The sequence below is a fragment of the Methylicorpusculum oleiharenae genome (assembly GCF_009828925.2).
Classification (GTDB): Bacteria; Pseudomonadota; Gammaproteobacteria; order Methylococcales; family Methylomonadaceae; genus Methylicorpusculum; species Methylicorpusculum oleiharenae.
This window is the reverse complement of sequence record NZ_WUTY02000001.1, coordinates 1094279-1209621: the sequence shown is the minus strand read 5'-3', so window position 1 is coordinate 1209621 and position 115343 is coordinate 1094279. Positions and strand designations below refer to the sequence as shown.

The window sequence follows — 115343 nt, the reverse complement described above, 5'->3', positions numbered from 1 at the left end:
AGTTGTCATCGCCTTCTGTTTCAAACGGATAGGCCAGATAGCGGTGGCAAAAAATGTGTACGAACAGCTTGCCGCCGGGCCTTAACCAGGACGCAACCTTATTTAAAAGGCTGTCGTAATTACGCATATGCTCGAACATTTCTACCGAAACGATACGGTCGAAGGTTCGATCCAGCGACAGTTGATTAACATCGCAGGTTATGACTTCGATATTGTTCAAACCGCGTTGACGGGCCTGTTCATTGATATATTCACGCTGGCTGTTGGAATTTGATACGGAGGTTATACGACTGCCGGGGTAATGCGCGGCCATCCATAGCGTCAAAGATCCCCAGCCGCAGCCTAATTCAAGCACATTCTGACCGTCTGTCAGTTCAGCCCGTTCGCAGCTGATGGTCAGCATCTTTGCCTCGGCTTCATCCAGGTTATCAGTCTCATGATCCCAATAGCAGGATGAATATTTTAGATGCTTACCTAAAGCGTACCGATAAAAAGCGGCCGGTACTTCGTAATGCTGTTGATTGGCTGCCTCGGTTTCTATCGCAATCGGGCTTAGCCTGAGTTCTGCCAATAAGTCACGGTAACGCTGACTTTGGCGTTCGACATCGTCGGCGAATTCTTCGTGCAAACGCTGTTTTAATAAACGTCTAATACCCCATCTAATGAGGGTATCGGGGACTTTTCCGGCTTCTGCCAGTGCGATCAAGCTCATCGTGAACCTCTTGGTTTTTGTAAGAAACGTTGCAACTACTCAGCGTAGATTGGATTAAGCGATAGCCGTAAACCCAACAGATGGGTTTTCGGCAGTTGAGTGCTTTGATTGCTGGATTAGGCCTGCCAACTAACCCAACCTACCCGGCGCTAACAGCTAAGCCTTGGGCCACCAAGGGAAAAACATGGGAGTGGTTTGTTGATAGAGCCTGTAATCCTCGCCCCGGCTTCGTAAAGCTTGCTGCTCTGTAAACGGAATACCGGTGAGGAAATACAAAAAGCAGAACATCACCACCGGCGCCAACCATAACCAATACTGATACTCACTGCCCCAACCCATTAAGGGATACGCAAACCAGTGCAGCCATTCGAAAAAATAATTGGGATGTCTTGAATAACGCCACCAGCCATTGCGACAGGTACGCCCCTTGTTATCAGGGTTTTTACGAAATTCAGCCAATTGCCGGTCGGCAGCCGCCTCGCCCCAAAAAGCCAGTTCGGCAATAACCAGCGCCAGCACAATCAACTGAGTAGATGGATTTTGGTTTTGGGCAACAGCGTAGAAAGGTAAAGACAAGAGCCAGATAAATCCGGCCTGCACTAAAAAAAAGCCTAAAAACCCTTTGGATGCGTTTTCTTTCATGGCCAAACGCATCGCCTTGTAACGGCCGTCTTCCTGTTCGCTGAATACGCGAAGAGCAAGATGACGCCCTAATCGCATAAACCAGACCATCGTCAATAAAGCCAGGCTCAATTGCAATAACACGGGTGCAGAACCGGTAAAAGCATACCAGGGCCCGGCAAACATCATACCGAATGCCCAGATGACATCGACAATCCCTGCATTGCGGTGGTTCTGCTGCCAGACCCAGGCCATCAGCATAGCGATCACGCTTAATACGCCGACCACGGTTAAACTAAACATTCAATACCTCCTGGTATCAAAGCGCTGATTTAAGTTTGATGGCTAACCACAGCAAAAACGGCACGACGGCTGCCCATGTTGCCCCCATCACCAGCCACCATAAATTTGAATCCGGGACAATTTGCACGGCGCCTAGTTTTTCTGCGCCCAAATAGGAAAGTGGACAGGCCACTCCGCTCATCAAGGCCCCCAGACTCCTGTTTGTTTGCAGCCAAGCCAGAGAATGATTGATTGTCAACGCCAGACCCGCCCAGAGCATCACTATCCAGAAAGGCGCCAGCCTTGGTGTTGCTGCGGCCTGAAAAACCAGCCAATCGAGTTTTACCCAAAACGTGTCAAACAGAAAACCCATGACCACCGCAACCAGCACCAATTGCACATCGCCTTTGGCATGACGCGCCGGCCGTGTCTGCCAGACGATAAACGCCAACAAGACCAGGCCTGCAGGCCAGTTATAGTCTGCTGCGGCACCGATTACCGCAGCAAACCACAAGGCTTGCATCCAGACCATGTTGAGAATGCGTTCATTTACCATTGTTTGGCAACCATTGTGCACGGCGGTTTCCGGGTTTAGCCCAGAGTAATTGAACATTGGAAATCGACTTTTCGCGGAACCCTCCTTCGCAGTAACACAAATAGAATTCCCACATTCGAATGAACGATTCACTGTAGCCTTGGGCTCTGACCTGTTCCAGCGAGCCCATAAAGCGCTCTCGCCAGCTTTTCAAGGTCATCGCATAACTCTCGCCCTGGTCTTCAAGATTGATCAAACGCATGTCCGTGCACCGTGCCGCACTGTCGACTATCGCGCTAATGCAGGGAATAAAGCTGCCTGGAAATATATAACGCTTGATAAAATCAACACTTTTTAAGGCTTGCTTGTAGCGCTGATCTTCAATGGTTATCGCCTGAATCAGAGCTAAACCATCCGGTTTGAGCAGTGCGGCGCATTGTTTAAGATAAGTATCCAGATACTGATGACCCACCGCCTCTATCATTTCTATGGAGACCAATTTGTCATACCGGCCTTGCAGATCCCGGTAATCTTCCATCACTATTTCAATGCGATCAGTCAGACCGGCATCGGCCACACGTTGTTTGGCGGCGTCATATTGTTCCTGTGAAATGGTCGTCGTTGTAATACGGCAGCCGTAATGACCGGCCGCATAAACGGCGAAGCCGCCCCAGCCGGTGCCTATTTCCAGCAAATGATCGTCCGGTTGCAGCGCCAGCTTCTGACAAATGCGGTCCAGCTTTGCGGTTGAGGCTTCTTCCAGGCTTAATTCCAGATCGTGGTAGGTGGCCGAAGAATACATGCCGTGTTGATCAAGAAACAATGCAAATAAATCATTGCCCAGATCATAGTGAGCCGATATGTTTCGTTTGGAGCCCTGCACTGAATTTTTATTGGCAAAATGCCAGAATTTAAGCAACAAACTGGCAAGCGCAGCCAAACCGCCTTCCATACTGTCCAGCAAATCACGGTTACGGACCAGAATCTGAATGACCCCGGTTAAATTATCCGCTTCCCAGCCATGATCCATGTACGATTCAGCGGCGCCTATCGATCCGTTCAGCGCGATCTGCCGGTAGAAATCCGGATTTTTCACCACAATTTTAGCGCTCAGGCCGTCCTTGGCCTTCTCTCCCAGCACCACAGTCTCCAGGGGATCCTGGATAGTCAGCTGGGCGTCTTTGATTCTTGAAAGCTTGTTCACAAACGCCTTTCTGAGCTGAAGATCAAGCTTTGTCGGAACAAGGTTCAACTCGGCTGTCGTTGCATTCATGGTGTTGTCTCCTGGTTACTCGATTATTTTTTCCGGATGGGGATAAAAAGGGATGCCCTTTAGCCAAAGCCTAAGTGCCTGCCAGTAAATAGCCGCTACGACTTTCAGCGTCATGAAAGGGTAATGCAAAGGGATGTTGAGCATGGTCTGCACGGTCAATGGTATGGTGTTGAGTAACAGCGTCGCGTCAAAACAAGGCACAGAATCCTGCTCCACTTCCATATGAATCGCCAGCTTCTTGTCCTGCAGGCTGAATCGCCAATGATAGTGCTGGTCCATCGGCATAAACGGCGAAACATGAAACAACTTGTCGAACCGAAACGACCACTTGTTAGCATGTTCCGGACTGTCCCGGGTATCCAGTAAATAACTGAACCGCTCATCCCAGGGTGTGTTGGTAATTTCGGCCAGGATAAACCGGGGTTGCTTGCAGTCATCCGGATAACAAAAGTAAAAACTGACCGGATTAAAACTGTGGCCCAGATAGCGCAAGTGCGTCAGCAAAATAATGCGCCCTTCAAACCAGGTTCCGGTTTGTTGTTGGATTCTGGATTTTACCGCATCGGCAATCGTCATTTGTGGATCGCCCAGGTAATCCGACCGGTAATAACTGACCAGGTTGAAGCGTTCATTGCTCCACCACCGGCTGTTGTTCATCACTTGCTCGACTTCATCAAGATCCAGCCAGGTCATGAATACCGGATAACGGAAGGCATGCGGCTTTGGTGCATACCGGCGATGCCTGACCCACCCTATCAATAAGCGACTGTTCATGTGTTGATCAGTGAAATGACATCTTGCGCACTGCGCGCACCGTCTTCATGAAATCCCCAACCCCAATAGGCACCTGCAAAATAAGTATTATTAAAGCCGTTGATTTGCCCTCGCCGTTTTTGTGCGGCAAGACTTGCCGCGTTGTAAACCGGATGGTGGTATGTCCGTTTAACCAAAATCTTGGCAGGGTCGATACGATCCGTGCAGTTGAGCGTCACCAGCAAGGGCTCGGGAGCATTGATATTTTGCAATAAATTCATGTAATAAGTGACTGTGCACCGCGCTTGTTCTTCGTCCAGTTTCAGTGCGTTCCAGCTGGCCCAGGCTTTGGGGTGCCTGGGCATCAACGCCGGATCGGTATGCAATACCGTTTCATTCAACTGATAGGTCATGTCACCTAAAATTTCCCGCTCCTTGTCACTGGCATCCGTCAGTATCTTTAAGGCCTGATCACTGTGGCAGGCCAATACAACCCGATCATAGGTTTGCGTATCTTGAAGACTGCTTATCGAGACCCCCTGATTATCACGTAGAACGGATTGAACAGGGCAGCCCAGCCTTAATTCGCCCTGGAATCGTTTTTTAAACGCTTCAACATAGCTGGATGATCCGCCCACAACCGTTCGCCATTCAGGCCGGTCACTGATCTTGAGCATTTGATGATTGGCCATAAACGCCACCAGATAACGCGCAGGAAACTGTCTGACTACGCTGGGCGGACCAGACCATAAAGCGCAGGCCATCGGCAAGATATGATCGTCGATAAAAGTCTGGCTGTAGCCGTTTGCATCCAGATAATCACCCAAGGCCAGCGTATCATCAGTTGATTCAAGCAGTTGCGGGGCTTCCCGGTAAAACCTGAAAATATCCGCAATCATCCGGTAAAAACGGGGCCGGACTATATTGCGCCGCTGGCAAAACAATTTATCCACAGTCGTTGCGTTGTATTCCAGCCCCGATTTGGCGTCGGTGACGCTGAAACTCATATCCGAAGACTGAGATTCCAGACCCAACTCTCTGAGAAAGCGGCAGAAATAATGGTAATGATGCTCGTTGAACACAATAAAACCGGTGTCCACAGGGTAAGTTCTTCCTTCAAGCGCAATATGGTGTGTGTCGGTATGGCCGCCCGCATAGGCATTGGCTTCGTAAAGCGTCACCTGATGTTTTTGACTCAAGTAGTGCGCCGCATAAATGCCGGAGATACCGCTGCCGACAATGGCGATTTTCATAGTGTCGACTCCCTGGCTATTAAATCGCTGGTCAAACGCTGATTGGGCACCGGCTGGAGATCCCAGATAAGGCCGGTCATAGCCATCAATTTTAAAATGTAATAACTGATGTCGATTTCCCACCAGAAGAATCCCTGGCGAGCTGAAACTGGATAATGATGATGATTGTTATGCCACCCTTCACCCAAAGTAAGCAGTGCAATAAAAAAGTTATTGCGGCTGTCGTCTTCAGTCTTGTAGCGCTGATTACCCCAAACATGCGCTAATGAATTGACAAACAAGGTGCAATGGATCAGCACGATGGACGATACAAAGTAGCCCCAAATCACCATTTGCCAACCGCTGGTATTCAACTCGGGGTAAGCACTGCCCAGCCAGTTGCCCAAACCCAGTAGTCCAAAGGCGTACAAGATAGGCATGATGATGTCAAACCGATCCAACCAGCGTAATTCCGGATATTTGAGTAAATCCCGTACCCACGACTCGCGAGTATTGAAGTGTTTCAAACAAAGAAACCAGCCCATGTGACTCCATAAAAAGCCGTGTCTGGGACTATGAATGTCCTGGTCTTTATCCGAATAGCGATGATGCCGGCGATGATGCGATGCCCACCAGATAGGCCCACGCTGCGTGGCGGTAGCGCCCAGTAAGGCGAACAGAAATTGACAAACGCGGCTGGTTTTAAAGGCTTTGTGAGAAAAATAGCGGTGATAGAATGCGGTGATCGCAAACATCCGTATGCCATAGGAAAAAAAGGCTACCCACAAGGCAACCGGACTCCAGCCAACCACTAGCACGAATAGACAGGCAAGGTGCATTAATACAAAGGGTATGACACGCAGCCAGTCTATAGTTTCTCCAACATTATCTGTTTCTTTGACATGACTGTTATCAAACCAGCTGAGAAATTTGATTAACGGGTTTGGCATTTGCATGGATGTTTTCCTTTTCTGTACTTTCTTTGGTGGCCATTGTACGGGTATGCCGCGTGAAAATTGCGTGAACGTATTTTACAAAATTGTTCACGCAAAACTGCATCGGGTGTTGTAATACTGCGCTTGAAAATAAACGAGGTATTGCATGACTAACGTTCCTATTTGGATATTGATTGCCGCACTTTTCCAGGGCTGCAGCGCCGTAGACCCCAACCCGGTTGAAGAATATTTATCCTTGATAAATCCGGAACCGGATGCCGCACAAAACGGGCGAATACAGCCGTTTGTTAAGCTTTACAGTGGCCTCAATGAAGGCCCTCTGGCGCAAAAAGTAGGCGACACGTATGCTGAAGAACTCTACTTTAACGACACGCTGGTCACTTTACACGACCGTAAATCTTTACTGCGTTACATGGAACAGACTCAAAGCAACCTGGATAGCATATCACTGGAAGTGTTGGGTGTTCAGAGTCAGGGTGACGACGTGTTTGTAAGATGGATTATGGCTACCGGGTTTACGGTGATGGGTCAGGACCGGCAAGTCACGTCCATAGGCATGAGTCATTTGCGTTTTAACAGCGACAACAAGATTGTTTTACATCAAGACTACTGGGACAGTATGCAGGGCTTGTATCTGCACATTCCCGTTATTGGAGGCTTTTTACAATGGTTAAAAAACGGCTTACACGACTGATAAGTTGCCCGGGCTTGCTGCTGCTGTTGCTAAGCAACACGGTTTACGCAACCGAGCAATTACCCTCTCAATTGACGTCCGAAAAAGTGGCCTTATCGCGCTGCAGTGAGGCAGAACTCAAAGCGTTCCGGTGGATTCATGTCGGCTATGCGGCCGTTTATTTGCAATCCTGTGATGGCTTGAACGACATATTTTCCGAAACGCCCAAGCGATTGCGTTTTGTGTATGAAAAGTCCATTCCAGCCAACGCGTTTAAAGAAGCTTCAGAGGAATATCTCAAATTGAATCTGGGTCAGCAATTTGAAGATTGGCGCGCATCATTTGCCGAGTTCAACCAGGGTTACCGTGACATCAAGGACGGCGATTATTACGATTTGATCTACACGCCCAAACAAGGCCTATCGTTATTTCTGAATGACACGTTGATGACAAAACTGGATGATCCCGAAAAAGGGCTGGCCTATTTCAACATCTGGTTTGGCAAGGAACCGTTTTCTACCGATCTCAAGCGTTCGCTGCTTTCGCCCCAAAAACCCTGAAATCAATACGCTTAGCCTGCCCCGGTCAGAGAATGCCGGGGGATTGGATTGCCGAGGTCCAGAAGCCATGGATGGGGTCGGACATTCACTTCCTTTTGACCTCCGTTTCCAGTGATTCCAGCATTTCCTCATCCCGAGCCGCGTCGTTTTTACTGATTTCCAGACGGCTAGCGTCGTCCTGCAATCAATATCATGTGTCTTATAATCGTGTTTTAATGTCCGTGAATTAAAGACCCCGTGTTTATGTTAATTATTCACTTATTTGATTAATCGACTTCATGCTATTTCGAGACACCACGACACACGCATTAACGGCAATCAAAGCGCAACCGGTCCGTACTGCATTGATCATTCTGGCGATGAGTATCGGCATTGCCTCCGTTTCCGTTCTAACGGGCCTCGGAGAAAGTGCCCGCCGGTATATCGTTAACGAGTTCGAAGGATTAGGCACACATTTGCTGATCATTCTGCCCGGCAGGACCGAAACAATAGGAGGACATCCCCCATTAATGGGAGAAACGCCGCGCGATCTGACGCTTGAAGATGCCTATGCGTTATCAAAAAGCCGTTATCTGGCGGCTATCGCACCGATATCAATCGGCAACGCGCCGGTATCGGTGATGGATAAAAATCTTGAACGGGAAGCCAATATCATGGGCTCGACGCATGCGCTTCAGCAGGTCCGGCACTTGACTATGGGACAAGGCCGATTCCTGCCGGAAAGCACTCAAGGCCGAAGTCAACAGGTCTGCGTGATTGGGCATAAACTGCAACAGGAATTGTTCCCGACGCAGCCGGCATTAGGCCAGTGGATTCGCATCAACGACCGGCGTTTTCGCGTAATAGGCATACTGGCTCAGGAAGGGCAGTCTATCGGCGTAGGCTTTGACGAAATTGTCATTGTGCCGGTCGAAGCCGCTCAAGTCTTATTTGATACCAACGGTTTGTTCCGGATCTTAGCCGAAGCAAAATCCAAGGCGGCTATTGCCCCCGCCATGGAACAGATTAAAACCATCATCAAGGCACGCCATGAGGGCGAGGAAGATATCACGGTCATTACTCAGGACAGCGTCGTTGCCACCTTCGATAAAATTCTGACCGCACTAACCTATACGGTATCCGGCATCGCCGCAATCAGTCTTTCCGTCGCTGGCATCCTGGTCATGAACGTGATGCTGGTCAGCGTCTCACAAAGAACTGCTGAAATCGGTTTGCTTAAAGCGCTGGGCGCAACAAAGCAACAGGTTATTGCCTTGTTTCTTGCGGAAGCAGTCTTGCTCTCAATTGCAGGTGCTTGTGTTGGCCTGATTTTGGGTGAAGTTTCATTTCTGGGTCTTGCGCGTATCTATCCACAATTTCCGTTTTATCTGCCGGGCTGGGCTACGCTGGCGGCCTTAACCGTTTCATTAGTCACCGGATTAGTGTTCGGCATCTTGCCGGCCAGAAAAGCGGCAAACCTTGATCCCATTTCGGCACTGGCCAAAAGGTGAATGTGTGTATTGGTCCGATCTGATCCGATTATCATTTCAAACCCTGAACGCTCACAAAATGCGCTCATCGCTTACCGTACTCGGCCTGATCATCGGCATTGCATCCGTGATTGTTTTAACCTCCATCGGCAGCGGGATTCATCAATTCGTTTTGACTGAATTCACCCAATTCGGAAGTCATTTGATCTCGGTTACTCCCGGAAAAACAACAACCTTCGGTTTATCCGGCGCAACCATCAGCACCGTCAGGCCGCTGACGCTGGATGATGCTCAAAGCCTGGGCCAACTAAGACACATTATCGCCGCCATGCCTATGGTGCAAGGTAATGCCGCCATTCAAAGCGAGCGCAAAGAGCGCCGCGCCAACGTGTTTGGCGTCAGCGTGGCCTTACCCGTGATATGGAAAGTCAACACCACCAGCGGCCGCTTTCTTAGCGGCCAGGCAGGTGACAGCAGCCGGAATCAGGCAGTGCTTGGCAGCACCTTGAGAAAAGAATTGTTTGGAACGGAAAATCCTTTAGGAAAACGTATTCGAATCGGCAGTGATCGTTTTCGTATAATCGGCGTATTGGCACCCAAAGGCCAAATGCTGGGTTTTGATTTGGACGACACGATTTTCATTCCAGCAGGCAAAGCGCTGGAAATGTTCAACCGGCAAGGGTTGATGGAAATAAATTTGCTTTATGACAGCCGAAGTTCGGTTGAAGAAATGGAAGCCGCCATTAAAGCCCTAATGATACAGCGTCATGGCTTTGAAGACTTTACCATCGTCACGCAGGACCGCATGCTTAAGACGCTAAACTCGGTTTTGTCCATACTCACCCTGGGTATCGGCGCGCTGGGTGGAATCTCCTTACTGGTAGGATCGGTCGGTATTTTAACCATGATGACCATTGCCGTAACCGAGCGCATCCCTGAAATCGGATTATTGAGAGCGATAGGCGCTGAACGCCGCGATATTTTCAAACTGTTTTTGACCGAAGCCTTGGCGCTCAGCCTGGCAGGCGGTATCGCAGGTATCTCTTTCGGACTTGCGCTGGTGCAATCGATAAAACTCCTGTTTCCGGCCTTACCCATTGAATTGGCCGGATCGTATGTTGCCCTGGCATTGGTTGTATCATTGATGATAGGCATCATTGCCGGCGTCATTCCAGCACTCCGAGCGGCAGGATTAAATCCGTTAAATGCACTACGCGCCGAGTGATCCGATAACAGTTAGGATGGGCAGCGCTTTTCTGCCCATCATCTCAAATCATGGCGTTAACTCCGCCTGGGCAAAAAAGCGTTGCCCACTCTACTTGGCCGGCTAACAAAATCCGGCCTTAAAATCACAAGCCCTTTTTTGCGGACTTCTCCACCGGTGAAAGGGCTTTGATTTCACGGGAAATGTTCCAATAGAGTTCATGGGTCCATTCCGGAAGACCAAAGATGCCAGCCTCCAGAGGATAGGTCCTGGGGTCATGCGGAGCAATCACGACTTTCATATTATCGGTACCCACTTGCGCGGCTAGAACGAACAGTTCTTCTATCGCTTCATCGCCCATGGCCAGGCAACCGATAGAGGCGGCTTTGCCATGAATGAAAATATCCGACCCCGGATGGGCACGCCCTTCCTGCCAGGCATGAAAGAGATCGAATTCGTTGGGGTAATTTAATTTCATCGACAAGTGGTAATTGCTGTTGGGATTGAGTCCCACGATGCGGTAAATTCCTTCCGGCACTTGTTTGTCGCCTTGGCGCAATTTGGGACCGGCCACGCCACTGGCCGCCTGGATGTTATAGTCGCGAATAAAACGGAACTCGCCGCTATCTTTGGCCCAGAGTTCCAGTTTCCTTTCCTGTTTCAAGGCGATGAAGGTGACTTCCCGAGGGGGATAAGCCACCTTGGCCTTGGCGAAATAATGGGCGAGTTTGTTTGTCGCATACGGGCCGTATGCTTGCAGAACATCCTCCACAGTCCGTTGATCGGGCATCGGCGGAGGCGGCAGGTAATACAGATTCCGATCGGCTCGTGCCTGAGGTTTGACCGCTTTAGTAGCGCTTTCCTTGCTGGTGCTGACCGTCTTTACGGGTTTGTGCCCGGAACATGCGCTGAGTAATCCTGTCAAAGCCAAGCCGGCAATGATTATGGCTATTGATTTCATAATTTCCGCTGAAAAAAGTGTTTACCGGCATAGTTTAGGTAAAGCACCCTCTGCCCGCAAGCCTGGGGCCCAGATAAAATGGGGCTTATTCAAAAAATGATGGACAACATTGATAAAATAGTTAGACTTTTAAAAGAAATCCTATTGCCCGGTTCACTTGGACGGGTCATGTTGTCAGCTAGAAAAAACGTAACTACTCAGCGTAATTTTTTCAAAAAATAAAAAATAATGCTTGACACGTTTTTTCGCAAATAACCGTAATTTTAAGCAATTCATCGAAAGGCTTTAGGCTTGCTATTTATAGCCTCCAGCTCGTTCAAGAAAAGCCGGAGAGCTTTACAAGCACAGCAGATTGCTTACCCATACCTTTCGTGGCGCTTAGGTCATCCTCGAAGGCAAAATTCGAGTTCTGAAACCGGCCTTATAATAGCGTCATTCCAAACGGTTTACGGTATTTAATTTGACAGTCAATGACATTGACGTGGAAGCCACGATCAAAACTGCTCAGCAATTGCTTGCCGAGGAATCGCAATTGTCACCGGCTTTTCGTTCGGTATTGGCCGTGCTGATTCTGCTGGTGCAGATCATGGCGGGCCGTTTGAACTTGAACAGCCGTAACAGTAGCAAGCCACCTTCATCCAATCGGTTTGGCAATAGCGGAAAAGGTGATAAAGGGGACTCCGGCAAAAAAACCGGAGGTCAACCGGGGCGCATTGGCACCACGCTGGAAAAGAGTGATAATCCCGATGTGATTAAACCCCTGACGGTCGACCGAAGTCTTTTGCCGCCCGGCGACTATACGGTGGTCGGTTTCGACTCTCGCCAAGTGTTTGATATTGACATTCGACGCGTCGTGATCGAATACCAAGCCGAAATCTTGGAAAATCTGCAGGGGCAACGCTTTACAGCGCCCTTTCCAGCGGGTGTGACTAAAGCCGTTCAGTACGGCAACGGCGTCAAAGCCCAGTCGGTGTATTTGTCGCAGTATCAATTGATTCCCTATAACCGGGTCCAAGAGCATTTTCAGGAGCAACTGGACTTGCCCATCAGCGAAGGATCGATTTTTACCTATAATCAACAGGCCTATGAACTGCTGGAGCAGTTTGAGCAAAAGCTGATCGCCAAACTACGCCATACGCGGGTCATTCATGCCGATGAGACCGGCATCAATATCAATGGCAAAAACCGCTGGTTACACTGCGTGTCCAGTCCGCTGTGGACGCTGTATTATGCGCATGAAAAACGCGGACTGGAAGCCATGGCAAGCTTACCCCTGTTAACACGGTTTACCGGTATCCTGGTTCACGACCATTGGAAACCGTATTTCAAACTCATTTGTCAGCATGCCTTATGCAATGCCCATCACTTACGGGAATTGGCTTTTGCCCATGAAGAAGAGGGGCAGGCCTGGGCAAAATTGATGATTGATCTATTAGAAGACATTCTGGATGAGGTTTATTCACAGGGCGGGAGGTTAACTGAAGATCAAGCCGTTCAGTACCGCGAACAATACCGGGCACTAGTGAAGCAGGCGGAGTTGGAATGCCCGCCACCGCCAGAGCCGGAAGGAAAAGACCGCAACAAGAGGGGCCGCATCAAACGGAGCAAATCCCGAAATTTACTGGAACGATTGCGCGATTTTGAGCAAGAAACGCTACGCTTCATGACCGACGAGGAGGTATCCTTTACCAATAATCAGGGGGAAAATGATATTCGCATGACTAAGTTGCATCAGAAAATTTCCGGTTGCTTCCGATCTATGGAAGGGGCGAAAATCTTTTGCCGTGTGCGGAGTTATTTATCGACTTGCTGTAAAAACGATGTCTCTGCCACCAATGCACTGACTCTGCTTTTTGAAGGCAGATTACCGGACTTTATTCTTTAACGGCATGAGCGCGTGATCATGCCAACCAATATCATATTTGGGATGGTTGTTAATTACGCTGAGTAATTACGAAAAAACAAACAGAAAAAGCCGGATTGAAACATTTGTTTTTTATTTCACTTTGAAATACGGGGTTACGTAGATCGTAAAATGAAACTTTCATTACAAGAACAATTACTTAAATCTGGCTTGGTAAGCTCGGCTCAGGCCAAAAGCGTTAAATCCGATAAACGCAAACAAACCCAGCAGCAGCGTAAAAATAACGTTGAAGTGGTTGATGAGGCTAAAGAGCTGGCTCAAAAAGCCCAAGCCGAAAAGCTGGAGCGCGATCGAGAGCTTAATCAAATACGGCAGCAGCAGGAAGAGCAAAAACAGTTGGCTGCCCAGATCAAACAGATTATTGAATTAAACCGGCTGCCCACAGCGGGTGATGGCTTGGCTTATAATTTTACGGACAATAATAAAGTTAAGCGGATTTATGTCTCAACTGAAATGCGGGATCAGATTGCCGAAGGCCGGCTTGCCATAGTCAAGCTGGGGCAATCTTATGAAGTGGTATCTTCCGAAGTAGCAAGAAAAATACTGTCGCGCGATGCAGCCAGCGTGATCGTTTTTAACGTCGAAAAAAAGAACGCCGATACCACCGATGATGCTTATGCGCAATACCAGATTCCTGATGATTTGATCTGGTAATGACCGGAAACCACTGCCCTTTGACCCGCACAGGACGAAAGTTTTTTTCTGTTATAACTACTTTATTCGGCTAACAGAGCCGCAATAGCAGACTTGGCATTACACTGAGCGGTTATTTGAGCTAACTGTCCTTCATCCAACCGATGTTTGATCGCATCAGCGCCATTGAAATCAAATACTTGATAATCCTTTTTGGCAAAGGTAACGATCTGGCATTTCTTGAATGGCTGATTTTCAAAGGGCATCTCAGTGACCGTCAGTTTTAAGGGTTCAGCCTCTTCGGAACCGGGCGCATAAATTATAAAGTCACCTTTCATCGCCAGCACCGCACGGTATTGATTGGCAGTCGTCAAATACAAATAGCCGACCTCAACGTCTTTTTCTTTTAATCTCATCTTGCCAAATTCCTTGATTTATTCAGCATAAGGTTGGATTTCCTGCAATTGGCAACCCAACCATTATCGCCATGGCCTTGAAATGTTGGGTTGGCTTACGGCTATAACCTGTTCTAATCTACCTTGAATATAAAATTCTCCCCTACACAATTGAGGGAAAGTCATAAAATATCATGCCTCGCTTATCAGCATTTGGACGCCCGTTTCAGTTTCCGGTAACAATAAGTGAAAACAAAAACACCTATACCCTTTGCTTGATTTGAGCGCGGCCCTGGGCCCTGCTTCCATCACTTGCCTTGTATAGAAGAGGGCCAGACAATTCATTACCGGCCGCGACCACCGCCCATACCTCCGCCCATGCCGCCGCCATGCGGCCCCATTCCCTGACCTCCTTTTTGCATCATATCATTCTGCCGAGCTCTCTCCTGCATTTCCTGATGTTGTTGCATTTGCATTTGCTGTTGCTGCTGCAAACGCTCCTGCTCTTCCGTCATGGTGCGGTTCTGTTCGCGCTGTTGTAACTCTTGATCAGACTGCATGTATTCTCGGCTCTGAATCTGCTCACGCTGCTGCTGTTGAAATTGCTGCTGTTGCTGCACGCGAGGTTGGTCCGTTTCAGCAAACGCATTAAACGCGAATGCAGCCAGAAATAGGCCGGTAATACCGGCATCGTTCAGGTGTTTCATGTTCATGATTTAAACCTCACGAATAATGGCTTGTTAAAAAAGGCTTTCTTGCCGGACCCGTAATTTTTTTCATTAGGAGGTCAGACATGATTTTTTCGTCCGACGTTTCTAAAATTCAACTCGATAAATGTTTTGAAAAATTTAAATTGTCGTTCAATTATCGGACATTGAAAGGTTGGGCAACAATAAGGCTGTTGCCCAACCTGACTCGGAGACTAAAGCAACGATAAGCCGGAAGGGGAAGATTCCCCGATTTATTTTGGCACGCGGGTTTGGTAAATACCGGCCATAGCTTCTTCTTCAGTGCCACCTTCAATGCCCATCTTTGCATTAACGACCAGCCAGTCCCCGCGGAGACTTTCGCGCTCGATACCCAGCTCAGTGACCTTTGAGCCCGCCGGCGCTTCAGGATCGATCTTCTGCCCGTCTGTCCGCGTATCGAGCACAGTGATGATGTCCTGCCCCGGATGCCGGTTGAGATAAATGCCCACTAGCCGCGCATGAAACGGCGATGGCGGAACCGAACCCACGCCATCCCCGCTGTGACAGGACCCGCAGGCCCCCTGCTCACCGCCACTTGCGACGGCTTTGAAGGCGGTGGCTTGGCCCGACACCGCGACAAAGGCGGACGAACGCCAGCGCGTAAGCTCGCCATCGTCCTCGGCGCCTTCCTCGGAGTGACCACCACCCACGCAAGGGGTCTTGCCGGAGTAGTTCCAGAACAGGAACTCATCGAAGCGCGCCTTGGTCTTGGCCACTGTCCGCGTAGTGCCGCCCAGTGTGTCGTGGACGAAGATGCCCTGGTTCACGGGGACCTTTTTTTCCTGCCAGCAGCCCGTCTCGTCACAGGTGCTGTTCTCATCCCCGATGATCTCTCCCGTGTCTTCGCACACAAGCTTTTGGTTGCAGTAGTCGATGCGGTCTTTGTTGCCTTCCGTCGGGCAGTACAGACGCACCGTCCGGGTCTTCGCCCCCCAGGCGCCCCAGAAGCCTACGAAACGACCGTCGAACGCGCCGCCCTCCCCAAGATTGTTAAAGGTGCTCTTGACACCCTCTCCGGGAACCCGTCCGCCGATGCTGACGAGGGTCTTGAGTGACGGTGTTTGCGCCAGCGGCGCCAGATAGATGCCGCCCAGGGTCGGTTTCTCCTCGTCGTCGAAACCGGCGAACACTACCCTGCCGTTCGCCGCGCTGGGCGGTGAGGTGGAGCCGAACACCTGAGTGGTGCCAGGAATTTTAGTGACGATATTGTTAGCGATCAGCACAACGGGATTCGTTCCTCCACCGGATCCACCGTTGATGTCACTGTCGACCAGATTGCGGTAGAACACTCCGGTTTTACCGACGTTGTCCACCGTGAAATTGCCTTTGAACACGATGGTGCTTCCGCCGGTCACCGCCGGTGCGCCGGGAAAAACGTCGAACATGGTGAGAGACTGGAGGCCGGGGACTGCGAAGAACCCTAGGCCGGGTACTGCGCCGAGTTTAGCGGCGCCGGTGATCAGATCGCCGAAGGGGTTGGTGTAGACGCCCGTGGTCCCAGCCCGAGTCTCATCACCCTCAGAGCCGTATGTCCACACCGGCTGGTGATTGCCGCGGGTAGCGATGGTGTCCGACAACATGTCGATGCGCGGGAAGGACGGGGTCTCGACAAATTTGGTGCCGAGGTTGTTCGGCTGGGGAACCTCTGTCTTCCGGTCGAGGATTCTAACGATGGGGCTGTTGGCCACTCTCATATCGCGGGTGTAGATACCGTGAACGGGCTGGTTACCGTGCTCGGTGTCTATGCCGCCGTTACCGCCATCGCTCGCAGCCGGTCCAACGGTGGTCGCCTCGCCCTCACCGACGTGGCCGCCGCCCGTGTCTCCCGGCCCCCCATGACTGCGAGCCCGGATGACCACCAGACCGTCGAGGTTCACCGAGGGCTGGTTGTAGCTGTTGAACTTTTTCTGGCTCGGGGGCATCACGTCGTTGTTGTTCACGACCGTGGTCCATGTGAACCAGGGGGGCGCCGGAGGCTGTTTAGCGAAAGCCGCAGCTGCTCCGACTCCCAGGATGGCAAATATTGAATGTACAAGGTATGTCTTCATGGTCTTGCTCCTTTATCCCTTCTGAATAAGCCTAAAAAGGCTGGGAAAGTATGTTGACTCGCCCAGCCTTGCTTGCTAACCGAAATTAGATTGCTTATTTCGATGATTTACCGCCACCTTTTCCTATTACCGTCGTGATCTCGGTGACACTGTTGTTGTTCTTGTTCACGTCGTGATCAGCTGTGACAGTCGCCGTCCAAGTGACCGTGGTTTTGTAGCTAATACTGAAAGCCTCGGTCCAACTCTTACTGGTTCCGGGTGTGAGCGTGAAGATGTAGGACCGGGGGAAGGTCGGTATGGAGACTCCCTTAGCGTCGACGGCAGTTAGTAGCACGCTGCCTGTTGCCGTATCCGGACCTGCGTTCGCAACGGCCAAGGTGAATTCCCTGCCCTCCGTGCCCGCTACCATGCGCACGGGCACTTGCAGCCCAGAATCCGCGCTGATTGAGACGTCATAATGGATGTCACTAGAGGCATCACAGGTCTGCGCAGTCGCGAAGTCTTCCGGCAATGGCCAGCTGTGCAAGTAGTTGATGACCCCACGGGCATCGTCGGCTGCTGTAGCGAAACCACCAATGTTAGATCCCATCCAATGAGTATCGGCCTTAAGTTCAGGCACTGCGTCCAGGGTAGGGCCTTGAGCTCTGTAGAAAGTGGGGTACGAGGGATTAGAATCCAACACACCCAAATACTCGGTCCAACCTGGCTGAGGAGCGCCGGCGGGAATGTAGGCCGGTGCGGGCAACGCCCCGAAGTGCGCGCCACGGTCATGGGTAAAGTTTCCGCCCGTGGCTCCGTAGTCGAGGAAGCACTTCTTGACCATTGTGATCACGCCCATCACCTCTTCCTTGACCTCGATGCACTTCTTGGGTAACGTGGTTGTCACGCTTTCGTCCGTGAGGCCGAGGATCTGATTCAGATAGACCACCATGTCCACGCTGACCTTGCCCCCCCTTGTCGGAGGCTGCGCCAATGCCCACGGCAGCGATGTCGAGTTCATCCGCTGGCAACTCAATCGGAGCGGATTCAGCGCCTAGATAACCATTCAGCATGAGTTGTTTGTAGATAGCCAAGTTCTGTAGCGGCGAGTCGATGGCAGCCGACTCAACAACGCCATCCGTAACGGTGCTGGTCACCATCCGCCCGGCAGCATCCCGGGTGACGCAGTCGGCTGTGGACAGCCGGACAACGACGTCCTCCAACTGCTGATCAAACACCGAGGCTGGCGAGCGCGCCACATTGGTACGGCCGAACTCAATCTCCTGTGTGAAAGTTTCATAACCGGGCATGACTGCGCAGGTACCGGGATCGACAGGAATCAGGCGACAGTCCGAAGTTTCCGGTATGTTTATACAGCCGGGGAAGGAAGCGGCCGCAAGAGGCTGCTGACAGGAATCTGCGGTAAGAACGGGAATACCGTCAGCGTTGCGATAGAGGACGAAAAGATCCCCTAAATCCGGGGCCTCGCTGCCACCACCACCGTCTCCTCCACCAGAACCTCCCCCACCAGAACCTCCTCCACCACCGCCGACTCCGCTAGCCGGAGCAGCAAATACACTGGTACTCATTACGCATAATCCTATTAAAACTGCCGCAGCCAGGATCTTAGGCTGGAATTGTTTTAGCGTTTTCATAATAACTCTCCTGTGTTTATATTGATATTGATTCGGTAATAACAAGTTTTATCCTGTTTCGAATCAGACCCGTTTTATTTTTATTATGTTGGTGACGGGTTTAAGGGTGCAAACTTCAATATCACTAAATCAGAATGTATTAAATCAGATAACAAACAAATAAACGATACGTGCAAATACCTAGACAACCCCAAAAAAATTGGGTTTTTAATTTTCGAATAAAACCTGTCTTGGCCTTGACATTCTCAACAGACTCAAATGGGCGGTCATCGATAAAAGCTGCACGCTTTAAACAGTTTTCGCTATGAATGCATTTAATTTGAATGCAGGATGCCTTTATAGAAGCTGTGAAATATGCGCTTCCGTGGAACACAGCGATGAAGCATTTCATCAAAAACTAATAAATTTATACTCCCTAAATAGAGTAAAAGACAATCACTTAAAATAGAGTATTAAAGGGTATGAAATGGATATATAAAATACCCATTCGGGGGAAATTAGACTGATTGTAGTCTTATCTTATTCGGTCAATGACTTTAGGTAATTTTGAAGATTGGCTGCCTTGCCGTCCAAGCCTAATTTCTTGCGGATGTGTTTCCGGTGGATACTGACGGTTCCCGGCGAGATATTTAAGGTCATAGCGATGACCTTTGTGGATAACCCCTGCCTGAGCAATAACGCCACCTGCATCTCAACGGGGGTCAAGTGGTGGAGGGCCGCGGATAGCGTAGTGGCCCCCCCGTAGGAGTCCACCAGATGCTGGAGATTGGTTTCAAGAATACTGATCAGGCGGGTGCTTTGACGCCGTCCGGCACTGGCCCCTTTCAATTTTTTCAGGAAGGGCTGATGGTTTCCTCCACCTCGGACAACAGCGCATTTTGCGCTTCAGATTTGTCCGTTTCACGATGCTTTAGAAGAACCTTGAGCGCGGTATTGATCTCTGCGGTCTCTTCCTTGCGTTTTTCCAGCTCCTCTTTTGTGGTTGCCACCTGATTTTCCAGACGCTGACGCGCTTCAAGCAAAACCTTTTCGGCCTGCTTTTGTACTGTGATGTCCGTGAATGAGCCGACGTAATGCGTGATTTCACCCTCCCCGTCAGCCACGGCGGTCAGGGTGAGCCACAACGGGAATATCTCGCCATTCTTGCGCTTGTCCCAGATTTCTCCGTGCCAGTAACCACCGCCATTTACGGCTGCTCATAGGGCCTGATAGAAATCTTCACTATGCCGCCCGGAACTGAGAAAGGTCGGGGTCCGGCCAATCGCTTCTTCGGCTTTGTAGCCGGTAATCCGGCTAAATGCCTGATTAACGGTAAATGTCAACGTAGTTGTCGCATGAGTTGAAAATTAATGAACGGTAGTGTCGGTATTTTTTACCGCACTATCGCTCGGTTTATCGGGATTTAAACAGACTTCTGCCTGCCATTCCCAGTTTCGGGTATTACGACTCCAGCGCTCCGGTTTTTTGGCTTTAGCGGCCTCGTAAACGGCCTTGCGTTGCTTCAGGATCGCCCGATCTTCACCCCTGTGGCGTTGCTCAGGCGTTACAAATTGAATGCCACTATGCCGATGCTCATGGTTGTACCAGGCGACAAAGTCGGTTACCCAGTCCCTGGCGGCGGTGACCGAGGCAAACGGTTGGGTCGGATACTGGGCGTCGTATTTCAGCGTTTTAAACAACGACTCGGAATACGGGTTGTCGTTACTCACCGCCGGGCGACTCCGTGAGGGTGTGACGCCAAGCTGCTGCAAGGTTGCCAGCAGCGTTGCCCCTTTCATCGGGCTGCCGTTGTCGGAATGTAACACCAACTGGTGCGGTGGAATCCCTTCTCGTTGGCAGAGATCCGTGATCAGATCGGCCGCCAGTTCGCTGTTTTCTTGTTCATAAACTTGCCAGCCGACAATCTTGCGACTGAAGATATCCATGAACAGATACAGATAGAAAAACTGGCCTTTGATGAGGCTGGTCAAATAGGTGATATCCCAACTCACCAGTTGTTTCGGTGCCGTCGCGATGAGGGCTTTCGGCTTACTACGCTCGACCGATGGACGGCAGGCATGACGGTGTTTGACTTGTTTCGCCTCGCGAAAAATGCGGTAAATCGTCGACTCCGAGGCATAATACTCGCCGCGTTCGGCCAACATCGGCACGATCTGATGCGGTGTTTTGTCTTTGAACTCATCGCTGTTGGCTAGGGCTAATACCTGAGCGCGTTCTTCGTCACTCAAACGATTACAAGGCACGTGTTGACGGCGCGTGCGACCGTCAACCGGCACGGCTTCGGGACGTTGCCAACGTTGTAATGTGCGTAGCGGTAGCCCCATCACCTCGGCAGCTTTGGCTTTACGGGCTCCGTGATCAAACGCTTCGTTAAATAAGGTGAGTAAATGGGTGCGTTCTGCAAGAGGGATCATGGCGCCTTTTCCTCCCAGAACGCGTGGCACTTTTTTTGAAGAATCAACAAAGCGGCGGCTTCTGCCAAGGCTTTCTCCTTGCGTTGCAGGTCTTTCTTCAGTTGTGCAATCTCGTTCTCCAAGGGTTTCAAGGCTTTCCTTGAGACTTGGCTGGGTTCGGTGACCTCAAGAGGTTTAATAAAGTCTTGTTGCCACGTTTGCAGGTGATGGGTAAACAAGCCTCGTTCACGGCAAAAGGCATTGAGTGCTTCGCCTTCCAAGCCCGCGCTGGCTAGCAAGGCTTCAAACCGTTGTTCCCGAGTCCAGTCTTTAGGACGTTGTTGATTCATAGTGTTTGTTGTTGATTTGGATCGTGTCTGTTTAAGCCAGCCTTTCAGAGTAAACACACTGATAGTCAATTCATCGGCAATCGATTGAATACTTTTATCACCGCGTTGCAATACTTTACTCAGGGCTTGCTGTTTAAATTCTTCACTATAACGGGTTTGCATTTTGTACCTCTATAAAATTTTAGAGGCGACAACTATCCTGACACTGAGGGTAGGGAAGACCCCATTCACCAAACACCCATATGAATTTCTGGCCAAGCTTGAGCTGTCGGGCACAGCAACCCGATCGGCAGTATTCAACTATTGGCTGTACCATTCCGATGGGCAGATCGGTTTCGAAAGGGACGATTTGTTCACTCTAATGGGGCTAACTCGCGATCTTTCTCGGACTGTTCCGATCAAGGCAGTACGGACGGCAGCAAAATTGGCGAGGGATGGTCTGGTGAGATTGATCTTGCTTCTTCTGCTCGCCAAACGTAGTAAGAACGAACTTGACAGTTTTCAACTTAGAAAGCTTTTGGAAAACATTACAATAAAGGAACACGACGGGGCTCTTGTTAAACTCGTCGAAGCCTATGAGTCCACGCACCCATACGTTTCAGAGTATATCTACGAAATTTCCACCGAGGACTTTCTCGCAAAATTGAACAAGCTTGCGCCTCACCGCGCAGACATCCCGGAAGTGCGGGCCTCCCTCCATGAGTGGATGGCTCGCTTCACCAAGGATGAGCACTTCCTTGAGCGCGCCCGGGCAGTTCGAATCGATCATCAACTTAATCGGGTTCGAAATGAGATCGATGACCATCGCATTTATGTGGACCCATCGAGATTCTCATCGTGGATCGAAGACGAGATGATGATTGAGCTGAACAGTGCACTAACGTCCACAGGTTCGGGGAGAAAAGGGGTTTCTGTAAATTGCGATGAAACGATTCTTTCGCTCGTAATGGGACAGTGTTACAACGCATTCTGCTCGAATCCTGTTTTTGGAATCGCCTCCTATATTGGTCGGAGAATTCGACATGGTACCTTTCACGGCCATCTATACTCCAGTGTTATCAACCAGATTGAAAAGGGCGAAAAATTTGGACACCTATCTCGTTCGCCACAGTTTGTGGCGAAATGGAGCGCTTGGAAGGATGCATACAATCGCTCGATTGAAGAGGTTATCAGGGACCGGCTGCATGTCAATTCCAAGGCGAAGCCACTTGGACTTCTTCAGCCCGAGGTGTATGGACCTCAAAAGCTTGAGATTCTTAGTGCTGCAGTCAACACCATAAGCACAGCATACGCCGAGACGAAAACTGTGGCGGGCATAGATCTGGATATTATCGACTATTGTTGGAGGCTTGCGGAGTGTGACCTGATTGCCGTCAATAGATACCTGAAAAACCTGCAAGTGCCGCTAAAAAACATCCCATTCCTCGAAAACGAACTGCTACCATCTGTGGCGTTAGCAGATACCAAGTTGGCGGAGTCCTTCCGTCGAGAGTTGGAGCATTCCATCGACCGTAAGATCGCCGCGGTGTTTGAATGGTTCAAGCGACCATCAATTGTGGCGCCCAAAGCATCCCTATCGTTGTTATTTGACGCCATAGTCGCTGAGATAAAGGACACCACACCTGATTTCAACCCGCAGGAAGACGAGAACAGCAATGGCGAGGTCGAGTTGGTTGGCGGCGCATACCACATTGTTTACGACTCGCTGGCTGTCGTTGTTGCGAACGCGGCCAAGCATGGTGACCGTAGCCGCCCCGTCCGTAGAAATTTCGAAATTACGTCAGGTAAGCAGAAACTATTAATAGTGAAAATATCGTCTTCTATTCGTCTATCAGATGACCCGGCTGAAGTTTCTGCGGTCATCGAAGAGCGAAAGAAGGCAAATTTTCAGGATGCCAATTTGTATCAAGGAAAGAGCGGAATTTCGAAGCTCTTACTGCTTGCCCATAACCGCCAAGACTTATCCCTTGAGCAGTACGAAGTCTTGGGTAATGAAGTACACGTGAGACTTACCTATGACCTTGAACATTGAGCATACCCGGTGCCTGATTGTCGAAGATGATCCATTCAAGATGGACAGCATTCGCGCTCACCTGAAAGAGCATTTTTCTGGACGTATCGAGATCGTGGAATGCCACGCGTTGGCAACGGCTTCGTCCGTGCTGGCAACATCTACCTTTGATCTTGCTATCATCGACATGTCAATTCACAGTCATGAGCCAGAGGCTGGGGCGGGTTCCCCATTTCCTCTATCTTCAGGAGGTCTAGATGTGTTGTTTGAAATTGAGTCTTCCGGCAGTAACACATCATGCATCATCCTTACGCAATACCCAGACATTCCGATAGAAGAAGTGCCGATTCCAGTGGAATTGGCACAGCAAGAAATACTCGAAAAGTTTGGCATTAAGATAGCCGGCTGTGTGAGATATGTGGAAGATGACCTTCGATGGAAGGCCGAGGTCACGTCCATTCTGGAGCGACTATGAAGATATTGATACTTGAAGATGAAGACAGTAAGTATGAAGAGATTCAAGCCGAAATCAATCAAATCATTCCCGACGCTGAGATTCAGCGTGAAAGGAATTGGTGTGACTATACGCGCGAAATCGCCAAAACGAAATTCGATTTAATCCTTCTTGATCTCGTTGTGCCCAGATCGGGAAAGGACGACACAGTCGAGGATCATAGTGATCAGTTGGTTTCTGCAACTAGGGACTACGATAGCAAATCGTTCCGAACCCCAGCAGTCGTGCTTACGCGCTACACCGAGGACTTGGGGGGCTCTGTGTACGATTTAAACGCGGTCGACATTAATGTGATCCCCTTCAATGGCCATGGTGAGTGGAAGGAAGCATTGAAGCTGAAGCTATTGGCAGCGCAACCCAAGCAGAAGTATGAGTTCGTCATTGTTTGCGCGCTGGACAAGGAGATTAATGCTTTCGTCGGATTGACCGATACTTGGGGGCCAGTCAAGACCATATCAGGACTCGTTTGCCGAGAAGTCCAAATATGCGATTACAAGGGCGTAATCGTTCGAGCGCACCGCATGGGTCTCGTCGCGGCGGCGGTCGTTGCGACCATGGCGCTGGAGCGCTTTGAGCCCCGTCTGATCTGCATGAGTGGGATTTGTGGTGGAGTAACCGGCGGGGCCGGAATCTATGACCTACTGGTAACTCAGATTTGCCACCAGCACGATGCGGGAAAATGGAGCAACGAAGGCTTCAAATCTGAACACTATGATGTGCAAATTGATGTGGACGTCCACAACAAACTGCTTGAGCTTTGTTCAGATGCTGATTTGAAAGAGTACCTGTTGGAAGGTCTAAATGCTGGCAAGTCAGAGCTTCCAGATGTGATGGAGCGACTGACCTGCAATGTCCAGGCTGATGCACCGACTAGCAGTGGAAGTGCCGTCATAGCACAAGATGGCAAGACGTCTTCCCTAGCGTCAGGACAACGTAAACTAGCCGGCTTCGATATGGAGATTTATTCCGTCTATGAAGCCGCAAGGCACGCAGCCAACAAACCTGCGTTTTTTGCGGCCAAGGCCGTCGTTGATGATGGAGGCAAAAACAAAGGCGACCAATTCCATCGAATTGGATGCTTGCTCTCCGCTAAATTTGTCGTTAAGGCTATCCGGGCCGGAATTGCTGATGTCGGGATGCGACTCCCGCAATAATGGGAAAAGGCAGATGACGATCAGGAGGAATCGAACGGGGATTGGAGTGTTCTATCGGACTCAATATGTTGTCTGTGGTCTGTCGTCGGCTATGTGATCGAGACTGAGACTTGAGGGCAATACTGTTACCGACTGCAGTTGAAGCAGAGCAATTTTCACTTTGGCCTTCGATCCGGATGACTGTATCAGAGCGGATGTGCGAGTTGTCGGTATAGTGAGCATTCAACCATAATTGACATCCAAACGTCAGCAATATGTCACATTGTTGACGTAGTTTGGGATGAATTCCAATGACTGCAATGGCCGACTCCAGTCATCCAAGATTCCCTTTCCGATCTACCGCTAGGGGTCGATAGTGCCACTTTGCCAATGACCGGTATTGGGAAGCTTAAATTGTTATCCGAATCTCTCTTATGGGTCGGAGCAAGGTGATCATACTTCCAACCAAAGCTATGCAAAAATAGAATTCCAACCATTTGATTGGTTTCTATGGTAGCGCCTTTGAGTCTTGATTCCAGTCACGTTTTTCACACAGCCTATTTAAATAGAATTATTCTCATAATGAGCCATTATCATAAGTCACAACCGGCTATAGTTTTCAGTAGATCAATAAAGGACACTGAAGAATTAATCGCCAATTTTGATGAAGAAAAAACTAATCTTCCGACCGTAATCCAGAAACCCTAAAGAGAGAGGCATTCATATTGCCTCTCTCCTTGGGCAACCCTGTTAAGTATCGTGTTTGCGAGGTTTATGGGGCCACATTAAACACACACTTCCGGTAACCGTTTAAACCCCTCTATCTTGCGCCACCGCTTCTCGGCGGTCAGTGTCAATTGACAATCTAAGCCCAATCTGCACACAAGTTCTCGGCTTGCTCCAGCACCAGTTGAATCGCCTCTTCCTGTTTGGCTGGTGGGTATTTGTATTTGCGCAATATCCGCTTCACCATCAACCTCAAACTGGCACGAACGCTTTCCCGTACCGACCAATCGACGCGGGCACTTTTACGTAAATTTTCTGCCAGTTCATGGGCTATTTTTTTCAGTACTTCATCACCCAGTTCACGCACCGATTCTTCATTGTTTGCCAACGCATCGTAAAAGGCCAGTTCATCGTCATTCAGGCCAAGATCATCGCCTCGATTGACGGCTTCCTTAAACTTCTTTGCCATCTGGATCAACTCTTCCATCACCTGCGCGGTTTCGATAGAACGATTCTGATAACGCTTGATGACGTTGACGAGCAGTTCAGAGAATTTATTTTGCTGCACGACATTGCTGGCGAAGCGGCTTTTGATTTCGCCTTCCAGCAAACGCTCCAACAATTCAACGGCGAGGTTGCGTTCAGGCAGGTTGCGCATGTCATTAAGGAAGTCTTCATCCAGGATGCCGATATTGGGCTTATCCAGACCCACCGCGTTGAAAATGTCCACCACTTCTTCAGATACCACCGCCGAGCCGATGATCTGGCGAATGGCAAGCTCACGCTCTTCATTGGTTTTCTTTTTACTGCTGATGTCTTTCTTGGTCAGGAGTACTTTGACTGCCTGGAAGAAGGCGACTTCTTCACGCACGGCCTTGGCTTCATCCAGCGTGCAACATAAGGTAAAGGCCTTGGACATCGTCAAAGCCGTGTCGCAGAAGCGCTTCTTGCCCTCTTCGATACCGAGCACATGGTTGGCGGTCTTTGCCAGCAGGTTATGGCCTCCGGTCAGGAACCCGCTGTAATCGAAGGGGTGCAGCATAGCCCGCAGAATATCCATTTTTTCTGCCAAAACGGCATAGGCTTCATGGGCATCGACCGTCAGGCTGCCGCGTCCTTTGCTGGCCGTGTATTCTTTCAAAGCTTGTTTCAGGTCGCTGGCAATGCCGATGTAATCAACCACCAAACCGCCTTGTTTATCGCGGAATACGCGGTTTACCCTGGCAATGGCTTGCATCAGGTTGTGGCCTTTCATCGGCTTGTCCACATACATCGTATGCACACATGGCGCATCAAAGCCGGTGAGCCACATATCCCGCACGATCACCAACCGCATGGGATCGTCGGGATTCTTGAAGCGTTTTTCCAGTCGTTTTTTGACTTGCTTGGAATAGATATGGGGCCGCAGCAAGGGCTTGTCGCTGGCAGAACCGGTCATCACCACCTTAATCACGCCCTTTTCGGGATCATCATCGTGCCATTCGGGTCGCAGGGCAATAATCGCGTTATAAAGATGTACCGAGATTTCGCGGCTCATGGCTACGATCATGGCTTTACCGGTTTGTGCTTTACTGCGTTCTTCAAAGTGGGCAACCAGATCGGCTGCCACCTGCTGGATTCTGGGTTCTGCACCGACAATACTTTCCAACGCCGCCCATTTACTCTTAAGCCGGGCTTGCTGATCATCTTCTTCGTCTTCCGCCAGTTCATCCACTTCGGCATCAATGTCAGGCAAGGACTCGGCCTTCAAACCCAGTTTAGCCAGGCGCGACTCAAAATAAATTGGGACTGTCGCTCCGTCATCCCGGGCCTGCTGCATATCGTAGATGTGGATGTAATCCCCAAACACGGCGCGGGTGTTGCGGTCTTCGGAGGCTACCGGGGTACCGGTAAAAGCGACGAAGGTTGCGTTGGGTAGGGCGTCTCGCAAATGCTGGGCATAGCCGACCTGGTAGTACGAGGCAGCATCCGAGACGGCACCTTGCTGAGTCGACCGATCACTACTCAACGCGTTACCCCGTACTTTTCTGGTTTTTAGCTTGGCTTCAAAACCGTACTGCGTGCGGTGCGCTTCATCGGCTATCACGACAATATTATGACGGTCCGACAGCACGGGGAAACTGTCTTCATCCTCTCCGGGCATGAACTTTTGAATCGTCGCAAAGACGATACCGCCAGAGGGACGATGGGCTAACTTGGCCCGTAAATCTTGACGCGTTTCGCCCTGCACGGGCTGCTCACGCAGTAAATCCTGTGCCAGCGAAAACACCCCGAACAATTGCCCATCCAGATCATTGCGGTCGGTAATGACCACGATAGTCGGGTTTTCCATCGCTATTTCACGCATCACACGGGCGGCAAAACAGGTCATGGTGATGCTCTTGCCTGAACCTTGCGTGTGCCAGACCACCCCGCCTTTTTGACTGCCGCCGGGTCTTGACGCGGCAATGACCTGAGTGATGGCCGACCGCACCGCATGGTACTGATGATAACCGGCAATTTTCTTGACCAGTGTGCCGTCATCTTCAAACAGGACAAAGAAGCGCAGAAAATCCAGCAGATAGTCTGGAGCCAAGACACCGCGGACCAGTGTTTCCAGTTCATTAAACTGACCAAGCGGGTCAAGCGTTAATCCGTCAATGGTACGCCAGGCCATAAACCGCTCAGCCTCGGCAGACAGGGAACCCATCAACGCTTCAGTGCCGTCCGAGATGACCAGTATTTCGTTGTACTGGAATACATCGGGTATTTGCTCTTTATAGGTTTGTATCTGCCCGTAGGCTTTCCATACATCGGCCGTCGGATCGGCGGGGTTTTTCAGTTCCAGCAGCACCAATGGCAAGCCATTAATGAATAGAATGATGTCAGGCCGCCGGGTATATTTGTGGCCTTTGATGGAAAACTGATTGATTGCCAGCCATTCATTTTTTCCTTCTCCCTCCGGGAAAAGGTGGCCCCCAGGGCCGGATGCGGGTGAGTCCCAGTCTATCAGACGGACAAAATCGCCGCGGGTCTCGCCATCGATCTGATAGTGCACCGGCACGCCGTTGACCAGCAAGTGATGAAAGTGGCGATTGGCTGCCAGCAACACCGGCGTATCCAGATTCAAGACCTGTTGTAAGGCATCTTCGCGGGCGACCAACGGCACCCAAGGATTCAGCCGGTTGATCGCATTACGCAAGCGTTCCACCAAAACCACCTGGTTGTAATTGCTGCGCTCGGGCGTCTTGCCGTCGAAGGCAAGGTCAGGGCCATAGACTGAGGTGTAGCCGACATCCGCCAGCCAGCTCAGGGTTTCTTGTTCCAGTTGGTCTTCGGTCATATGAGTGCCTTCACAAGGGGTCGGAAGACTTGATCCAATTTCAGTGCAGTAACCGTCAGCCAGTCGAAATAGCTGGGCCATGCAGTCTCATCAGTCAAGGGTGCATCATTCCTGAAGATTAGTATCCTGCAAGCATTTTTATCAGGTAACTCCCTCCAATCTAAAATAAACCCTAGCTTGGCTTCTATGGATGGGCTTTGCGCCTTGAGTTGGCCAAAGTATTTCTTAGCCTCCTGATGATTAATATAAACTTCAACTCCCAGTCTATCTTCACGGGAATTAACCGTGGCACCAATACTGAATCCCGCTCGTCCGAGCGAGATGCTAAGCCAGTGTTGAGCACGGGGTTTTTGTGGCCTGATCGGAGACTTCTTTGTTTCCAGATACTCCATCCATCCGATCCAGAATTTATGTTGTAGCTGCTTGGTCGGTGTAGTGGTTGCAGCCATGCGGGCGCTTTCACGGCTGGACTTGCTCCAGTCATTAGGTTTAACCACAACATTGAAACTCGGGGCCATGGGTGAATCAGCAATGCGCCAGAGTGCCATTTCTACTCCAAAGAAATTGAGGTCACTCGTAGTGTTCTGATTCAAGAAATCCAGTGCTGCAACATGCTCAGTGCGAAAGGATTCCGCTACCCATATAACCTTCTTCGCTCCAATGCCTGCCGCATAAGTGATTATTTGTCCCAAATGGGTGTGGTTGGTTTTTTCGAGTTGGTTCTCGATAATGACCTCACCATCGTCGTCAGTACAGAGGATATCCAGTTTAAAATCACCTACCTGATACTCGGTTTGCACCAGCTCCAGTTCCGATAAGCCAAGTGCCTCCGCCAGATTGTGGAGATTTTCAACCTCTGCAAGCCAAGGCGTGAAATCAGTGGCTTCGTTTTTCCAAGCTTCACGTACATTGATCCGTTGCAGTTGTCCAAGTAAAGGTTTCATTGAACTGACTCTTTAAATTGATTGCCATCTTCTCGCAAGCGGAGTTGGCCGGAGATTAGGCGGGGAAGTAAAATGTCACGTAAGGTGGTCAACAAATTAATTCGCTCACGGTTCGCATTCACACTTACATACAGACTATCTCTTATATCCAGAAATGAAGACAATATTTCGTGTGGAGGGGTTAAAATTGGAATCGAAGAAAAATCCTTAAATGAAAGGCTTTGTCTAACTGTTCCAGAACACAAAATTTTTATCCATTCTTGAATATTAGATGTTTTCAAATGATGCCATAAGAAATAGCCGAGTTCTCTCGTGTTTGGTCTCGCAACCACATAAACGGGACTAACCGCTCCAATTGAATCAAATTCATTGATGCCAATAGAGCCAATGTTTATCCGAGATGGGTTGTATGCGAAAGCATACTTAGAAACTTCTTTGTATTTGCTAATATCTTCACTATGAACTTTTTTTGTGAAATGCTCTGATGACCTAACCAGTTCACCTGATTGCACAGCTGAAAGGACAATAGCACTTGTCTTTCCAACACGCTTCGTCGATTCCACGAGAATGTCGCCTAGAATTCCAACCTGCCACCCCATCGGCACCAAGCCCAGTTCTGATTCTTCGAAGCTGTCGGGGAAGAGTGCGGCGGTTTCGGCATCCATACCTTCCGGCTCCCTGCCTTGCTGTTTGGCGCGTACCGGGTCGAAGTCCACGAACCAGGATTTGAAAAGGGTTTGGGCAATGGCTTCGAGGGTGGTGTTGGTTTCACGTAATAGGGTGATGCGGTCGTCAAGGCTGGTTAGTAATGCAGTAATTTTCTTCTGATCGTTTAATGGAGGCAATGGCAATTGGAGTTTTTTTATCGTCGGAATATTTGTATAGCCTTGAACTGACCCTGCATTATAGTTTGAGTGAACATTCTTGAATTTCGGGCTTGTAATTGCGTAGTACAAAAATCCTGGTAGAAGTAATTTTTGGTTTGGACGAAGAATACCGATTGAACTGGCGAATCCAAAATGGTCATTATTTTTGTATAAATACGCGTTACCAAACGTTCCAATAATTCCTATAAGCACATCTCCAGCCATAGGCCGCCTTATGGCTTTACTGTTCTGGGAGAACAGTCGTTCAAAATCTTCTATTGATATGCAATCATAGTTATCAAGTTTTAACTTTCCTTGACCTATATTCTTTGAAGTTAAATAAGGTAGACCTTCAGAAACTCGATTTACTTTACTATGAGCTCCATCGCCTACTGAGCACACATCAGAAACAAAAACATACGGATATTTGCTTCCGCATAAATTCAGTTTTATTATCTCTTCGCTCTCTACATCAGACAAATTAGAAATCATACCCCAGTCCCCCCAACTTCTGGCGTATTAACTGATCCAGTTCCGCACCCTTAGCCATCTGCTCGCCCAGCTTTTCGGTCAGCTTTTGCATTTTATCGGCGAAGGCTTCGTCATCCTCTTCAACTGCTTCTGCACCAACATAGCGACCCGGTGTGAGGACATGGCCGTGTTCGGCGATTTCTGCCAGGGTGACGCTACGGCAATAACCTGCGACATCGGCATAGGCTTCGCCTGATGCGCTTTCGCCACGCCAGGCGGCAACGGTGTTGGCTATTTGTTCAATGATGTCATCGGTGAATTCGCATTGCACACGGCTGATCATGCTGCCGAGTTTACGGGCATCTATGAAGAGGACTTCGCCTTGCCTGACACGTTTTTCTTTGACCAGAAACCACAGGCAGGCAGGTATTTGGGTGTTGAAGAACAGTTGACCGGGCAGAGCAACCATCACTTCAACCTTGTCGGCCTCCACCATAGCCCGGCGAATCTCGCCTTCGCTGTTCTGGCTGGAAGACATCGAGCCGTTGGCGAGCACAATTCCGGCGCGGCCTGTAGGTTTGAGGTGGTAGAGGATGTGTTGCAGCCAGGCATAGTTGGCATTGCCTTGCGGCGGCGTACCGTAAACCCAGCGCGGGTCGCCTTCCAGGCTGCCGTGCCACCAGTCGGAAATATTGAACGGCGGATTGGCCATGACATAATCTGCACGCAGGTCGGGATGTTGGTCGCGCAAGAAGCTATCGGCGGGTTCTTTGCCCAGATTGAAGTCGATACCGCGAATGGCAAGGTTCATCGCCGCCAGTCGCCAGGTCGTGGGATTGGCTTCCTGACCATAGACGGAGACATCGCCTAATTTGCCGCCGTGGGCTTCGATGAATTTTTCCGATTGCACAAACATACCGCCTGAGCCACAACAAGAGTCGTAGACCTGGCCTTTATGGGGATTGAGTATGGCAACCAGCAATTTAACAATGGATGCGGGCGTGTAGAATTGGCCTCCGCGTTTACCTTCGGCGCTGGCGAACTGGCCAAGAAAGTATTCATAAACCTGTCCGAGTAGATCACGGGAGTGATTTTTAACCCGGTCTTCAACCTTGCAAGTTTCACCAAAGCCGATTTTCGAGACCAGATCGACCAGCTCCCCCAGTTTGCCATCGGGCAATTGCACGCGGGCGTAGCGTTTATCAAGGATGCCTTTGAGTTTGGGGTTTTCGGCTTCTATCAACGATAGTGCGTCGTCGATGCGTTTACCAATGTCGGCCTGCTTTGCTTGGGCACGTAAGCTTTCCCAGCGGGCGGCTTCGGGCACCCAGAATACGTTGACTTCTTTGTAGTAATCTCGGTCTTCCAGTTCTGCATTAATCAGCTCCGGGTCAGCGTCTTCCAGATAATAATCATCCTGGCTATCGGCAAACTTACGCGTGAGTTCGGCACGACGGGATTGGAAGGTGTCGGAGATGTATTTAACGAAGATCAGGCCGAGAACAATGTGTTTGTATTCGGCGGCGTCCATGTTGGCGCGCAGTTTATCGGCGGTGGCCCAGAGGGTTTTCTTGATGTCTTCAATCATGCATTTTTCTTATCAGATTCGGAGGGGTTAATACCGCAACTTTATAACACCATAATAGTCTTTGGGTCGGAAAAATCGACTGTGATGGAGGATTATTCTGCAAGGGGAAACCGCTACAAGACAAGTAGGGATAGATTCACCTGGATTTCAAATTGAGTCACCTACTTTTGGCGGACAAATTGGGCAGTTTGCTATCATGAATCTACCTTACAGCGTTTATTTAAAATACTTAACATTGACTCAACGCTCCCGCCAGAGCCCGTCATTAACTAGAAAACAGGCTATAGGCTCATCAACATCATTTGTAATTTTAACCTCTAGACCGTTCGCGAGCTCGTTCCCTATTTCGCTCTTGATCGCCTCAATACTAAAGCCAATGGCGGGGAAGCTTTTTTCCCAACACGGCCAACCTACTGACTGCCATTGATACCCTGCCGCTTTCAGTCGGTCTTTGATCGCAAATGTTCCTCCGCCGCTACGAGACTCCTGATTACCCACTTTAACCACCATTCGGCTTGATTGCCCGGCTACCGGTGGATAGTCTTGCCAGTTAATAGCCTGCCAGAAAAAACGATTAGTTTTTATATCATACAAAAAAGGCGATTTGTTTTCGCCATCAGTCATGATGACCAGCTTTTTTGCCGCTCGAGTGAGCGCCACGTAAAACAGCCTCCGCTCTTCGTTCGTTATTTTTTCAGGACTATCACCCAGTATCCGGAAAAATACCCAATCCGGATGGACCATGGGATAGCGCCGTAAAACGGCATCCAGCACGATTACCATCGACTTTTCCAGACCCTTGTATTTATGGCATGTGGAAATACTAATGCGCTCTTTAAGGTCCTTGGGGAAATAGGCTCTAATCAACTCCAAAAACTGATCAAGTCCGGCACCACCGTTCACCCCGTTTTGATCCCCTCTGTGTCAGGATAGTTGACGTCAAAGTTGAAGCTGTCTTTTTAGCCCAATTGATTCCGTAACAGAGAGTACATGATTAATGTCAAGATCAAAGGGCCTTGCGGATGAGTGTCGGTTCATTGGCCAACTTAAATCAGCAGGTTTTTGGACTTGCCTTGAAAAGTTAACGATTAAGGCACGAAGAAGGAGCTGCGCGCGCTTAGGCGTATTAATAGGACTGAAAATCATATACAGTAAGACTTACGAAGAGTCGGTTAATCAATCGCCACTGTTGTCAGGAGCTATTGGATCCGCGATATAAATTATTATAAGTAGTTGATATTTAAGAATAGGATGGTTCTTTATTTTAAGTTTTTGGGTTGATTTTTTGATGCTACTAGCTATTAGTATGCTACTTTATTTTAAAAGCCATTTTAACTTATACATTTAAATCAATGTCTTACGGATCATGAAAGTATGATTCTTTATTTTAAAGTTACAGTTATCGGATTGGAAAATGCGTTTGACCATGGCTTGCACGGTCGCCACTTGAATGCGGGTTTCCGCTTCGGCGGCCATATCGCCAAGTTCGGCAACGTTGTAGATCTTGGATAAAGTTTGGTTTTGTTCCAGCGGTGAATCGTTAAAGGCATCGATAGCCTGTTGACCAAGCGCGGTTCGATCCACCAGAAAAAGGATACGTTTGAAGCGCTCTGTTTTCAAAAAGCGATACATCAAACCGATAATCGTTCGGGTTTTACCCGTCCCGGTTGCCATAGCCACAATAGGCAATTGTGCTGATTGTTTTCCAGTGCCGCTTCGACAGCCTGAACTGCTTTTTCCTGATAATCTCTTAATCGTAGATACGCAAAACCTTCTTGGCGTAGCTTGTCTTCCGCTGCGGTTTTACTGCGTTGAAGTCTATCCAGCAAACCATCGGGACTATGAAAGTCCGGTAATGGTTTCGCTAAGTTAAAAGGCTCTCGGACATCGCGAAACCAGGTGCCGGATTGCTCCGCCAATTGCTTAACAAAAGGCCGTCCATTACAGGAATACACATAGGGGATTTGATAGTGACCCTCTTCATGATCGGGCCATGCGATACTGCGGCCTTCTAATTGCCAGGCAGTCTCAATGTTGCCGATAGGCATAAAGCCACGAGAATAGCGTTCGACCTGGGCTATTTTACCGGCAACATTGACGTTTTCGCGTTTGGCTTCTACTACTGCAATCGGGGTTAATCCGGCGAACAATACATAGTCGGCAGCTTGTTTGCCTTTGGTCGGCCATTCGGCAATGGCTTTGTTTTTACCTTTTTCGGGTCTTACGCCTTTTTGGTAGGTCAGCTCCTCGGTGTCAGCTTGCCAGCCTGCGGCAATCAGTTGCTGATCAATTAGAATACGCGTTAATTCTTCATTGAGGGATAGTTCTGCAGCTGCCTTTTTAATAGTTGCGCCAACCTTTTGATTAGCCGGCCCGCGTGTTTCCAACTCCTTTTGCATGGCTTGTAAACGATCTTCAAAAGCTTGTCGTTCCAGGCATAATTTTTGTTCATTTTCTTGAGCCAACTGCTCGAATAGGCGAGCCTCAGCATCCATTTGTTCGGCCAATGCTGCGTATTGTTCTTTTTCGCGTGCGCTTAGTTCGATCAGCTGCTGGTTGGTTTCAACTTGCTCACTGGCATCTTGAAGCCTGGCTTTGAGCTGATCAATTTGAATGGTCAGCGCTCTTAACTTCTGGCTGGGATCGGTTGGAGCGATGAAGGGACCCGGTTTAAAATTTGTGCCTTGTTTACCAAATGCCTGATGGAACCAGATAGCCAATGCGCAGACCATCCAGGGCTTCTTTGTGCTGAGTCTTGAACTGATGGGTCGCTCGGTTGCCTTCTATTCGCAAGGTGTGGAACAGCTCGGCAACATTGGTTTCCAAGCGAATTTCACGATTCAACTTGAACAATAAATCGGCTTGACTGGTTTTGTCATCAAACTCAATGCCACATCGCGCCGCCAAATCTTGTGCCATCGCTTCGCCTAATTGGCGCAGTTTGATTAGTGTAATGTTAGGGTCACTGGCAAATGCGTGCTCGGCAGAAGTAGCTAACTGAAAAAATAAGGGGTCGTGTTCCTGTAAGAAAGCAAAATTACTCTTGTCGTCCATTATTTCTATTGAGCCTAATGTTTCTACTGCGTAAATTGCCAGTTAGTTTGTAAATAGTATAAGCTGGTTTTTAATATTTTTGGCTTAGCGTTAGATACTAATAGAACAATAACTTACTGTAGCGGTTTAATAAGGTGCGGCCTGATGGGTTGTTTTTTGCATATCAACTTCCTCTTTCATATGGGCTAATCCGTAAAACGGATCATAGCTGACTCTATGTCAACTCCCTGCTTGCTCCCAGTATTCGTGAATAAAACCGATCTGCCCAGCCTTCAATGGACTTTGAATCTAACTCCCCTTTATGTCCCGATTTGGGGTGAGGTATACCGTGATGGTTGTTTTTACCGCACATCTGATCAAGCAACTTCGAAGGCCATCGCAAAGATCCGCGTACAAGTTCTTCCTCTAAGCGTGTTAAATCCTGCTCTAAACTTGATGTTGGTTTTAGGATTAGTAACTTTGTCGATAACGGTTTATCTGCATCAGAAGTGTCGACCTCAAGTATGTGGAATATTTTTCCAGAAATTGAAACTTCAATAACAGCCAAGCATCTGGGGTTTCTATCCGTTGTCAGTAAGTGTTTATTACACCGAGGAATAGAAGGTAATTTGCGAAGTGGAAATCTAATGACCGAACACTCATCCTTTTTTTCAAGCAAACGAGTCATTGTAAAAAAACAAGTAAACTTGTTTATGTAAAGATACGCATCATCTGTTTGGTCATCTATGTTGTTCCAATCGGCACCAGGAAGATTCCCTGTGATATCTGATTCATCGGTACTTGCATCCTTAGATACATAATCGGGTTCACTGTCGTTTTTTTTACCTGATTTTGCGGATGTTTTCTTATTTGCGATACGGTTTGTTTTTATAGGCTTATCAAACTCAATTTCTATAGTGTCCGGTCTGAGAATTACTCTTTGGGTATCAGAGCTAGGAGTAATGCCATCATGAATAATATGCTCAGATGGTAAATTATTTCCTGATGCAGCAGCACCCCTTTTTGATCCATGGACCGGTTGTTCAAAATCGGGGTGGAAGAAGTCAACCTCTGATGGTACTTCAGCTCTTATGTTACGAATACCATGAATCTCGTAAACAAACATACTTTTAGTTTCATTGTCTATCCATCCCCTAACGCTGAACTTGGTATTTGGCAATGGTGGAGGCTCAAAACTAAAGTTCCAGTGTCGATAGCAGTTGACATCATAACCGTTCATTTTCTGGTGCTTCCCGATACTCTCGTAAGATTTTCGAGCATTCTCATCAAGCAATATCCAACTCAAAACCCTCCGGCAACCTGGATCATTGAAATGCTTAAGTGAAAAATTTGATGAAATCATTACGTTAACAAGAGCTCGATCAACATCCCTATTTATCTTAATATCAAACTCGGCAGCTAAATAATCTGGCTCAAGCGATGTTCTAGAGAGATAGTTGTCATGAAAGAATAGAGCTCTAGCAAGCTCAAATTGAGGAAGATAGATAGCCACACCATCATCATCGAAAACAAAGCAACTTTGTTCTGCTTCTTCCCTTTTAGTATTTTTTAATGCGGGACAATCTTTTATCTTTTTGACATTCCAAAGACACGTAGTATCTATAGTAAACTCCCTTAAAAAACCTGGAGCTTTATGCTGCTGTGTTTCATTTAGGTAACGTTTTCGTGCTAAAACAGGGGCATTAGACATTCGCATGTAATTCTTTTCTTGCCGAGGGTAATAATCAATATTAATTGACCACTGACTGCCATTTTGTAATCGGAATAGCGTTCCAAACCCCAGAATTTTTACCTCGTCCTCTAAATAATCAAATCGAAATTTATCCATTTTCCCTTACTATTAATTCCAGAAATCGACGGGCTTTTTCTCTTAACCGTTCTTCACTTAGACCCGACAATCTCAATATTTTCCATGGCTTCCAGTTATGGCTATCCAAAGGTACAGAATTAATTATATTGGTAATTCGTCGAATCTGATAATTTTCTATAGATTCACAATATTTATCAAAAAATAATCTGGTTAGCGGGAGATTGCAAATTTTCTTCTCAACTGTTGATGCTTGGTTAATGTGAGATAGAAACCATTTCATGGTTCGACGAGGATTGCTCAAATCTAACTCATAATCATCTCGAATTTTGCAAAGTGATCGCACTATAGTTTTATCACGAGCCTTCCAATCAACCCTATTATTTACAATTTTTGTAGGCAATTGATGTTGTTTATCTACATCCAAAAGCCAATCCCTATCGTGCCGGTATAACCAAGCATATACTGCACCTCCACTATTGGCTCTGGCTTGTTTTACTCCACAATGGCAAAGCAAGCTCATCCACTTTTCCCTGTATACATTTGTTTCACTTACATTAACTAATTGGATAACTGGAACTTTATAGGAATTATATGGATCTCTAGGATGAGAAAATACTGATTTAATCTCGTCTTCAAATTGCCAGCCGGAAGATAATAAAGCATCCAACACAACAATGTGCTCAAGGTAACTGAATGACTTCCTGTGTTTTCTAAATATCGTGCGAAGCCAACAGCTTTGCTCGTCTTTAGGAGTTAATCCATGAGCACTTAACCATTGTCGACCCCAGTGCTCTATAACTCTTTGCTTAATCGACGCATACTGAATTTGATGACCTCGATTTAAACCACTATTTTTTGCAATACACTTGTAGTAGCTAGTCCATTGGTGACAAGTTGGAGACAGCAAAGATGAGCAATTCAAAATACTAAGAACTTGTTTTGTTACCGCCTTAGACTGATAGGAAGACTCGTTTTGCCTATTGTTTGGGCAGTTTTTTGGTGTTGCTGGGAAAAATTCATGTCGATGATACCCATGACGCTCAATATTCGAAGTCAAAAGCTGCCCATGCTCTAGGCAACAGTCCGCACCGAATACCTGCCATTGCCTATACCAATAATATTCTCCATGTAAGGATTGCTGATTATCCAAACATTTTGGACAATACCTGAGGTTCTGACCTTGCTGAACTCTTGATGCCACAACGCCAAGCGCCAAATGAACCGCTCCCTGAGAAACACCAGACATCCACTTGAGACACTGTAGGCGCCTATTTTCGTTGACAAATGGAGTATAAATAGGAAGGAGAGTATGCCGATTAGCCAAATTTTCGACATCCAAGTTTAATGTTTCCGGGTACAGATCAGCAATTTTTTGTAAGTGGCATGGTAAATCTAGTGTCGCAATCACCTTGCGATTTCCAAAAACCTCATCTAAAAGTTCTTTAGGTGATTCTATGCCCAAATGAGTTCCAGCCCGAGCCACAGTGCTGTATATCAGCTCATTAGTATAGGGGACCGGAAAGCCCAACATTGTTAACCAGCTTTTTCGAGCCAGTGTTGGAGATCAAAAATGATACCTTGGCTTTTAAGAGCTTCATATATCAGACTTTGTTCACCCTGCGATGACTTAAATCTGATATCGTCAGTTTCCAACTTATGCCAATCCTTTTCCTTAATATATATCATATTATTTAAAGGTGCTTTTTCTTGCTTCTGATTTAAATTTTCATACCACTCTAGCACGAGTGGAATCATTTCTCTAACAGATAGATTGGGATGATCAGCAAATACTTTTTCAATTAACGGAACGAGGAGGTCTGAATGACAATCCATTCCCCTAAGTAAACTATGTAGCCGCAATGCCTGTTCATTGCCTCCATATCGCTCTTTTTCAGAACTTTCATCCAGCTGGTAGTCATCTATTTTTTTGCGAAGTTCAAGAACCTTTTTATCAATATCTTGAACATGAAGATCCGAATATTTTGCAATAAGCTCAGGATCGCCTGATCTTAAAGCTGCAAGCATAGGGTGTACTGGTTTAAGCTCTTCATCATAGACATGTCGCAATAACTTTACGTTTATTCTTTCAAGACCAATGGCTATGGCTCTGAGCTGAGCGAGCACAAAGAGTTTTACAACTATATCTAATACACCCTGAGAAAGATCATACCAACAATCCCTAATTTCATCGGACATAATCTCATCGCGCTTTTGCAACCATTGATACTTCCAAAGTGTGTCCGTGAAGGCGATCCATTCTGTTCTTTTTGATTTGCCCGTTTGGCAATCTGAAAGAGATTTTGTAGCTCTCATGGGCTCCCAAAATAGCGAACCAAATCCAGCACTGCGCCTACCAGATTGAAGCTCTAATTCGAAAATTGGTCTGGCCTTAGGTGTGCCGATCAAAATCACAGGCACACCAACTGTATTAACTAATTCAACAAAAAACTCCAACATGGCATCCTGCCCCCCAGAGCGCCTGCTGTTAAGCCTTTGAATTTCATCGATCACCAACATACCAATTGCTTTATGAGTAGCCACTTGGCTCATCAATGCTAGCAGAGTGGGTTGTCCATACCGTTTTTGCCCATATCGTTGTTCATAATTTGTATGTAGCACTCTGTCAACTTCTCGAAAAAAATTAAGGCAGAGACTCTTTAACGAGCCATTATTGGGACATTCGATCCTCAAATAGCTTAGCTGAGTGAAGTTATGCTCTTCGTGAAAGATAGCCTGGGGATAGGTCGCCAAAATTCGATTCACTGTCGAGCTTTTGCCGCTCCCAGAACATCCAATCAACGATAAACTCCGAGCTGTTGAGCGTGTATTAGCAAACCTGAAACTGTCTAATTGACCACTCATAATACGTTCATAGCCATTTTGCATATGGCGATTCAAAGAACCATCACTTAAATTACGACCAACATAGCCGCTTCGAATCATAATTGATATCTTTTCTTCCAACTGAAGATGATTAGCAATTGGTTGAAAAAAATCATCCAATAAAGCAGAAATTATATGCGCACGTTTTCGGCCATCAGCATATATATCGGTAGGATTAAATTCAACCTTACCTGTAAGTCCTTTTTTAATTTGCTGGACAGACATAATTGGCGGCAAAGCTTCAATCAACGGGTTGCCTTTATACCTATCTGCGCCAGGATCACAGTAAACAGCATTTACGAAGTTACTTGGTAAAGACATTTACTCGCTCTCATTAAAAAGTTCATCGATATGATTAGGGTAACTAAAATCTTCAGTTGTTTGCTCCCCTAAATGAATAACCTGAGCTGTATTTTTATTATCAACGACCGGAGGTCGGTAAGCCGAATCTTGCCTTTCCTGTTGTTTTTCTTTGCGTTTATTGTCATTAATTGCGGCGATTTGCTCTGCATTCGTTAACCCACTGGTATCTGGAGCTTTTGATAAAGCAGATTTTATCTTTGATTTAATAAAACGCTCATGCTCTCGCTTCTTCTTATCAGAAACCTGGCCTACTTGAGCCATTACTTTTTTTTGCTGATCTTGAACTTGCCAAACATCCCAGAATGAGCAATTCAAAAACTCCCGTGAGCGATGAGCAAGTTTACATGTCCAATATTCCACACTATTTTTCTTTGGAAACAAGTAGATATTATCTGCTGACCCAGGATCATAACCAGCCTCAAGATTAATAGGCCGAGATACGCTTGAAGAACGATGCAACCAACCTTCTTGTATAACTTCTGATGATGTAAAGTAAATACCAAAAGCACTAATACCAAGCTCAGAAATACTCACTTTCACTCTTGGCAATAAACTGACTCGCAAAGCATCCTCGTTTGCTGACCTTAATCGTCCTGTACGGTGTTGAATTCCCCAATTCCATAGATGCAATGGAACTAACGGCAAATCTGCTGGCATATCAATATCACGGTCATATTTTTTAAGAGTCGCATACTGATTGTGAAAGAGAATCGACGCAAGAACAATTTCTTGAAAATCTCGAACAGATAGTTTTGCATCTAGCCGGTAATCTTTATCACCCCTTTTTTTAATTTTTGTGCCTTTTACTACACCAGGAGCAAAGGGGGTAAAATCAGCTTGAAGAGTCTTAAAACTTCTCTCAACAATACCTTTAGCATCACCTCTATAAGGAGGAGTGTTCTCAATTCTAACGGAAAAATTGTTTTCTAAACTTTCAATTTGATGACCTAATAGTTCCCCTCGATCAGCAAGAATGGCATCTGGAAGCCCGACTACAGGCCAAATTTCTTCATCAATATCAAACCCATATTTTTTGCAGTATGCTACTTTATTCGTCATGGCACTCACTAATGCTTGCATAGCTGCGACATATGATGGATTCTCAAAGCCAACATAGAAACCTGCAACCATCCTACTGAATACATCTTTAACAATGTAAACCACAGGCCGACCAACTATGTTGGCCCTGTCGCTATCGGAAACTAAATAAATATCTGCTATTGTTGCATCAATTTCAAACCTTGAGCCTGGACCAAGAACTTGCATATTAGCAGTAGAACTCAGGGGTTTAATATCCTTATTAAATTCAATTTTGCTTGAACGTTTTTTAAGTTTTTCGACTAATTTATATTCTCGCTTGTAGAAATGGTTCATTTGCCAATTAGTAGGCATTTCTTCCTCTGGAGTGTTTGGAAAGTGGGTCTCGTATATATCTTTGAACTTTCGATGAGCATAAGGAAAAGAATAGCCTTTATCCGTTAGTAAATACTTATCTATTGCTACGCGAAACAGCCTCTCAATAAACTCATCAACATTAACACCGACTCCAGGCATATATTTTCTTGGACGCCCAAGCTTTTTGTTTTGAGCAACGCGCTTTATCCCTCTAGCCCCAGAGTTTTTATAGTCAGGAAGCAGCGCATTCGGTATCTGTCCTCGTTGCCAATAACGTCTTGCAATACGATATAACGTTTGTTTTGTAGTACCATGCTTTTCGATAATCTGGTTAATGATTTCTGCACGGACCTTTGGCAAAAAAAACTCTGGCGAATCAACCAGTGGCTTTATGAGCTGATAATTTTCATCTCGCTTGAGTTTAAGTAAAGAACCATCTTCTGGCATTTGCAATAATAACTGACTAAATGACTCTTTTTCACGAGTAAGTTCTCCTTCATCAATAGCTGATCGTAGTTCTTCTAGATCAATGAGTGATGGGAATGAACTGTTATCATCGATTCGAATCCAGACTACCTGTGTTGATAACAAAGCCAAAATTCGATATGTTACACCGTTGTATTTCAATATCTCATTGATTTGAAACATGAAGTGTCTCCACTAAATGATTAATGCTACTCGACTTTAATTGCTTAGCTTTTAACTTTATTGTTGGTGTGAATAAATCGAATAGGAAACATCGTCTTGCAAGTAATTGGCGAATTTCTTGAAGTGATTCGCCTGGAGGCTGGTCGTAAGCAATATCTAAAGATTTACAGATATCGATCATCAAGATATCTGGCGATTTCTGAAAGTGGTGAGCATAGAACTGGACTCGTTCTAAAACAGTTTCGTGATTTATTTCATCTCGCTTTGCAGGATAAAGCCAATTGATATTTTTGACGACAACACTAGGAATTTCTTTTTCTGTAACAATCTGCCAGGGTATATTTTTTTCAACCCAGTAGCGCCTTTCAATTTCCAATTTTTCAATAGTTCTTGGATCATTTAGTGCATCTGCGTATTTAGCCTGAAGCACGAACTTGGGTCGTTTAAGATCCTTGGCATTTACTAAAAAATCAGAGGACATGTATTGTTTAAAGCCAGAAATGGCTGGATGAGAAATACCAATGTCAATAGCCAACCTACTGGTAATGTCTCTTTCTAAAGGAAACTGCTCTCGGATTTCTATAACTTCTGAATGCCACTCGAGCAAGAGAAATACTGCAAGTTCGAGATCAGATAATAAGTGATGGGTACGTTGCGATTTATGCCCGAATATTCGATGAGACCTACCTTCCGAAGGTAGATCTCGCACTGTTATCCATGGTTTGTACTCGATACCTCTACCAGAACCCCGGCCATCCTTGATCCATTTTTGAAATTTTACTTCCGAAGTTCCGTATGATTTTCTAGCCATAATTAAACCATCCTGCATTGCTCGTTCTTCAAGCCTAGACTAAGATGGTTTTAATATGCAACTTTATTACTTAGTATGATACTTTATTACTCAGTATGATACTTTATTACTCTCCTACAACAAACATCTCACCTAAACCGCTCGTTATTCAACAGTGACTGATTTTGCGAGGTTCCTGGGTTGATCGACATCCGTGCCTTTTAAGACGGCAACGTGGTATGACAAAAGTTGTAATGGAATGGTATAGATAATCGGTGAAATTTCATTATCGACAGAAGGAATCTTGACTATCTGAACATTCGCATCCGGCTGAGTCACCAGGGACTCGTCCATGAATACGATCAACTGTCCGCCGCGGGCGCTCACTTCTTGAATATTGGATTTCAGCTTGTCCAGCAGACTGTTGTTGGGCGCCACAGTGATGACCGGCATTTCGGCATCAATCAACGCTAACGGACCATGTTTTAATTCCCCGGCAGGATAAGCTTCGGCATGAATGTAGGAAATTTCTTTCAATTTCAGTGCGCCTTCCATTGCAATCGGGTAATGCGTGCCGCGGCCTAAAAATAAGGCGTGCTGCTTTTCTGCAAATTGTTCTGCCAGAACATTGATAACATCGTCTAACTTCAGTACTTCTTCGATCTTTCCAGGCAAACTGAATAACTGTGAAGCAATTTTATTCTCCAGTACCTCGCTTAAACTGAAACGCCTGCCTATTGCGATGACCAGTAACATCAGCGTTACCAGTTGAGTGGTAAAGGCTTTGGTTGAAGCAACTCCGATTTCCGGACCTGCGCGGGTCATCATCACTAAATCCGATTCGCGGATTAATGAACTCTCAGGCACGTTACAAATCGCCAATGAATATTTAGCGCCCAATTTTTTTGCTTCCTGCAATGCGGCCAGAGTATCGGCGGTTTCGCCGGATTGAGAGATAGTGACGACCAATGTGTCCGGAGCAATTACCGGCTTTCTGTACCTGAACTCACTGGCAACTTCGATATTGCAGGGCACCCGGGCTAATTTTTCAAACCAGTATTTAGCCACCAGACCTGCGTGATAACTGGTTCCGCACGCCAGTATTTGTATCGCTTTTACTTGATTGAAAATCTCCGGGGCATTATGTCCGAAAGCATTGTCCTGTAAGCGGTTATCGATAAACCGGCCTTCCAGGGTTTCGGAAATTGCCCAGGGCTGATCATAAATCTCTTTGAGCATGTAGTGCCGATAAGTGCCTTTTTCAACTGCATCGGCTTTTAGCTGGCTTTCTTTGACCGGCCTTTCCACGCGGTTGCCGTCTTTATCGAAAATCACTACGCTATCGATGGTCAATTCGGCAATATCGCCATCTTCCAAAAAGATAAAACGCTGTGTCACCGGCAAAAGTGCCGCGACGTCCGAGGCGATGAAATGCTCGCCTATTCCAATACCGATCACCAATGGGCTGCCTTTGCGGCAAACGATCAGTTTGTTTGGCTGGGTATAGCTGATAACCCCCAGCGCATAAGCGCCTTCTAATTTTTTTATCGTGGCTTTTACTGCATCCAGCAGATCGGGCGTAGTTTCCATCTGACTATATATTTCGTTGACTATCACTTCAGTATCCGTTTCTGAAGTAAATTCATAGCCATCAGATTTTTGCTGACTTCTCAGTTGTTCGTGATTTTCAATAATGCCGTTGTGAACGACCGCTACTTTTTCTCTACAAATGTGAGGATGCGCATTGGCGGTGCTGGGTTTGCCATGCGTTGCCCAGCGGGTGTGTGCAATTCCGATGAAGCCTTGAATGGCATCTTCGGCAATCATCGCTTCAAGGCCTTTGACCTTGCCCAAGGCTCGCTTCCTATACAGTGTATTGTCTTCGATAACCGCTAACCCGGCAGAATCGTAACCTCTGTATTCAAGCCTTTTCAGCCCTTCAATCAAAATAGGAACAACATTCCTTTGTGCTACAGCACCCACAATTCCGCACATATTATTTCTCCTTTTTTACCGGCCTTTGCCAGGAAGCTATTGAAATTTGTTTGGCTCGCGCCAATGTCAACTGACCATCGGGCGTGTCTTTGGTAATCGTCGATCCCGCACCGATGGTTGCGTTGTTGCCGATCGAAACCGGTGCAATCAATTGCGAATTCGAACCAATAAACGCGTTATCACCAATTATAGTCTGGAACTTATTTACGCCATCATAATTGCAGGTAATCGTTCCCGCTCCAATGTTGACATGGCTTCCTATCAAGCTATCGCCGATGTAGCTTAAATGATTGACCTTGCTTCCTGTCGCAATTTTGGACTTTTTGATTTCCACGAAATTACCAATATGCACATTATCTGCCAATAGGGCTTGTGGTCTTAACCGTGCGAAGGGACCGACCCGACTGCCGCGGCCCACTTCTGCGTCTTCTATGATGCAATTGGGTAAAATTTCGACGTCATCATGAATGATGGCATTTTTAATAATGCTGTTGGCGCCAATTTTTACATTATTGCCCAGGCTGATTGAGCCTTCCAAAATAACGTTGATGTCAATTTCTATATCGATACCCAGCTTTTCAACGTGGCCTCTGACCTCAAAACGCGCGGGATCGGCCAGTGTAACGCCTTCCGTCATCAGTTTTTCGGCTTGCTCTTTTTGGAAGACTCTTTCCAGGTGAGCCAGCTGCAGTCGGTTATTGACACCTAGGACCTCATCTTCCGTTGCCGGTTGTGACGTTACAATCTCAAAGCCATCATTGACGGCCATCTCAATAACATCGGTCAGGTAATATTCTTTTTGCGCGTTATTGTTCTCTAAACGGGACAGCCACGATTTGAGCAGTCCGCCCCTTAACGCCATAATGCCGGTATTGACTTCATTGATTGTTTTTTGGGCGGCGTCGGCATCTTTTTCTTCAACTATTTTGATAACTTTATTGTGTTCATTTCTGACGATACGCCCGTATCCACTGGGATTTGCTAGCGTCACGGTAAGCAAGGACAGCGAGTCTTTCGCACCCTCCAATAATTTTTGAACGGTGTTTAGCTTGAGTAAAGGGACATCTCCATACAAAATCAGGACGATGGCATCATCCGCAATTTGGGATTGAACCTGTTGAACAGCATGGCCCGTGCCCAACTGTTCCTTTTGCTCGGTCCATTCAGCCTCTAGATGCTTTAGCTTTTCTAATACCTGGTCGCCGCCATGACCGTATATGATTTTGATTTCATTATTGTCAAGCGCACGGCTCATGTCGTAAACATGTTCCAACAATGAGCGGTTGGCAATTTTATGCAATATTTTCGGCATAGCAGAACGCATTCGAGTGCCTTTACCTGCGGCCAGTATGACTGTCGTTAATTTCATTCTCGTATCCTTTAAACAAAAAAAGCCCGACAACGTATCAACGTTACCGGGCTTTGATTTTTGGGCTGGGCCCATTGTCAGTTATCCGCCTCTTTTTCTGAGCCGGTCTAATGTTTTAAGCTGCATCATCGCCTCAAGTAACTGAGCTTGAGCTGTAGCATAGTCGATTTTTCCGGATTTGTCGGCCAATGCCTCTTCCGCTCGTGCTTTAGCTTCAAGCACGGCAGCTTCGTCGATATCTTTAGCTCGAATTGCTGTATCAGCCAAAATCGTCACCAAATGAGGCTGTATTTCCAACAAACCACCCGACACATAGAAAGGATAACTTTCTGTTTCGCTTACTTTAACCCTGACTTCACCAGGTTTTAATTTAGTAATCAAAGGGGCATGCCGTGGAGCAATACCCACTTCGCCGAGCTCTGCAGGAGCAAATACCATTTCCGCTGTACCAGAAAAGATTTCCTTTTCTGCACTCACGATATCCACATGAACTGTCATAGTCATCTCGGTTATACCTGATTAATTAACTTTTGAGTGCTTTTGCTTTTTCTAACGCTTCATCAATAGTTCCGACCATATAGAACGCTTGTTCCGGTATTTGGTCGTAATCACCATCGATAATGCCTTTAAATCCAGCAATGGTATCTTTCAGCGACACATATTTTCCTGGTGAACCGGTAAATACTTCCGCGACGAAGAACGGTTGAGACAAGAAACGCTGAATCTTACGGGCTCTGGATACCGTCAATTTATCTTCTTCGGATAACTCGTCCATACCCAAAATGGCGATAATGTCGCGTAACTCTTTGTACCGTTGCAAAATGCCTTGTACGCTTCTGGCCACATCGTAATGCTCTTGACCAATAACTAATGGATCCAACTGGCGGCTGGTAGAATCCAACGGATCGATTGCAGGATAAATACCCAATTCAGCAATCTGACGTGATAATACGACGGTTGCGTCCAAGTGAGCGAACGTGGTTGCAGGCGATGGATCGGTCAAATCGTCAGCAGGAACATAGACCGCCTGGATTGACGTGATGGAACCGGTTTTGGTCGAAGTGATACGCTCTTGCAAGACACCCATTTCTTCAGCCAGCGTCGGCTGATAACCTACCGCTGACGGCATCCGTCCCAACAAGGCCGATACTTCGGTACCTGCCAGCGTGTAACGGTAAATGTTATCCACGAAGAACAGAACGTCACGGCCTTCATCGCGGAAATACTCCGCCATGGTCAGACCTGTCAATGCAACTCGCAGTCTGTTTCCGGGCGGCTCGTTCATTTGTCCGTATACCAGCGAAACTTTGTCGATTACATTCGAATCGGTCATTTCGTGATAAAAATCGTTTCCTTCCCGGGTTCTTTCACCGACACCGGCAAACACGGAATAACCGCTGTGCTCGATAGCGATGTTACGGATCAATTCCATCATGTTGACGGTTTTACCAACCCCGGCTCCACCAAACAAACCTACTTTTCCGCCTTTTGTGAAAGGGCAGACCAAGTCGATAACTTTGATACCTGTTTCAAGTAACTCGGTCGCCGCTGCTTGTTCGTCGTAACGGGGTGCTTCACGGTGAATTCCCCATTTTACTTTTTCGCCGATGGGGCCTTTTTCATCAATCGGATCACCCAACACATTCATAATACGACCCAAGGTTTCTTGTCCAACCGGGACAGAAATTGCTGCATGAGTATTATTGACCGCTAAGCCTCTTTTCAGACCATCGGTTGTACCCATCGCAATGGTTCTGACAACGCCGTCACCCAATTGCTGCTGTACTTCCAGTGTCAGTCCATATTCTTCAACATTCAGTGCGTCATACACTTTTGGCAGGTTTTCGCGTGGAAATTCCACGTCAACAACCGCTCCGATAATCTGTACAATCTTACCCAGACTCATTATGTGGTCCTCTTAACTTTGTGTCGCTTTAATTTGGTTTAAACGGCTGCAGCACCGGCAACAATTTCTGAAATTTCCTGAGTGATAGCGGCTTGTCGTGCTTTGTTGTAAATGAGCTGCAATTCGCTGATAAGATTTCCAGCATTGTCCGATGCGCTTTTCATGGCGATCATTCTTGCAGCTTGTTCACAAGCATTGTTTTCGACTAAACCTTGATAGACGATCGATTCAACATACCGGATCAATAAGCTATCCAACAGTTCCTTTGCATCAGGCTCGTAGATGTAATCCCAATGACTTTTCAAATCCTCTTCCAATTCAACTGCTACTATCGGCAACAGTTTCTCTATCGTTGGTTTCTGGGTCATTGTGTTGATAAACTCATTACTGATAACGTAAAGTTCATCTATCCGTCCATCATTGTAGGCATCCAGCATAATCTTGATGATACCGATGATGTCGCTTTGATGAGGCACATCGCCCAACTTGGCAACCTGGCCCACCAAGTTAGCGCTTAGCCGGCTAAAGAACGCGGAACCCTTGCCCCCTATTGCACAAACATCAACTTCTATCTGATCTTTTTCCCAAAGCGATAATTGTGTTAACGCCTTCCTGAACAGGTTGGAGTTCAAACCTCCGCACAATCCGCGGTCAGACGTTATAACAATAATTCCAACTCTCTTGACATCTCGAGTAATCAGAAAAGGATGCTTGTATTCAGGATTAGCCTGAGCCAAATGCCTGATGATCCGGCTTATTTTTTTAGAATAAGGACGGGTAGCCTGCATTCTATCCCGGGTCTTACGCATTTTGCTCGCAGCGACCATTTCCATCGCCCGCGTGATCTTCTGAGTATTTTTAATACTGACGATCTTTGTACGTATTTCTTTACCAACAGCCATTTGACGACCTATTACCAGGTATGAGTTTTAATAAAGGCTTCTACTGCGTCCTTCATTCCTTGTTTTATCTCATCATTGAAATCGCCTTTCTCGTTGATTTTTTGCATCAACGCCGCATGCTCGGCTTTCATATAGCCTTGTAATGCCGATTCGAAATCAAGTACCTTCTTTACATCAACGGTGTCCAGATAACCTTCGTTCGCAGCAAATAACGATATTGCCATTTGCGCTACCGACATCGGGGCGTATTGATTTTGTTTCATCAATTCCGTTACCCGTTGACCGCGCTCAATCTGTTTTCTTGTACTTTCATCCAGATCAGATGCAAACTGAGCAAACGCCGCTAATTCTCGGTATTGAGCCAAATCCAGACGGATACCGCCACCGAGCTTCTTGATAATTTTGGTTTGTGCTGCACCACCGACCCGTGATACCGATAAGCCGGCATTTACTGCAGGTCTGATACCTGAATTGAACAGGTTGGTTTCCAAAAAGATCTGACCGTCAGTGATTGAAATCACGTTGGTTGGTACGAATGCCGAGACGTCACCGCCTTGTGTTTCGATGATCGGTAAAGCAGTCAAGGAACCGGTTTTGCCTGTTACCTGGCCATTGGTCAGTTTTTCAACTTCTGCTGCATTGATACGTGCAGCTCTTTCCAATAAACGTGAGTGCAGGTAGAACACATCACCCGGATAAGCTTCACGACCGGGCGGTCTGCGCAGCAATAATGAAACTTGACGATAAGCCCAGGCCTGTTTGGTCAAGTCATCATAAATGATGAGTGCATCTTCACCACGATCCCGGAAATATTCGCCCATTGAGCAGCCGGTGTAAGGTGCAATAAACTGAAGCGCTGCAGATTCGGAAGCCGATGCCGCGACGACAATCGTATGTTCCATTGCACCGTGCTCTTCCAATTTTCTGACTACGTTAGCAATTGAAGAACGTTTTTGACCGATAGCCACATAGATACATTTGATGCCTGTCCCTTTCTGGTTGATGATGGCATCTACCGCAATGGCTGTCTTGCCTGTTTGCCGGTCACCAATGATCAATTCCCGTTGCCCGCGGCCAACCGGAATCATCGCATCGATTGACTTCAACCCTAACTGAACCGGTTGATCAACGGATTGACGTGCAATTACACCTGGTGCGATTTTTTCAATCGGCGAAGTTTCAGTGGTCTCAATTGCGCCTTTTCCGTCTATAGGATTACCTAAGGCATCCACAACACGCCCTAATAAGGCTTCGCCTACGGGTACTTCTAAAATTTTACCGGTACATTTTACGGTAGCGCCTTCGGTAATATGCTGGTAGGCACCAAGTACAACAGCACCCACCGAATCTCTCTCCAGATTTAACGCCATGCCGTAGGTGTTGCCGGGAAACTCCAGCATCTCACCCTGCATTGCTTCTGAAAGGCCATGGATCCTGACAATACCGTCAGTTACACTGACTACTGTACCTTCTGTATGGGCTTCGACGTTCAGGTCGAAATTTTCGATCTTCTTTTTGATCAGATCACTTATTTCAGATGGGTTTAATTGCATGTTCTGTTTCTCACTCTAGACTTAGAGCCTCTTTGCTAATTGTTGAAGCTGGCCTTTGATGGATCCGTCAATCACCTTGTCGCCTGCTCGCACCACTAAACCGCCAATAAGTGCACGATCAATAAAAATAGTCATGCGTACCTGTTTTTTCAGGTTTCTTTCCAATGTGGCGGTCAGATGATTCAGCTGTTCGTCTGCTATAAAAAAAGCAGAAACAACTTCAACATCAATATAACCTTCATCATCGGCTTTCAGCTGGTCGTAAATTTGGGCAATTGCGGACGCGAGTTTAATCCTATTGTTGTGAACCAGTAGTTTAAGGAAGTTTTGGCCTTCCTGATCTAATTGTTCTTGGCAAATATCAAGCACCAGATTTAAAAATCTATCTCTTCCGATTTTCGGATTTTCAGCGGTCTCAGCAATGACATCATCACGCATCACAGTGGCAATGAAAGCCAATGAATCAGACCACTTGGCTGCTGTACCGGTTTCCTTTGCTCTTTTGAATACCGCTTCTGCATAAGGTCTTGCCAGCGTTGCGAGTTCGCTCATTTTGCTTAACCTAGTTGATTAGAAATTTTGCTAACGATTTCCTGATGCTTGCCTTCGTCAATCTCGGCACTCAAAATCTGCTCCGCCGCTTTTATGGCTAACGAAGAGACTTCCTTACGCAACCCTTCTTTCGCTTGCTGTAATTCTTGATCGATTTGTGCCTTGGCTGCATTCAATAAGCGGTCACCTTCCTGCTTGGCAACTGTTTTTGATTCCTCAACAATCTCGTTTGCCCGTTTTTGAGCCATTGTCACGATGTCGGCAGACTGCTCTTTAGCATTGCGTAAAACGCCAAGTGCTTTTTTCTCCGCCAATTCCATTTCGTGCTGACCTCTTTCGGCAGCCGCCAAACCATCGGCTATTTTCTTTTTCCGCTCTTCCAACGATTGAAACAGTGGGGGCCAAATGTACTTCATGGTGAACCACACCAGAAGCGCAAATGTAATCATTTGCCCGATCAGAGTAGCATTGATACTCATGATGCGTTCCTCTTGTTGCTGTTGTTTGTGGGGAAATTTCTGTTACTTACCAGCCGCTGCTTCAACCGCAGACAGGAATGGATTAGCAAAAGTAAAGAACAACGCAAGACCAACACCAATCATCGTTACCGCGTCCAACAGACCCGCAACAACGAACATTTTTACTTGTAACATGGGTACCATTTCAGGTTGACGCGCTGCGCCTTCCAGAAATTTACCACCCAGCAAACCGAAACCAATCGCAGTACCTAAAGCGCCCATACCCAAAACCAGACCTACTGCAATTGCAGTCATGCCTTGTACGTCAGCAATTAAAGATGCAATTTCCATGATACCTCCAAACGTATGATTAAAATTAGAATGTTAAAAAAAATATTAGTGATCTTCGTGCGCCATACTCAGGTAGACAATGGTCAAAACCATGAATATAAATGCTTGTAAAGTGATAATCAAAATATGGAATATTGCCCATGGAAAACTCAAAACGGGTTGAATAAACCATGGCAGTAATGCGATAAGGATAAAAATAAGCTCACCGGCATACAGGTTTCCGAATAACCGTAAAGCCAATGAGATAGGCTTCGCGATTTCCTCGACGACTTTCAGCAATAAGTTAAACGGTAACAGCCAGGGACCGAAAGGCTGAAACATCAGTTCCTTTGCAAAACCCCAAGGACCTTTAACCTTGATGCTGTAGAAAATAATCAAACAAAAGACAGAAATGGACATCGCGAATGTCGCGTTTAAATCCGTACTGGGCACGACTCTCAGATAAGTGATGCCCATCATCGATCCGATCGCCGGCAAAATATCCACCGGGAACAAATCCATAAAATTCCAGAGAAAGACCCAGCAGAAAATAGTCAGCGCCAGAGGACAAATTAATTCACTTTTCCCATGAAAACTGTCTTTTACCTGAGTATCTACAAACTCGATCAGCATTTCGACAAAGTTTTGTACCAACCCCGGCACACCCGCAGTTGCCTTATCAGCAGCCCGTTTAAAAAACCAGATGAACAAACCACCTAAAGCTGCCGAGAAAAACAAGGTATCCAGGTGCAATGTCCAAAAACCTTCACCCACACTTAACGGTGTTAAATGGTGAATGATATATCCGGTTGCCCCTTCGGCTGCATGAGCTTCAGTAGCCATTTTTCCTCTCTCTTAGTGTTTACCAGCGCAAGATCAGCGCAAACCAAAAAACGGACAATGCTGCAACATAACCAGTTAACAGCGGTAAAAATTCAATATCTGGGAGTTGAAAAATCAAAAAGAACAGCAGCGCTGTCAAAATGAGCTTTCCTGATTCCCCGGCATAAAAAGAATTGACAATCTTTTTTGCATTTTGCCCGTTCGCACGAAAAACCCACAAGATGAAATACAGGTTTGGCAAAAACGCGACAATACCACCCATAAAAGGTGAATAAGCAGAGGGTAGCCCTCTGAAAATTGCAAAGCCTGCCGAGGTAACTATTATCAATATGCCCTGTAGAGTTAAAATTTTCGACATGGACGACAATTGATTATCTGCCACGCTCAACCCCAGAACAAAAACACAAAAGATTATATCGTCCAAAGCCTCTTAAATCAATGCACTTTAGACCTCTCTGGCGATTATCTGGACACGATTAAAGAAACAAACTGTTTCTACTTCTCAGCAAATACCGTGACCGACTTCACAATCAAAGCAATTCTCCTGCAATGTCGCTGACCATAAAGTCATTGATTTCCTGCTCACGTTCAAAATTACCCAACGCCAGACAGAGTTTAACGTAAGCGGCCTCAATCGACATATTCCAGATCATCTTCGCACCCGCGTTCAATAATTCACAGGTACTTTGGTACGCCGCCTCGGACTTGATGGCCGGCGCCAGATAAACAACAACGCCTTCTTGTTTACAGCGCTTGATAAAAGTCACCAGAGAGCAAGACGCGCCCCATTGCATTGATGAGCAGGCTGTTCCGGAATGATATAAATCATGCAGCACGGCATCGACGCCCGACAGATCCAGGTGCGAATAATTTAACCCCGGATAAGGCTTGATCATTAAAATGCTATCTGAAAATACTGGCAGCATCTTTGGCCCATTCGTAATGCAGGGCTTCCGTGTCTGTTCAGTCAGCTCAATGAAACCTTGTGCGCCGAACTCCAGGTGATGCTTGAATTGAACGCTGATAAAATCACCACTTAACTGTAAACTTGATGCCAATCTGACCCCTGAATGCAGATGCATCGCTTCCGACTGATTACGATAAGGCACAAATACACCGGCTCGCATCTGCCGCTTGATATACTCAACTGCACAGGCAAAATTAGCCAAACCGTTGGCCCTTTTATCATCGAGCGGATAATCACTGGACACCAACAAAAGCGGCACGGTTAATTTGTTAAAATAAAAACCAAGCGCTGCCGCAGTATAAGCGAGCGTATCGGTTCCATGGGTGATGATGATCCCCGCCCATTGATCCGGATGCTCCGCTTCTACAGCTTTGATCAGGGTTGTCCATGCACACGGATGAAGGTTTTCACTGAGCAATTGGAGCGGCTGCAGGCATTTAAATTGAATTGCCTGCTCAGCATCATGAGTTTTTCGGTACAAATCGATCAGCTTGTAACTGTTGGCGGGATCGGTATCAATAGAGCCTTCTGTTATTGAAGACCCTATCGTTCCCCCTGTAAATACGACTAATATGTCTTTCATGTCAAATTCGCTCTTTAGTCATCCATCAAACCAGTCTTGTTAAAATCATGAAGCTATCTATCATCGTCGCCATGGCCAGCAATAACGCCATAGGCATCAATAACCAATTACCCTGGCATTTGTCAGCCGACCTGAAGCGCTTCAAAAAAATCACAATGGGCGCACCTATTATTATGGGCCGCCATACCTTTGAGTCAATTGGCCGGCCTTTACCTGGCCGAACCAACATTATCATTTCGCGCAACCCCCTTTATCAACAGCCGGGCTGCCTGATATTCAATGATCCTGATGCCGCATTGGCGCATTACACAAATGAACATGAAGTATTCGTTATAGGCGGCGCGTCTTTATACAAGACTATACTGCCTATCGCTGACATTATTTACCTGACTGAAGTTAAACAGTCATTCGAAGGCGATACCTTTTTTCCGGAAATTAACAAGGAAGATTGGCTTGAATCAGCAAGAGAGGATATCGACGATGACCCACTCGTTTCGTTTAAATACAGTTTTATTAAATTGATACGTGCCCAATAAAGATTTAATGAGCCTCTCGTCAGCAGTAAACTGCAAAAAGGCTCAGCGATTGAAAGTCTGTTGTAACTACTCGCCAGCTCGAAATAGAGAGTGCAGGTAGGTGACTGAAAAGGTTTCTGCAACAGGGATGGTTTCATGCGTCGCTTGAAATCAAGCACCTACACCCAATAACTTCGGAAGGAGCGAGCAGATACCTCTGTTTTTTATTTTTTAGCCTAACGCCAAGTTGAAAGTGAATAAAATAAGCGTATCATCAAAAACATAAGCGAATGCTTATTTAATGCGTCATGTAAAAAGGCTTATGTTCGCAAACACAGTACAAAGTCAACTTATTCCGGAAACTTACCGTTTCCTGCATGACCGCATCATTAAACAGGGTTTATAAACCCCAATAACAAAAAAAAGAGAGAGGAAGGAAAATGCAGACACCCATTAACAACCAAAGACGCCAGTTTCTCCAATATTCCTTTTTTGGGGCGGCAATGGCCTCATTGCCGGGGCTGACTTTTGCCACTGCCGATCAAATCAAAAGCGAACCTTCACCCAATTTTAATCCCGATATTGAAATTGAGTTTACTGCGCGCCCTTCGTTTGTATCCATTCTAAAAGAGGGTGCTAAAACCAAGGTACAACGCTATTACGGTAAGCTACTCAAGGGACCTGCTGAGACATTGCATCATCTGGAAGGCAATTACCTTGGCCCCATCCTGAACTTGGTCAAAGGCCAAAAGGTTCGGATCTTCTTTTACAACAAATTGAGTGAACCGTCGATTATTCATTGGCATGGCCTGCATGTCCCACAGAAAAGCGACGGCCACCCGATGTATACCATTCAACCCGGCGAACGCTATGTTTATGAATTTGAAGTAATGAACCGGGCGGGCACTAGTTTCTACCATTCCCACGCTCATGAATTAACCGGAGACCAGGTTTATTTTGGATTAGCCGGGATGATTAAAGTTACTGACGATGAAGAAAAAGCCCTGAACTTGCCTCAAGGCGAATTCGATTTGCCATTCGTTATTCAGGATCGAAAATTCAGCACTGCCAATCAACTGAAATATGTTCACGGCATGATGCAAAAAATGATGGGGTTTCTAGGCGACACCATTGTCATCAACGGCAAAGCCGATGCCGAGTTTTCTGTCAAAACGCGCGCCTATCGATTTAGAGCATTAAACGGCTCCAATTCAAGAATCTATAAATTGGGCTGGGAAGATGGCACGCCGCTCACCGCGATCGGCACCGATGCCTGTTTGCTGGAAAAACCGGAAACCAGGCCTTATATCATGCTCGCCCCCGGAGAAAGAGTCGATTTATGGCTTGACTTCAGTGGCCGCGAAGTAGGTTCCAAGCTCGTAATGTACAGTTTGCCTTTTACCGGTGCGATGCCGGCCAGGTATGAAAAAATGCACGGCGAACAAGGCGGCATGATGGAGCACGGTAAAGGTTCCAAACCCTCCGGAGATAAGGAAAAAAGCCACGAAGGCATGTCCATGGGCAACGGCAGCGGCGAAATGAAAGGCATGCAGCACGACGGGGATGGCGGCATGGGCATGATGAAAATGATGGACCATGGCGATGAGTCAAAAAGCGCCGGAGGCAAATCCAATGAGCATGGCATGATGTCCATGGGTGGCATGGGTGGCATGGGTGGCATGGGTGGCATGATGACTAGCTTGGCACAAGGCGCCAAGTTTCCTATTGCAACCTTCAAAATTACCGCTAAAGCATCTGACTCACCTGAACTGCCTTCCCGTCTGGTCAATTTTGACCGCCTAACGATCAAGGATGTTGATAATGCAGCCAAACCAATACCCATTGCCATCTCTGAAAAGCCCATGGCATTTCAGTTAAATGGAAAATCATTTTCAATGGATAAAGTGCTGGATTTTGAAAAAGTTAAATTAGGCTCGATCAAGAAAATAAAAATATTCCATGACCACGGGCCTGCAGGAGGACAGCATGGTTCTGCAAGCAAAACCGGCAAACAATCCGAGCATGGCGGCAAAAATGAGATGAAGGGCATGCAGCATGGCACTGAATCTAAAGTTGCCGCTAAAAATACCGGCGAACATGGCAGCATGTCGATGGGCGACGACATGAAAGACATGGATCACAAAGGAGGAGGCATGGGCATGATGGACGGAATGGACCATGGTCAGGGTAGCAAGAGTCCCGCGAACAAGGCCGGCGGCGAACACGGCGGCATGTCAATGGGTGGCGGCATGAAAGGCATGGACCACGAAGGAGGAGGCATGGGCATGATGGGCGGAATGGGAGAAGGCGGCATGATGTTGTCAATGGCTCACCCTATCCACCTGCATGGTCAGCAATATCAGGTTCTCTCGCGCAAAATCGGGCCCATGGGTTCTGACGGTTATGAAACGGTCAAAGACGGCTTTATCGATACGGGTTGGAAAGATACCGTGCTTGTGATGCCCGGCGAAGAGGTTGAAATCATCAAACCTTTTCAGGACTTTAAGGGCTTGTTTCTATACCACTGCCATAATCTCGAACATGAAGGACTCGGTATGATGCGGCAATTTTACATTGAGTAAACCGAAAACCGTTCATCAACTTTGATTTTTTGGTAACTACTCGCCCTCTTTGAATTAAGGGTGTAGATGCTTGATTTCAAAGGACGCATCAATACGTCCCTGTAGCTCTCTGCAACATCCCTGTTGCAGAAGCTTTTCAATCAACAACCTACACCCACTATAATTGGAGGGGGTGAGCAGATACATTTTTTTGATTACATTCAATTCCGGAAAGCGCTGAAATTCAGTGCTTTCCGCTTTCAAATTCTCATCTTAAACTGCCTTCGTTTTTGAATCTGCCGACAAAATAAAGACATAGCAATCCGTACTGTATCCCGCTGACTTTAGGAATGCTGTTTTTAAAATGATTGCCCTTAATAATTTGGCTTAAGATTGAGGATAAATGTCGAGTAAAAAAGAGTCTTATCAGGCGGAGTAGTTTCATTTAAGCTTAGCTTGCGTTGTCATCCAAACCGTTTAGATTGATCCAAACAATGAAGCCTATTTTTAGCCTTAGCATCTCAACCAAACATTACAGAACCGGTCTTTTTTATTTGTTTGCTGCCCTGATAGGCTCTGCTGCCGGTTTTTTTATTTTGTTTCCTATCAATGAATTCGTTTATTACCATGAACATGAGAAGTTTGATGAGAATGCGGTTAATGTCACGCGTTTTGTTTTGGGTCAAATGATTGATGCATTGGCCGGTCATTCACCCCAAAAAACAGCTTTTTACGCCGTCGTTGGAATGGTGTTTGGCCTCAGTACGGCAAAAACCTATGCCGTTATGCACAAACGCTGGATTCAAATCCAGCAACTGAGCGAAGAACTGGGCAAAGATCTATTGGCATTGATCAGCCAGGGCGAAGGTCCTCTGCTGGAATTTAAATCGTCATTTCGATGGGATATGGAACAAGAGCGGGTTAATCGAGCCCTGGAAGGCGTTGTATTGAAAACCTTAGCGGGTTTTATGAATGCCAATGGCGGAACATTATTGATAGGAGTGGCCGATGACGGCAGTTTACTCAACTTGAACAAAGACTATCAAACACTCAAAAAACCCGGCCGTGACGCCTATGAGCAACTGATCATGTCAGCAATTGCCAGCCAAATGGGAGCAGACACCTGCCAATTCATTCGTATTGTTTTTCATACATTGGATTTTAAAGACATCTGCCGTGTGATCGTTTTACCGGCCAGTCGGCCTGTATTTATCAAACAAGGCAATGACCCCAAACTGTATCTGCGCACTGGAGGCGGCACCCGGGAACTGAATGTTCAGGAGGCAATGGAGTACATGAAACAGCGTTGGCATAAATAAGCCGATCAGGCCATTTTCGCATTCGGCTTTAATGAGCCCTGACAATGAACAGATACCCGGTAAACCGGATCACCCAAATGCAATGCGGTTAATTCGCCACCCCACAAACATCCGGAATCTATGCAGTAGCAGTTATTCTGAAGACTGTAACCCAACGAAGACCAATGACCGAAAATTATAGTAAGGCCTGCGCTTTTGCGGTTAGGCATGGCAAACCAGGGCTTTAAACTTTTAGGCTGAGTCCCGGGCGGACCATTGTGGTCAAAATCCAGCCGCCCGTTATCGTCACAATAACGCATCCGTGTCATGCAATTAATAACAAACCGCAAGCGGTCATTGCCTTTTAATTGCGAAGACCAGCAATTGGGCTTATTACCGTACATTTGCTGCAATAACTCGGGATAATCATCGTGCTGCAAAGCCGATTCAACCAGCCGCGCCATGTCACAGGCCGTATCAAAATCCCATTGCGGCGGTAAACCCGCATGAACCAGACAGAATTGTTCATTGAAATGAAATAAAGGCCTGTGCCTTAACCAATCCAGTAACTCATCCCGGTCAGGAGACTCCAGAATTTGGCTCAATGAATCTTTTTTACGCTCTGTACGCACCGAATGAGCCATGGCCAAAAGGTGCAGATCGTGATTGCCCAGGACAGTAATGGCGGAAGCGCCCAGCGACTTAACGAAGCGCAAGGTCTCAAGTGATTTTGGACCGCGATTGACCAAATCCCCTGCAAACCAGAGCTGGTCATCATTTTCATTAAATTTTATTGCCTCCAGCAATCTCATCAGATCGTCATAACATCCCTGAATGTCGCCGATAGCATAGATAGACATGGCTAATGCAGTGTACGAGGAACCGATAAGGTAAACTTGGGAATGATCGCATTAAAACTCTCGCCCTCATCAGAACGCATTGTATATTGCCCTTGCATGATACCGACCGGCGTTTCTATCATCGCCCCGCTGGTATAACGAAAACTTTCCCCAGGCTTGAGATAAGGTTGCTCGCCTATCACACCTTCACCCCGAACTTCTTGAACCTTACCATTGGCATCGGTAATCAGCCAATGCCTGGTCAGCAATTTTGCCGGTATTGCACCTTGATTCGTGATGGTGATGGTATAAGCAAACACATACCGATTGGATTCCGGATGTGACTGGGATTCAATAAATTGCGGAAACGCAAGGACCTGTATTTTATTTTTTTCGCTCATGGACAGATGATATATACTCAACACACTTCAAAAAACACAATATCAAGTAACCGTCTAAAAAGACTACCACTCGGAAAATCGCAAGATAAGTATCAATTGTAAGCCATTCCCCGGATAACTGTGTCATTTCATCGCATATCAAACTCAAACAAGCCTTCCATCATGAAAATGAAAAGCGTCACTGTCGTTTTGCTGCTGACCTTCTCATTTTCAGCGCTGAGCGAAGACGCAAAAGACTTGTTCTCTGCCGCTGTTCAAGGCAAAACCGCCAGAGTCGAAGCGCTTTTGGCACAAGGGATTGATGTCAACAGCCCGGCGTCTGCAGGCAGGACAGCCCTGATGGGCGCAAGTTTTAACGGCAATGTAAGCATTATCAAAACACTGTTATCATACGGCGCGAACGTGAATATGGCCGATAATCTGGGCAACACGGCCTTGATGGACGCGCTGATATTTGGACGAGAAGAGGTGGTGTCGCTTCTTCTGAAAGCAGGTGCAGATGTTAATGCAGCAGACAAGCTGAACATTTCTACGCTGGCCAAAGCTAAAAAAGCTGGGCACACCAATATCATAAAACTGCTTGAAGAGGCGGGTGCTAAAGAAGCGGCGGTATTGCCTGATTCGGAAACTCCGGCCGAAGGGGCCACCCCTGCTGAAGGCCAGCCTCCAGTCGAAGGCGCGCCGCCTCAAGAGGGTCAACCAACACCTGCGGCTTCGCCACCCCCAACCACTGACCCTACACAAAAACCAGGGCAAGAGAAAACCGGTGTAAAAGCGCCTGAACCGAAAAAATAAACAGCACCCTAAAAGCTAAATTGCCGATGTGATAGCAATTTGATGTGTACTGACTAAAAACTTAACTTCTAACTATTGATAAAAGGACCTACTTTGCATATTCATATTCTTGGTATTTGCGGAACATTTATGGGCGGACTCGCACTGATTGCCAGAGCATTAGGGCATCAAGTCAGCGGTTCCGATCAAAATGTCTACCCGCCTATGAGCACTCAACTGGAGGAGCAGGGTATCCTGCTTATGGAAGGTTACAGCGCCGATAATATAAAGAACAAACCAGATCTGATCATTATCGGTAATGCCTTATCGCGCGGCAATCCGGAAGTTGAGGCGGTCTTGAACGCCGGTTTGCGTTATGTGTCCGGCCCGCAATGGCTGGCGGAGCATGTGTTACAAGATAAATGGGTGCTGGGTGTAGCAGGAACTCACGGCAAAACAACGACAACCAGTATGCTGAGCTGGATTCTCGAATGCCAGGGGTTTAACCCCGGTTTCCTGATTGGCGGCATTCCACTTAATTTCGGTATTTCGGCCCGTTTGGGCGAATCCTCATTCTTCGTAATTGAAGCCGATGAGTATGATTCGGCATTTTTTGACAAGCGCTCAAAATTTGTTCACTACCGGCCGCGAACTGCCATTCTGAACAACCTGGAATTTGATCATGCCGATATTTTTCCGGATCTGGACGCGATCAAAAAGCAATTTCATCATCTGGTCAGAACCGTTCCCAGCGAAGGACTTATCATTGCCCCCGGCAGCGATGCCAATCTGGGTGACGTTATTTCCAGGGGTTGCTGGACACCGGTGCAATTAACATCGGTTGACGGTGAAGCCCAATGGAATGCCGGCCTTTTAAAAGAGGACGGCAGTCAGTTTTTGCTGTATCTGGCAGGAAAAGAGCAAGGTTTAGTGGACTGGTCCTTGACCGGTGATCACAATGTCTATAATGCATTGTCTGCCGTCGCCGCCGCTCATCATGTCGGCATCCATCCAGCTGATGCGATCTCGGCATTAAGCTCGTTTAAAAACGTCAAACGCCGGATGGAAGTGTTAGCCACCATTAATGGCGTAACGCTTTACGACGACTTTGCCCACCACCCTACGGCAATAAAGACCACATTGGACGGCTTGCGCAAACAAGTCGGAAACGAACGCATTATTGCAATTGTTGAGCCCCGATCGAATACGATGCGCTTGGGCATTCATACGCGCACGCTGGCAGAATCCTTAAGTCAGGCTGATTTAGCGATCATTTATCAGCCGGAAAATCTTAATTGGGATTTAACGGCGCTTACACACTATGCCAATAACATTCTGATATGCCCGACCCTTGACGAAATCATTGCCAAACTGAAATTTGAATCCCGTTACGGCGGACATTTTGTGCTGATGAGCAACGGCGGTTTTGGCGGTATTTATCAAAAACTATTAAATGCTCTGCCGGACTCGTGAGTGGCTTTTTTAAAAATGGGGCAAACCATTTGGAGTAACCCAACACTCTAAATCCGGCTTATCAGAGATGATCATGCAAAAACTGAGTTTCCATTACTGGAGTGCACTATGACGACACCCTTTCGATTTTTGCTCATTTCACTCTGGTTAGCCACCGGATGGGCTCACGCAGAACCACTCAAGCAGGATCTGGTCCCGGAGCCCTTAAAACCTTGGGTCGATTGGGTTTTAAAAGATCATCCAAACCTTGACTGCCCTTTTCTTTATAACAACTACGAACAAAAACGTTGCAGCTGGCCATCCGAGCTTTCCCTGTCACTCACGCCCAAGGGCGCAAATTTTAAAGCCGGATGGCAAGTCGACAATGAGAGCTGGATAGTCTTGCCGGGCGATAGTCTCCATTGGCCGCAAGGGGTAACAGTCGATCAGAAGCCCGCGTTGGTCACCCTCAGGGATAACCGGCCCATGATCAAACTGACCGCCGGTTATTACGAGGTTGCCGGTTATTTTTTATGGGATACCATTCCCGAAACACTGCGAATCCCTGATGACACAGGCTTGATTTCCCTGATTATCAATAACAAAAGCGTAACTTCACCGCTCATCAAGCAAGGCCAACTCTGGTTGAAAGGCAGTGAAAGCGGTGCCGCAAAACCGGAAAGCCTGCAAAACAGTCAATCGCTTCAGGTTTTCAGACAGTGGATTGATGAAGTGCCTACTCAGATGATTACCCACATTGATATCGATGTTACCGGCACTGCACGCGAACTTAAACTGAACGCCCCTTTACTAGAAGGTTTTGTCCCTTTCCAGTTGGACAGCTCATTACCGGCCCGGCTTGAACCGGACGGCACGTTGTTGATACAGGCCCGCCCGGGCCGCTGGAGTTTGGACATCTGGACCCGACGCTCTGCAGCCTCCAAGCCTGTCGTTTTGAATCCAAATGATCCTAATTGGCCGCAAACCGAGATTTGGGTTTTTAATGCGCGGCCGGCTTTACGCGTCCTGGAAATTGAAGGCCTTACTCCGATTGATCCTTCACAAACGAACTTACCCCCCTCATGGCAACAATTACCCGCCTACAGCGTCAATGCGGGTCAGTCTTTCAGTTTTAAAATCATTCGCCGCGGCGATGCGGAACCGCAACCCAATCAATTAAGTCTGACGCGTAAGCTCTGGCTGGACTTTGACGGCCAGGGTTATACCGTGAATGACCGGATTACCGGTATGCTATCCCGTGGCTGGCGGCTGGACGCTCAACCTGGCATACAGTTGGGAAAAGTCAGTCTGGATGGTCAGAATCAATTAATTACAGTCAACAAAACCACTGCCAAAGAAGGTGTTGAGGTCAGAAAAGGATCTATTATACTGGATGCAGACAGCCGGATAATCGGTGAAATCAGCACACTCAAGGCGGTAGGCTGGGATCAGGGTTTCAGCCAGGTTAATGCTGAACTCAACCTTCCCCCAGGATGGCGGCTGATTGCTGCAGGAGGCGTCGATAATGCACCGGATAGCTGGCTCTCTCGATGGACATTATTGGATTTATTCCTGGTCCTTATCGCTGCATTGGCAACGGCCCAGCTATGGAACTACAGCTGGGGTGCGCTTGCCTTGGTGACGCTTATCCTGATCTGGCATGAGCCTGGAGCCCCTCAATGGGTATGGCTCACTATTCTGGCTTCCATAGCGCTTATCAGAGTATTACCGGAAGGTAAATTTCTTACCCTGGTTAAAGGTATTCGCAATGCACTTGGCCTCTATCTGGTTGTTGTAACCATTCCTTTTATGATAGCTCAAGTCCGAATGGGGCTTTATCCGCAACTCGAACAGCCGTGGCACACCATTCAGGTTCAAAATTATGCTGCGGGAGGCAGCCCCTCAATGGAGGTTTCTGAGACTTTGAGCGATATGGCAGTTGCACCGGCACCTACTGCACCCCAAACTAAAATGCGCAGTCTGTCCAACGCCACTAAAGGCGATTACTATGCCACCCCCAATCAGAATTTGGCCCATACAGATCCCAATGCACGGATTCAAACCGGTCCCGGCTTGCCTCAGTGGCAATGGCGTAAAGTTCATTTATCCTGGAATGGCTGGGTTGATAGCCAGCAAGTCATCAGCCTATGGTATTTGTCACCGGCAATGTCCATGTTGCTGAACTTTATCAGAGTGATTTTGATTGTTTTACTCGGGCTATTACTGTTCGGATTGAATCTTAAACCATTCAACATAAGGTTTCCGAGCCTCGCAGGCTTGATGCTTTTGCCGCTGTTATCGCTTCCAAGCCAGGATACCTTTGCGGCTTTTCCCGATCCCACTTTGCTGGAGGAACTGAAAAACCGGATGCTGGAAGCCCCTGACTGCTTACCCGGCTGTGCTCAGATTTCTCATATGCAGCTGACAATTTCCGATCAGATGTTGAACATAGACCTGGAAATTCATACCGAGCAATCTGTAAGCCTGCCTTTACCGGCACAAAACGAGCAATGGTTTCCCAATCAGGTACTGGTAGACGGCAAACCCGCAACCGCTTTATTCAGCAAAGAAAATAGCTTGTGGCTGGGATTAACCAGAGGTCGGCATTCAGTAACAATGCGGGGAGCTCCTCCTGTATTGTCAAAATTTACATTGCCTCTGGGGTTACAACCCAATTACACAGAAATCAGTCTTTCCGGATGGGAAGTGAATGGACTGCATGAAAATGGGTCAACAGACGGCCAATTGCAATTCACCCGAGTGCAACAACTTGCCGGAACAGCGAAAACGGCGACTCTGGAACCCGGCGTTCTCCCGCCATTTGTCAAAGTTGAACGGTTTTTACACCTGGGACTGGATTGGCGGATATCGACTCAAGTCATTCGCATGTCTCCACCCGGAACGGCGATTGTGCTTGCCCTACCCCTAATTAACGGTGAGGCCGTCACAACGGCTGGTATACGCGTCAACGATAAGACGGTTCAGGTCAACATGACTGCTGACCAAATGGTTCTGCGCTGGGATTCTGTTCTGGAAAAAGCAGATGCGATTCAATTGACAGCCGGGGAAACTCAGGACTGGATTGAAGTATGGCGCGCCGATATTAGTCCGGTCTGGCATATTGAAACCCGTGGCATTACCATGATGCACGTCGACAAACAAGGCTATTGGCAACCAGAATGGCACCCTTGGCCGGGTGAAAAACTTGATATTCAGGTAACCCGACCTGAAGCTGTTAAAGGTCAAAATTTAACCATTGAAAGTAGCCGCTTAAGCACGAAACCCGGGCAAAGGTCACGTCAGGTGGACCTGCAATTAACCATTAACAGTTCTTTGGGTACCCAGCACACCCTAAAACTGGCACCGGATGTTGAACTGGAATCCGTTATTATCCAGGGTTCAAGTCAACCGATTCGCGCCAAAGAGGGACTGGTGACGCTGCCTTTGAGCCCCGGTAAACAAAGCATTAGCCTGAGATGGCAGGAACCTGAAGGCCTCTCTTTCCGTATGGATACATCGAAAGTGGATTTGGGTTTACCCAGCGTAAATACTGATTTGCAAGTCATTCTGGGTCAGGATAGATGGATCCTCTATACGTTGGGCCCCAAATTTGGTCCAGCAGTTCTTTTTTGGGGCGTATTGATAGTTCTTGCCGGACTGGCGTTGGGTTTGGGTAAAATTGCCTTAACACCTATAAAGCATTGGCAATGGCTGCTTTTGTTGATTGGATTAAGTCAAGTCTCCATTCTTTCTGGTTTAATCGTGGTCTTGTGGCTTATTGCTTTGGGTGCAAAAGCTCAATACCCTGAATCAATTAGCCGCTATTTCAATGCCGTGCAGCTGGGACTGGGCGCATTGACTCTGATGTCATTGACGATTCTGTTTATCGCCGTCGAACAGGGTTTGCTGGGAGCACCTGACATGCAAATCATCGGCAATCAATCTTCGGCTTATTCTCTAAACTGGTATCAGGATAGAAGTGAGGCTCAACTGCCTGTTTCAACCGTATTTTCTGTTCCGTTGATTGTTTATCGGATACTGATGCTGGCTTGGTCGTTATGGCTGGCTGTATCACTGTTGAACTGGTTGAAATGGGGCTGGAGCTGTTTTTCAAAAGAGGGCGTTTGGAAAAAAGCACCTGTCAAACCGAAACCCATGTCCGATTCAGACACGACTGCTCCCACCATTAAGGATGAGCATAAATAGCTGTCAATCAACCGAAGATTACTTATTAAATATCAGCGACTTGAAACTTTTAACCTTATTAAAGTCAGATTATTTATTTATCATTTGCCTCTTCGATTAATCAAAGGCGCTTATTACCTGAAAGTTGTAATATAATCACCGGTTTGCAGTTGCCTTCTTAGTTGAGGCAACAAATTATAAAATGTGAAGGCAACCCGTTTGACCGTTCGCATGACTACACAATGAGGGGAGAAAAGTACAATGTGTTGGAGTGGTGAAGCATCAACCGTGCTGGCTGCAGCCGGGTTGACAACAGCGCTTTATGTGGCAAGAAAAGGAGAATCAAAAGAATTATGGATCCCGCTGACTTATTTTGCATTAATGGAGTTACTTCAGGCGGCTACGTATATTTATATTGATGAATGCAGTGATCCCAATAATCAGGTCTTGACGTTGCTGGGATATCTTCACATAGCATTTCAACCATTTTTCGTAAATATGGTCGCCATGTACTTCATACCGGAAAGTGTGAAGCTGAAAATACGAACGACGGTATATACGATTTGTGCCATAGGTACACTCGCCATGCTCATCAAAATGTTTCCATTTGATTGGGCAGGAAAATGTAATATCGGCATTGAGGGCTTCTGTGGGGCGGGCACTTGCTCCGTTTCCGGCGATTGGCATATCGCTTGGCAAATGCCATTGAATGGCATTATGTCGGAACCGGTTCAATGGTTATTTGGATTCAATTGGGGGTTGCATGCATTTTCCTACATACTGGTCGCATTCTATTTACCACTTATGTACGGATCATGGCGTTTTGTAGGCTTTCATTATTTGATAGGCCCTTTAGTGTCCGACCTGACCACCACCGATCCCAACGAATATTGTGCCGTTTGGTGTCTTTTTTCAATTGCGTTATGTGTTTCGGTTATCAAAACCCCGATAAGAAAACATTTACACGTCAAAAAGTGGCCGTTTTATCAAAGACAAGTTTCAGACGCTTTATAATTCCGGTTTAGCCATTTGATGCAGCGTCTTCGGGCTGCATCAAACGGCATTGTTTTAAAACCTCAATCAAGGCCGGGACTGCTCAATGTCAGTTACCGGCTTCATTTAACAGGATTATCCCCCTGGCTCTATAAGGTTATCTCATGCTCAGTTATCGACACGGATTTCATGCCGGCAATTTTGCCGACGTGCTCAAACACAGCCTGATAAGCTTGGCAATCACTTCGCTAAATCAAAAAGAGAAACCCTACGTCTACATCGATACCCATGCCGGTGCTGGTCGCTATTTATTAAAATCAGCCTACGCCGAAAAAACCGGCGAATACCTTCGAGGCATTGCACGTTTATGGCAACTAACTGATATTCCGCCTGTATTAACCACCTACTTGGGGGTAATCAAATCACTGAACATGGGTAAGTCATTGATACATTACCCAGGCTCTCCCGCGCTAGTCAAAAAACTGATCAGACATCAGGACCGCATGCAATTAAGCGAATTGCATAGCAGTGATTTTCCTTTATTACTCGATTTGTTTAAAGGTGATAAGCAAGTAACTGTCAGCAAGGAAGACGGATTAAAATCATTACTTAAAAAATTGCCTCCCATTCAAAAGCGGGGCCTAATTCTCATAGACCCCAGCTATGAATTAAAGGAAGATTATCGTCTCGTTGTAGAATCGCTCAAGGCAGCTCTTAACCGATTTGCGACAGGCATTTATTGTTTATGGTATCCCGTAATTGACAGGGGAATAACTGAAAACTTGATGAAAACATTGATTGCTACCGGCATCCGCAGGCAATTGCGTATAGAGTTTTGTCCTGAACCCGATTCGTCCAGACCCGGTATGACAGGTTGCGGCATGTTATTCATCAATCCGCCTTGGCAATTGGAAAGCCAAGCTCGTGAGCTGTTACCCCTGCTTAATAAGCACCTGACAAACGATGAAGGTTGCTGGAAAATCGATTGGCAAGTGCCGGAATAGCCATTCTGATGCGTCATACTGTTTAACCTCCGACTCAATTGACTTTGACATAACTAATCTATGCTTCGAATTACCGAGATTAAATTGCCTCTTGATCATGATGACATTGCCTTAAAAAGTGCGATCATCAACAAGCTCAACATTTCTGTAGACGATTTATTATCTTACACTGTCTTTAAACGCAGTTACGATGCACGTAAAAAAGGCCATATTTGTTTTATTTATTCGGTAGACATTCAAACCTCATACGATGCGACTTTGTTGCAGCGCTTTGCAAATGATATCTGTGTGAGACCAACTCCGGATATGGCTTATCGTTTTGTTGCCAGGGCACCCTCTTCACTTAAAAACCAACCTGTTGTAATCGGCACCGGCCCCTGTGGTCTGTTTAGTGCCCTAATCCTGGCACAAATGGGATTTAAGCCGATTGTTCTTGAGCGGGGTAAAGCGGTTCGCGAACGTACAGTGGATACATTCGGTTTATGGCGAAAGAGACAATTCAATCAGGAATCTAATGTTCAGTTTGGGGAAGGAGGAGCGGGTACGTTCTCAGACGGAAAGTTATATAGCCAAATCAAAGACCCACAGTTTCGGGGCAGGAAAGTACTGACGGAATTTGTAAAAGCAGGGGCGCCCGAAGATATTTTATATGTGAACAAACCGCATATTGGAACCTTCAGGCTGGTTACGATGGTTGAGAATATGCGCGCCGAAATTGAGTCACTGGGTGGAACTATTCGTTTTCAAAGCAAAGTTGAAGATATTGTGATTGTGAATAGTCAGGTGCAGGGCGTCACTCTCTCTGGTGGAGAATTTATAGCCAGTGATCATGTGGTATTAGCCGTAGGCCACAGTGCGCGTGATACATTCAAAATGTTGTTCGACCGTGGCGTTTATATTGAGTCCAAACCGTTTTCTATCGGATTTCGTATTGAACATCCCCAATCAATGATCGATCAGTGTCGTTTTGGGCCACAAGCTGGAAATCCGCTCTTGGGTGCCGCAGACTATAAGCTGGTGCATCATTGCAATAATGGCCGAACTGTTTACAGTTTCTGTATGTGTCCAGGTGGAACCGTTGTTGCTGCAACATCTGAACCTGGCCATGTAGTTACAAATGGAATGAGTCAATATTCACGCAATGAACGAAATGCCAACAGCGCAATCGTCGTCGATATCTCACCGGATGATTACCCTGACAGCCCATTAGCCGGTGTCGATTTTCAGCGCAAATGGGAAAAATTAGCTTTTGAATTGGGGGGTAGAAATTATGATGCGCCGGCTCAACTAGTTGGTGATTTTCTTTCAGGTAAGCCCTCACTTCAGCTGGGTTCGGTCATACCATCTTATACGCCGGGGATACACTTATGCGATCTATCTTCCTGTCTGCCTGAATTTGTCATATCTGCGATTCGTGAAGCATTACCTGCCTTTGACAAAGTGATTAAGGGATTCGCTATGAATGATGCTATCTTAACAGGCGTAGAAACTCGCACTTCATCCCCAATTAGAATTAAAAGGAATGACTCTCTCCAAAGTCTTAATACGGCAGGTCTTTTTCCTGCCGGAGAAGGGGCTGGCTATGCAGGAGGAATATTATCTGCTGCTGTTGATGGAATTAAGATTGCCGAAGCAGTAGCAATTTCTATGATGAACAATAGAGAATAATTTTTTTAAACCGGAAATACACGGTCGCGAAAATATTCAAAACAAAAAAAACCCCACCGAGGGATTAACCTGGATGGGGTTTGATATAAGAGCCTGGCGATTCCCTACTTTCGCATGGCAAACTGCCACACTATCATTGGCGCTAAGCGGTTTCACTGCCGAGTTCGGGATGGGATCGGGTGGGCCACGCTCGCTATGGTCACCAGGCAAACTGGTTTGGCAGGTCAATCCTGCCGCATTGAGGCGTCGAAGGGCGCGCTAGGGGTCTAGTGCGTCGGCTTCAGCCGTCTCTTTGGAAATCTGTACACGTTCTCGCATATTTAAAGCGTCTGTCGGCTTACACCACCCAAACCGATTGGGTGTTATATGGTCAAGCCTCACGGGCAATTAGTATCAGTTAGCTTCATGCATTACTGCACTTCCACACCTGACCTATCAACCTGGTAGTCTCCCAGGGCCCTTCAGGGGACTCATGGTCCCAGTGAGATCTCATCTTGGGAGGGGCTTCCCGCTTAGATGCTTTCAGCGGTTATCCTGTCCGAACATAGCTACCCGGCAATGCCACTGGCGTGACAACCGGAACACCAGAGGTTCGTCCACTCCGGTCCTCTCGTACTAGGAGCAGCTTCCCTCAAATCTCAAACGCCCACGGCAGATAGGGACCGAACTGTCTCACGACGTTCTGAACCCAGCTCGCGTACCACTTTAAATGGCGAACAGCCATACCCTTAGGACCTGCTTCAGCCCTAGGATGTGATGAGCCGACATCGAGGTGCCAAACACCGCCGTCGATATGAACTCTTGGGCGGTATCAGCCTGTTATCCCCGGAGTACCTTTTATCCGTTGAGCGATGGCCCTTCCATTCAGAACCACCGGATCACTAAGACCTACTTTCGTACCTGCTCGATGTGTCTATCTCGCAGTCAAGCGTGCTTTTGCCTTTACACTCATCGCATGATTTCCGACCATGCTGAGCACACCTTCGTGCTCCTCCGTTACTCTTTAGGAGGAGACCGCCCCAGTCAAACTACCCACCAGACACTGTCCCCAATCCAGATAATGGACCTAGGTTAGAACTTCGAACATACCAGGGTGGTATTTCAAGGTTGGCTCCACAACAACTGGCGTTGCTGCTTCAGTGCCTCCCACCTATCCTACACAAATAGGTTCAAAGTCCAGTGTCAAGCTATAGTAAAGGTTCACGGGGTCTTTCCGTCTAGCCGCGGGTACACTGCATCTTCACAGCGATTTCAATTTCACTGAGTCTCGGGTGGAGACAGTGTGGCCATCGTTACGCCATTCGTGCAGGTCGGAACTTACCCGACAAGGAATTTCGCTACCTTAGGACCGTTATAGTTACGGCCGCCGTTTACCGGGGCTTCGATCAAGAGCTTCTCCGAAGATAACCCCATCAATTAACCTTCCGGCACCGGGCAGGCGTCACACCCTATACGTCCACTTTCGTGTTTGCAGAGTGCTATGTTTTTGCTAAACAGTCGCAGCCACCAGTTTAATGCTACCTCTTTCAGCTCCAACCGCGAGGGCTTTCACTTACTCAAGGCGTACCTTCTCCCGAAGTTACGGTACCATTTTGCCTAGTTCCTTCACCCGAGTTCTCTCAAGCGCCTTAGAATTCTCATCCCACCCACCTGTGTCGGTTTAGGGTACGGCCACTCGTAACCTGAAGCTTAGAGGTTTTTCTTGGAAGCATGGCATCAGTTACTTCGTCTCTAAAGAGACTCGTCATCACGCCTCAGGATTGCCAAACCGGATTTGCCTAGTCTGACTCCCTACACGCTTAAACTACCTATTCCAACAGGTAGCTAACCTAGCCTTCTCCGTCACCCCATCGCAGTTACGACCGGTACAGGAATATTAACCTGTTTGCCATCGACTACGCCTTTCGGCCTCGCCTTAGGTACCGACTAACCCTGCGTCGATTAGCGTTGCGCAGGAAACCTTGGGTTTTCGGCGTGGGGGTTTTTCACCCCCATTATCGTTACTTATGTCAGCATTCGCACTTCTGATACCTCCAGCCACCTTCTCAAGTGACCTTCACAGGCGTACAGAACGCTCCTCTACCGATTACACTAAAGTGCAATCCCGTAGCTTCGGTACTATGCTTAGCCCCGGTAAATCTTCCGCGCGAGCCGACTCGACCAGTGAGCTATTACGCTTTCTTTAAAGGATGGCTGCTTCTAAGCCAACCTCCTGGCTGTCTGGGCCTTCTCACATCGTTTCCCACTGAGCATAGATTTGGGGACCTTAGCTGACGGTCTGGGCTGTTTCCCTTTTCACGACGGACCTTATCACCCGCCGTGTGTCTCCCGTGCTGAAACTTGTTGGTATTCGGAGTTTGCATCGGGTTGGTAAGTCGAGATGACCCCCTAGCCGAAACAGTGCTCTACCCCCAACAGTTATACACGAGGCGCTACCTAAATAGCTTTCGAGGAGAACCAGCTATCTCCGAGCTTGATTAGCCTTTCACTCCGATCCACAACTCATCCGAATCTTTTTCAACAGATCCCGGTTCGGCCCTCCAGTAAGTATTACCTCACCTTCAGCCTGGTCATGGATAGATCGCCCGGTTTCGGGTCTAATCCCAGCGACTGAACGCCCTGTTCAGACTCGCTTTCGCTACGCCTCCCCTATTCGGTTAAGCTTGCCACTGAGATTAAGTCGCTGACCCATTATACAAAAGGTACGCAGTCACGGAACAAGTCCGCTCCTACTGCTTGTACGCATACGGTTTCAGGATCTATTTCACTCCCCTCTCCGGGGTTCTTTTCGCCTTTCCCTCACGGTACTGGTTCACTATCGGTCGATAAGGAGTATTTAGCCTTGGAGGATGGTCCCCCCATATTCAGACAAGGTTTCACGTGCCCCGTCCTACTCGTTTTCACAACTGAGGCATTTTCGTGTACGGGGCTATCACCCTGTATCGCCAGACTTTCCAGTCTGTTCCACTAATGCCTTAATTGCTTAAGGGCTGGTCCCCGTTCGCTCGCCACTACTAAGGGAATCTCGGTTGATTTCTTTTCCTCCGGGTACTTAGATGTTTCAGTTCTCCGGGTTTGCTTCCTACACCTATGTATTCAGTGCAGGATAGTCAGGTTATCCTGACTGGGTTTCCCCATTCGGAAATCCGCGGATCAAAGTTTGTTTGCAAACTCCCCGCGGCTTATCGCATGCTACAACGTCCTTCATCGCCTCTTATCGCCTAGGCATCCACCGTATGCGCTTATTCACTTGACCATATAACCCCAATCAGTCTGGCGTTCAGTGGCTTCCCGTTTCTGGGTTACCCTGTGCTCCAGGCCGGCTGTGGTTTGATCAGCTGACATGTTCGCTTTTTTTCTGCTTGAGAACTCATTCAGTTCACCTTCGCTTGCGCTTCGGTGTTCTTGAACTCGTTTATGTATCTTCTTCGCTTTTATGCTTGCGCATTCCAGCTATGAATTTACAGTGTACAGATTTCCAAATTGTTAAAGAGCCTTGATGATGTTACTTATCAAGTCTATAAAACCTCGCCCCGCTTGCCTAAACAAAGGGCAGGATAAAGTCTTATAGAGTTGATGTATCGTCGACAGCCTGTGTCTTTCTTGGTGGAGCCAAGGAGGATCGAACTCCTGACCTCCTGCGTGCAAGGCAGGCGCTCTCCCAGCTGAGCTATGGCCCCATTAAGTAGGTTCCCTCGCCCGTCTACCGGCCTTGGCGCTTTGCAAGGTGGTGGGCCTGGGAGGACTTGAACCTCCGACCTCACCCTTATCAGGGGTGCGCTCTAACCAACTGAGCTACAGGCCCAGGCTCGTGTCGTGCTTGATCAAAATAATTTGTTGTGGGTACTCATGATACGTGTCGGCGCGTCTTTGTAAGGAGGTGATCCAGCCCCAGGTTCCCCTAGGGCTACCTTGTTACGACTTCACCCCAGTCATGAATCACAAAGTGGTAAGCGCCCTCCCGAAGGTTAAACTACCTACTTCTTTTGCAACCCACTCCCATGGTGTGACGGGCGGTGTGTACAAGGCCCGGGAACGTATTCACCGCGACATTCTGATTCGCGATTACTAGCGATTCCGACTTCATGCAGTCGAGTTGCAGACTGCAATCCGGACTAGGACCGGCTTTCTGGGATTTGCTTACTCTCGCGAGTTCGCGGCCCTCTGTACCGGCCATTGTAGCACGTGTGTAGCCCTACCCATAAGGGCCATGATGACTTGACGTCGTCCCCACCTTCCTCCGGTTTATCACCGGCAGTCTCCCTAGAGTTCCCAGCTTGACCTGTTGGCAACTAAGGATAAGGGTTGCGCTCGTTACGGGACTTAACCCAACATCTCACGACACGAGCTGACGACAGCCATGCAGCACCTGTCTCAGAGTTCCCGAAGGCACTCCGCTATCTCTAACAGATTCTCTGGATGTCAAGGGTAGGTAAGGTTCTTCGCGTTGCATCGAATTAAACCACATGCTCCACCGCTTGTGCGGGCCCCCGTCAATTCATTTGAGTTTTAACCTTGCGGCCGTACTCCCCAGGCGGTCAACTTAATGCGTTAGCTGCACCACTAAGTCTTTTAAAAGACCCAACGGCTAGTTGACATCGTTTACGGCGTGGACTACCAGGGTATCTAATCCTGTTTGCTACCCACGCTTTCGTACCTCAGCGTCAGTTTTAATCCAGAGAGCCGCCTTCGCCACTGGTGTTCCTTCAGATCTCTACGCATTTCACCGCTACACCTGAAATTCCACTCTCCTCTATTAAACTCTAGTTACCCAGTATCAAATGCAGTTCCCAGGTTAAGCCCAGGGCTTTCACATCTGACTTAAATAACCGCCTACGCACGCTTTACGCCCAGTAATTCCGATTAACGCTTGCACCCTCCGTATTACCGCGGCTGCTGGCACGGAGTTAGCCGGTGCTTCTTCTAAAGGTAATGTCAAGAGCAAGGGTATTGGCCTTACTTTTTTCCTCCCAATTGAAAGTGCTTTACAACCCTCAGGCCTTCTTCACACACGCGGTATTGCTGGATCAGGCTTTCGCCCATTGTCCAATATTCCCCACTGCTGCCTCCCGTAGGAGTCTGGGCCGTGTCTCAGTCCCAGTGTGGCTGATCGTCCTCTCAGACCAGCTATAGATCGTCGCCTTGGTAGGCCTTTACCCCACCAACTAGCTAATCTAACGCAGGCTCATCTGATAGCGCGAGGTCCGAAGAGCCCCCGCTTTCCCCCGTAGGGCGTATGCGGTATTAGCGTGAGTTTCCCCACGTTGTCCCCCACTACCAGGCAGATTCCTACGCGTTACTCACCCGTCCGCCACTCGTCAGCGCCCGAAGGCCTGTTACCGTTCGACTTGCATGTGTTAAGCATACCGCCAGCGTTCAATCTGAGCCATGATCAAACTCTTCAGTTTAATATGGTTTGCCACTCAGTTAGATGAGTGACCAATCTTGGCTCGACTTCAGAATTAAACGTCATTACTTGAATTAACGTGTAATACTTGCGTCGATTATCTTTTTAACTGCCAGACATCGCGCCACAAGCACCCACACAAATTATTTTGATCGACTTGTTAAAGAGCCAGGACTTTCGCCCTGTTGAGCCTGACTATTATACAGACTCGCTTTTCGTTGTCAACACCTTGTTTAACTTTTCTTCCCTCCCTGACCCCTCACCGTCGTCCTGACCGCTGAAGAGCTGCACATTCTACAATATCTTTCTAATCTGTCAAGCTTTTGTTTTGGATTTGTTTACTCGGTTTGACTAGCAATAACTAAGTCGTTGTTTTTATCTTTAAATTGCATGTTATAAAGCTTTGCATAGGCTCCGCCTTTCTTGAGCAATTCTTTGTGGCCGCCCTGTTCTACGATTTGTCCATTAGCCAGGACGATGATGACGTCTGCATTTTCTATTGTTGATAATCGGTGTGCTACGACAATAGTCGTCCTGTTTTTTAACACCTGACTCAAGGCCGCCTGAATGTAATGTTCGGATTCAGTATCTAGTGCAGATGTCGCTTCATCCAATATCAAAACCGGCGCATCTTTTAAAAGCGCTCTGGCAAGCGCCAAACGTTGCTTTTGACCGCCTGATAATTTAACGCCATTTTCACCAATTTCAGTATTAAGACCATTTGGCATTTTTTCGATAAAATTCATCGCATAAGCCGCTTCAGCTGCATTAGCTATTTTTTCTAAGGCAACTCCCTCTAAATGCCCATAAGCAATGTTTTTTGCAACCGTGTCATTGAATAGTGTTACGTGCTGAGTTACTAGAGCAATATGCTTACGTAGATTTTCCAGGGTGTATTGCTTGATCTCTATGCCATCCAGCAATATTTGCCCCTCTTTATAATTGTAAAAGCGCGGCAGCAAGTTGATCAGCGTACTCTTTCCACCACCCGACGCTCCCACTAGCGCAACCGTCTGCCCAGGCAAGACGGTAAAGCTTATATTTTTTATTGCATAAGTTTTCGAGCCTTCATATTTGAAGCTGACGTTTTTAAAATCAATCCTACCTTTACAATGCTCAATACTTAAGGGGCCTTCATTTGATTCGGGAGGCTCGTCGAGGATTATAAATAATGACTCTGCGGCAACCATTCCCTTTTGAATTTTCGAGTTTGCATCACTTAATTGCCGAATTGGTCTTGGCAGTAAAAATGCCGTCGTCAGAAATGCTACAAATTCACCTGCTGTCGCGGTCTGCATCATAACCAGCGACATGTACATCAGACCGGCTAAAGCAATACCTATAATCAACTGCATCAAAGGCCCGTGAATTGCTGATGTAGCCTCTAATTTCAAACTTTGACGCCTGTGATACTGACTGCTTTTTTTAAACCGCTCCTTTTCGTATTCTTCCCCACCATAGCTCCTGACAATTCTGTGCCCGCTTACCAGCTCTGAAGTGATATGCGTCATTTCTCCTACGGTATCTTGAATCTTGCGGCTTAACGCTCTCAACCTTTTACTGACATAGATCACTAGCCAAGTAATAAATGGCGTTACCGACATAAATGCGAGCGCCAATATCCAATCTATATAAATAAGATATCCGATGAGCCCAATCGTTGTTAATCCTTCTCTGATAATCGTTTTCACTGAATCAGTTGCTGCCTGCGTAACCTCTCCGACATTATGAGTAATTCGCGACATCATGTAGCCGCTATTGTTTGAATCGAAATACGCTGTAGGCAATAGCGTATAATGATCGAATATCTTACATCTGAGAACATGCACTACAGTGGTCGAAACTTTTGCAATAAAAAAATTTCCCAAATAGGCCCCGACACCTCTCACCAGCATCAGTCCAACAAAGATTAGCGGCATAATATGAATACTTTCGCGCGTGTTACCTTGCAGAGAATCAATAATATGCTTCAGGATTGCTGCAAACAGAGGTTGTGTTGCCGCATAAAGCATAAAGCCGATGACACTTATTGCGAACCAGCGCCAATAAGGAATGACATAAGTTAAGAGTCTTTTATAAATCTTCAACCCGTTTCTTTGCTTCATATTTTTAGCTTTTGTTTGTGTCTTTGCCAAAATTGAGTGTCTCTTGTAGTTATTGATAAATTTTCGAACCCATTATTAATTCTTAAACGATTTCGATTAAATCGCCTAATCTAGCCTGAGGCGACTGGATTTCCCTGGACTAAACTTACAGCTAGCGATGGGATCGGCTAAAAGCAATTCTGCTTTAGGTCAATTGTGAATTAAGTCTTTTTGATTAATGAGCACTCGAAGCAAGCACTCATATATTATGAAGCTTGGGAGAACTCAATTGAGTTCTCCCAGTGAGTAAAAGATTCTTTATTTTTTTTCAAATACCAGGCTGAATGTAACCGGTACCGCACTGCTAATACTATTTAGTTTGGCAATTTCCATTAACTTTTTAACACCCGGTTCCAGGCCGAAATCGCCGGGAATCAAAATAATTGGTTCTAATGTGGAAGCAACAAGCTTATTATCGGCCAATTTAATTATTCTCAATTTGGCACTAATTTCTTTTTTCATGCCATGCAGATCTAAATTAGCCTTTACGAGTAGATCTTTCATTGATCCAGCTTTTTGCAAGGAATCAAAGATTTTGGGCTCAAGCTTGAGCTCAACGGTTGCTTGTGGAAACTGTTTAATATCGAACAAATGTTCTTTCATTCGATCATTTCTAATAGGTATCTGAGTTTCAACACTGGCTAAATCAATGTCTAATTTGGCTTTATCGCCGATTATTTCTCCTGAAATATTCAGAAAAGTATGCACTTCAGTCACAGCTGCATTTTTTGTGCTCATAAAGCTAAATGTCGTATCTTTTGAACTTAGCGTCCAATCAGCGGCAAAAAGCGGCGATGTGGTCAATAACATCAATATTAGTAATTTTTTCATCTCATATCTCCAGTGACGTGATCATTCCGAAATTCCCAAAAACCAGTTTTCTTTCATTCGCTTTCTGTACTTTGACAGGTTTCAGGTATTGACTTACTCAAAAACACATAACCCAAGCTTGCTTTTAGCGCTCTCAATACAGGAGGAGCGCCCATCATGGCCACCGCATCCACCAAACAATACCATGCAGCGACCCCGCTAGGTGGATTACCTTGAGGCAAACTCAACACTGGATCAATCGGCGCCCAAACCCAAGTTCCCATCGCAGTTCCAATTAATTCCAGCCAAGTGGTTATAAAAAATGCCGCCAGATAGACCATAGGCGATCGGCCTTTAAATAAATAACCTAAAAATACACAATATAATAAAGCGCCTACCGAATCACCTTGTTCTGGCAAACCGCTAACTCCCCATATTGACCATAAGCCACAAACGATGACAACAAAAGCTGCAATTTGCCTGGCAAAACGCTGAAAAAAACCGGATCGGGCCAAAGCTACAGCAGTTAGGTAAACCATTCCGTGCCCCGGAGGAACATAGGCCGGCACATTTTCAAAACGATAGGTATAACCACCCATAAATGGCGAGGCAAAATGTTCCCCAATCGTAGCGAAAATAACCGCTATAAGCACTTGTATTCTGACTTCGTGATTCTCTCCCAACAAAAGCCCTAATAAAAATACCCAGCCACAAACACCCAACGCATTTTGTTTTTCCAAGGTAGCATTAGCGTCTGATATTAGACAGACGGCCACACAAAAAAAAGTAAACGCTGCTATGAAATAATCGCGTGTTCTATGCTCATAAACCACACCGGTTTTAGGAAAGTGTCTTAACATTTTTGACTCTAAATTTTTTTATAACCCAGGGATAACCAAAATGTCACCCCTCTACAAGCAGCCAAGCAATTATCGCATACCGGCTTAATTTCCCCACTGTTACAAACAACACAAAAGTAATCAATGGGTATTTTAACCATCCGCTGGCAAAACAAAAGCCATCACCAACAACAGGCAGCCAAGAAAACAATAGAGACCATTTACCCCAGGATCTCATCCAATCAATTGCTCGCTGTTTGTTTTTTGGAAGTAAATTTTCCACTGGGAATTTTTTTGCAGCACACAAACCTAGAAACCACGTTGTTATTGCTCCTAGCGTATTTCCTATTGTTGCTACCAGGACCAACATCATCACATCATAACCACCGCCCACGACCAAATAGCCCAGAACAATCTCCGACCCCCCGGGCGCGAGAGTGGATGAGATAAATGCGCTAAAAAACAGACTTAACAACTCCAATAAAAACGTCCCAATCTATCGCCCATAAAAAAACCCCTGACACAAATGCAGCAGGGGCTTTATCGAATTAAACCTTATTTCTCAGGTAAAGATTTGTTTTTGCTTGATGAAATCACATTAAAAAGCTTGGCAATCAATTTTGTTATAAACCCGATGCCTTGCCCGATCAATTCAAACAAATAGGAAACCACCTCAGAAACGCTCATCCCCTTGAACTTACGCATCATAAATGGAGCAATCAGTAACCCTGCCGCCAGGCCAATAACCAGTACACCTGAAATTAAGGAGTCGTTTTGGTCTTGAACAGAGGGTGCAGTTACTGGTTTTGATTCTATAGCCGCGTTAGGATTAATAGCAGGTTGCTGACTCACAGGTATATCAACTTTCGCCATTCCATAGTCATCGGGTATAACATAAGCGGTAACCCCCGGTATGCTAGGCAAATCTCCGCTTCCCTTACCTACCTTTAACTGGCCTTTCATTCCCTTTTCCATGTGCTGAGCAATATCACAATGAACCAGATAAGTTTTATCGCCCGGGGGCAGGATCAAGGTTCCGGAAATTTTGCCGGGGCCGGTCACCTCTAAGTGAAACATACCTTTAGGATATAAATATTTAGGTAGGCCATGCATCATCCATTGATGTCGAATGCTGTCTTCATTAATGAAATGAACAGTCAACTTGGTACAAGGCTCGAACTGGTATTCCTGCGTATCGAAGGCAAACATACGACCAGGAAATTTTTCAGCGTACTTATGACCGGCATGAACAGTAATTTCTTTTGTCGCAGCAATTTTATCGCAGCCGCCAGGAAGGGTTTCTGTGTTCTGCCCCATCACCATGCCGCCGCCCATATCCATTAGATGGCCGCCGCCGTGATCCATAAGATTATTATGTTCTTCTATTTCCTTGGCATTACTCAAAGTTGCCATCAGCAACAAACTTAATGCCGAAACCGTCAAGATTCCAGACTTCATTATTACCACCTAATCGAATTTAAACTTCTTGGCTCATCTTATCAGTGACTTACACGATGTCCACAAGTATATATTTTGTAACTGAAGCACTACACGCTTCCTAGACTCTTTCAAAATAATGCAACTGCATTAAATCGTAGTAACTTAACGCCTCTAGCAGCTACAAGATGAATTAGTAACTCTTCATGTTGACCTTAGCCGCTCCGGGTAGTTCCCACTGAAATCAGTATTTGTAGGTATGGCATACAATCAAGAATAAACGCCAAAATTTGCCGCCTTAGAATTTTTAGTCACACTCCATGGCAGAATTATTTTCTTATTTGAGAAGCTGGTTAGCAAATTTGGCCAAACTGCATGTTTATTCAATTTCACTGCTGTTACTGATTATTTTACAAACAGCGATCAATAATCTTGCTATGCGAATGGCTTAATTTGACAGCACCCAAGCTTGTATTAAAGAGGGTGCTGTCAGAACAAGCTAAAATTGAATAATCAAGCGTTTTTCAATTTTGTTATTAGATCGTCAATTTTTTTCTTGAAACCCGCGTTAGACAGGTAAAAAACATACAAACCTGCTAATAAGAAAAATGCGTACAGACCATAGCTTCCCTTACTTGCCGCCTTACCACCGCCGGCTGTAAAGCTCATATGAGCATCCAGTCTTTCGCCTTGATCAGGAACCAACGTAATATGGATCAGGTATTTGCCTGGTTCAGGCACTCCATTTTCCAAAGACAATACAACAGTCCCTGATTTATGCTTTGCGGCTTCTTGAAAGAAAACACGTTTACCTTCAGGCTCTTTTGTCACTTCGAATTCAATTGACATATTCCGGTAACGAACATCCTGATAATCAAAAACAAGCTGCGTCAACGTACCTGTGCTGGGAATACTTCCACAAAAGTCTTCCGCAGGAAATGCTTTTGGCTGATACGCAGTGTAATGAATCCAATGCGATGGCTCCAATTCAAATTTACACTGATCAGTATCGGTACCCGCTGCACCACCATGCGCCCACAACGTAGCAGAAAAAGCTAACCCTATTATGGTTAGCAAACCCTTTCTTACTAAACCTGATTTATTCATAGTACCTTCCAGTTGTAGTAGTTAATTATTATTGTCGATAATCGCTTTATGCTATTCTCAGACTTATTCTTAAGAATGGGGTCAGTGATTAACAATTGTCATAAAACTCAAGTCCATCATGTATAATTTCACCCCATAACGGCAATGAACTCTAACATATCACCCTATACAAATAAAGTTAATGCTATGCGCACACCCATCGTTTGAAGCAAGTACATTACCAAAATCTAATATACTGGCAATCGTACCGATATGCATCTGTTTTTGAATTTTTTTTGACCACCTACCCACTCTGGAGCCAAAATAAATGCCTTCTCCTACAAGATCCCCCGCCTGGAAAGCACTGCAAAATCATTATTCATCACTGCAGAACTTCCAACTCCGAGAAGCTTTTGCGTCAAACCCCAGACGATTCAATGAACTTTCAATTCAGTTCAACGACATATTGTTCGACTTTTCTAAAAACCTAATTACACCCACAACACTTGAGTTATTGGTTGAATTGGCAATCGATTCAAACCTGACCGAAAAAACAGAAGCGATGTTTTCCGGCCAAAAAATTAATCATACCGAACAGCGGGCGGTGCTTCATACGGCGCTTAGAAACCGGAGCAATATCCCGGTTTATGTTGAAAATCAGGACGTCATGCCAAAAATCAATGCCGTCTTAAAACAGATGCGGCATTTCACCGACGAAGTCCGAAGTGGAAAATGGCTTGGATATACCGGTAAACGAATTACCGATGTGGTTAATATAGGCATTGGCGGGTCTAATTTAGGTCCCAAAATGGTTTCAACCGCATTGACACCCTATGCATCAAAGTCCCTTAAAGTGCATTTTGTTTCAAACATCGATCAAGCGGATTTGATTGAAACTCTTAAACCTTTATCACCCGAAACCACATTGTTTCTTGTCGCCTCCAAGACGTTCAACACACAAGAAACGATGACTAATGCACGCTCCGCAAGAAACTGGTTGTTACTACATTCCAAAGATGAAAGTGCGATCAGCCAGCATTTCGTCGCCATTTCCACCCATATCGAGAATGTGACCGAATTTGGTATCAACCCTGATCACATGTTTGAATTTTGGGACTGGGTCGGCGGACGCTACTCCTTGTGGTCTGCCATAGGCTTATCTATTGCTCTAAACGTAGGTATGGATAATTTTGAGGAACTTCTACTTGGCGCTCATGAAGTCGATCAACATTTCAGGACGACTCCTTTTGACAAAAATATTCCGGTAATCATGGCACTGCTGGGTATTTGGTATAACAATTTTCATAACGCCGAATCCTATGCCATTCTGCCTTATGATCAATCCATGCGGCACTTTTCAGATTACTTGCAACAAGGTGACATGGAAAGTAATGGTAAAAGCGCGGATATGCACGGCAACAAAGTTGATTACAGTACAGGGCAAATCATTTGGGGACAACAAGGCACAAATGGTCAACATGCTTTCTATCAGCTGATGCATCAAGGCACCAAATTGGTTCCTTGCGACTTCCTTGCCGCTGCCTACAGTCATTACGAGTTACCTGACCATCATGAAATTTTAATTTCAAATTTTTTAGCTCAGCCGGAAGCGTTAATGCGCGGTAAAACTGCAGATGAAGTAAAAGCCTCTCTTTCTGCTTCTGATAGAGAAAACGAAGCTTTGGTCGCATCGAAGGTATTTTCAGGCAATAAACCTTCAAATTCCTTTCTATTCAAAAAACTGACGCCAAAAACGCTTGGCTCTTTGATTGCTTTCTACGAACATAAAATTTTTGTACAAGGCGTCATCTGGAATATCAATTCCTTTGATCAAATGGGCGTTGAGCTTGGCAAAGTGCTCGCTAGAGCCATATTGCCCGAGCTTTTATCGGATGAAATGAGCACCAGCCACGACAGTTCGACCAATAACCTGATTAATACGTATAAAAAATTACGTAGCTAGTGCGCATCATTGCAAGACTGTTAATTTGTTTCAGTTGGATTGCACTTTTATCGACCTGTGATGCGAACTTTTCCATGCTCAACAAGCTGGAACAAATTAAACAAAAAGGCATTATCAAAATCCTCACCCGCATTGACCCGACGACCTATTATGAGGGGCCTGATGGGTATAAGGGACTGGAATATGATCTGGCGCTTTTATTTGCTGAACATCTGGGCGTCGAAGCCCACTTTGTCATACCCGAAACTTTTGATGGCATTCTGACACGAATAAGCCGGGGAAAAGGCGATATAGCAGCGGCAGGCCTGACAATTACCAAGGAACGCCAGCAAGTTATGCGTTTCAGCTTGCCGTATGACGAGATTACCGAACAGCTTATTTACCGAACCGACAAAAGACGCCCAAAGGATATTCCCAGCCTTAGTGGTGGTGTCTTCGAAATTGTCAAAGGCACCAGTCATGAGCAAACCCTGCTTGATAATCAACAGACCTTCCCCGAGTTAGAATGGGATATCAACAGCTATCTTGATACCAATGCCCTGCTATATCTGGTCAATGAAGGGCTGATCGACTATACGCTCGCAGATTCCAACCAGTTACAGTTGCTGCAACGCATTTATCCCAAACTGGAAATCGCCTTTGATATTTCAGAGCCCCGGCGTTTGGCTTGGGCACTTGAAAATAGCCGCGATTCAAGTCTTTATGACGAGGTCAATTCTTTTTTTAGCCTGATCAAACAAAATAAAACCCTGGAGCAGTTGCTGGAGCGTCATTATGGTCATGCCAACGTCTTGTCCTACCAAGGCAATTGCACATTCCGTCGCCACATCAGGCAACGCCTCCCCAAATATCAGACGCATTTTATGAATGCAGCGGATCAGTATCACCTTGATTGGCGACTTCTTGCCGCTATCGGTTATCAGGAGTCTCGTTGGCTTAAAGACACAACGTCTCCGACGGGAGTTAAAGGTCTGATGATGCTGACCAACATAACGGCTTCGGAAATGGGCATCAGCAACAGAACCGACCCTTACCAAAGCATAGAAGGAGGTGCCCATTACTTTTCACTGACCATTGACAAGATCCCAACTCCAATTCCTGAGCCGGATCGGACCTGGTTTGCTCTAGCCGCTTACAATGTCGGTAAAGCACATGTTGAAGACGCAAGAATCCTGACCGCTCAACAAGGAAGCAATCCGGATAAATGGGTGGATGTCAAAAAAAGATTGCCTTTGCTTAGCCAGCCGAAATGGCATAAAAAAACCCGGCATGGTTACGCACGAGGTAATGAGGCGACACGTTATGTGGAAAATATCAGAAGTTATTTCGATTTGCTGGTGTGGTTGACAGAAGAAAATATCATTGAGAAAAATGCCATGCAGATAGAACCGCCGGAACCCGAGTTGAAAACACCCCCGATTATGCCGATGCTGCCACAAGCATTATAAATCGGCTAAAAGCTGAAATAACTCAGCGTCTAGCCTTGAAAAAATCTTTTAACATTCCTGAACAGATAGTCTCCATAACGCCTCCCGACCAGTCTACTTTATGATTTAAAAAAGGGGCTGAGGCCAAATTCATGACGCTACAGACGGCTCCCCTTTTTTCATCTCTTGCTCCAAAAACAAGCCGACCAATTCGCGCATGCACAATCGCCCCCATACACATCACACAGGGTTCCAGTGTCACGTATAAAGTGGTATCGATAAGCCGGTAATTTTGTAACTGTTTTCCTGCCTCGCGAATCACCAGTATTTCAGCATGGGCAGATGGATCATGGGTCGCGATAGGGCTGTTCCATGCTTCAGCTATACAACGATCACCTTTGACAATGACGGCCCCGACAGGCACTTCTCCCAAAGCTTCGGCGCGCTGGGCCAAACGCAGCGCATGCCGCATCCATGCCTCATCGGCTTCGTTTGTTTCTATTCCCACTCTATCGTTGCCGGAGGCTTTCCGGAAATATCATAGGTTACACGCGAGATGCCGGACACTTCATTGATAATTCTTCGCGAAACCAGATCAAGAAAATCATAAGGCAAATGAGCCCAGCGTGCGGTCATAAAATCAATTGTTTCGACGGCCCGCAACGCAATAACATAATCATATCGGCGCCCATCGCCCATCACGCCTACCGATTTGACCGGCAAAAAGACGGCAAATGCCTGACTGACTTTTTCGTAAAGCTCATGCCGGTAAAGCTCTTCAATAAAAATGGCATCCGCTTGACGCAGCAAATCTGCATAGCTTTTTTTGATCGAGCCAAGAATTCTGACACCCAAACCAGGCCCCGGAAAAGGGTGTCTGTAGACCATTTCGTAAGGCAAACCCAGTTCCACGCCTAATTTTCTGACTTCATCCTTAAACAATTCTCGCAGTGGCTCAACCAGCTTCAATTTCATATTTTCAGGCAAACCACCCACATTATGATGCGATTTGATTAAATGGGCTTTACCGCTTGTTGCCCCTGCAGATTCAATGACATCCGGATAAATTGTGCCCTGTGCCAGCCATTTGGCATCCTTGAGCTTGGCGGCTTCTTCATCAAAAATATCTATGAACAAATTACCGATAATTTTCCGTTTTTGCTCGGGATCGTCTATGTTTTCCAACGCCGACAAATAGCGTTGCTCCGCATTGACCCTGATCACTTTGACACCCATATGTTCGGCAAAGGTAGCCATCACCTGGTTACCTTCATTCAATCTCAACAAACCGGTATCGACAAACACACACGTCAATTGCTCACCAATGGCCTGATGCAGCAAAGCGGCGACCACAGAGGAATCCACACCTCCGGAGAGACCTAAAATCACATGATCGGACCCAACCTTTTCACGCACGGCACGGATACTGTCTTCTATGATATTGCCCGCCGTCCACAACACTTCACAGCGGCAAATTTCATTTACAAATCTCGATAAAATCCGCCCGCCTTGCCGGGTATGCGTCACTTCCGGATGAAACTGCAGGGCATAAAAGGATCGTGCTTCGTCAGCAATTCCGGCGATGGGTGCGCCTTCCGAACTTGCGATCAATACAAAGCCATCCGGCAATTCCACAACGCGATCGCCATGGCTCATCCATACATCCAGCAAGCCGTAGCCTTCCGGCGACAAATGATCTTCAATCCCTTTTAATAACTTGGAATGGCCACGGGCCCGAATTTGAGCATAACCAAATTCTCTATGATCAGAAGATTCAACTCTTCCGCCTAACTGCTCGGCCATTGTTTGCATGCCGTAACAGATACCGAGAACAGGCACATCTAACTCGAAAACAATTTGCGGCGCACGCGGCGTATCATGCTGGGTAACCGTCTCCGGCCCACCCGACAGAATTATTCCTTTCGGCGCAAATTTACTAATTGCATCCGCCGCCGCATCACAAGAAAAGATTTCACAGTAAACACCGATTTCTCTGATTCGGCGGGCAATCAATTGCGTATATTGAGAGCCAAAATCAAGAATTAAAATTTTATCGGAATGAATATCGGGTGTTTGTTGCGTGGTCACTTTATAAACTCGGATTGTAAATGGTTAACATATCAATATGGGGCACTCGGATTCAGTCCTTCATGTGCACTTTTAATCCATATGATAATTAGGCGCTTCTTTGGTAATAGTCACATCATGAACATGGCTTTCGCGCATTCCAGCGGTTGTGACCCGGACAAACTCGGCACGCTCATGCAAATCAGTGATGGTGCTGCAGCCGGTATAACCCATGCTGGACCTTACGCCGCCGAGTAATTGATGGATGATTGCAAACAAACTCCCTTTATAAGGCACTCTTCCTTCTATACCCTCAGGTACCAACTTCTCAACCGTATCGGTTCCCTCCTGAAAATAACGATCACTGGAACCTTGTTGTTGCGACATCGCGCCCAAAGATCCCATGCCACGATATGATTTGTAGGAGCGGCCTTGATACAGCTCAACTTCGCCGGGCGCTTCCTCGGTGCCGGCAAACAGACCGCCCAGCATGACACAATAGGCACCGGCAGCCAGTGCTTTAGCTACATCACCGGAATAACGGATACCCCCATCGGCAATCAAAGGCACACCTGACGGTTTAAGTGCTTCGGCTACATTGCTAACCGCGGTAATCTGAGGTACGCCGACACCTGCAACAATTCGGGTCGTGCAGATTGAGCCGGGTCCAATACCGACTTTAACGGCATCGGCTCCTGCCTCTACCAATGCCAAGGCGGCGGCGGCCGTAGCAATATTGCCGCCTATCACTTGAACATGAGGGTAGTTTTGCTTGACCCAACGCACTTTGTCTATCACACCCTGAGAATGCCCATGAGCTGTATCGACGACTATTACATCAACGCCCGCATTGACCAGCGCATCAACGCGCTCCTCTGTGCCTTCTCCGGTTCCGACAGCAGCGCCGACCCGCAATCGCTCCAAATGATCCTTGCACGCTTGAGGATAATCCTTGGCTTTCTGAATATCCTTAACCGTTATCATGCCCTTCAAATGAAAATCCTTGTTCACAACAAGCACCTTCTCTATGCGATGCTTATGAAGCAGCGCAATTGCCTCTTTGTGATCAGCATTTTCATTGACGGTGACCAGTCTCTCTTTTGGCGTCATCACTGTTGACACGGGTTCATCAAAACGCGTCTCAAAACGCAAATCCCGGCTGGTTACAATCCCTACCAGTTCATCGCCGTCAACAACAGGAACGCCGGAAATGTTTTTTGAACGGGTTAATGCAAGCACTTCGCGAATACTGACATCGGGAGAGACGGTTATCGGATCTTTAATGACACCGCTTTCGTATTTTTTTACTTTTCTGACTTCCCTCGCTTGCTGCTCAGCTGTCATATTCTTATGAATAATGCCGATGCCTCCTTCCTGGGCAATCGCGATGGCGAGCCTTGCTTCCGTCACGGTATCCATAGCCGCTGCAACCAAAGGAATATTGAGGGTAATCCCTTTCGTTAATTTTGTTTTCATTTCTACATCGCGCGGCAGCACCGTTGAATGGGCAGGCACCAGTAAAACGTCATCAAACGTGAGAGCTTCCTGAATAACTCGCATAACCACTCCTTAAATAACCTAAAAATAACCTACGATTATACTATTAAATTTTTTTTAAGCGAATCAAGGCATTCATCACTTATTCTGTTCTCAGCAAATCAGTTGCGGTTGCTTGATATCATCTATTAAAGCAAACCCAGGTCAGCACAGGGCAATTTGATAAAACTGAATCGTCTTTAGCAGCTGGCAAATACAAATGCCCCTGCTTATATTATGATTATGCCGGGTTAAGAAAATAACCCATTGATAAACATAACTAACAAAAATTAAAGGGGAAATTTATGTCAACACACTTCAAATCTTTAGCCACTTTTGGTGCCTTTGCTATTGCATCAAACCTTGCCTTTGCCGGCTGCGATGAGCTGCCTAATCAAGCCCAGCTAAAAAACGCCCTGGATGCGGCACAAAGTCAAAACAATGGCGGATTCGGTCTGGATATGTGGGCCACAATCGTCGACAGAGACGGCATTGTTTGCGCTGTTGCGATGACGGGTAATGACCGGGGGGATCAATGGCCCGGCAGCCGCGTTATTTCTGCGCAAAAAGCCAATACCGCCAATGCATTCAGTTTACCCGGTCTGGCACTGTCAACAGCCAATTTGTACACCGCAACTCAACCCGGCGGCTCTCTTTATGGCTTGCAACATAGCAATCCAGTTGATACTGCAGCGGCTTATGCCGGCCCATCAAGCAATTACGGATTGGAAAATGATCCTTTGGTGGGTAAAAAAATCGGCGGCGTTAATGTCTTTGGCGGTGGTTTGGCTTTGTATAAAAAAGAAGGCGACCAATTTACCGTCCTTGGCGCTTTGGGCGTCAGCGGCGACTCATCCTGCGCTGATCACAATATAGCCTGGCGTACACGCGAAGCGCTAGAGTTGAATCTTGTCCCCGGAGGGGTTGGACCTAATAACACAGATGGAATTGTTTACAAAAAATCCAGCGGTTGGGCACACCCGTCTTGCTCAAAAGAAGCAGAAATGGTCGCAAAAACCATCGGCGCCGGATAATCCTTAGCGAATCATCATAACCACCCCTGAAGCGCTGATTTTTTCAGCGCTTCTTTAAGACGCATGCCCGTTAAAACACCCCATCAATTGTTGCTGAACTCTTATTGAAAGAGTAATTTTGCCGCCATAAAAAAAATCAATAGCGAAAAATAACGCTTTAAATGTTTTGCCGGAAGTTTATACGCCCACCGGGCACCTAATCTGGCGGCGGGCATACTCAATACAACGATACCGACAAATGCGGGAAGATAAATGTAGCCCAGGCTCCATGTTGGCATTCCACCGACATTCCATCCCAATACCAGATAGCTTAATGCACCGGCAAATGCGATTGGAATGCCACACGCACTTGATATGGCAACAGCGTTACGCATCGGATAACGGCAACTGACCAAGTAAGGCACGGTTAAAGTACCTCCGCCAATTCCCACCAAAGACGAAACTAAACCGATGATCCAGGATATAACAAAATCAAGCACCCCGGATTTTTTGATAGTGCCTTGCTTGGGCTCAAGCTGAAAAGCCATCTGCATGCCAACCATTATCAGAAAAATAGCGTAAACCGTTTCCAGCCAATTCGAGACCAGACGTTCTGCGAGCATTGCTCCGCACAAAACTCCGATGACTATTCCGGGGACCATCTGTAACGCTTTGTTCCAATTCAATGTACCCAAGCGATGATGCGCCAAAGATGACGCTAGCGCTGTAAAAATGACGCTGGCTAACGAGGTTGCTACCGCTGTTATCATGATGATTTCTTGTTCAAACCCTTGATGTTTGAACACTATCAGCAACACAGGAACAATGATCAATCCGCCGCCAATACCTAATAGCCCGCCTAAAAATCCGGCTAAAACACCTGTCAACATGCTGATTACGATGATTTCTATCACTCTGACTCCTGAAATGATTTGTGCAATTTTGGCGAGCTCACGCTTCATCGTTATACTAGCCGGGAAATTCATAATATTCTTTTGTTGCGACAATCCAAATATGAAATACCCTTTCCAATTGAATGCATCCACATGAAAACCTTTTTAGTTGGCGGCGCTGTTCGCGATGAACTCTTGAACTTTCCTGTAAGTGAAAGGGATTGGGTCGTGCTGGGCGAAACACCCGAATCCATGCTGGAAATGGGCTTTATGACGGTAGGCAAGGATTTTCCCGTTTTTCTTCATCCCGTAACCCGCGACGAATACGCACTGGCCCGGACGGAAAGAAAGATTGGTCCCGGTTACAAAGGTTTTTGTATCCATGCTGATCCAGAGGTCTCATTGGAAGAAGACCTCATGCGCCGTGATTTAACAATCAACGCAATCGCTAAATCAGATACCGGTGAAATTATTGATCCATTTGGCGGCCGTCAAGATATTGAACGACGGATCTTTCGGCATATTTCACCGGCTTTTTGTGAAGATCCGGTCAGGATTCTGCGAATCGCCCGCTTTTCTGCTCGCTACGGTCATCTGGGCTTTAAAATCGCAGACGAAACGCTGCACCTAATGCAAACCATGGTAAAGAACGGCGAAGTTGACCATCTGGTTCCTGACCGGGTTTGGGCCGAGCTATACAAAGCACTCTGCGAAATAACACCCGCTCTATTTTTTGAGGTATTGAAAGATTGCCACGCTCTGCCGATCCTGTTTCCGGAGCTGAACGCGTTGTTTGGCGTGCCGCAGCCTGAACACTATCATCCCGAAATTGATACCGGCATCCATAGCCTGATGTGCCTGGAACAGGCTGCAAGTCTGACATCAAAACCAGAGGTTCGTTTTGCCGCCCTGATGCATGACCTGGGAAAAGGCATAACACCCAAGGATAAACTTCCCCATCATCATGGTCATGAAAACAGCGGACTTCCACTGCTGGAAAACTTATGCTTACGATTAAGAGTCCCTAATCCTTTTAAACATTTAGCTAAACACGTCATGCAGTATCACACACATTGCCACCGGGCTTTTGAATTGCGGCCTTCTACGCTGACCGATATGCTGCATAAACTTGGCGCGTTTAAGAACCCTGCTGGCTTAACCGATTTTTTATTGGCCTGTGAAGCCGATGCCAAAGGCAGGAAGGGTCTGGAAAACAGGCCTTATCCTCAATCGGCACATATCATGATGGCTGCGAAAGTGGGCGCTGCTGTCGATATTTCTGCACTATTAGCCGAGGGCTTGCAAGGGTCTCAAATCGGAGACGCGATACGTCAATTACGTATCAAAGCAATAAGTAATGTCTGCAAAAGGACATCTTGAATAATCAGATCCAAATACTTATAGTGTTGTTTTTTTGCTGAGCACCCTCTTTTATGCCTTCATTTGACATCGTTTCCGAATTTGATTCTCACGAGGCCACCAATGCGGTTGATCAAGCCAATCGAGAAGTCACCACCCGCTTTGATTTCAAAGGTTCCGGTGCTAACTATGCGTTAAAAGACGGACTGGTTACGATGAGCGCAAACTCCGAATTTCAATTACAGCAAATGCTGGACATCTTAAACATGAAACTGACCAAGCGAGGCATAGATATCAGCTGCCTGGATGTAGCCGAACCGAAGATCACCGGCCGGACAGCTCAACAAATTGTAACCTTGAAACAAGGTATTGAATCGGACTTAGCCAGAAATATTGTTAAATTGGTCAAGGATAAAAAATTAAAAGTCCAGGCCGCCATTCAAGGTGATAAGGTCCGTGTTACGGGCAAGAAGCTTGATGACTTACAGGAAGTTATCGCCATGCTCAAACAGGAAGAACTGGATATGCCGCTGCAGTTCAATAATTTTAGGGATTAATTCAATGGATCTTGAGATAGCGGGAATAAAGCCAATAGCCGGTCATCACCAGCGCCATCCATCCGGTAACTAATGGACCGATGACCCCGTCATAACTGCTGACCAGATAAAGGTAATCAGAATCCGGATTCACATTGAACAAGGATTTATTCATTTTTATCTGCCACACCCACGCGGTATGGCAACCAATAACCATTCCCAAACTGAAACCAAAAACGGCCCGGACAATTCCCAAAAATAGGCCAACCATGAGCAGCGCAAGAAATGCCTGGAGATTCTTCGGATCGATTACATTCAATAGCGCCTCGCCCAGCAGCATAAAACCGCCCGGGATACTAATGTCCTGATAGCTGACAACCGTGTGACTTTTTAAAAAATGCAACGATGCGTAATATGTCGAACTGATCAAAATGGCAGCCATCACCGGCATTTTTGTATTTAAACCGGATAACAGAACGCCCCTGAACAAGGGCTCTTCAATCAATGAAATCAGTAGTGCCAGCACTAAAGCAATGGCTGTTTTTTGTAGCAGACTACCCAGTGTCCATAGACGGTCTGTATCAAAAACATTAACATCCAATGCAAATAAGATTAGAAAAACGGGCAACAACGTGATTAATCCTAAACCCAAACCAATCAAAAGTTGATTAAAAAATGTTTTACTCCGGACAAAGCCCAACTCGCTCCAGCTCAGATTAAGATAATGTTTTATAGGAAAAATACTGATTATTAAAAAGACCTGCGTCACTTTACTCGTCAGTTTCGACAATAACAGCACATCGCCCAATACCAGTAAAATGCCATAACTGAAAACAATGGCTAATGAAGCTGTTGCCAATAAAATGCCCAACGGCATCAAAGAATAGAATAAATATTTCATGAACTGGGATTGTTGATTGCCGCAAAATCGCCCCATAGAGTCTGGATAGCTGCCAGCGCAGCCAAGGCGGCCGTTTCGGTTCGTAATATACGCAGGCCTAATTTAACAGGAATGAAGCCTGCCGATTTTGCCAAAAAACGTTCATGCTCGGCAAATCCGCCTTCAGGACCGGTCAACAACGTAACTCGATGCGCTTCCGGTTGCAAATTGCCCAATGAGTTTTCGGCAAAAGGATCCAGAAATAGCTTGAGTCCGGTTTGCATATTTAACCATTCGTCCAATTTCATAACCGGCGTTAACTGCGGCACAAAGGTTCTACCGCATTGCTCGGCAGCATGCCCGGCTATCTTTTGCCAATGCTTAAGACGTGTTTCTTCTTTATCGGCATTTAATTGCACAACGCAACGCTCTGTCAATATCGGAGACAACTCAGTTACCCCCAATTCAACGGCTTTCTGAACAGCAAAATCCATACGATCACCACGAGAAATTGCCAATCCCATAGCAATACACAGCGATGATTCCACATCCTTTGCCCGCCATTGATGGAGTTTAACTCTGACACTTTTCCGACTGACTTCACTCAGACTGCCAATATATTCGCCGCCTTGACCGTTAAATAAAATAATCTCGGCGTCCTGCTTAAGTCTTAGGACAGTTTTGACGTAGTGTGCCGCCTCATCATCCAATGCTATCGTTTGACCTTTTTCCAGTGAGTTAGCCACAAAGACTCTTGAAACTCTCATTCGACGTTCTCTCAACTATTGACTACCGGCAGGCAGGATAAAAAAATCACCGTTTTTTCGCTATAAAAAAAGGGGCTTACGCCCCTTTTTGCTAACTTGTTGTCGCTTCTCTTATGCACCAAAGCCCAGATTATCAAGAATAGCCAAAGTGGGATCAGCTTGATTCATCGTATAGAAATGTAAACCTGGCGCGCCATAATCAAGAAGCTGTTGACATAAACGCGTGACTATTTCATTGCCGAAAGCAATAATCGACGCCCTGTCATCACCAAAGCATTCCAATCCTTTGCGCATCCATCTTGGAATGTCGGCGCCGCACATATCCGAGAAACGAAACAACTGTGAGTAATTGGTAATCGGCATGATACCGGGAACTATCGGTAAATCTATGCCCAATTTTTCGCAGGCATCCACAAAATAAAAATAGGCTTCCACATTATAAAAGTATTGCGTGATGGCGGCATTAGCACCGGCATCAATTTTTCGTTTGAAATTACGCAAATCTTCAGTGGCGCTTTTTGCCTGAGGATGCACTTCCGGATAGGCTGCAACATGTATTTGAAACGCATTGCCGGTTTCAGTACGAATAAAATCTACCAGTTCGTTGGCATAGCGAAATTCACCTGCAGACATCATACCGGAAGGTATGTCGCCTCTCAATGCCACGATTTTTGTGATCCCTTTTTGCTGATAACTGGACAACATTTGCCGGATATTGTCTTTGGTTGAGGCCACACAAGACAAATGCGGAGCCGCTGAAACTCCCTGCTCCTGAATTTTGACTACGGTATCAAACGTTTTATCACGCGTAGACCCACCGGCGCCGAAAGTTACCGAAAAAAAATCCGGTTTCAATTTTGCCAGCTTCTGATGCACACCTTTTAAATTCAATGCCCCTTCTTCAGTTTTGGGCGGATAGAATTCGAAACTAAGCAGCTGCTGGTATTTTTTTTGTGTTTGCATCAGTCTGGTTATAGTAAGTCAGACAAAGGCAGCCCGATAAGGACTGCCTGCTTAAGTCTTAGTAGCGGTAATGTTCAGGCTTGAAAGGACCTTCAACCGGCACGTTGATGTACTTTGCTTGCTGATCGGTCAACTTGGTCAGTCGTACGCCTAATTGTTCCAGATGCAATGCTGCAACTTTTTCATCCAGTTGCTTGGGTAAGACATACACTTTTGTTTCATACAAATGTGCATTTTTCCATAATTCAATCTGCGCAAGCACCTGATTACAGAATGAGTTAGACATAACAAAGCTGGGATGACCTGTTGCGCAACCCAGGTTCACCAATCGCCCTTCGGCTAAAACGATCAGACGCTTGCCGTCAGGAAAAATCACATGGTCGACCTGGGGCTTAATATTTTCCCAAGTGTAATGACGCAATGCAGCGATTTCTATTTCCGCATCAAAATGGCCGATATTACACACGATAGCCTGATCTCTCATGGCTTTCATATGATCGTGAGTAATGACGCTGGCATTACCGGTCGCAGTCACAAAAATATTGGCAATAGGAGCAGCATCTTCCATGGTTACCACGCGGAAACCTTCCATTGCAGCTTGCAGTGCGCAAATCGGATCAATTTCGGTAATCCAGACTGTCGCCCCCAATCCACGCAGGGATTGCGCGCACCCTTTACCAACATCACCATAACCGCAAACTATTGCGATCTTTCCGGCAATCATCACATCGGTGGCACGCTTAATACCATCGACCAGGGATTCCCTGCATCCGTATAAGTTATCGAATTTGGATTTGGTGACTGAATCGTTGACATTGAAAGCAGGCACCTTAAGCGTGCCGTTGGCAACCATTTCATTCAGCCTGAGCACGCCGGTAGTGGTTTCTTCCGATAAACCTTTTACATCAGCCATTAATTCAGGGAATTTCTGATGCATCATTACCGTTAAATCGCCACCGTCATCCAGAATCATATTCGGACGCCAGCCATTAGGTCCTTCAATGGTCTGAACAATACACCATTCAGCTTCTTCTTCGGTTTCGCCTTTCCAGGCGAAAACAGGAACACCGCTTGCCGCTATTGCAGCGGCCGCATGGTCTTGGGTTGAGAAAATATTACATGACGACCATCTTACATCAGCACCTAATGCTGTTAATGTCTCGATCAGAACGGCGGTCTGAATCGTCATATGCAGACATCCGGCGATACGGGCACCTTTCAGTGGTTGTTCGGCACCAAATTCCTTTCTCAAAGCCATCAGGCCCGGCATTTCGGTTTCGGCAATATTGATTTCCTTCCTGCCCCATTCCGCTAATCCGATATCGGCAACTTTATAATCATGGTTATTCATTAGCTTATCCTGTGGCTTGTATTATAATTTTGCGGCATTTTTCAATGCGTCGACTTTGTCCGTTTTTTCCCAGCTGAAGCTCTCTTCAGTTCTGCCGAAATGCCCATAAGCCGCAGTTGTCTGATAAATAGGTTTTAACAAGTCCAACGCTGCAATCAGTCCTTTTGGCCTTAAGTCAAAATTGTCTCTTACAATCTGGACAAGCCGGTCTTCACTTATTTTTCCTGTACCAAAGGTTTCAACGCTGATAGAGGTCGGTTCAGCGACACCAATTGCGTAGGACACTTGAATCTCGCAGCGCTCAGCCAAACCTGCTGCAACGATATTTTTTGCGACGTATCGTGCCATATAAGCCGCAGAACGATCGACTTTGGATGGATCTTTACCAGAAAACGCGCCTCCACCGTGTCTCGCCATGCCGCCGTAGGTATCGACGATGATTTTCCGGCCGGTTAGGCCGCAGTCGCCAACGGGGCCGCCAATCACGAAATTCCCGGTGGGATTGATAAAATATTTTGTGTCTTTGTGTAACCAATCTTTAGGCAGTACCGGCAGAATAATCTCATCCATGACGGCTTCATGAATCTGTTTTGCGCCGATTTCGGGGGAATGCTGAGTCGACAAAACCACAGCATCAATCGCCACAGGCTTATTATTCTCGTAACGGAAGGTAATTTGACTTTTCGCATCCGGTCTCAGCCAAGGCAATGTTCGATTCTTCCGAACTTCGGCCTGTCTTTTCACCAGTAAATGAGAATAGGTAATCGGAGCCGGCATTAGTACGTCAGTCTCGTTGCTGGCATAACCGAACATCAAACCCTGATCACCGGCGCCTTGTTCATGATCTTCCTTTTCATCGACACCCATCGCAATATCGGAGGACTGTTTACCTATCGCATTGAGAACCGCACAACTTTGTCCATCAAAGCCAATATCACCATGATCATAGCCAATATCACACACGACCTTTCTAACCAACGCTTCAGTATCAACCCAGGCATCAGTCGTTATCTCACCGGCAAGAATGACCATACCTGTTTTAACCAGGGTTTCACAAGCGACTCTTGATTTAGGATCTTGTTTCAGCAATGCATCCAGAATCGCATCTGAAATTTGATCTGCCACTTTATCCGGATGACCTTCCGAAACCGATTCTGATGTAAAAATGAAATTATTGCTCACGGGCCTGCCTATTATCAAATTCTTAAAAAAACAAAAGGCTGCAGATGCAGCCTTTAATTCTGGTGGGCCCTGTAGGACTTGAACCTACGACCTGCCGATTATGAGTCGGACGCTCTAACCAACTGAGCTAAGGGCCCAAATACTTTTAATTATTCGCCATCAAGAAAACATCTCAGCTGTTCAGATCTTGAGGGATGCCTCAATTTTCTTAACGCTTTTGCTTCAATCTGACGAATTCTTTCACGAGTCACGTCAAACTGTTTACCAACTTCTTCTAAAGTGTGGTCGGTATTCATGTTAATACCAAACCGCATTCTTAAGACTTTGGCTTCTCTTGCTGTCAAACCAGCCAACACATTTTGTGTAGACTCTCTAAGACCGGCAATGGTGGCCGACTCGATTGGGGACAGTACTTTAGCATCTTCTATGAAATCTCCCAAGTGCGAATCTTCATCATCACCTATCGGAGTTTCCATTGAAATCGGTTCTTTCGCTATTTTCAATACCTTACGAACTTTGTCCTCTGGCATTTCCATACGCTCAGCCAACTCTTCAGGGGTCGCCTCCCGCCCTAATTCCTGCAGAATTTGCCTTGAAATACGGTTCAATTTGTTGATCGTTTCAATCATATGAACCGGTATGCGGATTGTTCTGGCCTGATCAGCAATCGATCTGGTTATCGCCTGTCTTATCCACCAGGTTGCATAGGTCGAAAATTTATAACCCCGACGGTATTCAAATTTATCAACTGCTTTCATTAAACCAATGTTTCCTTCCTGGATGAGATCCAAAAACTGAAGACCTCTGTTGGTATATTTTTTTGCAATAGAAATGACTAACCGTAAATTGGCCTCAATCATCTCTTTTTTGGCGCGCCGCGCTTTGGCTTCGCCGATTGACATCCGACGATTAATATCTTTGATGTCGCTGATCGACAAACCGTATTCAGCTTCTATTTCGGCCAATGTTGCCTGAGCTTTCTTGATATCCTTTTCTGCTGCCTTTAATATCTCTTTTCGGTCAGGTGAAGCTGATTTTATATAGTTACCGAACCATTCGGAACTGGCTTCACTGCCGAGAAAAGACTCAATAAATTCTTTTTTGGGCATACCTGCGCTATTGAGGCAAATTCCCATAATTATTTTTTCCTGCTCTCTGATGCGTGTTACCGCATTAGGAATAACAGCAGTCAATTTCTTTAAATAGTGCGGTGCCCATTTAAACTCTATAAAGCTCTCGGTCAGCGAATCAAAAGCCGGAATCACTTTTTCATGAGTGTAACCATAGGCATTGATTGCATTCGAAACAGCATCATATCGCTTCCTTAACTCTTCTACTTTTATTTTAACTTCTTCAAAGTCAATTCCTTTGATTTCATCTTCTTCGGCTTCTTCAGTAACACCGTCGTCATTTGCAGCAGCGCTACTCAACAGTTGCTCAGAAGGCTCGCTCAAATCAACAAAACCACTGATTAAATCGGACAAACGAGTACCACCTTCTTCATCCGTTATAGAATCGAAAGACGATAAAAAGCTCTCAACCACTTTGCATGACCGGGCAATCGCTCTAACAACTTGTTGCTGACCATCCTCAATCCGTTTGGCAATTTTCAGCTCTTCTTCCCGGCTTAACAATTCCACTGAACCCATCTCACGCATGTACATGCGGACCGGATCAGTTGTTCGCCCGAACTCACTATCAACCGACGCTAGAGCCGCAACTTCCTCATCGTCATCTTCATCATCGGTTACCGCACTGTCAGTGATCAATGAGTCGTCGTCAGGCGCAACCTCGTACACCTGTATCCCCATATCATTGATCATGCCAATGATATCTTCTATTTGCTCTGGATCGACTATGTCACTAGGCAAATGATCATTCACTTCGGCATAAGTCAGGTAGCCCTGCGCTTTGCCTTTAGTTATCAATTGTTTTAATTGGGATTGCTGCTGTTCTTGGTTCATCTTTTACTCACAGAAAACATCCAGCTCAACACCGCTGAACCGATAATTATAATACAACTAAATCCTTATGTTAAGCTTACATTGCTAATTTGAGCTGGAGAGTAATTTTTTTAGCAACGTTCGCTCGCTCTCATCCAATCCTTCGCTTTGCTCCTTATCAATCAATTTTTCAATCCGGATCGTTCTGGATCCACTTACTATTGCTTTAATCGCACCCAAAAATTCGGCTTTTACCCCATCCTCAGGGACCAATAATTCCATCGTGGCCAGCTTATTGACGAGCTTTTCATCAGGATGCCCTCTTAGCTGCTCCAAAAGAACGGACGCATTGGGCGGATTCTGCCTGAGAATAACGGACATAATTTCTCGAAAAATCTCGCAACCTGGAAAATCCAAATGACTCCAATCCATATCCTCCTGCTCTAGCAAATCCGCTAATTCTGGATTTTGCACCAGCAAGGCCAGCGCGACCCTTGCCGGCGAAGTGCGCATTACTTGTCCTGTGCCTTTTCTCGGTCGACCGAAATTCAGTTTAGCTTTTTTTGATAAAACATCCAGCGAGCCCATACCCGACATTGTTTCCAGCTTGGCAAACATCATTTCCCTGAACACCCCATAAGGCAACAACTCTAGATATCGCTTGGCTTTTTCGACCAGTTGCGCTCGGCCTTCAACTGTCCCCAACCCCAAATCAGCAGTCAATTGCCCGAAAAAATAATCCGACAAGGTTGCCGCGCCAGCCATCCTTTGCTCGAACTTATCAACGCCTTCCTCACGCACCAACGAATCAGGATCATGCTGATGCGGCAACAGCATCATTTTCACTATCCGACCGTCCTTGACACTGGAAAATACCGACTCCATGGCGCGCCATGCGGCTTGCCTCCCTGCCGAATCACCATCTAGGCAAAACACAATTTCTTTGGAAAAGCGAAATAAAAGATCAACATGCGCCTTGGAAATGGCCGTACCGAGCGCTGCAACTGCGTAATTAATACCAAATTGAGCCAAAGCAACCACATCCATGTAACCTTCGACTATCAATATGCGCTCCGGCTTTTGCTTGGCATTTAATAGCTCATATAGACCATAAACTTCATTACTTTTACTAAATAGGGACGTTTCAGGCGAATTCAAGTATTTGGGCAATGTATCATCTAAAACCCGCGCACCGAAGCCAACCACATTGCCCCGTTTATTTCTGATGGGAAACATGATTCGCCCGCGAAAACGATCATACGACCCACCCCCATCCCGAGCAACCAGCATACCTGTTTCGAGGAGATCCTTCGTATCGTATCGGCCTGACAATGAATTCCAGTCACCAGGAGCATAGCCCAACATAAACGACTTGGCGATTTCGCCGCTGACTCCCCGAACCTTAAGGTATTCAACCGCTTTCTTTGCTTCGGGATTCTGTTTCAGTTGCTCGGCATAAAAAGCAGCCACACTGCCCATCAGATTATAGAGATGACTGATATCTTTTTTTTCTGGCTGCTCAATGCCGACATCCTTTTCTCTTTGCACTTCGATGCCCGCGAATGCGGCAAGATCTTCAACCGCCTCCACAAAGTCAAGGTGATTGTAATCCATCAGAAAAGTTATCGCGTTACCGCTGGCGCCACAGCCGAAACAGTGGAAGAACTGTTTTTTGGCACTGACTGAAAAGCTGGGTGTTTTTTCTGTATGAAAGGGACAGCGAGCAACATAGTTGCTCCCCGTTTTTTTTAGAGGCACACGAGAGTCAATCAAATCAACGATATCAACCCGCGCCAGAAGGTCATTTATAAACGAGGAAGGTATCCTACCCGACATCATTCACCTTATATCTCGAATGAGTTAAGAGGCTTTCCCTGAATAAACAGACACAAATACCGCATGATCTTTGCCCAACTGCCACTGTAACAATATGGAATTCCATAAAGCATACAAACCATTTTCGAACCGCAAAAGACCGGCTTTTCAGCTTGGCAAATTGTGTATATGTTATGTGGAACTCCGCCTGAGGTAAGAATGGCGGAACTATCCCGCCAAGACACTTTTTATTTTTATACTTACCTGAGCCATATCTGCACGTCCCTGCATCTTCTCCTTAAGAGCATTCATCACTTTACCCATATCTTTAATAGATACCGCTCCTTGTGCTTCGACTTCCTCTCGAATCATTAAATCGATCTCTTCGTCTGTCAAGGCCTGAGGCAAATAGTCTTGTATGACTACAATTTCGGCCTCTTCAATTTCAGCAAGATCAATTCTTTCTGCGGCACGAAATTGTCGAATTGACTCTCTTCTCTGCTTGACCATCTTGTCCAGCACAAGAATAACCTGCTCATCATCCAATTCTATTCTTTCATCAACTTCGCGCTGCTTAATTGCAGCCATAATCAAGCGTATCACGCCTAGCTTAACTTTGGCTCCGCTTTTCATAGCGGCCTTCATATCTTCCCTGATCCGGTCTTTTAATAAATCCATCTAGCCTGCTCCCGCAAAAGATTAAATTTGTGGGCGTCCGCGACGCAAGTTTTTCAGTGCATAACGCTCACGAGCCAATTTTTTCAAATGTCTTTTTATCGCTGCTGCACCTTTGCGTTTTCGCTCGGCAGTGGGTTTTTCATAGAATTCACGACGACGCACTTCAGACAAAACGCCTGCTTTTTCACACGCACGCTTAAAGCGGCGGATTGCGATGTCAAATGGTTCGTTTTCTTTTACTTTAACTGACGGCATTTTACTAACCTGTATAATAATATCGAAAAATAAGACCCCTAAAGAGTCTCTGACACAAGGAAACTCTCAATTATACATTTTTTATTAATTATTTCAAAAATATGTACACTCTAGGCATAGAAACATCCTGTGACGAAACTGCCGTTGCAATTTATCATTCGAAATTAGGCCTTTGTCATCACCTTGTTTACAGCCAGGTTGAGATGCATAGCGAGTACGGGGGCGTTGTTCCGGAACTGGCTTCCAGGGACCACATTAGAAAGTTGATACCTTTGATAAACCAATGCCTGAATGAGGCAAACCTGGATAAACATGACATCAACGGCATTGCCTATACGGCCGGACCAGGACTCATGGGATCGCTGCTTGTGGGTGCAACCACCGCTCGCAGTCTGGCATGGAGCCTGGACATCCCTGCTATTGCTATTCACCATATGGAAGCACATCTTTTAGCTCCCTTACTGGAAAAAGACCCGCCCGATTTTCCTTTTTTGGCATTACTGATTTCAGGCGGACATACCCTGCTGGTAGCCGTTAAAAGCTTGGGTAACTATGTGTTATTGGGTGAGTCCCTGGATGATGCGGCAGGAGAAGCTTTCGACAAGACGGCTAAAATGCTGGGCCTGCCCTATCCAGGCGGTCCCCGACTAGCCAAATTGGCAGAGCAAGGCCAGCCTGTTTATAGCTTTCCCAGACCTATGACCGATAGGCCAGGCCTGGATTTTAGCTTTAGCGGATTAAAAACATTCACGATGAATACCTTACTCAGCACATCTCAAACAGGACAGGATAAAGCCAACATTGCTTTTGCTTTTCAAAAAGCCGTAGCCGGAACCTTAAGCATCAAGTGCAAACGCGCACTCCAACAGACCCAGCTGAAAAAGCTGGTTGTTGCCGGCGGCGTTAGTGCTAATGCCACTATTCGCGATGAACTCACGGCAATGGCAAAAAAAGAAAATGCTGCCATTTATTTCCCCCGGTTTGAGTTTTGTACCGACAATGCAGCCATGGTAGCCTACGCAGGCTGCCAAAGGTTTTTAGCGGACCAACACGACGACTTATGCATTCAGGCCAGGCCTCGCTGGCCTATCAACGAATTGCCCGGAGTGGACAATAAAACGTCAAGCTTCTTGCCCGGCTAACAGTCTTTGGATATTACTTTTATGACGCCAAAGCAAAATAATTGTCATCACTAGAGCGGCTAACAACAGATATATTTCTTTGGTAAGGTACCAGGTTACGATAGGAGAAATGGTTGAGGCAACTAATGCTGACAAAGAGGAAATTTTTGAAATCTTGTAAATGGAAAACCAGATTGCCATAAAAATCAAACCTAACCACCATGAAAAACCGAGCAGCACACCTATTGATGTTGCCACCCCTTTTCCCCCTTTAAAACCAAAAAAAACAGGGTACAAATGGCCTAAAAATGCAGCCAGCCCGGTCATTGCCAAAATCTCTGGAGATACATTCAACAGATTTGCAAAATAGACCGGCAGCAAACCTTTCAACAAATCGCCGAGCAAGGTAATGGCCGCTGCTTTTTTACCCCCTATCCGCATCACATTAGTTGCACCTGGATTGCCCGATCCTTGATCACGTGGATCCGGCAAACCCATTAGCTTGCAGACCAAAATCGCACTCGAAATCGAACCCGCCAAATAAGCTAATGGAATAAATGACCATTCAAACATTGTTTACCTCTCGACAACGCCAAACTTGTAACCCAGAGTCAATTCCCTGATACTTACCTTTTTTAAAGCGCACATGATAACCGGAAAAGACAATGGATATTATTTTTTTAGGCGGGCTGGAAATACAAACAATCATTGGCATTTATGACTGGGAAAGAACCACAAAACAGACAGTGGTTCTTGATATTGAAATGGCCTTCGACATAAAAAAAGCGGCTGAAACCGATGACATTAGCTATACGCTCGATTACAAAACCGTATCGAAACGCGTGATCGCTTTCGTCGAATCAAGCCAGTTTTTTTTGGTCGAAAAATTAACTGAGGAGATAGCTCAGCTAATTCTGAACGAGTTTAATATCAGCCGGGTTAAAATCACGCTGAATAAAAAAGGCGCTATTCGTGGCGCTAATGACGTTGGCATAATTATCGAACGAGGACATCAATAACATGGCTCTTTGCTTCATAAGCATTGGCAGCAACATTGATAAGGATATCAATATCCCCTCCAGCCTACATGCGCTAAAACAACTGTTCGGTGAATTACTGATTTCCAGTGTTTACCAATCCAAGGCCGTGGGCTTTGAAGGCGAGGATTTTTACAATTTGATTGTCGGTTTCAATACAAACCTGGATGTAAACAGCGTCGCTCAGCGTCTCAGAGAGATTGAATTAAATCACGGCCGATGCCGAGATAGTAAAAAATTCTCGGCAAGAACGCTGGATCTCGATCTTGTTCTTTATGATGACTTGATACTTAATGATGGCCGCCTGCAAATCCCTCGCGCTGAAATCGAGGACTATGCTTTTGTGTTGGAACCGCTTGCCGAAATTGCGCCTGACCTCCGTCACCCTATCAGTCATCGTACTTATGCTGAAATATGGGATAGCTTTGATAAACGCCGCATTGATCAACAGAAAGTCATACCTGAATGGTTAAACACTGTTTAAAACCAATAAAGTTCGCTTAGCAAGACAGCGTCCGCCCTCCATCAATCTTGATCTCCTGCCCTGTAATATAATCAGCATCTTGAATAAGGAATTTCACTGCCCGTGCAATATCTTCCGGCTTCCCGCAATGACCCAGTGGAATTTTTTCTATAATGTTCTTTTGCTCGGCTTCGGTACTGTCGTATTCAGGCCATAATATCGCTCCGGGAGAAACGGTGTTGACTCTGACTTCAGGGCCGCACTCTTTAGCCAGCACCTTGGTCATAGCAACTAATCCCGCCTTAGCAATGCTGTATACAGGATAACCCTCCAGGCCACGCTCAGCATGTATGTCTGCAATATTGACAATGCAGCCCTGGCGGCAGCGAAGCTCCGGCAGCAAAGCCTTGGCCAGGAAAAAAGGCGCTTTCAAATTTGTGCCCAGCAAATCCTCCCAAGCGCTCTCAGTCACCGAATCCAAAGGTGTGGGATAAAAAGACGATGCATTGTTTACCAACACATCCAGCTTCCCCCACACGGCTACCGCCTCCTTGGCCAAAGCATCAATAGCTTGCATATCCAATAAATTACCGGACAAAGCCACTGCAGAGTCGGGACGAAGATCATTCAGTTCAGCACAAAGGTTTCGCGCATCATCACCCGAAGACCTATAATGCAAAATCATATTAAAGCCCTGTTGATGTAACAACCGGCAACAGACTGCTCCTATTCTCCTGGCCGCACCGGTAATCAGCACAATTTTTTGCATAAGCCTATGAACCCCATAAAAAATTCTTTTATTTTAATCTGCCTGCTGCTGACTGCTTGCGCACACTTTCAGTTGACTTCTATAAGTCTGCCGAGAAATGCCACTATTCTGGCTTTTGGGGACAATCTGACCTACGGCACAACACTTACCGACCCGAATGCTTACCCGAATATTCTTAGCGAGCTCACTCTGCTTCCAGTAATCAATGGCGGTAAAACTAAAGAACTGACTCGCGATGCAATTGCCAGACTCATCGAATTGCTGGATCAGCAGCACCCCGATCTTGTTATTCTGGCTCACGGAGGCAGTGACATGCAGAATAATATTCAGCATGAAGAAACGATAACTAACCTGGAAGCAATGATCATCGAGATCAAAAATCGCAATATCAAAGTGTTGCTTCTCGGACTGCCTTCTCATCCTCAAAGCGGTTTCAGCGCATCGTTCTATCAGCAACTCGCGACTCGCCAGAATGTGCCCGTCGAATTGGACTTAGTACCTGATTTGATGAAGGACCCGGCGCTGACCGCCGATACCTTGCGCCTCAACGAAACAGGTAACGAAAAGCTGGCAGAATCACTGCATAATTTGATTTTTATATCGGAAGAATAAATGTGAAGTTGTTTGACTAAATAATCACTCATCTTCCCCGGTCGTGGTTTGCAAGTCGTTATCATGTTTGCGTACGAATAAACGCGAGAACAATAGGCCTACTTCAAACAACATCCACATTGGAATAGCCAATAAGGTCTGTGATATTGCATCGGGTGGTGTCAGCAACATCCCGATAATAAAAGCCCCAACAATCACATAAGGACGCTTTTCGGCTAAATCAGCCGGCGATGTCAAACCTGTCCAAACCAGAACTATGGTGAATATCGGCACTTCAAAGCAAATGCCGAAAGCAAAAAACAGGGTTAGCACAAAATCCAGGTATTTACTGATATCCGTCATTACCGCAACCCCTTCCGGTGCTGCGGCCGTTAAAAACCCGAAAATCAACGGAAAAACGACGAAATAGGCAAAAGCCACGCCCAAGTAAAACAGAAATGTGCTCGCAACAAGCAGCGGCAGGATCATTTTCCGTTCGTTCTTATACAACCCCGGCGCCACAAAAGCCCAGAATTGATACAGGATAATAGGCACTGCTATGAATACCGAAAGAACCAACGCCAGCTTAAACGGAGTGAAAAAAGGGGATGCGACATCAATCGCAATCATCGTGCTATTTTCTGGCAAATGCTTTAACAGCGGTCCGGCCAGATAACTGTATATCTGATTTGCATAGGTCGCTAAACCCAGAAACACAACCAGAACAGAAAGAACGACTTTTAAAATCCGATTTCGTAGCTCGATTAAATGCGAGATGAAAGGCAGTTCTTCTTGATGATCAAAAGTATGTTTACTCATCGACAGGCTTTGTTTTTCCGCTCAATTGTTTGGGAACGGAATCAATTGATTCTTTCAGGTTTTGGGAAGCCTGTTTGACTTCTGAAATAGTTTCGTTCAGATCTTCAAGTGACGCATGTTCCCGCAAGGTTTGCCGAATCTCTTCAGCCTGTAATTCTTCTTTGATTTCAGCCTTGACAGCCGCGACCATACTGCGTGTTTTACCCAGCCAGTAGCCTGCAATCCGCGCAGCCTTGGGGAGTCGTTCAGGCCCAATCACTAGCAGACTGACCAAACCCACCATGCAAATTTCCCAAAAACCAACGTCAAACATAATGTTGTCTAAACTTTTTTGTCATCTTTTGATTCGACATGACTGACGATATCGTCTTCGTCATCTTTATCCGGCAGGTTTTTTCCAGCCTCTCCATCTTTCATGGCTGAACGAAAACCCTTGATGGCGCCGCCCAGATCTGAACCGATATTGCGCAGTCTTTTTGTGCCGAACAACACAATGACGATAACTAAAACTATGAGTAATTGAGTAACACTGATGCCCATTTTGACTCCGAATTGGCTTATGCCGAAATGATGTTAATTTTTTTTGCGTTTTGCTTTTTCCTCTAATCCGGATAAACCAAAGCGCCGCTGTAATTCTTGCAGGACCTGCTCCGGCCCCAGACCTTGTTGAGCCAGCAACACCATGCAATGGAACCACAAGTCTGCTGTTTCATAAATAATTTGCTCTTTATCACCGTTTTTAGCGGCAATAACCGTTTCTGTAGCCTCTTCACCAATTTTTTTTAAAATACTGTCCAAACCTTTTGCATAGAGGCTGGCAACATAAGATTTTTCTTCCGTCGCCTGTTTGCGCTGTTCCAGTATATCGGCTAATTGTTGCAAAACATCATTCATGATTGTATATCGCTTTAGGGTCTTTTAGTACCGGATCAACAGCCTGCCATTGACCATCGACCAGTTTTCTGTAAAAACAGCTGTGCCGCCCGGTATGACAGGCGATACCGTCGTGCTGATCAACGGCTAATAAAATAACATCTTCATCACAGTCCAGGTAAAGTGAAATGACTTTCTGTCTGTGCCCGGATTCTTCGCCTTTGCGCCAAAGCCGGTTTCTTGACCGGGACCAATAGACCGCATAGCCTTCCTCGACCGTCAATGCCAGCGACTCACGATTCATCCAGGCAAACATTAACACTTTTCCGGTATCGGCCTGCTGGGCGATGACCGGTATCAGACCTTCGCTGGTCCAGCGTATTTCATCCAACCAATCGCCTGTCACTATAAACGCACCTCAATGCCGCGTGATGCCATATGTTGCTTGGCTTCAAGCACACTGTGTTCAGCAAAATGAAAAATACTGGCTGCCAAAACCGCATCGGCTTTACCTTCCATAATGCCTTCAGCAAGATGCTCCAGATTACCCACTCCGCCTGAAGCGATGACCGGAACAGAAACCGCTTCACTGATAGCACGAGTCAAGATCAGATCAAATCCCTCACGCGTGCCATCTCTGTCCATACTGGTCAATAAAATTTCACCCGCGCCATAATCAACCATTTTCTTTGCCCATTCAACCGCATCGATACCGGTTCCTTTTCGGCCTCCATGAGTAAAAATCTCCCACCGGTTGGCTTCGTGTAGACCACTGACTTTTTTCGCATCTATTGCAACAACAATGCATTGTGATCCGAATCGTTGCGCAGCCTGCCTGACGAAATCCGGATTGAATACCGCTGCACTGTTAATACCAACCTTATCAGCACCTGCATTCAACATGCGCCGGATATCGTCCAGGGTTCTTATGCCCCCACCCACGGTCAAAGGAATAAATACTTCACTGGCTACTTGTTCGACGACATGAACAATCGTTTCCCTGTTATCGTGAGTGGCCGTTATATCGAGAAAGGTCAGTTCGTCTGCGCCCTCACGGTCATAACGTCTCGCAATTTCAACAGGATCACCGGCATCTCTGATATCGACAAACTTTACACCTTTGACCACTCGGCCATTATCAACATCCAGACAAGGTATGACGCGTTTTGCTAAGCCCATAACTAATCGAATGTCTCGGCTAACAGTGCAGCGGAGGCAAAATCAAGAGTTCCTTCATATATTGCCCGGCCGGTTATGGCACCCATGATTCCATCACTGACATATTTGCCCAGCTCTTGAATGTCCCTGATATCCGTGATACCGCCTGAAGCAATAACTGGAATGTTGATTGACCTGGCTAATTTTGCGGTGGCTTCTACATTGACACCGTTCATCATGCCGTCCCTTGTAATATCGGTGTAGACAATGGCCTCGACACCGTCTGCCTCAAATTTTTGAGCCAAATCAATCACATCATGATGCGATAATTTGGACCAACCATCAATCGCCACTTTTCCTTCTTTTGCATCCAGACCGACAATAATATGACCGGGAAACTCAATCGCAACATCTTTTACAAAATGCGGCGCGCTGACCGCTTTAGTTCCTATAATCACGTATTGAACACCTGCATCGAGATAGCTTTGAATCGTATCCTCATCGCGGATACCGCCCCCGATTTGAATAGGAAGTTCCGGATAAGCCTGGACTATACGATGGATGACAGCCGCATTTTTTGGTTTTCCGGCAAATGCGCCGTCCAAATCAACCAAATGAATCCGCTTGGCTCCGGCTTCCACCCATTTACCGGCAACAGCTACCGGATCATCTGAAAAAACCGTATCTTCGTCCATCCTGCCCTGCCGCAAGCGTACGCATTTTCCTTCTTTTAAGTCAATTGCAGGTATCAGCAACATAATAATAGCTTCCTAAAGATCTTACTGAATGCCGGAAAGGTGACCGGACAAAACTTAGGTTAAACACGCCCATCCCAATGTAAAAAATTGCGCAGAAGCTGAAGACCTGCCGTCTGGCTTTTTTCGGGATGAAATTGAACCGCGAATATATTTTCGCGCGCTAAAGCACAGGCAAACGCCTCTGGGTAATCGGCCGTGGCCGAGATCACTGATTTATCATCAGGGACCGTAAAATAGCTATGGACAAAATAAAAACGACTCGCCTGACTGATGTTTTCCCATAATGGATGGACATTAAAATGGACTTGATTCCAGCCCATATGCGGCACTTTTAATGTGTTTCCATCCTGGTCTTTTAAGTGCTCAGGAAAACGGACGACATGTCCGGCAATCAAATTTAAACCTTGCGTCTTGAGTTCGCAGTTTTGATCCGAATCACCGCTGCTTTCCTCACTATCGGTCAGCAATGCCTGCATGCCGAGACAAATTCCCAGAAAAGGTTTATCGCCTGCAACTGTTTTTATGATCTCGGTAAGACCGTTTTCCTGTAATGCATGAATGCAATCGCCGATTGCACCCACACCGGGAAAGACAATGCGATCCGCATCAAGAATGGTCTGATGATTATTCGTGATACTGATATCAATTTGGGAATCTGCATGTTGCAGAGCTTTAGCGATGGAATGCAAATTACCCATTCCATAATCAATGACAGCGACTGAAGACATAATAGTGTGAAATTAAAGAACGCCTTTGGTAGAAGGCATAATGCCCGCCATACGTGGATCTAAATCTACGGCCATACGGACGGCGCGTCCCATTGCTTTGAATATGGTCTCAGCAACATGGTGTGCATTGACCCCTTTCAAATTATCGATATGCAAGGTAACACCCGCATGATTAACAAATCCCTGAAAGAATTCCCGGAAAAGATCAACATCAAAACGGCTAACGCTGGCTCTGGGAAATTTGACATCATAAACGAGGCCGGGGCGGCCTGAAAAATCGATCACAACCCGGGATAATGCTTCATCCAGAGGAACATAAGCATGTCCATAGCGATAAATGCCTTTTTTGTCACTCAGCGCGGCAGCAAAAGCCTGGCCCAGCGTGATGCCGATATCTTCGACAGTATGATGATCGTCAATATGCAAATCGCCTTTTGCTTCAATGGTCATATCAATCAGGCCATGTCTGGCAATCTGATCCAGCATGTGTTCTAGAAAAGGAATACCCGTTGAAAAGGATGAATTTCCTGTTCCATCTAAATTAATCTTAACTTTTATTTGCGTTTCAAGCGTGTTGCGCTCGATTTCCGCGGTGCGTGATTCCATAACAACTATAGACTAAAGGTTAATCCAAACATTCTACTATGAAAGTTTCTAGATGCTGTCTATTATGTTGAGAGTATGCACAACAAACTTTTTCAATTCTCTGCTGTACAACTCTTATCATTATTTGTATTTAGTTTTTGAAATTATTCAGCGTAGGTTACGATTGGCGACAGCCAACCCAACATTTCAAAACCATGGTCTCAAAAGTTGAGTTGCGAAATGAACGCAACCCAAACCACGCTAAACAATTACCAATAATTTAAAATACCAGACCGCATTTTTATACGCCTGAACGTGATACCCGCTTTCTATCATTTTCGGTCAGTAGCCTTTTGCGCAACCTGATCGATTTGGGTGTTACTTCCACCAACTCATCTTCATCGATAAATTCCAAAGCTTGTTCTAGCGTAAATTTTTGAATCGGGCTTAATGTCAACGCCTCGTCGCTTCCGGATGCTCGCATATTCGTCAACTGCTTGGCCTTGGTAGGATTGACCACCAAATCGTTAGCTCGCGAATGTATGCCCACTAACATTCCCTCGTAAACTTCATCACCGTGTACCAGGAATAAATCGCCACGTTCCTGTAAGTTAAACAAACCGAACGAGACGGCTTTTCCTTGCAGCATTGAGATTAGCACGCCACGTTGACGTTTGCCCACTGTTCCCGGTCTGAGCGGCCCATAATTTTCAAACACATGATAAAGAAGGCCTGATCCTGACGTTGCGGTCAAAAATTCGGATTGAAAACCGATCAAGCCTCTTGAAGGCACAATATATTCCAAACGGACCCGGCCTTTACCATCCGGCACCATATTCTGTAAATCGCCTTTGCGGTCACCCATTTTTTCCATAATGGTGCCTTGATGAATTTCTTCCACCTCAATGGTCACCATTTCAAACGGCTCACATTTTACGCCATCGATCTCCTTGATGATGACTTCCGGCCTGGAAACTCCCAGCTCAAATCCCTCACGTCGCATATTTTCTATCAATACGGACAAATGCAATTCGCCGCGACCGGATACTTTGAATTTATCGGGATCCTCTGTATCCTCTACACGCAGCGCCACATTATGCTGCAGTTCTTTTTCCAGGCGCTCGCGAATCTGCCTTGAGGTGACATACTTACCTTCTCTACCGGCAAACGGTGAATTATTGACTTGAAACGTCATGGTCACGGTAGGCTCATCCACAGACAGTGGCGTCATAGCCTCTACCGCATCAGGATGGCACAAGGTTTCCGAAATTTCCAGCTTGTCAATTCCGGTAAACGCGATAATGTCGCCAGCTCTTGCTTCAGGCACTTCCACTCGTTCTAAACCGTGAAACCCGAATATTTGCAAAATACGTCCTTTGCGCGTCACGCCTTCGCGATTGATCAATGTCAGTGACATATTTGACTTAACAGCGCCACGCTGAATCCGGCCAATGCCGATAACGCCCACATAGGAATTGTAATCCAGACTGGAAACCTGCATTTGGAAAGGACCTTCCAAATCAACATTAGGCGGACTGACTTTATCAACAATCGTCTGGAATAAGGGCGTCATATCACCTTCGGTAGCAGTAGATTCCAAACTTGCATAACCGTTCAAGGCTGAAGCATAGATAATAGGAAAATCCAATTGTTCATCAGTTGCACCCAAACGATCAAATAAATCAAAGGTTTGATCAACAACCCAGTCAGGACGAGCGCCGGGGCGATCAATTTTATTGATTACCACGATAGGCTTCAATCCCAATGCAAATGCCTTTTGCGTCACAAAACGCGTTTGCGGCATAGGACCATCCACGGCATCGACCAAAAGCAGGACCGAGTCTACCATTGAGAGTACCCGTTCAACTTCACCGCCAAAGTCGGCATGGCCCGGGGTGTCCACAATATTGATGTGATATCCCTCCCAATCAATTGCGGTATTTTTCGCCAGAATCGTAATTCCGCGCTCTCTCTCAAGATCGTTAGAGTCCATCATCCGCTCAGAAATCTTTTCATGGTCTTTGAAAGTCCCCGATTGTTGCAGTAACTTATCTACCAGGGTTGTTTTGCCATGGTCTACGTGAGCAATGATTGCAATATTTCTTAATTGTTGGATCACTTAAAATGTACTCTAGTATTGTGTTGATTAAAATATGATTTTTTAAAGGCATTAGCTCAGCTATTCCTTTGTGTGTTAATGCCTGTTTATTGGTCTTGACTATTCAAACAGTTTTTTGCCTCAATCTAAAGACTTAAGCTGTTTCCGCCCTATAAATTGAGCTTCATTTCTAAGACCTTGTGAAGTATCGCCAATACGCTGATTATCCCGGTAATACAGCACATCTAACGGCGCAAAAAGCTTGAGTAATTCTGTATTTTCCAACAGAAAATCTCGATTCGATGGACCCTTCTCATTCACCTTGGTAAGAGTAAATGTTTGATAAAAGAGCAAACCTCCCGGCACTAAGCTCGCTATTATCGCATCACACAGAGTCCGGTCAAGAAACCTTGAGACTACTATGACATGAAAACGGGAGGGTACAAAACATTCTGCACCGATAAAACATTGTCGCACAGAAACGTTAAGCTTTTTTGACCCGGCATACTGTTTTAATTTAGCCAGTGCGACACCCGAGCAATCCCACGCTTCTGTAATCAGTCCCTGCGCTGCCAGAAAACAGGCATTTCCGCCCAGTCCGCACGCCAAATCCAAAGCCAAGCCTTCACCGGGTAACAAATAACTATTTTCGGCTAATACTGCACAGGGTTGAGCATTGACAGGATCACTATCAGCATAGGTACGATCCCATTTGACAGCTACTGACTCCACGTTCTATTGCCTTCAATACCTATTCGATGAGGTAGCCAATCTTGAAGAAAGTCCAAAAATCGCCGCACTTTTGCCGACAAATATTTACGATGGGGGTAAATGACATGAATTTCCAGGGGATCCAATCCATATTCTTCAAGGACCGGTTTTAATTTACCTTTTTCAATATCTCGGCCAACAATATATTTGGGCAGCATGACCAACCCAAGGCCTTGAATTGCCCCAACCCGAATCGGG

At 46.4% G+C, this 115343-nt stretch carries 101 protein-coding genes, 3 tRNA genes, 3 rRNA genes and 1 pseudogene (2 of these 108 running past the window's edge); 27 read left to right on the top strand and 81 right to left on the bottom strand.

Translation table 11 applies throughout. The features are described 5' to 3' along the window. The 7 genes from GO003_RS05675 to GO003_RS05645 form a co-directional block, all read right to left on the bottom strand. Nucleotides 1-712 carry the 5' portion of an SAM-dependent methyltransferase gene (locus GO003_RS05675; RefSeq protein WP_159652024.1) on the bottom strand. The gene continues 320 nt to the left of window position 1, outside the view, so the window shows 712 of its 1032 coding nt (coding positions 1-712); the start codon lies at nucleotides 710-712; its stop codon lies off the left edge, out of view. A 156-nt stretch (nucleotides 713-868) separates the two neighbouring features. Then, complete coding sequence (locus GO003_RS05670; RefSeq protein ID WP_159652026.1) at nucleotides 869-1636, bottom strand: DUF1295 domain-containing protein; 768 nt, start codon at nucleotides 1634-1636, stop codon at nucleotides 869-871. A 16-nt stretch (nucleotides 1637-1652) separates the two neighbouring features. Further along, nucleotides 1653-2171 (bottom strand): DUF2878 domain-containing protein, encoded by a 519-nt coding sequence (locus GO003_RS05665; protein ID WP_159652028.1) that lies wholly within the window; start codon nucleotides 2169-2171, stop codon nucleotides 1653-1655. After that, complete coding sequence (locus GO003_RS05660; protein ID WP_159652030.1) at nucleotides 2161-3423, bottom strand: SAM-dependent methyltransferase; 1263 nt, start codon at nucleotides 3421-3423, stop codon at nucleotides 2161-2163. The genes GO003_RS05665 and GO003_RS05660 overlap by 11 nt, the downstream gene beginning before the upstream one ends. 15 nt (nucleotides 3424-3438) lie before the next feature. Continuing rightward, on the bottom strand, nucleotides 3439-4197 hold the full coding sequence (locus tag GO003_RS05655; protein WP_159652032.1) for a DUF1365 domain-containing protein: 759 nt from the start codon (nucleotides 4195-4197) through the stop codon (nucleotides 3439-3441). Continuing rightward, nucleotides 4194-5429 carry an NAD(P)/FAD-dependent oxidoreductase gene (locus GO003_RS05650; RefSeq protein WP_159652034.1) on the bottom strand — a complete coding sequence of 412 codons (1236 nt, stop codon included), beginning with the start codon at nucleotides 5427-5429 and terminating at the stop codon, nucleotides 4194-4196. The genes GO003_RS05655 and GO003_RS05650 overlap by 4 nt, the downstream gene beginning before the upstream one ends. Continuing rightward, on the bottom strand, nucleotides 5426-6364 hold the full coding sequence (locus tag GO003_RS05645) for an acyl-CoA desaturase (RefSeq protein WP_159652036.1): 939 nt from the start codon (nucleotides 6362-6364) through the stop codon (nucleotides 5426-5428). The genes GO003_RS05650 and GO003_RS05645 overlap by 4 nt, the downstream gene beginning before the upstream one ends. Nucleotides 6365-6509: 145 nt before the next feature. On the opposite strand from GO003_RS05645, the gene GO003_RS05640 reads away from it, so the two are divergent. From GO003_RS05640 to GO003_RS05625, 4 genes are all read left to right on the top strand, one after another. Then, a complete protein-coding gene (locus GO003_RS05640) occupies nucleotides 6510-7058 on the top strand; it encodes a nuclear transport factor 2 family protein (protein ID WP_159652038.1) in 549 nt (182 codons plus the stop codon). After that, nucleotides 7031-7597 carry a chalcone isomerase family protein gene (locus tag GO003_RS05635; protein ID WP_159652040.1) on the top strand — a complete coding sequence of 189 codons (567 nt, stop codon included), beginning with the start codon at nucleotides 7031-7033 and terminating at the stop codon, nucleotides 7595-7597. The genes GO003_RS05640 and GO003_RS05635 overlap by 28 nt, the downstream gene beginning before the upstream one ends. 278 nt (nucleotides 7598-7875) lie before the next feature. Next, nucleotides 7876-9087 (top strand): ABC transporter permease, encoded by a 1212-nt coding sequence (locus tag GO003_RS05630; RefSeq protein WP_159652042.1) that lies wholly within the window; start codon nucleotides 7876-7878, stop codon nucleotides 9085-9087. 58 nt (nucleotides 9088-9145) lie between these two features. Beyond that, nucleotides 9146-10291 carry an ABC transporter permease gene (locus GO003_RS05625; RefSeq protein WP_269144343.1) on the top strand — a complete coding sequence of 382 codons (1146 nt, stop codon included), beginning with the start codon at nucleotides 9146-9148 and terminating at the stop codon, nucleotides 10289-10291. Nucleotides 10292-10415: 124 nt separating this feature from the next. Here GO003_RS05625 and GO003_RS05620 read toward each other — a convergent pair whose 3' ends face one another. Further along, nucleotides 10416-11231, bottom strand: a complete 816-nt coding sequence (locus GO003_RS05620; RefSeq protein WP_159652046.1) for a L,D-transpeptidase family protein — start codon at nucleotides 11229-11231, stop codon at nucleotides 10416-10418. Between the two features lie 460 nt (nucleotides 11232-11691). Here GO003_RS05620 and tnpC point away from each other — a divergent pair, with 460 nt between their 5' ends. Next, entirely contained in the window at nucleotides 11692-13116 is a 1425-nt protein-coding gene (tnpC, locus tag GO003_RS05615; protein ID WP_159657603.1) for an IS66 family transposase, read from the top strand. A 150-nt stretch (nucleotides 13117-13266) separates the two neighbouring features. Next, nucleotides 13267-13809 (top strand): DUF2058 domain-containing protein, encoded by a 543-nt coding sequence (locus tag GO003_RS05610; protein ID WP_159658500.1) that lies wholly within the window; start codon nucleotides 13267-13269, stop codon nucleotides 13807-13809. Between the two features lie 62 nt (nucleotides 13810-13871). Here GO003_RS05610 and GO003_RS05605 read toward each other — a convergent pair whose 3' ends face one another. From GO003_RS05605 to GO003_RS05575, 7 genes and pseudogenes are all read right to left on the bottom strand, one after another. Next, the gene (locus tag GO003_RS05605) at nucleotides 13872-14204 is read right to left on the bottom strand and encodes a hypothetical protein (protein WP_159658499.1); all 333 of its coding nucleotides are present in this window, start codon (nucleotides 14202-14204) and stop codon (nucleotides 13872-13874) included. Nucleotides 14205-14527: 323 nt separating this feature from the next. Next, the gene (locus GO003_RS05600; protein ID WP_159658498.1) at nucleotides 14528-14896 is read right to left on the bottom strand and encodes a hypothetical protein; all 369 of its coding nucleotides are present in this window, start codon (nucleotides 14894-14896) and stop codon (nucleotides 14528-14530) included. Nucleotides 14897-15144: 248 nt separating this feature from the next. After that, nucleotides 15145-16872, bottom strand: coding sequence for a hypothetical protein (locus GO003_RS05595; protein WP_159658497.1), 1728 nt, complete (start codon nucleotides 16870-16872; stop codon nucleotides 15145-15147). 202 nt (nucleotides 16873-17074) lie between these two features. Then, on the bottom strand, nucleotides 17075-17980 hold the full coding sequence (locus tag GO003_RS05590; protein WP_159658496.1) for a hypothetical protein: 906 nt from the start codon (nucleotides 17978-17980) through the stop codon (nucleotides 17075-17077). 1153 nt (nucleotides 17981-19133) lie between these two features. Further along, nucleotides 19134-19442, bottom strand: a complete 309-nt coding sequence (locus GO003_RS05585; protein ID WP_159658495.1) for a response regulator transcription factor — start codon at nucleotides 19440-19442, stop codon at nucleotides 19134-19136. Between the two features lie 5 nt (nucleotides 19443-19447). Then, a pseudogene (locus GO003_RS05580) lies at nucleotides 19448-19936 on the bottom strand (PAS domain-containing protein). 24 nt (nucleotides 19937-19960) lie between these two features. Next, nucleotides 19961-21519, bottom strand: a protein-coding gene (locus tag GO003_RS05575) for an IS3 family transposase (RefSeq protein WP_231088839.1) whose coding sequence is annotated in 2 segments (ribosomal slippage) — nucleotides 19961-21057 and nucleotides 21057-21519 — 1560 coding nt in all. Because the reading frame shifts where the segments join, the coding sequence is not laid out codon by codon here. Between the two features lies 1 nt (nucleotide 21520). On the opposite strand from GO003_RS05575, the gene GO003_RS05570 reads away from it, so the two are divergent. From GO003_RS05570 to GO003_RS05560, 3 genes are read left to right on the top strand one after another with little or no spacing between them, the layout of a single operon-like run. Continuing rightward, nucleotides 21521-23389, top strand: coding sequence for a hypothetical protein (locus GO003_RS05570; protein WP_159656975.1), 1869 nt, complete (start codon nucleotides 21521-21523; stop codon nucleotides 23387-23389). Continuing rightward, a complete protein-coding gene (locus GO003_RS05565; RefSeq protein WP_159656977.1) occupies nucleotides 23373-23843 on the top strand; it encodes a hypothetical protein in 471 nt (156 codons plus the stop codon). The genes GO003_RS05570 and GO003_RS05565 overlap by 17 nt, the downstream gene beginning before the upstream one ends. Beyond that, a complete protein-coding gene (locus GO003_RS05560) occupies nucleotides 23840-25036 on the top strand; it encodes a phosphorylase family protein (protein WP_159656979.1) in 1197 nt (398 codons plus the stop codon). Before GO003_RS05565 ends, GO003_RS05560 begins: the two co-directional genes overlap by 4 nt. Before the next feature lie 844 nt (nucleotides 25037-25880). On the opposite strand, the gene GO003_RS05555 is transcribed toward GO003_RS05560, so the two are convergent. The 25 genes from GO003_RS05555 to GO003_RS05435 all read right to left on the bottom strand — a co-directional run bounded on the left by GO003_RS05555 (nucleotide 25881) and on the right by GO003_RS05435 (nucleotide 55333). Next, a complete protein-coding gene (locus GO003_RS05555; RefSeq protein WP_159656981.1) occupies nucleotides 25881-29063 on the bottom strand; it encodes a type I restriction endonuclease subunit R in 3183 nt (1060 codons plus the stop codon). Continuing rightward, nucleotides 29060-30007 carry a DUF4268 domain-containing protein gene (locus GO003_RS05550; RefSeq protein WP_159656983.1) on the bottom strand — a complete coding sequence of 316 codons (948 nt, stop codon included), beginning with the start codon at nucleotides 30005-30007 and terminating at the stop codon, nucleotides 29060-29062. The genes GO003_RS05555 and GO003_RS05550 overlap by 4 nt, the downstream gene beginning before the upstream one ends. After that, complete coding sequence (locus tag GO003_RS05545) at nucleotides 30004-31365, bottom strand: restriction endonuclease subunit S (RefSeq protein ID WP_159656985.1); 1362 nt, start codon at nucleotides 31363-31365, stop codon at nucleotides 30004-30006. The genes GO003_RS05550 and GO003_RS05545 overlap by 4 nt, the downstream gene beginning before the upstream one ends. After that, the gene (locus GO003_RS05540; protein ID WP_159656987.1) at nucleotides 31355-32932 is read right to left on the bottom strand and encodes a class I SAM-dependent DNA methyltransferase; all 1578 of its coding nucleotides are present in this window, start codon (nucleotides 32930-32932) and stop codon (nucleotides 31355-31357) included. Before GO003_RS05540 ends, GO003_RS05545 begins: the two co-directional genes overlap by 11 nt. Nucleotides 32933-33172: 240 nt before the next feature. After that, nucleotides 33173-33835, bottom strand: a complete 663-nt coding sequence (locus tag GO003_RS05535) for a 3'-5' exonuclease (RefSeq protein WP_159656989.1) — start codon at nucleotides 33833-33835, stop codon at nucleotides 33173-33175. A 441-nt stretch (nucleotides 33836-34276) separates the two neighbouring features. Then, nucleotides 34277-34606, bottom strand: coding sequence for a DEAD/DEAH box helicase family protein (locus GO003_RS05530; RefSeq protein WP_231088838.1), 330 nt, complete (start codon nucleotides 34604-34606; stop codon nucleotides 34277-34279). Next, nucleotides 34564-35652 (bottom strand): type I restriction endonuclease, encoded by a 1089-nt coding sequence (locus tag GO003_RS05525; protein ID WP_231088837.1) that lies wholly within the window; start codon nucleotides 35650-35652, stop codon nucleotides 34564-34566. Before GO003_RS05525 ends, GO003_RS05530 begins: the two co-directional genes overlap by 43 nt. Continuing rightward, nucleotides 35621-35986 (bottom strand): DUF4145 domain-containing protein, encoded by a 366-nt coding sequence (locus GO003_RS05520; RefSeq protein ID WP_231088836.1) that lies wholly within the window; start codon nucleotides 35984-35986, stop codon nucleotides 35621-35623. Before GO003_RS05520 ends, GO003_RS05525 begins: the two co-directional genes overlap by 32 nt. A 214-nt stretch (nucleotides 35987-36200) precedes the next feature. Then, nucleotides 36201-37814: a Tn7-like element transposition protein TnsE gene (locus GO003_RS05515; protein ID WP_159656991.1), complete on the bottom strand. Its 1614-nt coding sequence runs from the start codon at nucleotides 37812-37814 to the stop codon at nucleotides 36201-36203. Further along, nucleotides 37807-39327, bottom strand: coding sequence for a TnsD family Tn7-like transposition protein (locus GO003_RS05510; RefSeq protein ID WP_159656993.1), 1521 nt, complete (start codon nucleotides 39325-39327; stop codon nucleotides 37807-37809). Before GO003_RS05510 ends, GO003_RS05515 begins: the two co-directional genes overlap by 8 nt. A 2-nt stretch (nucleotides 39328-39329) precedes the next feature. Then, nucleotides 39330-41000, bottom strand: coding sequence for an AAA family ATPase (locus GO003_RS05505; protein ID WP_159656995.1), 1671 nt, complete (start codon nucleotides 40998-41000; stop codon nucleotides 39330-39332). Continuing rightward, nucleotides 41001-43085, bottom strand: a complete 2085-nt coding sequence (locus GO003_RS05500) for a DDE-type integrase/transposase/recombinase (protein WP_159656997.1) — start codon at nucleotides 43083-43085, stop codon at nucleotides 41001-41003. It abuts the gene before it with no gap. Then, nucleotides 43069-43896: a TnsA endonuclease C-terminal domain-containing protein gene (locus GO003_RS05495; protein WP_159656999.1), complete on the bottom strand. Its 828-nt coding sequence runs from the start codon at nucleotides 43894-43896 to the stop codon at nucleotides 43069-43071. Before GO003_RS05495 ends, GO003_RS05500 begins: the two co-directional genes overlap by 17 nt. Before the next feature lie 144 nt (nucleotides 43897-44040). After that, entirely contained in the window at nucleotides 44041-45870 is a 1830-nt protein-coding gene (glmS, locus tag GO003_RS05490; protein ID WP_159657001.1) for a glutamine--fructose-6-phosphate transaminase (isomerizing), read from the bottom strand. 1 nt (nucleotide 45871) lies between these two features. After that, entirely contained in the window at nucleotides 45872-47239 is a 1368-nt protein-coding gene (gene glmU / locus GO003_RS05485; RefSeq protein ID WP_159657003.1) for a bifunctional UDP-N-acetylglucosamine diphosphorylase/glucosamine-1-phosphate N-acetyltransferase GlmU, read from the bottom strand. Between the two features lie 81 nt (nucleotides 47240-47320). Beyond that, on the bottom strand, nucleotides 47321-47743 hold the full coding sequence (locus GO003_RS05480) for a F0F1 ATP synthase subunit epsilon (RefSeq protein ID WP_159657005.1): 423 nt from the start codon (nucleotides 47741-47743) through the stop codon (nucleotides 47321-47323). A 19-nt stretch (nucleotides 47744-47762) separates the two neighbouring features. Then, the gene (gene atpD, locus GO003_RS05475) at nucleotides 47763-49145 is read right to left on the bottom strand and encodes a F0F1 ATP synthase subunit beta (RefSeq protein ID WP_159657007.1); all 1383 of its coding nucleotides are present in this window, start codon (nucleotides 49143-49145) and stop codon (nucleotides 47763-47765) included. Between the two features lie 38 nt (nucleotides 49146-49183). After that, nucleotides 49184-50047, bottom strand: coding sequence for a F0F1 ATP synthase subunit gamma (gene atpG, locus GO003_RS05470; protein ID WP_159657009.1), 864 nt, complete (start codon nucleotides 50045-50047; stop codon nucleotides 49184-49186). A gap of 11 nt (nucleotides 50048-50058) precedes the next feature. Beyond that, a complete protein-coding gene (atpA, locus tag GO003_RS05465) occupies nucleotides 50059-51600 on the bottom strand; it encodes a F0F1 ATP synthase subunit alpha (protein WP_159657011.1) in 1542 nt (513 codons plus the stop codon). Between the two features lie 21 nt (nucleotides 51601-51621). Next, nucleotides 51622-52152 (bottom strand): F0F1 ATP synthase subunit delta, encoded by a 531-nt coding sequence (locus tag GO003_RS05460; protein ID WP_159657013.1) that lies wholly within the window; start codon nucleotides 52150-52152, stop codon nucleotides 51622-51624. Nucleotides 52153-52157: 5 nt separating this feature from the next. Next, nucleotides 52158-52631, bottom strand: coding sequence for a F0F1 ATP synthase subunit B (locus GO003_RS05455; protein ID WP_159657015.1), 474 nt, complete (start codon nucleotides 52629-52631; stop codon nucleotides 52158-52160). 42 nt (nucleotides 52632-52673) lie between these two features. Further along, a complete protein-coding gene (gene atpE, locus GO003_RS05450; RefSeq protein WP_159657017.1) occupies nucleotides 52674-52961 on the bottom strand; it encodes a F0F1 ATP synthase subunit C in 288 nt (95 codons plus the stop codon). 45 nt (nucleotides 52962-53006) lie between these two features. Beyond that, nucleotides 53007-53783, bottom strand: coding sequence for a F0F1 ATP synthase subunit A (gene atpB, locus GO003_RS05445; RefSeq protein WP_159657019.1), 777 nt, complete (start codon nucleotides 53781-53783; stop codon nucleotides 53007-53009). A 19-nt stretch (nucleotides 53784-53802) separates the two neighbouring features. Continuing rightward, a complete protein-coding gene (locus GO003_RS05440; protein WP_231088834.1) occupies nucleotides 53803-54165 on the bottom strand; it encodes an ATP synthase subunit I in 363 nt (120 codons plus the stop codon). 148 nt (nucleotides 54166-54313) lie between these two features. Then, nucleotides 54314-55333, bottom strand: a complete 1020-nt coding sequence (locus tag GO003_RS05435; protein ID WP_159657021.1) for an asparaginase — start codon at nucleotides 55331-55333, stop codon at nucleotides 54314-54316. Nucleotides 55334-55380: 47 nt separating this feature from the next. On the opposite strand from GO003_RS05435, the gene GO003_RS05430 reads away from it, so the two are divergent. From GO003_RS05430 to GO003_RS05420, 3 genes are all read left to right on the top strand, one after another. Then, nucleotides 55381-55869, top strand: coding sequence for a dihydrofolate reductase (locus GO003_RS05430; protein WP_159657023.1), 489 nt, complete (start codon nucleotides 55381-55383; stop codon nucleotides 55867-55869). Nucleotides 55870-56288: 419 nt separating this feature from the next. After that, a complete protein-coding gene (locus tag GO003_RS05425; RefSeq protein ID WP_231088833.1) occupies nucleotides 56289-58430 on the top strand; it encodes a multicopper oxidase family protein in 2142 nt (713 codons plus the stop codon). 473 nt (nucleotides 58431-58903) lie between these two features. Beyond that, nucleotides 58904-59728, top strand: coding sequence for an AlbA family DNA-binding domain-containing protein (locus GO003_RS05420; RefSeq protein ID WP_159657025.1), 825 nt, complete (start codon nucleotides 58904-58906; stop codon nucleotides 59726-59728). A gap of 5 nt (nucleotides 59729-59733) precedes the next feature. Here the strand turns inward: GO003_RS05420 and GO003_RS05415 are convergent, their stop codons facing one another. Continuing rightward, nucleotides 59734-60567 (bottom strand): symmetrical bis(5'-nucleosyl)-tetraphosphatase, encoded by an 834-nt coding sequence (locus tag GO003_RS05415; protein WP_159657027.1) that lies wholly within the window; start codon nucleotides 60565-60567, stop codon nucleotides 59734-59736. 2 nt (nucleotides 60568-60569) lie between these two features. Next, nucleotides 60570-60947, bottom strand: coding sequence for a Co2+/Mg2+ efflux protein ApaG (gene apaG, locus GO003_RS05410; protein WP_159657029.1), 378 nt, complete (start codon nucleotides 60945-60947; stop codon nucleotides 60570-60572). Nucleotides 60948-61109: 162 nt separating this feature from the next. Between apaG and GO003_RS05405 the strand changes: the two genes are divergently transcribed. From GO003_RS05405 to GO003_RS05380, 6 genes are all read left to right on the top strand, one after another. Further along, nucleotides 61110-61742, top strand: a complete 633-nt coding sequence (locus GO003_RS05405) for an ankyrin repeat domain-containing protein (RefSeq protein ID WP_159657031.1) — start codon at nucleotides 61110-61112, stop codon at nucleotides 61740-61742. Nucleotides 61743-61835: 93 nt separating this feature from the next. Continuing rightward, nucleotides 61836-63194, top strand: a complete 1359-nt coding sequence (gene mpl, locus GO003_RS05400) for a UDP-N-acetylmuramate:L-alanyl-gamma-D-glutamyl-meso-diaminopimelate ligase (protein ID WP_159657033.1) — start codon at nucleotides 61836-61838, stop codon at nucleotides 63192-63194. Nucleotides 63195-63302: 108 nt separating this feature from the next. Then, nucleotides 63303-67379, top strand: a complete 4077-nt coding sequence (locus GO003_RS05395; protein ID WP_159657035.1) for a hypothetical protein — start codon at nucleotides 63303-63305, stop codon at nucleotides 67377-67379. A 240-nt stretch (nucleotides 67380-67619) separates the two neighbouring features. Beyond that, nucleotides 67620-68372: a DUF5765 domain-containing protein gene (locus GO003_RS05390; protein ID WP_159657037.1), complete on the top strand. Its 753-nt coding sequence runs from the start codon at nucleotides 67620-67622 to the stop codon at nucleotides 68370-68372. Nucleotides 68373-68515: 143 nt separating this feature from the next. After that, nucleotides 68516-69355 (top strand): 23S rRNA (adenine(2030)-N(6))-methyltransferase RlmJ, encoded by an 840-nt coding sequence (locus GO003_RS05385; protein ID WP_159657039.1) that lies wholly within the window; start codon nucleotides 68516-68518, stop codon nucleotides 69353-69355. A gap of 60 nt (nucleotides 69356-69415) precedes the next feature. Next, nucleotides 69416-71023, top strand: coding sequence for an NAD(P)/FAD-dependent oxidoreductase (locus tag GO003_RS05380; protein ID WP_159657041.1), 1608 nt, complete (start codon nucleotides 69416-69418; stop codon nucleotides 71021-71023). Nucleotides 71024-71114: 91 nt separating this feature from the next. Here GO003_RS05380 and rrf read toward each other — a convergent pair. From rrf to GO003_RS05325, 11 genes are all read right to left on the bottom strand, one after another. Beyond that, nucleotides 71115-71230 (bottom strand): 5S ribosomal RNA (gene rrf, locus GO003_RS05375). 159 nt (nucleotides 71231-71389) lie between these two features. Beyond that, nucleotides 71390-74279, bottom strand: a 23S ribosomal RNA gene (locus GO003_RS05370). A gap of 348 nt (nucleotides 74280-74627) precedes the next feature. Next, nucleotides 74628-74703, bottom strand: a tRNA-Ala gene (locus GO003_RS05365). A gap of 48 nt (nucleotides 74704-74751) precedes the next feature. Beyond that, a tRNA-Ile gene (locus GO003_RS05360) sits at nucleotides 74752-74828 on the bottom strand. 68 nt (nucleotides 74829-74896) lie between these two features. Next, nucleotides 74897-76431, bottom strand: a 16S ribosomal RNA gene (locus tag GO003_RS05355). The 16S, 23S and 5S rRNA genes sit together here with 2 tRNA genes alongside, the layout of an rRNA operon. Nucleotides 76432-76768: 337 nt before the next feature. After that, on the bottom strand, nucleotides 76769-78535 hold the full coding sequence (gene msbA, locus GO003_RS05350) for a lipid A export permease/ATP-binding protein MsbA (protein ID WP_159656808.1): 1767 nt from the start codon (nucleotides 78533-78535) through the stop codon (nucleotides 76769-76771). 297 nt (nucleotides 78536-78832) lie between these two features. Next, a complete protein-coding gene (locus GO003_RS05345) occupies nucleotides 78833-79405 on the bottom strand; it encodes a YceI family protein (protein ID WP_159656758.1) in 573 nt (190 codons plus the stop codon). 53 nt (nucleotides 79406-79458) lie between these two features. After that, entirely contained in the window at nucleotides 79459-80244 is a 786-nt protein-coding gene (locus GO003_RS05340; protein ID WP_159656760.1) for a hypothetical protein, read from the bottom strand. A 43-nt stretch (nucleotides 80245-80287) separates the two neighbouring features. Then, entirely contained in the window at nucleotides 80288-80617 is a 330-nt protein-coding gene (locus GO003_RS05335) for a YqaA family protein (RefSeq protein ID WP_407942075.1), read from the bottom strand. Between the two features lie 161 nt (nucleotides 80618-80778). Next, the gene (locus tag GO003_RS05330) at nucleotides 80779-81636 is read right to left on the bottom strand and encodes a copper oxidase (RefSeq protein WP_159656812.1); all 858 of its coding nucleotides are present in this window, start codon (nucleotides 81634-81636) and stop codon (nucleotides 80779-80781) included. A 537-nt stretch (nucleotides 81637-82173) separates the two neighbouring features. Beyond that, nucleotides 82174-82767 (bottom strand): hypothetical protein, encoded by a 594-nt coding sequence (locus GO003_RS05325; RefSeq protein WP_159656762.1) that lies wholly within the window; start codon nucleotides 82765-82767, stop codon nucleotides 82174-82176. Nucleotides 82768-83074: 307 nt separating this feature from the next. Between GO003_RS05325 and pgi the strand changes: the two genes are divergently transcribed. Continuing rightward, nucleotides 83075-84709 carry a glucose-6-phosphate isomerase gene (gene pgi, locus GO003_RS05320; protein ID WP_159656764.1) on the top strand — a complete coding sequence of 545 codons (1635 nt, stop codon included), beginning with the start codon at nucleotides 83075-83077 and terminating at the stop codon, nucleotides 84707-84709. Further along, complete coding sequence (gene mltF / locus GO003_RS05315; protein WP_159656766.1) at nucleotides 84709-86157, top strand: membrane-bound lytic murein transglycosylase MltF; 1449 nt, start codon at nucleotides 84709-84711, stop codon at nucleotides 86155-86157. The genes pgi and mltF overlap by 1 nt, the downstream gene beginning before the upstream one ends. A 22-nt stretch (nucleotides 86158-86179) precedes the next feature. On the opposite strand, the gene tadA is transcribed toward mltF, so the two are convergent. The 3 genes from tadA to guaB form a co-directional block, all read right to left on the bottom strand. After that, nucleotides 86180-86644 carry a tRNA adenosine(34) deaminase TadA gene (gene tadA / locus GO003_RS05310; protein WP_159656768.1) on the bottom strand — a complete coding sequence of 155 codons (465 nt, stop codon included), beginning with the start codon at nucleotides 86642-86644 and terminating at the stop codon, nucleotides 86180-86182. Next, a complete protein-coding gene (gene guaA, locus GO003_RS05305; RefSeq protein ID WP_159656771.1) occupies nucleotides 86635-88224 on the bottom strand; it encodes a glutamine-hydrolyzing GMP synthase in 1590 nt (529 codons plus the stop codon). Before guaA ends, tadA begins: the two co-directional genes overlap by 10 nt. A gap of 72 nt (nucleotides 88225-88296) precedes the next feature. Continuing rightward, complete coding sequence (gene guaB, locus GO003_RS05300; protein WP_159656773.1) at nucleotides 88297-89763, bottom strand: IMP dehydrogenase; 1467 nt, start codon at nucleotides 89761-89763, stop codon at nucleotides 88297-88299. Between the two features lie 281 nt (nucleotides 89764-90044). Between guaB and GO003_RS05295 the strand changes: the two genes are divergently transcribed. Next, a complete protein-coding gene (locus tag GO003_RS05295; protein WP_159656775.1) occupies nucleotides 90045-90773 on the top strand; it encodes a GlcG/HbpS family heme-binding protein in 729 nt (242 codons plus the stop codon). Between the two features lie 101 nt (nucleotides 90774-90874). On the opposite strand, the gene GO003_RS05290 is transcribed toward GO003_RS05295, so the two are convergent. Continuing rightward, nucleotides 90875-91714, bottom strand: a complete 840-nt coding sequence (locus tag GO003_RS05290; RefSeq protein ID WP_231088831.1) for a sulfite exporter TauE/SafE family protein — start codon at nucleotides 91712-91714, stop codon at nucleotides 90875-90877. A gap of 84 nt (nucleotides 91715-91798) precedes the next feature. On the opposite strand from GO003_RS05290, the gene GO003_RS05285 reads away from it, so the two are divergent. Beyond that, nucleotides 91799-93025 (top strand): multifunctional CCA addition/repair protein, encoded by a 1227-nt coding sequence (locus GO003_RS05285; protein WP_159656778.1) that lies wholly within the window; start codon nucleotides 91799-91801, stop codon nucleotides 93023-93025. Between the two features lie 53 nt (nucleotides 93026-93078). Beyond that, nucleotides 93079-93561, top strand: a complete 483-nt coding sequence (locus tag GO003_RS05280) for a YajQ family cyclic di-GMP-binding protein (RefSeq protein WP_159656780.1) — start codon at nucleotides 93079-93081, stop codon at nucleotides 93559-93561. Nucleotide 93562: 1 nt separating this feature from the next. Here GO003_RS05280 and GO003_RS05275 read toward each other — a convergent pair whose 3' ends face one another. From GO003_RS05275 to rpsU, 10 genes are all read right to left on the bottom strand, one after another. Next, complete coding sequence (locus GO003_RS05275) at nucleotides 93563-94441, bottom strand: CPBP family intramembrane glutamic endopeptidase (protein WP_159656782.1); 879 nt, start codon at nucleotides 94439-94441, stop codon at nucleotides 93563-93565. Further along, a complete protein-coding gene (locus GO003_RS05270) occupies nucleotides 94438-95187 on the bottom strand; it encodes a 16S rRNA (uracil(1498)-N(3))-methyltransferase (RefSeq protein WP_159656784.1) in 750 nt (249 codons plus the stop codon). Before GO003_RS05270 ends, GO003_RS05275 begins: the two co-directional genes overlap by 4 nt. Before the next feature lie 111 nt (nucleotides 95188-95298). After that, nucleotides 95299-96150, bottom strand: coding sequence for a methylenetetrahydrofolate reductase [NAD(P)H] (gene metF / locus GO003_RS05265; protein WP_159656786.1), 852 nt, complete (start codon nucleotides 96148-96150; stop codon nucleotides 95299-95301). Nucleotides 96151-96208: 58 nt separating this feature from the next. Continuing rightward, a complete protein-coding gene (gene ahcY / locus GO003_RS05260) occupies nucleotides 96209-97501 on the bottom strand; it encodes an adenosylhomocysteinase (RefSeq protein WP_159656788.1) in 1293 nt (430 codons plus the stop codon). A gap of 21 nt (nucleotides 97502-97522) precedes the next feature. Continuing rightward, nucleotides 97523-98683 carry a methionine adenosyltransferase gene (gene metK / locus GO003_RS05255; protein WP_159656790.1) on the bottom strand — a complete coding sequence of 387 codons (1161 nt, stop codon included), beginning with the start codon at nucleotides 98681-98683 and terminating at the stop codon, nucleotides 97523-97525. 60 nt (nucleotides 98684-98743) lie between these two features. Beyond that, nucleotides 98744-98820 (bottom strand) — tRNA-Ile (locus tag GO003_RS05250). Between the two features lie 12 nt (nucleotides 98821-98832). Then, on the bottom strand, nucleotides 98833-100647 hold the full coding sequence (gene rpoD / locus GO003_RS05245; RefSeq protein ID WP_159656792.1) for an RNA polymerase sigma factor RpoD: 1815 nt from the start codon (nucleotides 100645-100647) through the stop codon (nucleotides 98833-98835). An 84-nt stretch (nucleotides 100648-100731) separates the two neighbouring features. Then, a complete protein-coding gene (gene dnaG / locus GO003_RS05240) occupies nucleotides 100732-102465 on the bottom strand; it encodes a DNA primase (RefSeq protein WP_331001620.1) in 1734 nt (577 codons plus the stop codon). Nucleotides 102466-102669: 204 nt separating this feature from the next. Continuing rightward, entirely contained in the window at nucleotides 102670-103119 is a 450-nt protein-coding gene (locus GO003_RS05235) for a GatB/YqeY domain-containing protein (RefSeq protein WP_159656794.1), read from the bottom strand. A 21-nt stretch (nucleotides 103120-103140) separates the two neighbouring features. Continuing rightward, a complete protein-coding gene (gene rpsU / locus GO003_RS05230; RefSeq protein ID WP_125217524.1) occupies nucleotides 103141-103374 on the bottom strand; it encodes a 30S ribosomal protein S21 in 234 nt (77 codons plus the stop codon). A gap of 101 nt (nucleotides 103375-103475) precedes the next feature. On the opposite strand from rpsU, the gene tsaD reads away from it, so the two are divergent. Beyond that, a complete protein-coding gene (tsaD, locus tag GO003_RS05225) occupies nucleotides 103476-104516 on the top strand; it encodes a tRNA (adenosine(37)-N6)-threonylcarbamoyltransferase complex transferase subunit TsaD (protein ID WP_159656796.1) in 1041 nt (346 codons plus the stop codon). On the opposite strand, the gene plsY is transcribed toward tsaD, so the two are convergent. Further along, the gene (gene plsY, locus GO003_RS05220; protein ID WP_159656798.1) at nucleotides 104496-105068 is read right to left on the bottom strand and encodes a glycerol-3-phosphate 1-O-acyltransferase PlsY; all 573 of its coding nucleotides are present in this window, start codon (nucleotides 105066-105068) and stop codon (nucleotides 104496-104498) included. The genes tsaD and plsY overlap by 21 nt on opposite strands. A gap of 92 nt (nucleotides 105069-105160) precedes the next feature. Between plsY and folB the strand changes: the two genes are divergently transcribed. Together folB and folK are read left to right on the top strand one after the other, a co-directional pair. Then, nucleotides 105161-105514, top strand: coding sequence for a dihydroneopterin aldolase (gene folB, locus GO003_RS05215; protein ID WP_159656800.1), 354 nt, complete (start codon nucleotides 105161-105163; stop codon nucleotides 105512-105514). A 1-nt stretch (nucleotide 105515) separates the two neighbouring features. Continuing rightward, nucleotides 105516-106016 carry a 2-amino-4-hydroxy-6-hydroxymethyldihydropteridine diphosphokinase gene (folK, locus tag GO003_RS05210; protein ID WP_159656802.1) on the top strand — a complete coding sequence of 167 codons (501 nt, stop codon included), beginning with the start codon at nucleotides 105516-105518 and terminating at the stop codon, nucleotides 106014-106016. A 16-nt stretch (nucleotides 106017-106032) separates the two neighbouring features. Here folK and GO003_RS05205 read toward each other — a convergent pair whose 3' ends face one another. Beyond that, complete coding sequence (locus GO003_RS05205; RefSeq protein WP_159656804.1) at nucleotides 106033-106764, bottom strand: pteridine reductase; 732 nt, start codon at nucleotides 106762-106764, stop codon at nucleotides 106033-106035. A 6-nt stretch (nucleotides 106765-106770) separates the two neighbouring features. On the opposite strand from GO003_RS05205, the gene GO003_RS05200 reads away from it, so the two are divergent. Next, nucleotides 106771-107376: a GDSL-type esterase/lipase family protein gene (locus tag GO003_RS05200; protein WP_159656806.1), complete on the top strand. Its 606-nt coding sequence runs from the start codon at nucleotides 106771-106773 to the stop codon at nucleotides 107374-107376. Nucleotides 107377-107400: 24 nt separating this feature from the next. Here GO003_RS05200 and tatC read toward each other — a convergent pair whose 3' ends face one another. The 12 genes from tatC to GO003_RS05140 all read right to left on the bottom strand — a co-directional run. After that, on the bottom strand, nucleotides 107401-108174 hold the full coding sequence (gene tatC / locus GO003_RS05195; protein WP_231088830.1) for a twin-arginine translocase subunit TatC: 774 nt from the start codon (nucleotides 108172-108174) through the stop codon (nucleotides 107401-107403). Next, nucleotides 108167-108487, bottom strand: coding sequence for a Sec-independent protein translocase protein TatB (tatB, locus tag GO003_RS05190; RefSeq protein ID WP_159658645.1), 321 nt, complete (start codon nucleotides 108485-108487; stop codon nucleotides 108167-108169). The genes tatC and tatB overlap by 8 nt, the downstream gene beginning before the upstream one ends. A gap of 8 nt (nucleotides 108488-108495) precedes the next feature. After that, entirely contained in the window at nucleotides 108496-108714 is a 219-nt protein-coding gene (gene tatA / locus GO003_RS05185) for a Sec-independent protein translocase subunit TatA (RefSeq protein WP_159658646.1), read from the bottom strand. Nucleotides 108715-108747: 33 nt separating this feature from the next. Next, nucleotides 108748-109068, bottom strand: a complete 321-nt coding sequence (locus GO003_RS05180) for a phosphoribosyl-ATP diphosphatase (RefSeq protein ID WP_159658647.1) — start codon at nucleotides 109066-109068, stop codon at nucleotides 108748-108750. After that, nucleotides 109061-109453 (bottom strand): phosphoribosyl-AMP cyclohydrolase, encoded by a 393-nt coding sequence (gene hisI / locus GO003_RS05175; protein ID WP_159658648.1) that lies wholly within the window; start codon nucleotides 109451-109453, stop codon nucleotides 109061-109063. Before hisI ends, GO003_RS05180 begins: the two co-directional genes overlap by 8 nt. Further along, nucleotides 109453-110226, bottom strand: a complete 774-nt coding sequence (hisF, locus tag GO003_RS05170; RefSeq protein ID WP_159655695.1) for an imidazole glycerol phosphate synthase subunit HisF — start codon at nucleotides 110224-110226, stop codon at nucleotides 109453-109455. The genes hisI and hisF overlap by 1 nt, the downstream gene beginning before the upstream one ends. A gap of 2 nt (nucleotides 110227-110228) precedes the next feature. Continuing rightward, a complete protein-coding gene (gene hisA / locus GO003_RS05165) occupies nucleotides 110229-110963 on the bottom strand; it encodes a 1-(5-phosphoribosyl)-5-[(5-phosphoribosylamino)methylideneamino]imidazole-4-carboxamide isomerase (RefSeq protein ID WP_159655693.1) in 735 nt (244 codons plus the stop codon). Nucleotides 110964-111022: 59 nt separating this feature from the next. Next, nucleotides 111023-111691, bottom strand: a complete 669-nt coding sequence (hisH, locus tag GO003_RS05160; RefSeq protein WP_159655691.1) for an imidazole glycerol phosphate synthase subunit HisH — start codon at nucleotides 111689-111691, stop codon at nucleotides 111023-111025. A 12-nt stretch (nucleotides 111692-111703) separates the two neighbouring features. Further along, nucleotides 111704-112297: an imidazoleglycerol-phosphate dehydratase HisB gene (gene hisB / locus GO003_RS05155; protein ID WP_159655689.1), complete on the bottom strand. Its 594-nt coding sequence runs from the start codon at nucleotides 112295-112297 to the stop codon at nucleotides 111704-111706. Between the two features lie 280 nt (nucleotides 112298-112577). After that, complete coding sequence (gene typA / locus GO003_RS05150) at nucleotides 112578-114395, bottom strand: translational GTPase TypA (RefSeq protein ID WP_159655687.1); 1818 nt, start codon at nucleotides 114393-114395, stop codon at nucleotides 112578-112580. Between the two features lie 120 nt (nucleotides 114396-114515). Next, nucleotides 114516-115106, bottom strand: coding sequence for a class I SAM-dependent methyltransferase (locus tag GO003_RS05145; protein WP_159655685.1), 591 nt, complete (start codon nucleotides 115104-115106; stop codon nucleotides 114516-114518). Then, nucleotides 115094-115343 carry the 3' end of a LysR family transcriptional regulator gene (locus tag GO003_RS05140; RefSeq protein ID WP_159655683.1) on the bottom strand. It continues 671 nt past the right edge of the window, so 250 of the gene's 921 nt are visible here — the last part of the coding sequence; the start codon falls outside the window, past its right edge; its stop codon occupies nucleotides 115094-115096. Before GO003_RS05140 ends, GO003_RS05145 begins: the two co-directional genes overlap by 13 nt.

Excerpts from the sequence above, each read along its gene's own strand:
- GO003_RS05495 (WP_159656999.1), bottom strand. The coding sequence starts at position 43,896 with ATGGCTAGAAAATCATACGGAACTTCGGAAGTAAAATTTCAAAAATGG.
- atpG (WP_159657009.1), bottom strand. The coding sequence starts at position 50,047 with ATGGCTGTTGGTAAAGAAATACGTACAAAGATCGTCAGTATTAAAAAT.
- GO003_RS05345 (WP_159656758.1), bottom strand. The coding sequence starts at position 79,405 with ATGAAAAAATTACTAATATTGATGTTATTGACCACATCGCCGCTTTTT.
- tatC (WP_231088830.1), bottom strand. The coding sequence starts at position 108,174 with ATGAGTAAACATACTTTTGATCATCAAGAAGAACTGCCTTTCATCTCG.
- GO003_RS05405 (WP_159657031.1), top strand. The coding sequence starts at position 61,110 with ATGAAAATGAAAAGCGTCACTGTCGTTTTGCTGCTGACCTTCTCATTT.
- GO003_RS05480 (WP_159657005.1), bottom strand. The coding sequence starts at position 47,743 with ATGACTATGACAGTTCATGTGGATATCGTGAGTGCAGAAAAGGAAATC.
- glmU (WP_159657003.1), bottom strand. The coding sequence starts at position 47,239 with ATGAAATTAACGACAGTCATACTGGCCGCAGGTAAAGGCACTCGAATG.
- GO003_RS05670 (WP_159652026.1), bottom strand. The coding sequence starts at position 1,636 with ATGTTTAGTTTAACCGTGGTCGGCGTATTAAGCGTGATCGCTATGCTG.
- folK (WP_159656802.1), top strand. The coding sequence starts at position 105,516 with ATGGCTCTTTGCTTCATAAGCATTGGCAGCAACATTGATAAGGATATC.
- GO003_RS05500 (WP_159656997.1), bottom strand. The coding sequence starts at position 43,085 with ATGTTTCAAATCAATGAGATATTGAAATACAACGGTGTAACATATCGA.
- GO003_RS05520 (WP_231088836.1), bottom strand. The coding sequence starts at position 35,986 with ATGGACGACAAGAGTAATTTTGCTTTCTTACAGGAACACGACCCCTTA.
- GO003_RS05330 (WP_159656812.1), bottom strand. The coding sequence starts at position 81,636 with ATGGCAACTTTGAGTAATGCCAAGGAAATAGAAGAACATAATAATCTT.
- tatB (WP_159658645.1), bottom strand. The coding sequence starts at position 108,487 with ATGTTTGACGTTGGTTTTTGGGAAATTTGCATGGTGGGTTTGGTCAGT.
- pgi (WP_159656764.1), top strand. The coding sequence starts at position 83,075 with ATGCCTTCTCCTACAAGATCCCCCGCCTGGAAAGCACTGCAAAATCAT.
- GO003_RS05515 (WP_159656991.1), bottom strand. The coding sequence starts at position 37,814 with ATGGATAAATTTCGATTTGATTATTTAGAGGACGAGGTAAAAATTCTG.
- atpA (WP_159657011.1), bottom strand. The coding sequence starts at position 51,600 with ATGCAATTAAACCCATCTGAAATAAGTGATCTGATCAAAAAGAAGATC.
- GO003_RS05200 (WP_159656806.1), top strand. The coding sequence starts at position 106,771 with ATGAACCCCATAAAAAATTCTTTTATTTTAATCTGCCTGCTGCTGACT.
- hisF (WP_159655695.1), bottom strand. The coding sequence starts at position 110,226 with ATGGGCTTAGCAAAACGCGTCATACCTTGTCTGGATGTTGATAATGGC.
- GO003_RS05505 (WP_159656995.1), bottom strand. The coding sequence starts at position 41,000 with ATGTCTTTACCAAGTAACTTCGTAAATGCTGTTTACTGTGATCCTGGC.
- GO003_RS05435 (WP_159657021.1), bottom strand. The coding sequence starts at position 55,333 with ATGAAAGACATATTAGTCGTATTTACAGGGGGAACGATAGGGTCTTCA.
- GO003_RS05550 (WP_159656983.1), bottom strand. The coding sequence starts at position 30,007 with ATGAAACCTTTACTTGGACAACTGCAACGGATCAATGTACGTGAAGCT.
- GO003_RS05180 (WP_159658647.1), bottom strand. The coding sequence starts at position 109,068 with ATGAATGATGTTTTGCAACAATTAGCCGATATACTGGAACAGCGCAAA.
- GO003_RS05605 (WP_159658499.1), bottom strand. The coding sequence starts at position 14,204 with ATGAGATTAAAAGAAAAAGACGTTGAGGTCGGCTATTTGTATTTGACG.
- folB (WP_159656800.1), top strand. The coding sequence starts at position 105,161 with ATGGATATTATTTTTTTAGGCGGGCTGGAAATACAAACAATCATTGGC.
- glmS (WP_159657001.1), bottom strand. The coding sequence starts at position 45,870 with ATGTGCGGAATTGTGGGTGCTGTAGCACAAAGGAATGTTGTTCCTATT.
- GO003_RS05205 (WP_159656804.1), bottom strand. The coding sequence starts at position 106,764 with ATGCAAAAAATTGTGCTGATTACCGGTGCGGCCAGGAGAATAGGAGCA.
- apaG (WP_159657029.1), bottom strand. The coding sequence starts at position 60,947 with ATGAGCGAAAAAAATAAAATACAGGTCCTTGCGTTTCCGCAATTTATT.
- tsaD (WP_159656796.1), top strand. The coding sequence starts at position 103,476 with ATGTACACTCTAGGCATAGAAACATCCTGTGACGAAACTGCCGTTGCA.
- GO003_RS05415 (WP_159657027.1), bottom strand. The coding sequence starts at position 60,567 with ATGTCTATCTATGCTATCGGCGACATTCAGGGATGTTATGACGATCTG.
- rpoD (WP_159656792.1), bottom strand. The coding sequence starts at position 100,647 with ATGAACCAAGAACAGCAGCAATCCCAATTAAAACAATTGATAACTAAA.
- hisB (WP_159655689.1), bottom strand. The coding sequence starts at position 112,297 with ATGGAATCACGCACCGCGGAAATCGAGCGCAACACGCTTGAAACGCAA.
- GO003_RS05510 (WP_159656993.1), bottom strand. The coding sequence starts at position 39,327 with ATGTTGGGCTTTCCGGTCCCCTATACTAATGAGCTGATATACAGCACT.
- GO003_RS05420 (WP_159657025.1), top strand. The coding sequence starts at position 58,904 with ATGAAGCCTATTTTTAGCCTTAGCATCTCAACCAAACATTACAGAACC.
- GO003_RS05655 (WP_159652032.1), bottom strand. The coding sequence starts at position 4,197 with ATGAACAGTCGCTTATTGATAGGGTGGGTCAGGCATCGCCGGTATGCA.
- atpE (WP_159657017.1), bottom strand. The coding sequence starts at position 52,961 with ATGGAAATTGCATCTTTAATTGCTGACGTACAAGGCATGACTGCAATT.
- GO003_RS05340 (WP_159656760.1), bottom strand. The coding sequence starts at position 80,244 with ATGTTAAGACACTTTCCTAAAACCGGTGTGGTTTATGAGCATAGAACA.
- msbA (WP_159656808.1), bottom strand. The coding sequence starts at position 78,535 with ATGAAGCAAAGAAACGGGTTGAAGATTTATAAAAGACTCTTAACTTAT.
- GO003_RS05645 (WP_159652036.1), bottom strand. The coding sequence starts at position 6,364 with ATGCAAATGCCAAACCCGTTAATCAAATTTCTCAGCTGGTTTGATAAC.
- GO003_RS05665 (WP_159652028.1), bottom strand. The coding sequence starts at position 2,171 with ATGGTAAATGAACGCATTCTCAACATGGTCTGGATGCAAGCCTTGTGG.
- guaB (WP_159656773.1), bottom strand. The coding sequence starts at position 89,763 with ATGCGAGTTATTCAGGAAGCTCTCACGTTTGATGACGTTTTACTGGTG.
- GO003_RS05660 (WP_159652030.1), bottom strand. The coding sequence starts at position 3,423 with ATGAATGCAACGACAGCCGAGTTGAACCTTGTTCCGACAAAGCTTGAT.
- atpB (WP_159657019.1), bottom strand. The coding sequence starts at position 53,783 with ATGGCTACTGAAGCTCATGCAGCCGAAGGGGCAACCGGATATATCATT.
- GO003_RS05275 (WP_159656782.1), bottom strand. The coding sequence starts at position 94,441 with ATGAAATATTTATTCTATTCTTTGATGCCGTTGGGCATTTTATTGGCA.
- GO003_RS05460 (WP_159657013.1), bottom strand. The coding sequence starts at position 52,152 with ATGAGCGAACTCGCAACGCTGGCAAGACCTTATGCAGAAGCGGTATTC.
- GO003_RS05555 (WP_159656981.1), bottom strand. The coding sequence starts at position 29,063 with ATGACCGAAGACCAACTGGAACAAGAAACCCTGAGCTGGCTGGCGGAT.
- ahcY (WP_159656788.1), bottom strand. The coding sequence starts at position 97,501 with ATGAATAACCATGATTATAAAGTTGCCGATATCGGATTAGCGGAATGG.
- GO003_RS05430 (WP_159657023.1), top strand. The coding sequence starts at position 55,381 with ATGAAGCTATCTATCATCGTCGCCATGGCCAGCAATAACGCCATAGGC.
- GO003_RS05600 (WP_159658498.1), bottom strand. The coding sequence starts at position 14,896 with ATGAACATGAAACACCTGAACGATGCCGGTATTACCGGCCTATTTCTG.
- metF (WP_159656786.1), bottom strand. The coding sequence starts at position 96,150 with ATGCAAACACAAAAAAAATACCAGCAGCTGCTTAGTTTCGAATTCTAT.
- rpsU (WP_125217524.1), bottom strand. The coding sequence starts at position 103,374 with ATGCCGTCAGTTAAAGTAAAAGAAAACGAACCATTTGACATCGCAATC.
- GO003_RS05590 (WP_159658496.1), bottom strand. The coding sequence starts at position 17,980 with ATGAACTCGACATCGCTGCCGTGGGCATTGGCGCAGCCTCCGACAAGG.
- GO003_RS05455 (WP_159657015.1), bottom strand. The coding sequence starts at position 52,631 with ATGAGTATCAATGCTACTCTGATCGGGCAAATGATTACATTTGCGCTT.
- GO003_RS05390 (WP_159657037.1), top strand. The coding sequence starts at position 67,620 with ATGTGTTGGAGTGGTGAAGCATCAACCGTGCTGGCTGCAGCCGGGTTG.
- GO003_RS05650 (WP_159652034.1), bottom strand. The coding sequence starts at position 5,429 with ATGAAAATCGCCATTGTCGGCAGCGGTATCTCCGGCATTTATGCGGCG.
- GO003_RS05325 (WP_159656762.1), bottom strand. The coding sequence starts at position 82,767 with ATGAATAAATCAGGTTTAGTAAGAAAGGGTTTGCTAACCATAATAGGG.
- GO003_RS05540 (WP_159656987.1), bottom strand. The coding sequence starts at position 32,932 with ATGATTGAAGACATCAAGAAAACCCTCTGGGCCACCGCCGATAAACTG.
- hisA (WP_159655693.1), bottom strand. The coding sequence starts at position 110,963 with ATGTTGCTGATACCTGCAATTGACTTAAAAGAAGGAAAATGCGTACGC.
- GO003_RS05635 (WP_159652040.1), top strand. The coding sequence starts at position 7,031 with ATGGTTAAAAAACGGCTTACACGACTGATAAGTTGCCCGGGCTTGCTG.
- tatA (WP_159658646.1), bottom strand. The coding sequence starts at position 108,714 with ATGGGCATCAGTGTTACTCAATTACTCATAGTTTTAGTTATCGTCATT.
- GO003_RS05620 (WP_159652046.1), bottom strand. The coding sequence starts at position 11,231 with ATGAAATCAATAGCCATAATCATTGCCGGCTTGGCTTTGACAGGATTA.
- GO003_RS05280 (WP_159656780.1), top strand. The coding sequence starts at position 93,079 with ATGCCTTCATTTGACATCGTTTCCGAATTTGATTCTCACGAGGCCACC.
- GO003_RS05625 (WP_269144343.1), top strand. The coding sequence starts at position 9,146 with ATGCGCTCATCGCTTACCGTACTCGGCCTGATCATCGGCATTGCATCC.
- GO003_RS05270 (WP_159656784.1), bottom strand. The coding sequence starts at position 95,187 with ATGAGAGTTTCAAGAGTCTTTGTGGCTAACTCACTGGAAAAAGGTCAA.
- GO003_RS05235 (WP_159656794.1), bottom strand. The coding sequence starts at position 103,119 with ATGGATTTATTAAAAGACCGGATCAGGGAAGATATGAAGGCCGCTATG.
- GO003_RS05295 (WP_159656775.1), top strand. The coding sequence starts at position 90,045 with ATGTCAACACACTTCAAATCTTTAGCCACTTTTGGTGCCTTTGCTATT.
- GO003_RS05610 (WP_159658500.1), top strand. The coding sequence starts at position 13,267 with ATGAAACTTTCATTACAAGAACAATTACTTAAATCTGGCTTGGTAAGC.
- dnaG (WP_331001620.1), bottom strand. The coding sequence starts at position 102,465 with ATGATGTCGGGTAGGATACCTTCCTCGTTTATAAATGACCTTCTGGCG.
- GO003_RS05380 (WP_159657041.1), top strand. The coding sequence starts at position 69,416 with ATGCTTCGAATTACCGAGATTAAATTGCCTCTTGATCATGATGACATT.
- GO003_RS05425 (WP_231088833.1), top strand. The coding sequence starts at position 56,289 with ATGCAGACACCCATTAACAACCAAAGACGCCAGTTTCTCCAATATTCC.
- GO003_RS05530 (WP_231088838.1), bottom strand. The coding sequence starts at position 34,606 with ATGGCAACCGGGACGGGTAAAACCCGAACGATTATCGGTTTGATGTAT.
- GO003_RS05395 (WP_159657035.1), top strand. The coding sequence starts at position 63,303 with ATGACGACACCCTTTCGATTTTTGCTCATTTCACTCTGGTTAGCCACC.
- GO003_RS05640 (WP_159652038.1), top strand. The coding sequence starts at position 6,510 with ATGACTAACGTTCCTATTTGGATATTGATTGCCGCACTTTTCCAGGGC.
- GO003_RS05290 (WP_231088831.1), bottom strand. The coding sequence starts at position 91,714 with ATGAAGCGTGAGCTCGCCAAAATTGCACAAATCATTTCAGGAGTCAGA.
- GO003_RS05560 (WP_159656979.1), top strand. The coding sequence starts at position 23,840 with ATGAAGATATTGATACTTGAAGATGAAGACAGTAAGTATGAAGAGATT.
- plsY (WP_159656798.1), bottom strand. The coding sequence starts at position 105,068 with ATGTTTGAATGGTCATTTATTCCATTAGCTTATTTGGCGGGTTCGATT.
- GO003_RS05385 (WP_159657039.1), top strand. The coding sequence starts at position 68,516 with ATGCTCAGTTATCGACACGGATTTCATGCCGGCAATTTTGCCGACGTG.
- GO003_RS05285 (WP_159656778.1), top strand. The coding sequence starts at position 91,799 with ATGAAAACCTTTTTAGTTGGCGGCGCTGTTCGCGATGAACTCTTGAAC.
- GO003_RS05545 (WP_159656985.1), bottom strand. The coding sequence starts at position 31,365 with ATGATTTCTAATTTGTCTGATGTAGAGAGCGAAGAGATAATAAAACTG.
- GO003_RS05565 (WP_159656977.1), top strand. The coding sequence starts at position 23,373 with ATGACCTTGAACATTGAGCATACCCGGTGCCTGATTGTCGAAGATGAT.
- hisH (WP_159655691.1), bottom strand. The coding sequence starts at position 111,691 with ATGTCTTCAGTCGCTGTCATTGATTATGGAATGGGTAATTTGCATTCC.
- GO003_RS05630 (WP_159652042.1), top strand. The coding sequence starts at position 7,876 with ATGCTATTTCGAGACACCACGACACACGCATTAACGGCAATCAAAGCG.
- atpD (WP_159657007.1), bottom strand. The coding sequence starts at position 49,145 with ATGAGTCTGGGTAAGATTGTACAGATTATCGGAGCGGTTGTTGACGTG.